Source organism: Streptomyces sp. NPDC057939, from assembly GCF_042887545.1.
Lineage (GTDB): Bacteria > Actinomycetota > Actinomycetes > Streptomycetales > Streptomycetaceae > Streptomyces.
In genome coordinates this window covers 1-90,560 of record NZ_JBHVPG010000037.1, presented here as the reverse complement: position 1 = coordinate 90,560, position 90,560 = coordinate 1, and the positions used below count along the sequence as shown (strand labels likewise).

The window sequence follows — 90,560 nt, the reverse complement described above, 5'->3', positions numbered from 1 at the left end:
GGCTGGATGGGGCCGGGTGTCGGCCGGATGCGGCCGGGCGGCGTCGGATGAGGCTGGGTGGGGCCGGATGAGGCGGGTGGGGCCGGGTGGGGCCGGATGTCGGCCGCCGAGCCGGATGAGGGTCCCGCGTCCCCCCGCGCACTCGGACGCGAGGGGGCGCGGGGTCAGACCACCGCGCCGCGGCCCGGGTCGTCGTCGTCGTCCTCGTCGCCGTGGGCCATGCGGGCCACCAGGGTGGCGAAGCCGCCCAGGAAGCCGCCGATGCCCAGGGTGGTCAGCCACCAGGTCATGTTCCACTGGAACAGCACCGCCAGGAGCAGCAGTACCGGTCCGCCGACCACCGCCAGCCACGCGAACTTCGCCGTCGTGTCCGCGGGCGGGAGTTCCGGTTCCGGAGGAACGAAGTGTCCCTCCTCCGCCGCCAGGTCGTCGTCCTTCGGTTCGGCCGGGGTGTGGTCACGGGGACCCGTTCCCGGTCCGCCCACGCCCACGCCCGGGGCGAAGACCACCGAACTGCCCAGCGGCGGCAGGGGATCCGGGTCGGCTCCCTTGTCGTCGGACGTGGACCTGGACTCGGACTCGGACTCGGACTTGGAGTTGCCCTTGCCCTTGTTCATGCCCTTGTCCGCGTCCGCACCGGGCGCCGGCGGCGCCGGCTTCACGTCCTCCTCGGGCAACATCAGGTTCTCGATCGGCCGGAACGGCCGGGCCCCGGGCGGGTCCGGGGGCTCCTGTCCGTATCCGGCGACGATCGCGGCCCACGCCGCCTCCTCGTCCAGTGGGGGAACGCCCCCGGACGACTCCTCGTGCTCAGCCACCGCTGGCCGCCCCCTCCTTGCCGACGCTCTTCGCGAGCCGACCGACGAACGCATAGCTGTCCGCGAAGATCCGCTCCGCGTCATGGTCCAACGTCGCCACGTGGTAGCTCTGTTCCAGCAGGGTCTCGGTGACGTCCGTGGAGGACACCCGGGCCAGGATGCGCGCCGAGTCGACCGGCGGTACGACGTGGTCCTGCGGGCTGTGCAACAGCAGCACCGGCTGGGTGACCTGCGGCAGCTCGGCGTCGACCAGCTGGAAGAACTTGCGCAGGGAGTGCGCGGCCCGCGTCGGGACCCGGTCGTAGCCCACCTCGACGGAGCCCGGCTTGGCGATGTCGCTGGCGATCCCCGGCGTCGACCGGATGAAGTGCTTGGCCACCGGAAGGGCGACGGCGAGCGGGTCGTGCACCTTGTTGGCCGGGTTGACGAGCACGATGCCGCTGATCTCGTCCCCGTGCTTGGCCGCCAGCCGCAGGGTCAGCGCGCCACCCATGGACAGTCCGAACACGAACACCTGCTCGCAGGAGTCCAGCAGCTCCCGCAGCGCGCGGTCGACCTCCGCGTACCAGTCCTGCCAGCCCGTGAGCTGCATGTCCTGCCAGCGCGTCCCGTGCCCGGGCAGCAGCGGCAGTGACACGGTCAGTCCGCGCTCGGCGAGGTACTCGGCCCAGGGGCGGAGCGACTGAGGCGAGCCGGTGAAGCCGTGGCAGAGAAGCACGCCGACCTCTCCGCCCTCGTGGCGGAACGGCTCTGCTCCAGGGAGGACGGGCACCAGAGTCTCCTTGTCGATCAGGATGCGCGGGGGTACGGGGAGCGTTGCGCTGTGTGACTTCACCGTACGCGACCGGGGTGGCACCGACCAGGGTCGTAGGGCCGCTCCGGGTGGAGGCAGGGGTTAAGGTCTGTTCGACAGACACAGGAAGGCTTTCGAGTTGATCTACGGCGCAATGAAGTTCTCCATCGGCGGGTCCCTGAAGCTCGCCTTCAGGCCGTGGGTGGAGGGCCTCGAAAACATTCCCGCGGAGGGGCCGGCGATCCTCGCGAGCAACCACCTGTCCTTCTCCGACTCCTTCTTCCTGCCGGCCGTGCTCGACCGGAAGGTGACCTTCATCGCGAAGGCGGAGTACTTCACCTCCCCCGGGGTCAAGGGCAAGCTGACGGCCGCCTTCTTCAAGGGCGTCGGCCAGCTTCCGGTGGACCGCTCCGGCGCGCGCGGTGCGGGCGAGGCCGCGATCAAGAGCGGCATCGACGTCATCGAACGCGGGGAACTGTTCGGTATTTACCCCGAGGGGACGCGTTCACCCGACGGCCGCCTCTACCGCGGCAAGCCCGGCGGTCTGGCCCGGGTGGCGCTCGCCACCGGCGCCCCCGTGATCCCCGTCGCGATGATCGACACGGAGAAGATCCAGCCGCCCGGCAAGGTGGTCCCGAAGCTGATGCGCCCGGGCATCCGGATCGGCAAGCCGCTCGACTTCAGCCGCTACCACGGCATGGACGGGGACCGCTTCATCCTCCGCTCGGTGACCGACGAGGTCATGTACGAGATCATGAAGCTTTCCGGCCAGGAGTACGTCGACATCTACGCGACGGCCGCCAAGCGGCAGATCGCCGACGCCGAGAAGGCCGAGAAGGCCGCCAGGACGGACAAGGCCGACAAGGCTGACAAGGCCGAACAGCAGGACCGGGTCGCGGAGTAGGCGGGCGGCGGACGTACCGCCCGCAGGGGGTGGGGGAGATGGCGAAGCGCGAGCGCGTCGTACGCATGTCGGTCGAGCAGCCGCTGTGGCGGGCCCTGACGGCCTACCGGCTGCTCACCATGGTCTACGCGGTACTCCTGTTCGCCTTCTCCCACAAGGAGTTCGACCGGCCCGGGGTCGCGATCGGCTACCTCTGCCTCCTCGCGGTCTGGACCCTGGCCACCCACCCCAGGGTGGCGAACGCGGCCAGTTGCACCCGGGGCTTCCTCGGCGCGGACCTCACCGTCGCGCTGACCGGCATCCTGCTCACCCCGCTCGCCGACTCCCACCAACGGATAGCGGACGGCGGCTCGACCCTGCCGAGCATCTGGACCGCGGGATCGGTCCTCGCCTTCGCCATCAAGGGCGGCTGGCGCTGGGCCGCCTTCGCCTCGTCCTTCGTGGCGGCCGCCAACCTCGTGATCCACGCCGGCGAGCCCACCCGCGACACCCTCCACAACGTCCTGCTGGTCTGGGTCGCGTCCATCGCGATCGGCTACGTCGTCGAGGTCGCCCGGGCCAGTGAGGCGACCCTCGCCCGCGCCCTGGAGATCGAGGCGGCCACCCGCGAGCGCGAGCGCCTGGCCCGTGACATCCACGACGGGGTCCTCCAGGTCCTCGCCATGGTCCAGCGGCGCGGCACCGAACTGGGCGGCGAGGCCGCCGAGCTGGGACGGATGGCCGGGGAGCAGGAGGTCGCCCTGCGCACGCTGGTCTCCAGCGGGCTCGTGCACCCCTCGCGGGTCTCCCGCGACGAGTCCCTCGGCGCGCTCGTCGACACGTACGAGGTGGACGAGCCGGACACCGGGTCCGGCGAACTGGACCTGCGCTCGCTCCTCGCCCCGCACGCCGGGTCGAAGGTGAGCTTCGCCGAGCCGGGCACGCCGGTGATGCTGCGGGTGCCCGCGGCCCGGGAACTGGCCGCGGCCGTCTCCGCCGCCCTCGACAACGTGCGCAAGCACGCCGGGGAGGACGCCCGCGCCTGGATCCTGCTGGAGGACTGGGGTGACGAGGTGATCGTCACCGTCCGGGACGACGGCCCCGGCATCCCGTCCGGTCGGCTGGACCAGGCGGAGGGCGAGGGCAGGATGGGCGTGGCCCTGTCCATCCGGGGCCGACTGCGCGACCTCGGCGGCAGCGCCGAGCTGGTGTCCGTCCCCGGACAGGGCACCGAAGTGGAACTGAAAGTACCGAGGGGGAGGACCCAGTGAACGCGCCGAACGAGCACCAGGACATCAAGGTGATGGTCGTCGACGACCACCCGATGTGGCGGGACGCGGTCGCCCGCGACCTGGCCGCCGCCGGGTTCGACGTCGTGGCCACGGCCGGCGACGGGCCCGAGGCGGTCCGCCGCGCCCGCGCCGTCGTCCCGCAGGTCCTGGTCCTCGACCTCAACCTGCCCGGCATGCCCGGGGTGCAGGTCTGCAAGGAGCTCGTCGGCGCCGATCCGGCCCTGCGCGTCCTCGTCCTGTCGGCCAGCGGGGAGCACGCGGACGTGCTGGAGGCGGTGAAGTCCGGCGCGACCGGCTACCTGCTGAAGTCCGCCGGCGCCCAGGAGCTGATCGACGCGGTCCGCCGCACGGCCGCCGGCGACCCGGTGTTCACCCCCGGCCTGGCCGGCCTCGTGCTCGGTGAGTACCGGCGGCTGGCGACCGACCCCGCCCCGGCCGCCGCCGACGAGCCCAAGGCGCCGCAGCTGACCGACCGGGAGACCGAGGTCCTGCGACTGGTGGCCAAGGGCCTCTCGTACAAGCAGATCGCCGAACGCCTGGTCATCTCGCACCGCACGGTGCAGAACCACGTCCAGAACACCCTGGGCAAGCTCCAACTGCACAACCGCGTGGAGCTCGTCCGGTACGCCATAGAGCGCGGGCTCGACGACGCCTGAGCGGACCCACCGACCCGCCGCACCGCGCGAACCGGCTGTCGAAGGTCGTACTTACGTCCTCGTACGAGTGAACCGGTGTACGCAACGCCCCGTAATTCCACCTGAATTGCCCGCGCCCGGCCCCTTGTTGTGACCTGGGTCACCACTAGCGTGACCGTCATGGCGAAGGGAGATTCCATGAAGGTCGGAGTGCTCACGGGCGGCGGCGACTGCCCCGGACTCAACGCGGTGATCAGGGCCGTCGTCCGCAAGGGCGTACAGGAGTACGACTACGGGTTCGTCGGGTTCAAGGACGGCTGGCGCGGGGCCGTCGAGGGCAACACCGTGCCGCTCGACATCCCCGCGGTCCGGGGCATCCTTCCCCGGGGCGGCACGATCCTCGGGTCCTCGCGCACCAACCCGTTCAAGACGGAGAACGGTGTGCGCTCCATCAAGGAGAACCTCGCCAAGTTCGAGGTCGACGCCCTCGTCGCGATCGGCGGCGAGGACACGTTGGGCGTGGCCGCCAAGCTGTACGAGGAGTACGGCATCCCCTGCGTCGGCGTCCCCAAGACCATCGACAACGACCTGTCGGCCACCGACTACACCTTCGGCTTCGACACGGCCGTGGGCATCGCCACCGAGGCCATCGACCGGCTGCACACGACGGCCGAATCCCACATGCGGGTCCTCGTCGTCGAGGTGATGGGTCGGCATGCCGGCTGGATCGCCCTGCACTCGGGCCTCGCGGGCGGCGCCAACGTCATCCTCATCCCCGAGCAGCGCTTCGACATCGACAAGGTCTGCGCCTGGGTCACCTCCCGGTTCAAGGCGAGCTACGCCCCGATCGTGGTCGTCGCCGAGGGCGCGATGCCGACCGACGGCGAACTGGTCCTCAAGGACGCCACCACCGACTCCTTCGGGCACGTCCGCCTCTCGGGCGTGGGGGAGTGGCTGGCCAAGGAGATCGAGGCCCGGACCGGCAAGGAGGCCCGCACGACGGTCCTCGGGCACATCCAGCGCGGCGGCACCCCGAGCGCCTTCGACCGCTGGCTGGCCACCCGCTTCGGGCTGCACGCCGTGGACGCCGTGCGGGACGGGGACTTCGGCAAGATGGTCGCGCTCAAGGGGACCGACATCGTCCGGGTGCCGATCATCGAGGCCACCTCGAAGCTCAAGACGGTGGACCCGGCGCTCTACGAGGAGGTCGGCGTCTTCTTCGGCTGACCGCCCCGGGATTCCCCGGGATTCCCGGGGCCCCGAGAGGCCGTGGCTTGCCGGGCGCGGCCGGACCGTGGGTCGTATCGTGACGAACGACCCATGGTCCGACACAGCGCACGGGAGCACGCGTGGAGATCCTCGCCTTCGGAGTGACCGCCGACGAGAAGCCGCTCCTGGAGCGCGCCTTCTCGGGGGAGCACGAGGCCCGCTGTCTCGAAGTCTTCCTGACCGAGGACACCGCGCCCATCGCCGCCGGGTACGAGATCGTCTCCTCCAGCGTCAACGCCGACCTGAACGCCCGGGTCCTGCACATCCTCGCGGCCGGCGGGACCAGGATGATCGCCCAGCGTTCCACCGGCTTCAACAACATCGATCTGGACGTGGCCGGCCGGCTCGGCATGACCGTCGGCCGGGTCTCGTACTACTCGCCCTACTCCGTGGCCGAGTTCGCCTGGACCCTGGCGATGGCCGTCAACCGGCGGATCGTCCGCGCCTCGATCCGCACCCGCGACTTCGACTTCCGGTTGAACGGGCTGATGGGCCGCGACATGCGCGGCCGCACCGTCGGCGTCCTCGGCACCGGCAAGATCGGCGAGGCCTTCACCCGGATCGCGCACGGCTTCGGGATGAACCTGCTCGGCTGGGACGTCGCCGAGAACCCGGCCTGCACGGCCCTGGGCATGAAGTACGTGGACAAGGAGGAACTGTTCGCCTCCTCGGACCTGATCAGCCTGCACGTGCCGCTGCTGGAGTCCACCCACCACATCATCGACGCCGCCGCCCTGAAGGCGATGCGCGACGACGCGATCCTGGTGAACTCCAGCCGCGGCGGACTGATCGACACGGAAGCCCTGGTCACGGAGTTGCGGGCGGGCCGCTTCAGCGGGATCGGCCTGGACGTGTACGAGGCGGAGGCTGGCGTCTTCTTCCTCGACAAGTCCCTGGAGGCCGTCGAGGACGACACCCTGGCCCGGCTGGTCACCTTCCCGCACGTGGTCGTCACCTCCCACCAGGCCTACTACACGAGCGACGCCGTGGGCCAGATCATCGAGACCACCGTCCGGAACGTGGCCGACTACCTCGCCGGCCGCCGCTCCGAGAACACCCTGGTGCCCGGCCCCGCCTGACACCGGGGGACGCTCACACCGTCGCCCGCACCCCGCTCAGGAGGTCGCGCACCAGCTCCGCGCCGCGCAGCGTCAGCACCGACTCGGGGTGGAACTGGACGCCCGCCACCCCCGCCGCCGCCGAGCGCAGGGCGTGGACCTCACCCGTCGACGGATCCCGGGACACCTCCAACCCCTCGCGGGCCAGGCGCGCGGCCAGGTCGTCGCCGCAGTGCGCGGTGTACGTGTTGTAGAAGCCGACGACCTCCTCGGCCCCGAACAGGTCGACGCGGGTCTGCGCACCCTGCGCGGGCTCCGCCTTGCGGACCAGCGGCAGACCCAGCTCGGCCGCCAGCAGCTCGTGCCCCAGGCAGACGCCCAGGATCCCGCCCCGGTGGGTGGCCAGCAGCTCCGCGGTCAGGGCGCGCAGCATCCGCATCCTCGGGTCGTCGGCGTCCGCCGGGTTGCCGGGCCCCGGGCCCAGGACGACCGGACCGTCCCAGGCGGTCGCCACCGCCCGCAGCCCCGGCTCGTCGTAGCGGCGTACGGTCACCTCCAGGCCGGTCACCCGCAGCAGGTGCGCCAGCATCGCCGTGAAGGTGTCCTCGGCGTCCACCACCAGGGCGTGCCCGGTGACCTCCGCCGGGCGTTCCTGCATCCGCAGCCAGAACGGGGCCAGGTCCCGGCGCCTGGCCGCGAGGGCCTCCCGCACCCGCGGGTCGTCGGACAGCCCGGCGCCGTCGAAGGCCGGCCGGGGCGCGGCCTCCCGCACGCCGAGCGCGGCCAGCACCCCGGCGGCCTTGGCGTGGGTCTCGGCGACCTCGCCGGCCGGGTCGGAGTGCCGGACCAGGGTGGCGCCGACCGCCACCCGCAGGGCGCCGTCCGCGGCGATGTCGGCGGTGCGGATCAGGATCGGGGAGTCCAGGGTCGGGCCACCGGCGGCGTCCGTGCCGAGGAGCGCCAGCGCCCCCGCGTAGTAGCCGCGGCCGCCCCTCTCGTACCGCTCGATGACCCGGCAGGCGTTCTGCACGGGCGAGCCCGTCACCGTGGCCGCGAACATGGTCTCCCGCAGCACCTCGCGGACGTCCAGCGAGGACCGGCCGCGGAGCTCGTACTCGGTGTGTGCGAGGTGGGACATCTCCTTCAGCCGGGGGCCCACGACGACGCCGCCCATGTCGCCGACGGTGCACATCATCTTCAGTTCCTCGTCGACGACCATCGACAGCTCCTCGGTCTCCTTGCGGTCGCCGAGGAAGGCGAGCAGCGAATCGGCCGTCGGGCCGCCCGCCGGATACCGGTACGTGCCGCTGATGGGGTTCATCACGACGGTGCCGCCCGACATCCGCACGTGGACCTCCGGACTGGCCCCGACCAGGGTGCGGTCCCCGGTGTGGACGACGTACGTCCAGTACGCGCCCCGCTCGCCCTCCAGCAGCCGCCGGAACAGGGCCAGCGCGTCGGCCCGGCCGAAGCCGTCGATCCGGCCGCCGTAGGTGCGCCGGATCACGAAGTTCGCGCCCTCGCCGCGGCCGATCTCGTCGCGGAGGACCCGCCCGACGGTGGCCGCGTACTCCTCGTCGTCGACGTCGAAGCCGCCGCCCTCGACCCGCACCTCGTGGGAGGGCAGCGCGGCCAGCGCCTCGGCGAGCGGCACCTCCCAGGCCTCCTCGGCGACCAACACGCCGAGCGGGGTGCCGTCGTCGCGCACGTCGAAGCCCCGCTCGCGGATCTGCCGGAACGGCACGAGGGCGAGGGTGGGCAGCGGGCCGACGGGCAGGTCGGCGAGCAGCTCGGCCTCGTGGACCGGACCGACGAGCACCTCGACGGTGTCGTGGTCACGGCCCGGGGTCCGCCGGCGCAGCAGCGCGAACGGCGGGGCGGAGTCGTGGAGCAGGCGGCTGAATCCCGTGGTCATGGTGGGGCGTCCTTCCGTAAGGAGGGGCGGCCCCGGGCTCCTGCGTGGTGTCTGTCCCACCACATGCGGAAGGCCGCCCCTCGGGGCGGCCTTCGCTTCGCTCGTTCGTGTCAGTGGGTACGCGCGAGGAGTGGGCCGCCGGGAGCGGGCCACCACCAGTTCTGCTGCGAGTGCGCGTACATGCCGCCGACCCTAGCGCACAGCGGGAACATCGGGGGAGACGGCTGTCTCACGTACTGGGCAGCGGGCTGGACGGGACGTATGACGACGTAATGTGTACGGGGTGACCGTGAACGCTGAAACCCAAGCCCCCGCCGCCAAGGCGACCTGGCGAGACCTTCCCGCGGCGCAGCAGCCTTCGTACCCCGATGCCGAGGCTCTGCGCGCTGTCGTCGCGGACCTCGAGTCGTACCCTCCGCTGGTTTTCGCGGGTGAGTGCGACCAGCTGCGTGCCCGTCTGGGAGCCGTCGCCAAGGGCGAGGCGTTCCTGCTTCAGGGCGGCGACTGCGCAGAGGCCTTCGACGGCGTGTCCGCCGACCACATCCGAGCCAAGCTGAAGACGCTGCTCCAGATGAGTGCCGTCCTGACGTACGCGGCCTCCGTGCCGGTCGTCAAGGTCGGCCGCATCGCCGGCCAGTACTCCAAGCCGCGCTCCAAGGACACCGAGACCCGCGACGGCGTCACCCTGCCGACCTACCGCGGCGACTCCGTCAACGGCTTCGCCTTCACCGAAGAGGCCCGCATCCCGGACCCCGAGCGCCTGAAGCGGATGTACAACGCCTCCGCCTCCACGCTCAACCTGGTGCGCGCCTTCACCACCGGTGGCTACGCCGACCTGCGCCAGGTGCACGCCTGGAACCAGGACTTCGTGAAGTCCTCCCCGTCCGGGCAGCGCTACGAGCAGCTCGCACGGGAGATCGACAACGCGCTGAACTTCATGAAGGCCTGTGGCACCGACCCGGCGGAGTTCAAGGCCGTCGAGTTCTACGCCTCGCACGAGGCGCTGCTCCTCGACTACGAGGGCGCGCTGACCCGCACGGACTCGCGCACCGGCAAGCTGTACGACACCTCCGGCCACATGGTCTGGATCGGTGAGCGCACGCGCCAGCTGGACCACGCGCACATCGAGTTCTGCTCGCAGATCGCGAACCCGATCGGCATCAAGCTCGGCCCGACGACCACCGTCGACGAGGCCCTGACGTACGTCGACCGCCTCGACCCCGAGCGTCAGCCGGGCCGGCTGACCTTCGTCGTCCGCATGGGCGCCGACAAGGTCCGCGACAAGCTCCCCGAGCTGGTCGAGAAGGTCACCGCCTCCGGCACGACCGTCGCCTGGGTCACCGACCCGATGCACGGCAACACCTTCGAGGCGGCCTCCGGCCACAAGACGCGCCGTTTCGACGACGTGCTCGACGAGGTCAAGGGCTTCTTCGAGGTCCACAAGGCGCTGGGCACCCACCCGGGCGGCATTCACGTCGAGCTCACCGGTGACGACGTCACCGAGTGCGTGGGCGGCGGCGACGAGATCTTCGTCGACGACCTGCACCAGCGCTACGAGACGGCCTGCGACCCGCGGCTCAACCGCAGCCAGTCCCTGGACCTGGCGTTCCTGGTCGCCGAGATGTACCGCGACCAGTAGGGATCACTCAGTACCTTCGTACGACGATGGGGCGCGGATCGATGTGATCCGCGCCCCATCGTCGTATCGAGGGCTTTTAGGGTTGCCTAACTTTGGGTACGGTTAGGTAAGCCTCACCGAATAGGGGAGGGCCGCCGAACCGTTCCTCGCCAGGGAGGTGAACCGCGTGTACGTCTGCTCTTGCTTCGGGATCACCGACAAGCAGGTCAAGGACCACGCGGCTGCCGGGGCCTGCACCCCCCGCCAGATCGCCTCCGCCACGAAGGCCGGCACCGACTGCGGTTCGTGCGTGCGCACCATCCAGGGCCTCCTGGGCCGCGGGGCGTGCCCGCGCCGGGAACTGCTGGACCAGGGCAGGACGGCCGCCGTCCTCTCGGCCGACGAGCCCGCGCTGGCCGAAGCGGCCTAGCCCCATCCCGGGCCCGGGATCGAAGGCCCGCGGACTAGCTCTCCGGCTGCTCGATCAGCTGCGCGATGTACAGCGGCTCGCCGATGCTCTCGATCAGTTCCAGCTGGGTGTCGAGGTAGTCGATGTGGTGCTCCTCGTCCTCCAGGATCTCCTCGAAGAGCCGCGCCGAGGTGACGTCCCCCTTGCCGCGCATGACCTCGATGCCGCGCTTGAGGCGGTCGATCGCCTCGACCTCGACCTGTCGGTCGGCCTGGAACATCTCCGTGAGGGTCTGGCCGACGCGCACGTGGAAGAGGCGCTGGTAGTTCGGCAGACCGTCGAGCATCAGGATGCGCTCGGTGATCTTGTCCGCGTGCTTCATCTCGTCGATGGACTCGGCACGGGTGTAGTTGGCGAGCTTCGTCCAACCCTTGTTGTCCTGGATGCGGTAGTGCAGCCAGTACTGGTTGATGGCGGTGAGTTCGCCGGTCAGCTGCTCGTTGAGAAACTCGAGGACCTCGGGGTCGCCCTGCATCGCAGAAGCTCCTTCCAAGCAATGTCAGCAAAGTGACTGGGCAGGTGCGCGCATCCTTGCACCGCCGCCGGAGGCCGTCCAGTAAGTGCCTCCTTAGTGGGAGTTACCGGGACTTGCCCGAATAGGCACGGACCTGGTCATCACCACCCTGCCCAGTCTGTCACCATGGAGTCATGGGTCAGCCGGAAAACCGGGAATCACCGGGAGCAGAGCAGCTCGAGCTCCCACCGGGACAGCGGTTGCAGCGAGGCTGGCCCGTCACCCACTACGGTCCTGTACCGAAGTTCAAGCCCGACCGTTGGGAGTTCCGCGTCTTCGGCGCGACCGCCGACGGCGAGAAGCGCTGCTGGAACCACGAGGAGTTCGCGGCGCTGCCCTTCGACTCGGTCGTCGCGGACCTGCACTGCGTCACCAAGTTCAGCATGCTGGGCGCCGAATGGGGCGGCGTGCTCGCTCGCACCCTCCTCGAACTGGCGCCCCCGGCACCGCAGGTCACCCACGTGATGGTGTGGGCCGAGTACGGCTTCAGCTCCAACATGAGGCTCGCCGACTTCGCTGCCGAACGGACCGTCTTCGCCACCCACATGGGCGGCGAACTGCTGACGGCCGAGCACGGGTTCCCGCTGCGGCTCGTGGTTCCGCACCTGTACGCGTGGAAGGGTCCCAAGTGGGTCCGCGGCATCGAGTACATGACCGCCGACCGCCGCGGCTTCTGGGAGGAGCGCGGCTACCACAACATCGGCGACCCCTGGCGCGAGCAGCGCTACTCGTACCAGGAGGAGCCGGGCGACGGTCCCGAGCTCTAGGGTTGACGTCGGACCCGGGCCGCCCGTCATCGAACCGGCGGATTCCGGTCAGTGGTGGTAGCGGTGGACCACCGCGTGACCCTTGCCGCGGCCGATCATCCACTTGTTCACCGGCACGGTGATCACGAAGGCCGCGGCCAGCGCGATGGCGAGGACGATCCAGAACAGCGGGTCCGCCAGGTGTGCGTCCATCGCGCCCGGCCACAGCGCGATCACCCCGTTGTCGATCAGCTCCATCACGGCGATCGAGAGGGTGTCCGCGGCCAGCGCCACCCGGACGGCCGAGCGGAGGTCGACCCCGGCGGCGAGGATCCCGCGCAGGGTCAGCGCGTAGCCGAAGACGAACGCGAGGATGATCGCGAGGATCATCGTCGGGACGTTGCCCCAGCCCAGCGCGGTTCCGATGACCATGCCGAGGACCTCGCCGATGGCGCACCCGGTCAGGCAGTGCAGGGTGGCGCGGGCCGCGGCCGACCAGGTGACCCTGCCGCCGGCGGGCGGACGTCCGTGGTCGTGCCCGTGGTCGTCCCCGTGTCCGGGCCCCGGTCCGTGGGCGCCGTCGTGCTCGTTGCCGTGCTCGTGGTGCGCGTGCGCGTGTTCCATGGCAAGCCCCTCGCATGGGAAACGCCGGTATGCGGTTCCGTCCCCGTGACAGAACCGTATACCCCCTAGGGGTATTCCTCAAGGGGCCCGTGGATCAGTGCGGGCCGCGCAACTCCTTCAGCAGGGCCACGTCCGCGGCGTGCCCCTCCTTGCCGCCTGGGGTCTCGATGATCAGCGGCACACCGGCCGTCTCGGGGTGCGAGAACAGCTCGCCGAAGGCCTCCCGGCCGATGTGGCCCGCCCCGATGTTGGCGTGCCGGTCCTTGTGGGCGCCGACGCCCTCCTTGGAGTCGTTGGCGTGGATCAGTTTCAGCCGACCGGGCCCGACGGTGTCCACCAGGAGGTCCAGCGTCTGCTTGGTGCCGCCGGGCTCCGCCAGGTCGTGACCGGCCGCGAAGATGTGGCAGGTGTCCAGGCAGATCCCGAGCTTCGGGTGGTGGTCGAGCGCCTCGAAGTACGGCCCGAAGTCCCAGGTCCGCGAGCACAGCGAGGAGCCCTGCCCGGCCGTGGACTCCAGCAGCAGGTAGGGGTCGTCGTCGTGGGTCAGCTCGTCCAGCAGCGGCAACATGTGCTCCCTGACCTGCGCGTACGCCGCGTCGCGCGGGCGGCCGCCGGTCGCCGAGCCGGTGTGGACGACCACTCCGAGCGCGCCGATCTCCCGGGCCCGGCGCAGCGAGTGCCGCAGCGACTCCACGGACTTCTCCACCGTCGCCGCGGTGTGCGAGCCGAAGTTGATCAGGTACGGGGCGTGCACGTACGCGGGTACGGAGAGCTCTGCGCACTGCGCGCGGAACAGTGCGTCCTGCTTCGGGTTGCCCGTCGGCGTGGCCCAGCCGCGGGGGTTGGCGACGAATACCTGGACGGCCTCGGCGCCCATCCCGGCGGCGTACGGCAGGCCGACCGAGGCGAGCCCGCCGGCGACGGGCACGTGCCCGCCGACCGGGTTGCGCGTCGCCGCCGCGTCGCGGGAGGCCGAGGGAGGGGTCGGCGTCGAGGGGGTCACCGCAGGCGTGCCGGACGGGTTCACAGGCCCCTCGTCCTCACCGTGATCGTGCTGCCCTCGGGGGCGTTCAGGCCGCCGAGCACCGACTGGGACTCCACCGTGTTGCTGAAGGAGAGGAACGGCCGGTCCACCTTGACCTTGAAGCCGAGGCCCTCCAGCGTCTTGCGGGCCGCGTCCACGTCCTGGCCGGTCACGTCCGGTACCTGGACCTGGCGGGGGCCCTTGGAAAGGGTGAGGGTGACCGTGTCGCCGGCGGCGGCCTGAGCACCGGCCAGGGCCGACTGGTTGGCCACCGTGCCGGGCGCCGAGGGCGAGTTGACCTGCTCGGCGGCCACCTTCACGGTGAGGCCGAGGCCCTCCAGCGCCTGCCGCGCCTCGTCGGCGGTGCGGCCGGTGACGTTCGGCACCTGGACGGGACGGCCCTTGCTGACGACCAGCGCGACGGCCGTGTCGGGCGCCCGACGCTGGCCGCCGGCCGGATCGGTGCTGATCACCGAGCCCTGGGCCACGTCCTGGCTGAAGGCCTGCGTCACGATCCCCGGCGCCAGGCCCACCTTCGTCAGCTCGGCCTTCGCCTCCTCCAGCGGCCGACCCTTGAGGTCGGGCACGCTGACGACCTCGGGGCCGCGCGAGATGGTGAGCACCACCGCGCCGTTCCCGCGGATCCGCTTGCCGCCCTCGGGGTCGGTGTTCATGACCGTCCCGCGTTCGAAGGCGTCGCTGAACTTGCGGTCGACCCGCTTCACCCCGAGGCCGGCGGCCGACAGCTGGGACTTCGCCTGCTCCTCCGACTTGCCGAGCAGGTTCGGGACCTTCGTGAACTGGCCGGAGTTGATGTACCAGACGCCCGTGCCGAGACCGAGGGCGAGCAGCACCCCGGCGACGATCAGGAGCGGTCCGCGCCGGGGTGCGCGCGGAAGCCGCCGGTCCGGCGGTGCGGCGGCCGGCGCGGGCGCCGACTCCAGCCGCGAGGTGTGGAGCACCGGCTGCTGCACGTCCACCGAGCGGGGGATCACGCCCGTCCGGTCCTCCGCCGCGCTGCGCGCCTGGGCCCGCGCCTGCGGCGGTACGGCGTCCAGCTCGGCCTCGCCGAGGCCGTCGCGGACGCCGCGGGCCAGGCCGAGGAGGGCCGCGGCGTCGGAGGGCCGCAGCTCGGGGTTGCGGGCGGTGGCCTGCGCTACGAGGGCGTCGAGGCCGGCCGGGAGCCCGGGGACGGCGGCCGACGGGGGCGGAACGTCCTCGTTGAGGTGCTGGTAGAGCACCTGGGCGGGGCTGCCGCCGTTGTGCGGCTTGCTGCCGGTGAGCATCTCGTAGAGCACGACGCCGCAGGCGTACACGTCCACGCGGGTGTCGGTGATCCCGTTCTCGATCTGCTCGGGCGCCAGGTAGGAGACGGTGCCGAGGACCGAGCCGGTGGTGTTCGTGACGGAGCCCACGGAGCGGACCAGCCCGAAGTCGGCGACCTTCACACGGCCGTCGTCGCCGATGAGTACGTTCTCGGGCTTCATGTCCCGGTGCACGAAACCGGCCCGGTGGGCGGCTCCGAGGGCGGCGAGGACCGGTTCGAGGATGTCGAGGGCGGCCCGCGGCTGGAGCGCGCCGCGCTCGCGGAGCACGTCGCGCAGGGTGCAGCCGGAGACGTACTCCATGGCGAGGTACGTGTACGGGCCGTCGGTCCCCTGGTCGAAGACGGCGACGACGTTGGAGTGGGCGAGGCGGGCCACGGACTTCGCCTCGCGGATGAAACGGTCGACGAAGGCGCCGTCGGCGGCGAGCGCCGGGTGCATCACCTTCAGCGCGAGGACGCGGTCGAGACGGGTGTCCACGGCCCGGTAGACCGTGGCCATGCCGCCGGCCGCGATGCGGGCATCGATGCGGTAGCGGCCGTCGAGCACGCGCCCGACGAGGGGGTCATCCAGGGTCGTATCCACCCGGCGATTCTACGAGCGCCCGCCGCGCCGCCGGCCCGGGTGGGGGTGGTTGCAGCGCAGCTGTGACGCACGTCCCCTTCCCGGCGCCCCCGTCCGCGGCGCCCGCGGGCCCTTGCGGGCCCCGTCGGGTCGGGGCCCGTACCCCCTGGTCAGGCGGTGAAGGCGGGGCGTTCCGGGTCGAGGGCGGCGCGGCCCTCGACGGGGGAGGAGGCCTCGGCGAAGCGCCGTTGCGGAATGCGTCCCGCCCGGTGGGCGAGACGTCCCGCGGAGACGGCGTCCCGCATGGCCGCGGCCATCAGCACGGGCTCCTGGGCCCGGGTCACGGCGGAGGCCAGCATCACGCCCGCGCAGCCCAGCTCCATGGCCAGCGCGGCGTCCGACGCCGTCCCGGCACCCGCGTCCAGGATGACCGGGACGCCGGCCCGTTCGACGATCAGCTCGAAGTTGTGCGGGTTGCGGATCCCCATGCCGGAGCCGATGGGGGACCCGAGCGGCATGATCGCCGCGCAGCCCACGTCCTCCAGCTTCCGGGCCAGCACCGGGTCGTCGTTCGTGTAGGGCAGGACGGTGAAGCCCTCGTCCACCAGGACCTCGGCCGCGTCCAGCAGCTCGACGCCGTCCGGCAGGAGGGTGCGCTCGTCCGCGACGACCTCCAGCTTGATCCAGTCCGTGCCCAGGGCCTCCCGTGCCAGCCGGGCCGTGAGCACGGCCTCCCCGGCGGTGAAGCAGCCCGCCGTGTTCGGCAGGACGGCGATGCCGAGCTTCGTCAGCACCGACAGGACCGAGCCCTGCACCGTCGGGTCCAGGCGGCGCATCGCCACCGTCGTCAGTTCCGTCCCCGACGCGGTCAGCGCCCGTTCCAGGACGTCCAGGCTCGGGGCCCCGCCCGTGCCCATGATCAGGCGGGAGGAGAAGGTCCGGCCGCCCAGTTCGAAGAGGTCGTCCGCCATCGTCGTCAGCCTCCCTGGACCGCGGTGAGGACCTCGACCCGGTCGCCGTCGTCCAGTGGGGTGTGCGGCCACTGCCCGCGCGGGACGACGGTCTCGTTGAGGGCGGCGGCGACGCCCTTGGGCGCCCGGGTCAAAGTGGCCACCACCGCGTCGAGGGTGGTGCCGACCGCGATCTCGCGCGGCTCGCCGTTGACGGAGATGGTCATGCGTAGGACTCCTGACGCGTGGAGGAGAAGCGGCGGGGGGTGAAGGGGCGGGCGATCTCCGGTACGACTCCGGTGGCCAGCAGCTCCGCCATCACGTCCCCGGTGAGGGGGGTCAGCAGGACCCCGTTGCGGTAGTGGCCGGTGGCCAGGTGGAGGCCCGGCAGCTCGGTGGGTCCGAGCAGCGGCGCGTTGTCCGGCGAGCCCGGACGCAGCCCCGCCACGGTTTCGACCAGGGGGAGTTCGGTGATTCCGGGCACCAACTCGTGGGCGTCGCGCAGCAGCTCGTAGACCCCGCCCGCGGTGACCGTGGTGTCCCAGCCGAGTTCCTCGCTGGTGGCGCCGACGACGAGCTCGCCGCTCTCGCGCGGCACCAGGTAGACGTGGCTGCCGCGCACGACCGCCCGTACGGTCCGGGACAGGAACGGGCCGTACGCGGCCGGTACCGACAGCCGCAGCACCTGTCCCTTCACCGGCCGTACCGGAACGGCCACCTCGGGCGGTACGCCGGCGAGCCGGCCGCTGAACGAGCCCGCCGCCAGGACCACCTGGTCGGCGAACAACTCCGTACCGTCGTCGAGGACGGCGCCCGCGGCCCGGTCCCCGGTGGTGACGAGCCGGGCCGCGCGGGCCCGGTGCAGGGTCACCCCGGACCGCTCGCAGGCGGTCAGCAGGGCGGTCGCGAGGCGGCGCGGATCGACCTGGTGGTCCCCGTCGACCCGCAGCCCGCCGCGCACGCCGGGAGCCAGCATCGGCTCCAGACGGCGGCACTCGCGGCCGGTGAGCCACTCGGACTCCAGCCCGCAGCGGCGCTGGAGCGCGTGCAGTTCGCGCAGGTGGAGCCGGTCGTCCGCGTCGAGGGCGACGGCCAGGGTGCCGCAGGCCCGGTAGCCGATGTCCGTGCCGCCGCAGGCCTCGGACAGCTCCGCGGCGAAGTCCGGATAGCGGGCGGCGGAGGCGACGTTGAGCCCGAGCAGGGTCTCCTCGCCGTAGTGCAGTTCCGTGACGGCGGCCAGCATGCCCGCCGCGACCCGGGCGGCGCCGCCGCCGGGGTCCGGATCGGCCAGTACGACGCTCAGGCCGCGCCGGGCCGCCCGCCAGGCGATGACCAGGCCGATGATCCCGCCCCCGATGACGAGGACGTCGGATCCCTTCCGAGATGAGTGCATGGGCGTCCAGCCCCTCCCTTCGCCGGCATGACCCGGATCAGGTTCGTACGGTCGGAGGCCGGCCAGCCTCCCTCTCAGCCCGGTGCGCCCGGACTCCCGCGATGGGTACGGTGGCCAGACTAACCCCGTGGCCGATGCCGGGTAAGGCTGCCTCCCCCGGGCTCCCGCACCCGCTATTCCTGACGGACCGTCAGAGAACTAGGCTGGGTCGCGTGAGCGAGCAGACGCAACAGACGAACCCCGGTGTCGTGATCGTCGGCGCCGGAATGGCCGGGGTGCAGACCGCGGTGGCCCTGCGGGAACAGGGCTTCACCGGCCCCGTGACCCTGCTGGGGGCCGAACCCCACCAGCCCTACGACCGGCCCCCGCTGTCCAAGGCGGTGCTCCTCGGCAAGGCCGAGGACTCCGCCTTCGACGTCGACTTCGAGGGCCTCGACATCGAGCTGCGGCTCGGCACCGAGGTCACCGGCCTGCGGCACGCCGAACACGAACTGGACACCGAGGCCGGACCCGTCCCGTACGAGGTCCTCGTCCTGGCGACCGGAGCGCGGCCACTGACCCTGCCCGGCTCCGACGGCGTCCCCGGCGTGCACCTCCTGCGCACGCTCGACGACGCCGCCCGGCTGCGCCCCGTCCTGGCGACCGCCCCCGCCACCGTCGTCGTCGGGGCCGGCTGGATCGGCGCCGAGTTCGCCACCGCCGCCCGGGCGGCGGGCTGCGCCGTCACCGTCGTCGAGGCGGCGGACCGGGTCCTGGCGGGCGCCCTCCCGGCCGAGGTCACCGCCCCGATGGCCGGCTGGTACGCCGAGGCGGGCGCCGAGCTGATCACCGGCGCGAAGGTCGCCGGCATCGACGAGGGCCGGGTCCGGCTCGCGGACGGCCGGGAACTGGAGGCGGGCGCCGTCGTCGTCGGCATCGGCGCGCGCCCCGCGACGGACTGGCTGACCGGGACCGGGATCGACCGCGGCCCCGACGGCTCCGTCACCGCGGACGCCCACCTGCGCACCACCCTCCCCGGGGTGTACGCCGTCGGCGACTGCTCCTCCTTCCCGTCGGCCCGCTACGGGACGCGGCTGCTGGTCCACCACTGGGACAACGCCCTCCAGGGCCCGCGCGCCGTCGCGGCGAACATCCTGGCGGGGGAGCCCGTACGGGCCTACGACCCCGTCCCGTACTTCTGGTCGGAGCAGTTCGGCCGCTTCGTCCAGTACGCCGGACACCACGCCGGCGCCGACACCCTGCTGTGGCGCGGCGACCCCGGCGACGCCACCTGGTCGGTGTGCTGGCTCCGGGACGGCCTCCTGGTCGCCGTCCTGGCCGTCGGCCGGCCGAGGGACCTCGCGCAGGGCCGCAAGCTCATCGAGTCGGCCGTCCCCGTCGACCCGGCCCGGGTGGCGGACCCCGCCACCCCGCTGAAGTCCGCCACCGCCTGAGGCGCCCGACGGCGCGACGGGACGGATCGGGCACGGCGGAGCGGGGGAGTCCGCCCCGCGCCGCCCGGGCGGGAGGCGGCCCGGACCCCGGACGGACGGGCCAGGTACCGGCGGCCCGTCCGAGATGGCAGGCTTGTGTCCGTGACCGAGATTGACGCAAAGATCGATGCCCTTGTCCCCTCCTGGCTGCACCTCCCCGACATCGCGGAGATGCTCGACGTCGAGGTGACCCGGGTCCGCCAGATGGTCAAGGAAGGCCAGCTCATCGCCGTACGCCGGGGCGAGAACCGCACCCTGCAGGTTCCGGCCCAGTTCATCGACGGCGACAAGGTCGTGAAGGGCCTCGTGGGCCTGCTGACCGTGCTGCGCGACGACCGCTTCTCCGAGGAGGAGATCCTGGAATGGCTCTTCACCGAGGATCCGACCCTGCCCGGCAGCCCCGTGCAGGCGCTGAGCGAGAATCGCGGCACGGAGGTGAAGCGCCGCGCTCAGGCGCTCGCCCTCTGATGAGCTGATCCACAGGTGTGCGGGCCGGTCCCACCGGCCCGCACACCGCCACCACCACGGGGGGTACACCCATGCAGCAGCTGTCCGACGCCCGGCTCTACCTGTGCACGGACGCCCGGAAGCGGCAGGGTGACCTCCCCGAGTTCCTGGACGCCGTCCTGGCCGGGGGCGTGGACATCGTCCAGCTCCGCGACAAGGGCATGGAGGCCGGCGAGGAACTGGAACACCTCGGGGTCTTCGCCGACGCCGCCCGCCGCCACGGCAAGCTCCTCGCGGTCAACGACCGCGCCGACGTCGCGCACGCCATCGGCTCCGACGTCCTGCACCTCGGCCAGGGCGACATCCCCGTCCCGGCCGCCCGCGCCATCCTCGGCGGCGGCGTCCTCATCGGCCGGTCCTGCCACGCCGAGTCCGAGGTCGACGCCGCGGCGGCCGAGCCCGGCGTCGACTACTTCTGCACCGGACCCTGCTGGCCCACCCCCACCAAGCCGGGCCGCCACGCCCCCGGCCTCGACCTCGTCCGCCACGCCGCCTCCCTGCGCCAGGACCGCCCCTGGTTCGCCATCGGCGGCATCGACGCCGGCAACCTGGACGAGGTCCTGGACGCGGGCGCCACCCGCGTCGTCGTCGTACGGGCCGTCACCGAGGCCTCCGATCCCGGCGCCGCGGCCGCCGACCTCGCCCGGCGCGTACGCGCCCGCGCCGAGGTCGTCACCGGCTAGACCGGGGGAGCCGCCAGGGCGCCGCTCGGCCGGGACCGCCACCGGTCGGGCCGCCGTCCGCAAGGTGTCCAAAAATGTGTCCAATGGATGGACACGGCTTCGGTGTCCGCCGAGCCGCGTCTAACCTGCCCGTATGGCCCTTGGTACCGCTTCCACCTGGTCGGACCGTGCACACACGGTCCGGGACCTCATCGCGTCCGGGTGCTCGTACTCATTCGAGTTCTGGGCCCCCAAGACGGAGAAGGGCGAGCGCAACCTCTGGAACGCGCTCCGCCGGATCGAGGCGGTCTCCCCGAGCTTCGTCTCGGTGACCTACGGGGCAGGCGGCTCCACCCGCGGCGGCACCGTCCGCGCCACCCAGCAGATCGCCGCCGACACCACCCTGACCCCCGTCGCGCACCTCACCGCCGTGGACCACTCGGTCGCCGAGCTGCGCCACGTCATCGGGCAGTTCGCGGACGCCGGGATCCGCAACATGCTCGTCGTGCGCGGGGATCCGCCGGGCGACCCGATGGGCGAGTGGGTCCCGCACCCCGAGGGCGTCCACTACGCGGCGGACCTGGTCCGGCTGGTCAAGGAGTCGGGCGACTACTGCGTCGGCGTCGCGGCCTTCCCCGAGATGCACCCCCGCTCCTCCGACTGGGACACGGACATCCGTCACTTCGTGGACAAGTGCCGCGCGGGCGCCGACTACGCGATCACCCAGATGTTCTTCGATCCGGAGAATTATCTGCGGCTGCGCGACAGCGTCGCGAAGGCGGGCTGCGAGACCCCGATCATCCCCGAGGTCATGCCCGTTGTGGCCGTGAAGCAGCTCGAACGGCTGCCGCAACTCAGCAACGCGCTCTTCCCCGAGACTGTGAAAGAACGCATGCTCGCGGTCAAGGACGATCCCGCCGCTGTACGCTCCATTGGCATCGAGTTCGCCACGGAGTTCTGCGCGCGGCTGCTGTCCGAGGGTGTACCAGGACTGCACTTCATCACGTTGAACAATTCCACGGCGTCCCTCGAGATCTACGAGAACCTGGGCCTGCACCAGCGGGCCTGACCGGCCATTCCCCGTTCCCGTGCGGGCGGCCGTACCGAGAGGGGCCACGCATGGGAATGACGGTCCTCTACATCGCGTTCGGTGTCGTCGCGTTGTGGTTGCTTGCCGAGGTCCTGATGCAGTACAAGGCCCGGCTCCGCTGGCGCCTGCTCGCCTTCACCGGGTTCCTCGGCGTCGTGGCGGGGGTGCTGCTGCCCTCGGTGTACGTGATCGGCGCGGGCGCCGTCGCCTTCGCCCTGGGCCAGACCCTGGTGACGCTGTCCTTCCGCAAGGGCTTCGTGGCCGGCTGGGCGCTGCGCCGGGGCGGGGAACCCGCACCGCAGGAACAGGGTCGACGCCGCCGCTCCGGAGGCGAACCGCGCCCGGACGCCGGGCTGGAGGTGACGGCCCTGGAGTACGGATCCCAGGGCCCGGACGCCGCCCGCGAAGGCCGTGACGGCCACGAGGACCGCGACGTGGACTCCACGCAGGTCTTCACCCCGGAGCCGGTCCCCGAGGACACCGGCTCGTACGGCATACAGAGCTTCGCCCCCCGCCAGGGCGACGGGGCCGCGCCCTACGGCCGGCCCGAGCAGGACGCCCACCGGTACGCGGCGCACTACGAGCAGCAGCAGGGCGGGCCGGGCTACGACTACCCCGGCGGCTACCCGACCGGCGAACAGCAGGTCTACGCCGCCTACTCGGACCCGTACATCGGCACCGGCGGCGCGGTCGCCCCGCCCGGCTACGACTACTCGGGCTACGCCCAGTACGACCCGGCGCAGCAGCAGTACTCGACGGACACGCCGCCCGGCGGGGTCTGGGTCCCGCAGCAGCGCGCCAACGACGCACAGCCCCCGTACCCGGGCCAGGACGGCGGCCAGGACCAGCAGCAGCCCCAGCAGGGCTACCCGTACCAGGGCAACCAGGGCAACGGCACCGGCGAGTACGAGCAGTACCGCTACTGACGGCCGCCCGCAGGGACCGGCTCCGGGGTCACTGCGACCCCCGGAACCGGTCCCCCTCCACGATCAGGCCGGCCACCAGAGCCCCGGTCATCCCGGCGTGCGCGAGCCCGCCGCCCGGGTGGGCCCAGCCGCCCGCGAGGTAGAACCCGGGCAGGGCCGTCGTGTTCGCCGGATACAGCAGCCGGCCGCCCGCCCCCGCGAGGGCCGGCGGCGGCACGGCCCCGCCGAGGGCGCCGGTCGCCGCCTCCACGTCGGCCGGGGTGCGCACCTCGTGCCACAGCAGCCGCTCCCGCAGCCCCGGCACCGCCCGTTCGGCAGCCGCCAGCAGCTCCTGCACCCCGGGGACGCCCTGCGGCGCCTGCGGGTCGCACACGGCGCTCACGGTGACGGCCTCGTGGTCCGCGTCGGGCCGGGTCGTCGGGTCGTCGGGGCGCAGGACGGTGACCGTCCCCACGCCCGCCCCGTGGCCCGGGTCGCGGTGGACCAGCGTGCGGTGCGCGGCGTCCGTCGGACGGGCCCCGCGCAGGGCGAGCAGCAGGGTGATCCGGCTGGGCACCCCGGCGCCCCGGGCCGGAACCGCGTCCGGGGCCCAGGCGGGGGAGCCGACCGGCAGCTGCCTCGGGTCGATGCCGCAGACGACCAGGTCGGCGGCCTCCTCGGTGCCGTCGTCGAGCAGCAGCCCGGCGGCCCGGCCGTCCCGCGTCAGGACGTCCCGTACGCCGGAGCCGAAGACGAACTCCACCTTCCGCTCCAGGCAGCGCTCGTGGACGGCGGTCGCCAGGGCGCGCAGGCCGCCCCGGACGTACCAGCTGCCGAAGGTCTGCTCCATGTAGGGCAGCGCGGCGGCGGAGGCGGGGGCCGTCCGGGGGTCGAGGCCGTACGTCTCGACCCGGGCGGTCAGCAGCTCGGCGAGCGGGCCGCCCAGCTCGCGCCCGGCCACCTCGGCCAGGGTCGGCGGGCGCCGCCGCAGCAGCCCGCTCCCGCGCAGCGCGGGGTACGGGTCGCGGCCCAGGGACTGCCATGCGGGGCGCAGCGGCTCCTCCAGCAGGGGGCGGCGGGTGGCGTCCCAGGTGTCGCGGGCGCGGCCCAGCACGGCGTTCCAGCGCTCGCCCGCGCCCGGGCCGAAGGCCTCGTCCAGCGCGGCGGCGACCCCGCCGCGCGACTTGCCGGGGAGGGTGACGGTGATGGCGCCGGGCCCTTCGCCGAGGACGTGCCGGACGGCCGGGTCCAACTGGACCAGGTCGACGTGGTCCTCCAGGGGCCGCTTGCCGGTCTTGATGAACAGGTCGCGGTAGACGGCGGGCAGGTGCAGCAGCCCCGGGCCGGTGTCGAAGGCGAAGCCGTCGCGCCGGTGGCGTCCGACGGAGCCCCCGTGGTCGGGTCCGCGTTCGTGGACCGTCACCCGGTGCCCCGCCACGGCCAGCCGGGCCGCCGTCGCCATCGCGCCCATCCCGGCGCCGATCACCGCAATTCGTGCCATGGGCTGAGCCTATCGAGGGAGGTCGGGGGGTCAGTCGGGTGGTGCCCCGCCGGCCGCGCGGACTTCGGCGCCCAGCCGTTTCTCCTCGCGGCGCTGGGCGCGCCGGCGCAGGAAGCGGCGGATCCGGGTCCAGAGGTAGAGCACCATCGCCAGTCCGGCGACCAGCAGGACCGCCGCGATGATCGCGGCGGCCTGGGGGTTGAACATGGCGAAGGTGACGATCGCGCCGACGCCGAGGTCCTCGGCCGTGCTCATCACGATGTTGCTGACGGGCTCGGGTGAGGTGTTGATGGCCATCCGGGTGCCGGCCTTGACGAAATGGCTGGCCAGCGCGGTGGAACCGCCGACCGCGCCGGCGGCGAGGTCCGACAGGGAGCCGCTCTGCCCCGCGAGCAGGGCGCCGACCACGGCCCCGGACAGCGGTCGGATCACGGTGTGGACGGAGTCCCAGAGCGAGTCCACGTAGGGGATCTTGTCGGCCACGGCCTCGCAGAGGAACAGGACGGCCGCCGCGATCAGGACGTCGGGGCGTTGGAGCGCGGCGGGGACGTCGTCGCTCAGTCCGGTCGCGCCGAAGATGCCGAGCAGGAGGATCACGGCGTACGCATTGATCCCACTGGCCCAGCCGCTGGTGAAGACCAGGGGGAGCACACTCACCCGGCCATCATGACGCAGCCGGCCCGCTCCGGCAGGCGTACGGCGCGACGGGCCCCGCCGGCGGGGCCGCGCACGGCTCGCGCCCGGGTACGGCGGAGGGGACGGTCGCCTTAGGGCGGCCGTCCCCTCCGTCATGAGTCTTCGTGGGGCTACTGCCCCTGTTCGTCACGGCGGCGCTGCCACCGTTCCTCGATCCGGGTCATCATCGACCGACGCTGTCGGCTGCGGCCGTGGGCCGAGCCTTCTGCACTTCCGGAGACGGGCTGCTCGCCGGGCTTGGGTGCCTTGCGCCAACCGGTGACCACGAGGACCGTACATCCCAGCATGACGAGGAAACCCACCACGCTGATCCAGAGCACGTTCGGCACGATCACACCGGTCATGAGGAGCGCGATACCCACCACAATGCCTGCGACTGCCTGGTAGACCCGTCGCCGGGTGTACGTGCGCAGTCCACTACCCTCAAGCGCTGTCGCGAACTTGGGGTCTTCGGCGTACAGCGCTCGCTCCATCTGCTCGAGCATTCGCTGCTCGTGCTCCGAGAGCGGCACGGGAGTCCTCCTCATCCGTCGGTCGCGGGGGTAGCGACCAGGGGTCCCCTTCAGGATAGGCGGGGAATCGCCCCCGTGACACCCGCCCTCTACGCCACATTCTGCGAATCCACCGTGCCGGTAAAGCACGGTGTCAAATCTGTGTGTCAAACCGTACCGCCGCCAGTGCGGTCACTGAGGCGCTTATTCCCCAATGAACAGTCCGCCATGCCGACCGGTGCTTCCGATCATACGGGGAGGAGCGCCGGATGGGAGGGTGTGCGGCCGAGGCCGCCCGCGCATGCCCGCAGATCAGGCGGGCTTCTCGCCCAAAACGTGCAGTTGCGTGGCCACCGCGTGGAAGGCGGGGAGCTCGGCCGCGGCCTCCTCCAGACGCAGCAGTGCCTCCACCGCGCCGGGTTCGGTGTCCACCAGGACCCCGGGGACCAGGTCGGCGAAGATCCGCACGCCGTGGACCGCGCCGACGGCGAGGCCGGCCCCGCCTACGAGCTCGCCGAGCTGCTCGGCGGTGAAGCGGCGCGGCACCGGGTCGCCGGCGCCCCAGCGCCCGGCCGGGTCGGTGAGCGCGGTACGGGCCTCGGTGAAGTGCCCCGCCAGTGCCCGGGCGAGCACGGCCCCGCCGACGCCGGAGCCGAGCACGCTGAGGATGCCGCCGGGGCGCAGGGCCGCGACCGCGTTGGCCACGCCCTCGGCCGGGTCGTCCACGTACTCCAGCACGCCGTGGCAGAGCACGACGTCGTAGGCGTCGCGCTCGACCACGTCGAGCAGGCCCTGCGCGTCTCCCTGGACCCCGCGCACCAGATCGGCGACGCCGGCCTCGGAGACCCGGCGCTCCAGCCCGAACAGCGCGTTCGGGCTGGGGTCGACCACGGTCACCCGGTGGCCCAGGTGGGCCACCGGCACGGCGAACTTGCCGGTGCCGCCACCGGTGTCCAGTACGTCCAGCACGTCCCGCCCGGTCGCCTTCACCCGGCGGTCGAGGGCCTCCCTGAGGACCTCCCACACCACGGCGGTGCGGAGGGAGGCGCGGGGGCGGGAATTGTCCGACACGGCTGATGACTCCTCGGCGCGATTGGGTGGGGGAGCAGTGCGATCCCCACCCTATGGCCTCGGACAGCCGGGCAGGTCATCCCGCCTCCGGACGCTCCGGTCCCGGTGTCCTCGGCAGCGGCAGGGCCTGCGTCACGGGCTGCAACGCGAGCATCCGCTCCACCAGTCGCAGGAACATGCCCACCTCCCGCACCAGGTCGTCCGCCTGACGACCGGTCGCCGCGTCCCGTATCCCCGCCTCGGCCCGCGCCCGGCGCGCCGCACCGGAGGCGAACAGGGCGCTCCACTCCGTCAGCTCCGGCGCTATCTCCGGGAGCACCTCCCACGCGCTGCGGATCCGGGGCCTGCGCCGCGGGTTGACCGGCTCGGGGCGCCCGCGCGCGGCGAGCACCGCCGCGGCGGCACGCAGCGCCGCGAGGTGTGCCGTGGCGTACCGCTCGTCGGACCGGGTCAGCAGGGCCGCCTCGGCCAGGCCGCTGCGGGCCTTTGCGAGCAGGTCCAGGGCGGCCGGTGGTGCGGCCGACCTGCGCGGGACGGGGTGGACAGGGGACGGGGACGGTGTGGCCATGACGAACCTCCTGTCGTTGCGTGGTGCTCGGCGGTGGTGCCGGAGCGCGTGCGGTGCGCACGTGCTCCTCCATCGTGACGGGCCCCACTGACAATCATCCTGACCTGCGCTTATACCCACAAAGCCCCCCTCATGTACGGCCCTTGGCCCTGAACCTGATAGTTTTTGAACTGACCGGTCAGTTCAAATGAAGGGGGACGGCGTGGACAGCCCGCACGGCGCGGCCGTCAAGGCCGAGGACTTCGGACTCAAGGGCCCGCGCGGCTGGGCCTTCCGGGGCGTGGGGATCGACGCGGCGCCCGGCTCGCTCATCGCACTCGAAGGACCCTCCGGCAGCGGCCGGACCTGCCTGCTCCTCGCCCTCACCGGACGGATGAAGGCCACCGAGGGGCACGCCGAGATCGGCCGCCACCGGCTGCCGAAGAAGATGGCCGCGGTCCGCCGGATCTGCGCCCTCGGCCCGGTTCCCGGGGTCAACGACCTCGACCAGGCGCTCACCGTCGCCGAGCAGCTGCGCGAGGGCGCCCTCCTCCAGCGGCACTACACCGGTCCCGTGCGCGCCCTGCTGCGCCCGCGCGGCGAGCGCCGGGCCGGGACCGGGGCCAGGATCGAGGAGGCCCTGACCGCCGTCGGGCTGGACCTGGACACCCTGCCCAAGGGACCCCGCACCTCGGTGCGCGACCTGGAGCGGCTGGAGGCCGTACGGCTGTCCGTGGCCATCGCCCTGCTCGGCAGCCCGCGCCTGCTGGCCCTCGACGACCTGGACCTCAAGCTCTCGGACGCCGAGCGCGTCGAGGTATGGGCCCTGCTGCGGTCCATCGCCGCCCGCGGGACCACCGTCCTCGCGGTGTGCAGCGAGGCCCCCGAGGACGTCACGGTGCTGCGCACGGTCCCGGCCGCGCCGGAGCCCGCGAAGCCCTCCGGCTCCGCCGGGCCCTCCGGTTCCACGAAGCCCGCGGCGCCCGCGAAGCCGGCCGGGAGCGGGACCGCGAACCCCGCTCCCGCCACCGCCCGGGGCGCCGGTCCGAAGATCACCTGGGGCCTCACCGACGGAGCCGCGTCCGCACCGGACGCGGCCGCCGCCGGGACGACGTCCCCGGGCAACGACACGGACGACGCCCCGGCGGGCACCCGGAGCGACGACGGGGCCCAGACCCCGACCCCGACCGCCGCCGGGGTGACCAAGGGCGGGGCGACCAAGGGCAGGGCGTCGAAGAAGGCCCGGCCCCAGGACGCACCGCCGGCCGAGCCGTCCGGCACCCGGGCCGAGCCCTCCGGCACCCGGGCCGAGGCAGAACCGGACGCGCCCGCGGGCACCGCCGCGGGGACGGCGACCGCCACCACCGCCACCGATGCCGACACCACCACCCACCACGACCCGAAGGGAGCGGCGGACGATGCGATCGCCGAAGCTGGCCGCGCTTGAGCTGAAGCGGTTCGGGCGGGGGAAGCTGCCCCGCGCCGCGCTCGTCGCGCTGCTCCTGCTGCCGCTGCTGTACGGAGCCCTGTACCTCTGGTCCTTCTGGGACCCGTACAGCCGTCTCGACAAGGTTCCCGTCGCCCTCGTCAACGTCGACAAGGGCGCCACCGTGGACGGCAAGCGGATCGAGGCCGGTGACGAGATCACCAAGAAGCTGCACGACAGCAAGACCTTCGACTGGCGCGAGGTCGGCCCCGCCGAGGCGGCGAAGGGGCTGGAGAACGGGAAGTACTACCTGTCCCTGACGATGCCCGCCGACTTCAGCGCGAAGATCGCCTCCAGCTCGGGTGACGACCCGGCCACCGGCGCCCTCCAGGTCCGCACGAACGACGCGAACAACTACATCGTCGGCTCGATCTCCAAGACCGTCTTCTCCGAGGTCCGCTCCGCGGCGTCCACCAACGCCTCCCGCGGCTTCCTCGACAAGATCTTCGTCAACTTCTCCGACCTGCACGACAAGACGGCCGAGGCCGCCGACGGCGCGGACAAGCTGAAGGACGGCGCGGGCAAGGCCCAGAAGGGCGCCAAGGACCTCGCCGACGGCCTCGACACGGCCAAGGAGAAGACCGGCGAGCTCAACGGCGGGCTGAAGAAGCTCAACACGTCCGCCGGCCAACTGGAGACCGGAGCGAAGGACCTCGCCGCCGGCACCCAGATCCTCGCCGACAAGGTCAACGGCGCGGCCGCCAAGGCCAAGCCCTTCGTCAGCGACCCGAAGTCCCTGGCGGCCAACGCGGCGCTCGTCGCCGACTCCGCCAAGGTGGTCCGGGAGCACCTCGACACCTACATGAAGGCCGCCCCCGTCGTGGCCACCGTCACCAAGCGGGCCCAGACCGGCGCCGACAAGTACTACACCGACCACTGCGTCACGCCCGGCGCCGAACCGCACCTGGCCTCCTGCCCCGACCTGAAGAAGGTCAAGGACGACGTCTCCGAGGGCGCGGCGGCCGCCGCCGACGCCAACAAGGTCGCCCAGGCCGCCGGCACCGACCTCGGCAAGCTCCGCGGTCAGCTCGCCGACCTGGAGAACAAGGCCCGCGAGCTCGTCGACAAGGCGCCCTCCCTCGCCTCCGACCTCGACCAGGCCGTCACCAAGGTCAACGCCCTCAACAGCGGCGCCCAGAAGGTCTCCTCGGGCATGGGCCAACTGCACACCGGCATCGGCAGTGCGGCGAAGGGCTCCGGCGCCATCAACGACGGCGTCGGCAAGCTCGGCGACGGCGCCCGCACCCTCGACGGCGGCATGTACAAGCTGGTCGACGGCTCCGGCGAGCTCGCCGGCGGCCTGCACGACGGCGCGGGCAGGATCCCGGACTACGACCAGCAGGCGCGCGACGCCCGGACCCAGGTCATGGCCGACCCCGTCCGGCTCGCCAACCAGTCCCTCCACAAGGCACCCAACTACGGCACCGGCTTCGCCCCGTACTTCATCCCGCTGTCCCTCTGGGTCGGCGCGATGGTCGCCTACATGCTCATCGCCCCGATGAACAAGCGGGCCCTGTCCACCGGCGCCTCGCCCTGGCGGATCGCCCTCGCGGGCTGGCTGCCCGTGGTGGGGATCGGCGCCGCCCAGGTGGGCCTGCTGATGTCCGTGCTCCACTGGGCCCCGGGCCTCGGCCTGGAGATGGCCCGCCCGGCCCTGACCATCGCCTTCCTGCTGCTGGTCACCGGCTGCTTCGCGGCGATCGTCCAGTGGCTGAACGCCAAGTTCGGCGCCGCCGGACGCATCCTGGTGCTGGCCGTCCTGATGCTCCAGCTGACCTCGGCGGGCGGTACGTACCCCGTTCAGACCAGTCCGGGCTTCTTCAACGCCATCCACCCGTACCTGCCGATGTCGTACGTCGTCGAGAGCCTGCGCCGCCTGATCACCGGCGGCGACCTCACCCCGGTGTGGCAGGGCGGCGCGGTCCTGGTGGCCTTCACGGTCGGGGCCCTGGCCCTCACCGCGCTCGCCGCCCGCGGCAAGCAGGTGTGGACGATGGACCGGCTGCACCCGGAACTGAGCCTGTAAGGGGCTGTTGACCTGTGAGAATCAGCGCCATGGAAAGCAGCAGCACCGGTACGGGCACGGGCGGCGCCCGCCGCCGGGCCACCCGGCAGAAGCTCTACGAAGCCGCCGTCACCCTCATCGCCGAACAGGGGTTCTCCGCGACCACGGTCGACGAGATCGCGGAACGGGCGGGCGTGGCCAAGGGCACCGTCTACTACAACTTCGCGAGCAAGACCGACCTGTTCGAGGAGCTCCTGCGGCACGGGGTGGGGCTGCTCACGGCCTCGCTGCGGGCCGCGGCCGAGGAGACCGAGGCGCGCGGCGGCAGTCGCGTCGAGGCGCTGGACGGGATGATCCGCGCCGGCCTGGTCTTCATCGACCGCTACCCCGCCTTCACCCAGCTCTACGTCGCCGAACTGTGGCGCACCAACCGGGCCTGGCAGTCCACCCTGATGGTGGTCCGCCAGGAAGCCGTCGCGGTCGTCGAGACGGTGCTGCGCGAGGGCGTCGAACGGGGCGAACTCAGCTCCGAGATCGACGTCCCGCTGACGGCGGCGGCGATGGTCGGAATGGTGCTGGTGGCCGCGCTGGACTGGCAGGCCTTCCAGAGCGAACGCTCGCTGGACGACGTCCACTCGGCGCTCTCGCTGCTCCTGCGGGGCCGGGTCAGCGGCAGCCGCTGACCCGCCCGGAACCCCCGGTCGGCGGTGCCCATCGGGGGCGTCCGCGACGTAGAACTGAGTATCCGTACCCAGGTGCCGAAATGAGTACCCGTACGGATGGCTCCCACCTGCGAGGACAGCAGACTGGGGTGACGGACAGGGCTTCGGCCCGCACCGCGGACACGGGGCCGCGGAGCGGGCCGGACCCCTGGCCGGACAGGGATCGGGGGACCCTGGGAAGGGAAACGCCGGTGTGTCGGGGCTCGGGGGGAACGAGCCCGGACACACCGGCGTTTTCCGTGCGCACGTACCTCCGGGCGTTGCCGGGGGGTGGTCGGCCCGCCCTCAGCCCCGGCCGCGCAGCGGGATCCGGATGCGGCCGAACACGGCCGTCACCCGCTCCGCGAGCGCGGCCCGGCGGGTCGCCACGGCCCAGGACACCCGGGCCGCCGACCGCGGCAGCAGCAGCGCCCGCAGGCGGCCGGCGCGGCCGGCGCCCGCCAGCAGGCCGGCCCGCGCCGACAGGACGTCATCGGACAGGTCGGGGTGGGACAGGTCGGCGCCGGGCGGCGCGTACAGCGCCCGTTCGACGGCGTCCGCCACCCGGTGCACGGCCGCGGCCGCCTCCGCCTCCAACTTGCCCAACGTGACGACGCGGGCGGCGGCCCGCCGCGGCGACAACGCCTCGTCCGGCGGGACGTTCACGTCCCAGGCGGCGTCACCCAGCTCGCGCCAGGCGTCCAGCACGTCCCGCGAACCCAGCCGGCGCGCCCGGACCCGGCCGCGCCACAGGAGCGGCAGCAGCGGCAGGGCCAGTACGGCCAGGGCCGCGCCCGTCCAACCGAGGACCACGCCGACCGAAGGACCACCGGAACCCGACGCGGTGTTCTGGTTCAGCGCCGGACCGCCGCACTCGCCCAGCTTCTTCAGCTCCGGCGGGCACTCGTCGGCCTTCGACGGCGCCGTCGAGGGCTGGGGGACCGCCTGCGAGGGGAGGGCGGTCGGCGCCGACGGCTGCACGGTCGGGGCGTCGGCGCGGCTGTAGTCCGGGATCGAGATGCCCGCGCGGGGGGTCGGCTCGAAGCGCGTCCAGCCGACGCCCTCGAAGTACAGCTCCGGCCAGGCGTGCGCGTCCCGCATCGACACGTTGACGCTGCCGTCGGCCTGCTTCTCGCCCGGGGTGAAGCCGACCGCGACCCGCGCGGGGATCCCCAGGCTGCGCGACATCGCGGCCATCGAGAACGCGAAGTGGACGCAGAAGCCCTCCTTGTCGTTCAGGAACCTCGCGATGGCCTGCGAGCCCGTACCCGAGGACACCTTCGTGTCGTAGCGGAAGCCGCCGTTCACCGCGAAGAAGTCCTGGAGCCTGACCGCCCGCGTGTAGTCGTCCTTCGCCCCCGCGGTGACCCGCCGGGCCGTCTCCGCCACCACCGGCGGCAGGTTGTCCGGCAGTTTGGTGTACTCCGCCTGCACGAAGGGGTTCGGGCCCGGGGCGGACTGCAACTGCGCCGCCGTGGGCCGCAGGAACAGGCTCCGTACGGTGTACTGCGCGCCCTGCACGTTCTGGAAGCGGTCCTTGCCCAACTGGTCACCGACCAGGGTCCGACCGGCCGGTTCGAAGCGCCACTTGCCGCCGATGTCCACCTGCGTCGCCGGGTAGGGCATCGGCAGGTAGCGCTGGGCGTAGGTGTCCGCCGCCGAGACGGTGGTGCGCACCTCGCTCGCGCTCTCACGGATCCGCTCGCTCAGCCCCGAGGGGGTCGGCAACCGTTCGGGGACGTCCGTCAGCGGGCGCCCGGAGGCCTCCCACTTGACCCCGTTGAACTCGTCCAGCGCCAGGATCCGCAGGTACTGCTCGCCCAGTTGGGGGCTGTCGGTGCGGTACCGCAGGACGACCCGGTTGTCCTGCGCGTTCAGGCTGCTCTGCAGCGAGACCAGCGGGTTCACCGCCGAGATCGTCCCGCCGGTCCCGCCGCCCGAGCCGTCGTCGCCGCCGGGCGGACCCAGTACCCCGCTGCCGAGCGAGGGCAGTAGGGCCGGTGCGACCAGCGCCAGTCCCAGCGCGGCCGCGCCGATGCGGCGTCCGGTGCGCACCGGGGCGACCGCCTTGGTGCTCGGCCCGCCCCCGTAGCCGGAGGCGGCCGAGACCCGCCCGCCGGGAGCCGCGCCGAAGACGCGGCCCCACTGGGCGAGGCGGTCGCGGCCCTCGGAGAGCAGCAGCATCAGGTAGCCGCCGCCGGCCAGCACGAACGCGAACCATGCGCCGCCCTGACCGGCGGACAGTCCCGCGGCCACGGAGTACAGCGCCAGCAGCGGCAGTCCGGCCGCGGCGGCGGTGCGCACGGTCACCGCGAGCACGTCGACCAGCAGGCCGATCAGCAGGACGCCGGACAGCAGCAGCAGCCGGATGCCGTCGGTCGTGGGGGCCGGGATCGCGAACTCGGCGACGTCCCGGGTGCCCTGCTGGAACAGGGCGCCGAAGTCGGTGACGAGGAAGGCCAGCGGCCCGGACCCGGTGGACTCGGCCTTCCCGGCGAAGAGGAACGCCAGCAGCAGCAGGGACACCAGCAGCTGGGCCGCCACGGTCAGCGACCGGGCCAGCGGCACCCGCCGGGCCCCGGCGCCGACGGCCGCCTGCACGCCCAGCAGCGCGGCCGCCTGGAGCAGCCACCCCGACGATTCCACCAGCGGGGCCAGTGACCAGGAGGTCAGCAGCGTCGCCAGCATTCCGAAGAGCGTCACACGCGCGCGCCCGCTCATCCCCGACCTCCGGAGGTCGCCGTGCCGAGCGGAGCGTTCCCGGCCTGCCGCCACAATTCGCCGAACGGGGCGCCGGGCGGAACGGACAGCGCCGTCCAGCCCGCGTCCCGCAGCCGCCGCAGCCGCTCCTCCACCCGCGAGGGCTCGCCCGCCCAGGTCGCGGAATCCAGTACGAACGCCACGGCGCCTCCGCTGCGTTGGCGCATCCGCGCCGCCGTTTCCGCCTGTGCCTCGTCCAGGTCGCCGAAGAACGCGATGAGCAGGCCGTCGCCGCCCGCGGCGCCCTGCGCCGCGAAGCCCGCGCCGCCGCGCAGCGCGTCGTGGGCGGCGGACAGCCCGGACCCGTCGGAGTGCCCGACCACCGCGAGGGTGTCCATCATCAGTCCGGCCGCCTCGGCGGACTCCTGCCCGCCCGAGGAGAAGCCGCCGCCCTCGCCGCCCGCGGAATCGCCGGTGTCGGTCAGCAGACGTACCGAGAAGCCCTGTTCGAGCACGTGCAGCAGGGTGGAGGCGGCCGCGGAGACGGCCCACTCGAAGGCGGAGTCCGGGCCGGCGCCCTCGTACGCGAGGTGCCGGGTGTCCAGCAGCACGGTGGCCTTGCTGCGCTGCGGCTGTTCCTCGCGGCGCACCATCAGCTCGCCGTAGCGGGCGGTGGAGCGCCAGTGGACCCGGCGCAGGTCGTCGCCGCGCCGGTAGGTGCGCGGGATCACGTCGTCGTCCCCGGACAGGGCCAGCGAGCGGCGGGAGCCGTCGCCGTAGCCGTTCGCCTCGCCGGTCATGCGGACCGGGGGCAGGGGTTCGGTGCGGGGTATGACGGTGAGGGTGTCGTAGGCGCTGAAGGAGCGGGTCAGCTCGACCAGCCCGAAGGGGTCGGTCAGGCGCAGTTGGAGCGGGCCCAGGGGGTAGCGACCGCGCAGGTCGGAGCGGACCCGGTAGGAGACCTCGCGCCGCCCGCCCCCCTCGACCCGGTCCAGGACGAACCGGGGCCGGGGACCCAGCACGTACGGCACCCGGTCCTGGAGCATGAGCAGCCCGGTCGGGACGCGGGAGATGTTCTCCATCCGCAGCTGGACCCGGGCCTCGCCGCCGGCGGGCACCCGCGAGGGGGTCAGCCGGCGGCTGCCGGAGACCCGGTGGCGGGTGCGGTGCAGGGCGAGCACGCAGATCAGCGGCAGGACGACCAGCAGCAGCCCGACCCGCAGCAGCTGGCTCTGCCCCAGGACGTACGCACACGCGGCCGCGGCGGCCCCGGCGGCCAGGAACGACCGGCCCCGGGTGGTCAGGCCGGCCAGCGAGGCCCGCAGCCCACCCGCCTCCCGCGGCAGCCCGCCGGCGCCGCGCTGGGCACCGGCGCTCATCAGAAGCCCCGGATGCCCGCGCCGGGCGGCATCTCGCCGCGGGCGTGCGCGGCGGGGACGGGGGTGCGCTGGAGGATGTCGTGGACGACCTGCTCGGCGGTGCGCCGGTTCAGCTGGGCCTGCGCCGTGGGCAGCAGCCGGTGCGCGAGGACGGGCGCGGCCAGCGCCTGCACGTCGTCGGGCAGGACGTAGTCCCGGCCGGCCAGGGCGGCGGAGGCCTTCACGGCGCGCAGCAGGTGCAGGGTGGCGCGGGGGGACGCGCCCAGGCGCAGGTCCGGGTGGCTGCGGGTCGCGGAGACCAGGTCGACCACGTAGCGGCGGACCGGGGCGGCGACGTACACCTCGCGGACGGCCTCGATCAGCTTGACGATGTCGTGGGCGTGCGCGACGGCCGTCAGGTCGTCGAGCGGGGAGACCCCGCCGTGCACGTCGAGCATCTGGAGCTCGGCCTCGGGGCTGGGGTAGCCGACGGAGACGCGGGCCATGAAGCGGTCGCGCTGCGCCTCGGGGAGCGGGTAGGTGCCCTCCATCTCCACCGGGTTCTGCGTGGCGACCACCATGAACGGGCTGGGCAGGGCGTACGTGGTGCCGTCGATGGTGACCTGGCGTTCCTCCATCGACTCCAGCAGCGCGGACTGGGTCTTGGGGGAGGCGCGGTTGATCTCGTCACCGATGACGATCTGCGCGAAGATCGCGCCCGGCTTGAACTCGAACTCGCGGCGCTGCTGGTCGTAGATGCTGACGCCGGTGATGTCGGAGGGCAGCAGGTCCGGGGTGAACTGGATGCGCTGCACCGAACAGTCGATGGACTTGGCGAGCGTCTTGGCCAGCATGGTCTTGCCGACGCCGGGGACGTCCTCGATCAGCAGGTGTCCCTCGGCGAGCAGCACCGTCAGCGCGAGGCGCACGACCTCGGGCTTGCCCTCGATCACGCCCTCGACCGAGTCGCGGACCCGCTCTGCCGTGCTGGTCAGATCCGCGAGGCTGGCTCGGTCGTCGTACGTGGTCACCTGGTTCTCCTCGGCCCTTTTCCAGGGCCGACGCCGCTGGCGCGTGTACCGGCCCACCCCTGAACGCGGACACCGGCCCCGGAGGTCTTCCGGGGGGCGTCACACCGCATTCTTGACGCCGTTACGGCCTTGTGTCACTCAAGAGGCGGGATCGATCTCCCGGAGCAGCCCGGTGTGCACGTCGAAGACGAAGCCTCGCACATCGTCGCGGTGGAGCATGAAGGGGTTCGTGCGGACCCGCTGCATGGACTGGCGGACGTCCTGGTCGACGTCCCGGAAGGCCTCGACGGCCCAGGCGGGGCGCTGGCCGACCTCGTCCTCCAGCTCGTGCCGGAAGTCCTCGGTCAGGCTTTCGAGACCACAGCCGGTGTGGTGGATGAGTATCACCGAGCGGGTGCCCAGCGCCCGCTGGCTGATGGTGAGGGAGCGGATGGTGTCGTCGGTGACCACCCCGCCCGCGTTCCGGATGGTGTGGCAGTCACCGAGTTCCAGGCCGAGGGCGGCGTGCAGGTCGAGACGGGCGTCCATGCAGGCCACGACGGCCACCTGGAGGACGGGGCGGGCGTCCATGCCCGGATCGGTGAAGGCCGACGCGTACTTCCGGTTCGCCTCGACGAGACGATCGGTGACGGAAGCGGCCTCGGAGGCCCGGGGCGCGGAGTCGGCCGGCAGGGATGCGGAAGTCGTCATGGTTAAGACGTTAGTGGTCACAGCTCGGTGAGGCATTGAGTGAGGGTGGACAAAGAAGGTCAACGAGGCTTGTTGTGAGCTAACCCACAGGGGTGGGGCGGAGGCCGCCGTTCGGGTGATTCGCGGCTTTTGCGGATTCACCGGGAGAGGGGCGCACCGGGCGCGGGGCGGTTCGTTGACCGTGGCGACCGTTGCACTAAAGTGACGCGAACCGGCCGGAGCCCGGCCCTCACCGGCCGCCCGGCCCCCTGGTAAAACTCCGCGTGCGCGGCGCGGCGTACGCCTGCCGCGCCGTTATCTGAGAGGGCGCTTTGACTAGCGAGTCCCGACATGTCCCGGTGATGCTCCAGCGGTGCCTGGACCTGTTGGCCCCGGCGCTGGAGAGGCCGGGGGCCGTCGTCGTCGACTGCACCCTCGGCCTCGGCGGCCACAGTGAGGCCCTGCTGACCCGGTTCCCCGAGGCCCACCTGATCGGCCTCGACCGCGACAAGGAAGCCCTGCGGCTCTCCGGCGAGCGCCTCGCGCCGTTCGGCGACCGGGTCACCCTCGTCCACGCGATCTACGCGGACCTGGCCGAGGTGCTGGACGGCCTGCGTATCCCCACCGTCCAGGGCATCCTCTTCGACCTGGGCGTCTCCTCCATGCAGCTCGACGAGGCCGACCGCGGGTTCGCGTACGCGCAGGACGCCCCGCTCGACATGCGCATGGACCAGAGCACGGGCATCAGCGCCGCCGAGGTCCTGAACACCTACGCCCCGGGCGAGCTCGTGCGGATCCTGCGCCAGTACGGCGAGGAGAAGCAGGCCAAGCGGATCGTGTCGGCTGTCGTCCGCGAGCGGGACAAGGAGCCCTTCACCAACAGCGCCCGACTCGTCGAGCTGATCCGCGACTCGCTCCCGCAGGCGGCCAAGCGCACCGGCGGCAACCCCGCCAAGCGGACCTTCCAGGCCCTGCGGATCGAGGTCAACGGCGAGCTCTCCGGACTGGAGCGGGCCATCCCGGCGGCGGTGGACCGGATCGCGGTCGGCGGCCGGATCGCGGTGCTCTCGTACCACTCCCTGGAGGACCGGCTCGTCAAGCAGGTCTTCGCGGCGGGCGCGGCCTCCACCGCCCCGCCCGGGCTCCCGGTGGTGCCGGAGAAGTACCAGCCGAAGCTGAAGCTGCTGACGCGCGGCGCCGAGCTGCCGACCGAGGAGGAGATCGCCGAGAACCGGCGGGCCGCCCCGGCCCGGTGCCGCGGCGTCGAGCGCATCCGCGAGGCGCGGCTGTGACCCCGGCGGGCCGCTCCGGGGGCGGCAGGGCCGGCAAGGTGGCCACGCTGACCCGCGGGCAGGCGGCCCGCATCGGCCGGGCGCTCGGCAGCGGCCCGGCCGCGCGGCCCGGCGGCGCCGCACCGGGACAGGCCGCCCGGATGCCGTTCGTCCTGCTGGTCGTGGCCCTCCTCGGCGGCGGGCTGATCAGCCTGCTGCTGCTGAACTCCGCGCTGAACGAGGGCTCCTTCCAGCTGAGCAAGCTGAAGAAGGAGACCACCGCGCTGACCGACGAGGAACAGGCCCTCCAGCGCGACGTCGACAGCTACTCGGCCCCCGACGCCCTCCAGCGCCGGGCCCACGAACTGGGCCTGGTGCCCGGCGGCAGCCCGGTCTTCATCGGCGCCGACGGCAAGGTCGCGGGCGCCGTCTCGACGGCCGAGGCCCCGCCGCCGCCCTCCCCGCCGCCCACCGCCCAGCCCGCCCCGGGCCAGAGCGCGACCCCCTCCGCCGCGCCGTCCGCGGCGCCCGCGCCCGCGGGCCGGACCCCGGCGCCCTCCGGCGCCCCGGGCTCCCCGAACCCGGCGGCTCCCGACCCGGCCGCGCAGGACCCCGCCGCGCAGGGCCCCTCCGCCGGGCCCGGCGGCACGCCCCAGCCCCCGCAGCAGCAGCCCACCCCGAACCCAGGCAGGTGACGTCGTGACCCCGCTGACAGGCGGTTCCGCCGTACCCGGGCGCGGCCCCGCGGGGCCCCGCCCGGCCCCGCCCTTCCCCCGCGCCCAGGGTCCCGCCCGGACCCCCGGGCACGGCGGCGGCACCCGTACCGCGGAGGTGGGCGCGTGAGCCCCAAGGAGCCGCCCCGGCGGCGCGTGCCCGGCCCGGCCCGGCCGCGGCCCGGCGACCGGGCCCGCGCGAACGCCCGTCCGGCCTCGCGCCCCACCACCCGACGCCCCACGGCCGCGGCGCGCGCCCCGCACCTCATCCGGCTGGGCAGCCCCCGGCCCCGGCTGCGGCTGGTCGGCGTGGGGCTGACCCTCGTGATGCTCGCCTTCGTCGTCCGCCTCCTCCAGGTACAGGCCGTCGACGCCTCCTCGTACTCCGCGAAGGCGAGCGAGAACCGGTTCGCGAGCCACACGCTGGCCGCCGAGCGCGGGGAGATCACCGACCGCAAGGGCGTGGCCCTGGCGACGAGCGTGGACGCCTACGACATCACCGCGGACCCGAAGATGTTCACCGCGCAGGAGAGCAAGGCGCCGGACGCCCCCGAGCAGGCCGCCGCGCTCCTCGCGCCCATCCTCGGCAAGGACGCCAAGGAACTCACCGCGCGCCTGAAGACCAAGAACACCCGCTACGTCGTCCTGGCCCGTCGCCAGACCCCCCAGGTCTGGAACCAGATCAAGGACCTCAAGCGGCTCTTCGCCGACAAGGCCGCCGCGGACAAGAAGAACAACGGCCCCGGCGCCAACGTCATCGCCGGCGTGTTCAACGAGAACAGCAGCAAGCGCGTGTACCCGAACGGCGCCCTCGCCGCCGGGATACTGGGTTACGTCAACGCGGAGGGCAAGGGCGGCGGCGGACTGGAGTCCTCCCTCGACAAGAAGCTGGCCGGCAAGGACGGCGAGCTCACCTACGCCCAGTCCGGCGGCCGACGCGTCCCCACCGCCGGATCCAGCGAGAAGCCCGCCGTACCCGGCGACGACATCGAGCTGACCATCGACCGCGACATCCAGTGGGCCGCGCAGAGCGCCATCACCGAGCAGGTCGAGAAGTCCGCCGCCGACCGCGGTTACGTCATCGTCCAGGACACCCGCACCGGCGAGGTGTTGGCCATGGCCAACTCGCCCGGCTTCGACCCCAACGACCTGACCAGGGCCAGCTCCGCCGCCATGGGCAACGCCGCCCTCCAGGACGTCTACGAACCCGGCTCGACGGCCAAGGTCATGTCGATGGCGGCGGTCCTGGAGGAGAAGAAGGCCACCCCCGCGACGCACGTCGAGGTCCCCAACCGACTGCACCGCGGCGACCGCCTGTTCAAGGACGACATCGACCACCCCACCTGGTACCTGACCCTCAACGGGGTCCTCGCCAAGTCCTCGAACATCGGCACCATCCTCGCCACCGGCCAACTCGGCGCCACCCAGCCCGAGGCCAACAAGGTCCTGCACTCCTACCTGACCAAGTTCGGCATCGGAGCTCCCACCGGCCTGGGCTACCCCGGAGAATCGCGCGGCATCCTCGCCGAACCCGGAGCCTGGTCCACCTCCCAGCAGTACACGATCCCCTTCGGCCAGGGCCTGTCCGTGAACGCGATGCAGGCGGCCTCCGTCTACTCGACCATCGCCAACGACGGCGTCCGGATCACCCCGACCCTGGTCCGCGGCACCAGGGGCCCCGACGGCCGCTTCACCCCGGCCCCGGCGCCCGAACGCACCCAGGTGGTCAGCAAGGAGACCGCCAAGACCCTCTCCGAGATGCTCGAATCCGTGGTCGACGACCAGGAGGGCACCGGCACCAAGGCGCGGATCCCCGGCTACCGGGTCGGCGGCAAGACCGGCACCTCCAACCGGGTGGATCCGGCCACCGGCCGCTACAAGGGCTACACCGCCTCCTTCGCCGGGTTCGCCCCCGCCGACAACCCGCGGATCACCGTCTACTGCGCCATCCAGAACCCCACCAAGGGCAGTTACTTCGGCGGTCAGATCTGCGGCCCGATCTACAAGACGGTCATGGAGTTCGCCCTCAAGACCCTCCAGGTGGCCCCCTCCGGCACCGCCCCCGCCGGACTCCCGGTGACCTTCGAGGGAGGCCCGCCGCCCGCCGCCCCGAACACGACGCAGCCCAGCCCGCAGCCCGGACAGTGATCCGGCAGCCCAGCCAGAAATGCGTGAGGCACCATCAGTGACAACGATCACCCCGAATGCCGGGAACCAGTCGCCCGAGGACGCCCCGGCCGGGCCCTCGCTTCGCGGCCGGGCCGCAGCGCCCGGTACGCTCACCGCCGTGCCCCACGCTGATCAGCCCAGAAACGCCCAGAAAGACGCCCCGGCAGCGCCGCCGGGAGCGCCCCGGCCCGTGTCCACCAGCCCGACCCCCCTGGGCGAGCTGGCCACGCTGCTGGGACTCCCTGAGCCAGGCGCCGCTCGGATCACCGGCATCACCCACGACTCCCGTGCGGTGCGCCCCGGCGACCTGTACGCGGCCCTGGCCGGTGCCCGCCTGCACGGCGCGGACTTCGCCGCCCAGGCGGCCGCCCTCGGCGCCGCGGCCGTCCTCACCGACCCGGAGGGAGCCGAACGCGCCGCCGCGACCGGCCTGCCGGTCCTGACCGTGGAGGATCCGCGCCGTCGGATGGGCGAGCTCGCCGCCGCGATCTACGGACGCCCCGGCGAAGGCCTGCTCCAACTCGGCATCACCGGTACCTCCGGCAAGACCACCACCGCCTACCTCGTCGAAGGCGGGCTGCGCGCGGCGGGACGTACGACCGGGCTCATCGGCACCGTCGAGATGCGCGTCGGCGACGAACGCATCAAGTCCGAGCGCACCACCCCCGAGGCCACCGACCTCCAGGCCCTGTTCGCCGTCATGCGCGAACGCGGCGTCGAGGCCGTGGCAATGGAGGTGTCCAGCCACGCGCTGGTGCTCGGCCGGGTCGACGGCTGCGTCTTCGACGTCGCCGTCTTCAACAACCTGAGCCCGGAACACATGGAGTTCCACACCGACATGGAGGACTACTTCCAGGCCAAGGCCCAGCTCTTCACCGAGCGCCGGGCCCGCCTCGGGGTGGTCAACGTGGACGACGAGTACGGCCGCCGCCTCGCCAAGGAGGCGCCGATCCCGGTCGTCACCTTCTCCGCGACGGGCGACCCCGCCGCCGACTGGCGCGCCGAGGACGTGGTCAGCGGCCACATGGACTCCACCCTGACCCTGGTCGGCCCCGCCGGCCGGCGGGTACGGGCCACCGCGCCGCTGCCGGGCCCCTTCAACGTCGCCAACACCGTCGCCGCGATCGTCACCCTCGCCGCGGCCGGCCTCGACCCGCAGACCGCCGCCGACGGCGTCGCCGCGGTCCCCGGGGTCCCGGGCCGGCTGGAACGGGTCGACGCGGGACAGGAGTACCTGGCCGTCGTCGACTACGCCCACAAGACCGACGCCGTCGAGTCCGTCCTGCGGGCCCTGCGCGAGGTCACCACCGGACGGCTGCACATCGTGCTCGGCTGCGGCGGCGACCGCGACACCACCAAGCGGGCCCCCATGGGCGCCGCGGCCGCCCGGTACGCCGACGTGGCCGTCCTGACCTCCGACAACCCGCGCTCCGAGGACCCCCTCGCGATCCTCGCCGCCATGCTCGGCGGCGCGGTGTCCGTGCCGCCCGAGGAGCGGGGCACCGTCCTCGTCGACGCCGACCGGGCGGCGGCCATCGCCGCGGCCGTCGCGCGCGCCGAGCCCGGCGACACCGTCCTCGTCGCCGGCAAGGGACACGAGCAGGGCCAGGACACCGCAGGCGTCGTACGACCCTTCGACGACCGCGCCGTGCTCCGCGCGGCCATCGAGAACCAGCAGCTCAGCGTCCGACAGGCCGAGGTGGACCAGTGATCGCCCTATCCCTCGCCGAGATCGCCGACATCACCGGCGGGCGGCCCCACGACATACCGGACCCCTCGGTGCGGATCGGCGGCCCCGTCGTCATCGACTCCCGACAGGTCGAGCCCGGCAGCCTCTTCGCCGCCTTCGAGGGCGAGCAAGTCGACGGCCACGACTACGCCGAGCGCGCGGTCGCGGCCGGCGCCGCGGCCGTCCTCGCGGCCCGGCCCGTCGGTGTTCCGGCGATCGTCGTCGACGACGTGGAGAAGGCCCTCGGAGCCCTCGCCCGCGCCGTCGTCGGCCGCCTCGGCACCGACGTGGTGGCCCTGACCGGCTCCGCCGGCAAGACCTCCACCAAGGACCTCATCGCCCAGGTGCTCCAGCACCACGCGCCCACGGTGTGGACACCGGGCTCCCTCAACAACGAGATCGGCCTTCCTCTCACGGCGCTGAAGGCCACCGCGGAAACCCGCCACCTGGTCCTGGAGATGGGCGCGCGGGGCATCGGCCACATCGCGTACCTCACCGGTCTGACCCCGCCGCGCATCGGCCTCGTCCTGAACGTCGGCACCGCCCACATCGGCGAGTTCGGCGGCCGCGAGGCCATCGCCCAGGCCAAGGGGGAGCTGGTCGAGGCCCTGCCGGCCGCGCAGGACGGCGGAGTTGCCGTCCTGAACGCCGACGACCTCCTCGTCCGTGCCATGCAGAGCCGCACGAAGGCCCGTACGGTGCTCTTCGGCGAGGCCGAGGACGCCGACGTACGGGCCACCGAGGTCCGGATGACGCCGGGGGGACAGCCCTCGTTCACACTCCACACCCCGACCGGGTGCAGCGATGTGACCTTGCGGCTGTACGGTGAGCACCACGTGTCGAACGCGCTCGCCGCGGCCGCCGTCGCCCATGTACTGGGCATGTCCGTCGAGGAGATCGCCACCGCGCTCTCCGGAGCGGGCACGTTGTCCCGGTGGCGGATGGAGGTCACCGAGCGTGCGGACGGCGTGACGATCGTCAACGACGCCTACAACGCGAACCCCGAATCCATGCGGGCCGCCCTGCGCGCACTCGCCGCGATGGGCGGCGGCGCCCGGGCCAACGGGGGACGTACGTGGGCAGTGCTCGGCCCCATGGCCGAACTCGGTGACGCGGCGTTGGCCGAGCACGACGCGGTAGGACGGCTTGCCGTCCGGCTCAACGTGAGCAAGCTCGTAGCAGTCGGGGGCAGGGAAGCGTCCTGGCTGCAACTGGGCGCATATAACGAGGGTTCGTGGGGTGAGGAGTCGGTGCTCGTGTCCGACGCGCAGGCGGCGGTCGACCTGTTGCGCAGTGAATTGCGCCCGGGGGACGTCGTGCTGGTGAAGGCTTCCAGGTCGGTCGGCCTGGAGCGGGTCGCGCTGGCGTTGCTGGAGCGCGAGGGCGAGGTCGCCGGCCGATGAGGCAGATCCTTTTCGCCGGAGTCATCGGCCTTTTCCTCACCCTCGTGGGAACCCCGCTGCTGATCAAGCTGCTGGCCCGCAAGGGCTACGGCCAGTTCATCCGCGACGATGGCCCGCGCGGGCACGCCGGGAAGAAGGGCACGCCCACCATGGGCGGCATCTCCTTCATCCTGGCGACGCTCGTCGCGTACGCCCTGACCAAGGTGATCACCGGAAGCGAGCCGTCCTTCTCGGGCCTGCTCGTCCTGTTCCTGATGGCGGGAATGGGTCTGGTCGGTTACCTGGACGACTACATCAAGATCGTCAAGCGGCGCTCGCTGGGCCTCCGGGCCAAGGCGAAGATGTCCGGACAGCTGATCGTCGGCATCGCCTTCGCGGTGCTCGCGCTCCAGTTCAAGGACTCCCGCGGACTCGCCCCGGCCTCCATGAAGCTGTCGTTCGTCACGGACTTCGGCTGGTCGATCGGACCGGTGCTGTTCGTGGTCTGGGCGCTGTTCATGATCCTGGCGATGTCCAACGGCGTGAACCTCACCGACGGTCTGGACGGCCTGGCCACCGGCGCCGCGGTGATGGTCTTCGGCGCCTACACCTTCATCGGTGTCTGGCAGTTCCAGGAGTCCTGCGCCAACGCGCAGACCCTGACCAACCCGAACGCCTGTTTCGAGGTCCGTGACCCGCTCGACCTGGCCGTCGTGGCGTCCGCCCTGATGGGCGCCTGCTTCGGCTTCCTGTGGTGGAACACCTCGCCCGCCAAGATCTTCATGGGCGACACCGGTTCCCTCGCACTCGGCGGCGCGCTCGCGGGCCTCGCCATCTGCTCCCGCACCGAGTTCCTGATGGCGCTCCTCGGCGGCCTCTTCGTGCTCATCACGATGTCGGTCGTCATCCAGGTCGGCTCCTTCAAGATGACCGGCAAGCGGGTCTTCCGGATGGCGCCACTCCAGCACCACTTCGAACTCAAGGGCTGGTCCGAAGTCCTTGTCGTGGTCCGCTTCTGGATCATCCAGGGCATGTGCGTCATCGTGGGTCTCGGTCTCTTCTACGCGGGATGGGCAGCCGACAAGTGACCTCCTGGCACGGCAAGAACATCACCGTCGCCGGCCTCGGCGTGAGCGGCATCAGCGCCGCCCGCGCCCTGGCCGGCCTCGGCGCTTCGGTGACCGTCGTAGACGGCGGCGACAGCGAGGGCCACCGCGCCCGCGCGGCGGAGCTCCAGGCCGCGGGGATCTCCGTGCGCCTCGGCGACGCCGAGCAGCTGCCCGCCGGCACCGACCTCGTCGTCACCTCGCCCGGCTGGAAGCCCGACAGCCCGCTCTTCGCGGCCGCCGCCGAGGCCGGGGTCGACGTCGTCGGGGACGTGGAGATCGCCTGGCAGCTGCGCGGCGAGAACGCCGCCCCCTGGCTCGCCATCACCGGCACCAACGGCAAGACCACCACCACCCAGATGCTGGCGTCGATCCTGCGCGCCGCCGGTCTGCGGACCGCGGCCGTCGGCAACATCGGCACCCCGATCATCGACGTGGTGACCGGCGACGAGACCTACGACGTACTCGCCGTCGAGCTCTCCAGCTACCAGCTGCACTGGGCGCCCTCCGTGCGCGCCCACTCCGCGGCCGTCCTCAACCTGGCACCCGACCACCTCGACTGGCACGGCTCCATGGAGGCGTACGCCGCCGACAAGGGCCGCGTCTACGAGGGCAACACCGTCGCCTGCGTCTACAACGTCGCCGACAAGGCCACCGAGGACCTCGTCGTCGAGGCCGACGTCGAAGAGGGCTGCCGGGCCATCGGCTTCACCCTCGGCGCCCCCGGCCCCTCCATGCTCGGCGTCGTCGACGGCATCCTCGTCGACCGCGCCTTCGTCGAGAACCGGCAGAAGAACGCCCAGGAACTCGCGCAGGTCGAGGACGTCAACCCGCCCGCCCCGCACAACATCGCCAACGCGCTCGCCGCAGCGGCCCTGGCCCGCGCCTTCGGCGTCGAGCCGCGCGCGGTGCGCGACGGACTGCGCGACTTCCGCCCCGACGCCCACCGCGTCGCCCACGTCGCCGAGGTCGCCGAGGTGACGTACATCGACGACTCCAAGGCCACCAACACCCACGCGGCGGAGGCCTCCCTGGCCGCCTTCGAACCCGTCGTGTGGATCGCCGGCGGCCTCGCCAAGGGCGCCACCTTCGACGAGCTCGTCCAGAAGTCCGCGAAGCGGCTGCGCGCGGTGGTGCTGATCGGCGCCGACCGGGCGCTCATCGCCGACGCTCTGGCGCGACACGCCCCCGAGGTCCCGGTCACCGACCTCGACCGGACCGACACTGGGGCGATGCTCGCGGCGGTCAGGGAAGCCGCCCGGCTCGCCCGACCCGGCGACACGGTCCTGCTGGCGCCGGCCTGCGCCTCCATGGACATGTTCGCGAACTACAACAAGCGTGGGGACGCGTTCGCCGACGCGGTGCGCGAACTGGCCGCCGAGAGCGCCTAGGTCGATCCAGGGCAGGTTCCCTCCCCGACCCGGCTGCTCGCCTCGTACGAGTGGAGGGGAAGATCACAGATGCCGGCCAAGCAGATGCTGCCGGGAAGACGGCCGACCACCGTCAGGGCGAGGGGCCGGGCCCGCCCGGCGTCCGGCGCCGAGCGGCCCGCCGGACGCGGGCCGCTCGCCCGCGTCCGGCGCACGCAACAGCAGTTGCGCAAGGCCTGGGACCGCCCGCTCACCGCCTACTACCTGATCCTCGGCAGCTCGCTGCTCATCACCGTGCTCGGCCTGGTGATGGTCTATTCGGCTTCGATGATCAAGGCGCTCCAGCTGGGCCTGGGCGACGCCTACTTCTTCAAGAAGCAGTTCCTGGCGGCCCTCATCGGCGCCGTCCTGATGCTGGCCGCCTCCCGGATGCCCGTACGGCTCCACCGGGCGCTGTCCTACCCCGTACTCGCCGGAACCCTGTTCCTGATGGTCCTGGTCCAGGTCCCCGGGATAGGGGTGGCGATCAACGGCAACCAGAACTGGATCTCCCTCGGCGGTCCGTTCATGCTCCAGCCCAGTGAGTTCGGCAAGCTCGCGCTGATCCTCTGGGGCGCCGACCTGCTGGCCCGCAAGGGCGACAAGGAACTGCTGAGCCAGTGGAAGCACCTGCTGGTGCCACTGGTCCCGGTCGCCTTCCTGCTGCTCGGACTGATCATGCTCGGCGGGGACATGGGCACCGCGATGATCCTCGGAGCCATCCTCTTCGGCCTCCTCTGGCTCGCCGGAGCGCCCACCCGGATGTTCGTCGGCGTGCTCGCCTTCGCGGGTGTGATCGTCGCACTGCTCATCAAGACCAGCCCGCACCGCATGGACCGGCTCGCCTGCCTCGGCGCGACAGAACCGGGCAAGAACGACCTTTGCTGGCAGGCCGTACACGGCATCTACGCCCTCGCGTCCGGTGGGTGGTTCGGATCCGGCCTGGGCGCCAGTGTGGAAAAATGGGGGCAACTGCCCGAAGCCCACACGGACTTCATCTTCGCCATCACCGGCGAGGAACTGGGGCTGGCGGGGACGCTGTCGGTGCTCGCCCTCTTCGCGGCCCTAGGCTATGCGGGTATCCGCGTGGCCGGACGCACGGAGGACTCCTTCGTACGGTATGCCGCGGGAGGCGTGACCACGTGGATCACGGCGCAGGCCGTGATCAACATCGGTGCGGTGCTCGGTCTGCTGCCGATCGCCGGGGTCCCGCTCCCGCTGTTCTCCTACGGAGGGTCGGCCCTGCTGCCGACCATGTTCGCGGTCGGACTGCTGATCGCGTTCGCGCGGGAGGAACCGGCGGCGCGTGCGGCGCTCGCGATGCGGCAGCCGAGGTCCGGCTGGAAGCGGCGCGGGCCGATATGGAAGTCGATGAGACGGCGCGTCAAGAAGCGTCCGTCCGGAGAGCGGTGAATTTCGGTGCATGTCGTACTCGCCGGTGGGGGGACCGCCGGCCACATCGAGCCGGCGCTCGCCCTCGCGGACGCCCTGCGCAGGCAGGACCCGACCGTGGGCATCACCGCCCTCGGGACGGAACGCGGACTCGAAACCCGCCTGGTGCCGGAGCGCGGCTACGAGCTGGGTCTCATCCCCGCCGTACCGCTGCCCCGCAAGCCCACGCCCGAGCTGATCACCGTCCCCGGACGGCTGCGCGGCACCATCAAGGCGGCCGAGGAGATCCTCGTACGCACCAAGGCCGACTGCGTCGTCGGCTTCGGCGGCTACGTCGCGCTGCCCGGCTACCTGGCCGCCAAGCGGCTTGGGGTGCCGATCATCGTCCACGAGGCCAACGCCCGGCCCGGACTGGCCAACAAGATCGGCTCCCGGTACGCCCACGCCGTCGCCGTGTCCACCCCGGACAGCAAGCTGCGCGGCGCCCGCTACGTGGGCATCCCGCTGCGCCGGTCGATCTCGACCCTGGACCGGTCCGCCGTCCGCCCCGAGGCGCGCGCCGCCTTCGGCCTGGACCCCAACCTGCCGACGCTGCTGGTCTCCGGCGGCTCCCAGGGCGCCCGCCGGCTCAACGAGACCATCCAGCAGATCGCGCCGACCCTCCAGCGCTCCGGGATCCAGATCCTCCACGCGGTCGGACCGAAGAACGAACTGCCGCGTGTCGACAACATGCCCGGGATGCCGCCGTATGTGCCGGTACCGTACGTGGACCGGATGGACCTCGCGTACGCCGCCGCCGACATGATGCTGTGCCGCGCGGGCGCGATGACCGTCGCCGAACTCTCCGCCGTCGGACTGCCGGCCGCCTATGTACCGCTGCCCATCGGCAACGGCGAACAGCGGCTCAACGCCCAGCCGGTGGTCAAGGCCGGTGGCGGTCTCCTGGTGGACGACGCGGAGCTGACGCCCGAGTGGGTGCTCGGCCAGGTGCTGCCGGTGCTGTCCGACCCGCACCGCCTCTACGAGATGTCCCGCGCCGCCGCCGAGTTCGGTCGCCGGGACGCCGACGACCTGCTCGTCGGTCTGGTCCACGAGGCGATCGCCGCACGCAGAGCCCGCTGAGCGGGGAACGCACAGACCAGGAGGCACAGGAGTGGCCGGAGCGACGACCGCACAGCGTGGGGCCGCCCGCAAGGGCAGGGGCCCCGGTTCGCCCAAGCCCCCCAAGCCCCCCAAGTCGTCGAAGAGGACCGGCCCGCGGGGCCCCGGTGGCGGTCGTTCGCGCCGGGTCCCCGTCCTGGTCTCCCTCACCGCCGCGGTGCTCCTCGCCGCGGGCGGCACCTGGGTGCTCTACGGCTCCTCCTGGCTCCGCGTCGAGAAGGTCACGACCGCCGGCACCGAGGTGCTCACCCCCGAGCAGGTCCTCGCCGCCGCGGCCGTGCCCGTCGGCGCACCCATGGTGGGCATCGACACCGACGAGATCGAGCAGCGGTTGCGAGCCGGGCTGCCCCGCATCGATTCGGTCGATGTGGCGCGCTCCTGGCCGCACGGAATCGGGCTGAAAGTGACGGAACGCAAACCCGTCCTGCTCATCAAGAAGGACGCGGAGTTCGTCGAAGTGGACGCATCGGGTGTGCGATTCGACACGGTCGCGAAACCACCCGCGGGTGTTCCGGTCCTCGAATTGGACGCGGCGCGGTCCCCGAGCGCCCGTCGCTTCGACGAGCAGCGGCTCCTGAACGAGGCCGTGGGCATCGCGGGCGGCCTGCCCAAGGCCATCGCGGCGCAGACCGTGCAGGTCAAGGTGCGGTCGTACGATTCAGTCGTACTGGAGCTCACCAAGGGGCGAACGGTCGTGTGGGGGAGCGGCGAACTGGGTGAGGCGAAGGGCCGGGCGTTGACCGCCTTGCTCAAAGCCGCTCCCAAGGCTGCTCACTTCGACGTCAGCGTTCCCACCGCCCCAGCGGTGTCCGGGAGTTGACGTCGAGTCGAACAGCGACGCACCCTGGTTGGCCACCGATACGGGTGATCACATAGGGTGAAAAGAAAAACGGGAGGTTCGGCGTGTTCGTTGAACACGCGCTACTTGTCGACTTAGTGTCCTGTTCGGAAGAGTCCAAGGAACAGACACACCCCTAACCCTAAACTTCAGGGTGAGGGTTCGGGTCGGCGCGTACGGACCGTCCCAATTTCGGCATCAGTCGTCGCAACGCAGGCCCGCGAGGCGGCGACACGTAACTCGAGGCGAGAGGCCTTCGACGTGGCAGCACCGCAGAACTACCTCGCAGTCATCAAGGTCATCGGTGTCGGCGGCGGTGGTGTCAATGCCATCAACCGAATGATCGAGGTCGGTCTCAAGGGCGTCGAGTTCATCGCCATCAACACGGACGCCCAGGCGCTGTTGATGAGCGACGCCGACGTCAAGCTCGACGTCGGCCGCGAACTCACCCGGGGCCTCGGCGCCGGAGCCAACCCGGCCGTCGGTCGCAAGGCGGCAGAGGACCACCGCGAGGAGATCGAGGAGGTCCTCAAGGGGGCCGACATGGTCTTCGTCACCGCCGGTGAGGGCGGCGGCACCGGAACCGGTGGCGCACCCGTCGTCGCCAACATCGCGCGCTCGCTGGGCGCCCTGACGATCGGTGTGGTCACCCGACCCTTCACCTTCGAGGGCCGGCGCCGCGCGAACCAGGCGGAGGACGGCATCGCCGAGCTCCGCGAAGAGGTCGACACCCTCATCGTCATCCCCAACGACCGCCTGCTGTCCATCTCGGACCGCCAGGTCAGCGTCCTCGACGCCTTCAAGTCGGCCGACCAGGTCCTCCTGTCGGGCGTCCAGGGCATCACGGACCTCATCACCACCCCGGGTCTGATCAACCTCGACTTCGCGGACGTCAAGTCCGTGATGTCCGAGGCGGGCTCGGCCCTCATGGGCATCGGCTCGGCCCGCGGCGACGACCGCGCGGTGGCCGCCGCCGAGATGGCGATCTCCTCGCCGCTGCTGGAGGCGTCCATCGACGGCGCCCGCGGCGTGCTGCTCTCCATCTCCGGTGGCTCGGACCTCGGTCTCTTCGAGATCAACGAGGCCGCGCAGCTGGTCAGCGAGGCCGCGCACCCCGAGGCGAACATCATCTTCGGTGCCGTCATCGACGACGCGCTCGGCGACGAGGTGCGCGTCACCGTGATCGCCGCCGGCTTCGACGGCGGACAGCCCCCGGCCCGCCGGGACAACGTCATCGGTGCCGCGTCCACCAAGCGCGAGGAGCCGGCCCCGGCGCCGGTCCGTGCCCCCGAGCCGGTCCGTCCGGCCTTCGGCGGACTCGGCACGGTCACCCCGCGTGAGGAGCCCCCGGCTCCGGTGGAGGTCCCGGTCGAGGCGGCGCCGCCCGCGCCGCAGGTCCCGACGGCCCGTCCGTACCAGGACAGCCCGGCCGAGGAACTGGACGTCCCGGACTTCTTGAAGTGACCCTGGGGCAGCACAGCGAGAACGGCGCCCACTTCGCCTTCACCGACCGGTGGGGCGGAGTGAGCGCCGTTCCGTACGAGGAGCTCAATCTCGGCGGCGCGGTCGGAGACGACCCGGCCGCCGTTCGTGCGAACCGGGACGGCGCGGCGCGCGAACTCGGCATCGATCCGGACCTGGTGGTCTGGATGAACCAGGTGCACGGGCGGGACGTGGCCGTGGTCGACGGACCCTGGGGCGCCGGGCAACCGGTGCCCGCCGTCGACGCGGTGGTCACGAGCCGCCGGGGCCTGGCCCTGGCCGTGCTGACCGCCGACTGCACGCCCGTCCTGCTCGCCGACCCCGTCGCCGGGATCGTGGGCGCCGCCCACGCCGGGCGGCCGGGGCTGGTCGCGGGGGTGGTCCCCGCCGCGGTCGAGGCGATGGTGGCCCTCGGCGCCGACCCCGGGCGCATGGTCGCCCGTACGGGACCGGCGGTCTGCGGGCGCTGCTACGAAGTACCGGCCGAGATGCGGGAGGCCGTCGCCGAGGTGGTGCCGGCCGCGTGGGCCGAGACCGGCTGGGGGACGCCGGCCGTGGACGTGGTCGCCGGGGTGCACGCGCAACTGGCGGAAGCGGGGGTGGCTTCCGTCCACCGTTCCCCGGTCTGCACACTGGAGTCGCGGGACCACTTCTCGTACCGCCGTGACCGGGTGACCGGGCGGCTCGCCGGATATGTGTGGTTGGAACGGATTGATGACAGACCGTAAGTCGGAACTCGCGGAGAACCTCGCGCGGGTGGAGGAGCGCATCGCGTCCGCCTGCGAGGCCGCGGGCCGCGCGCGGGAGGAGGTGACCCTCATCGTGGTCACCAAGACCTACCCCGCGAGCGACGTACGACTGCTGGCGGACCTGGGCATCCGTCATGTTGCGGAAAACCGCGACCAGGACGCCGCCCCCAAGGCCGCGGCCTGCGCGGACCTGCCGCTCGACTGGCACTTCGTCGGCCAGTTGCAGACGAACAAAGTCCGTTCCGTGGCGGGATACGCGCATGTGGTGCAGTCGGTCGACCGCCCGAAGCTCGTCACCGCGCTGTCGGCGGCGGCCGAGGGCGCCGGTCGCGAACTCGGCGTCCTCGTACAGATCGCCCTCGACGCCGAGTCGGGCGAACGGGGCACCCGGGGCGGCGCGGCCCCCGACCTCCTGCCGGAGTTGGCCGACCTCGTGGCCCGGGCACCCGGACTGCGGATCGACGGTCTCATGACCGTGGCCCCCCTGTCCGGCGAGTACGCGGGACGCGAACAGGCGGCCTTCGAGCGGCTGGTGGAATTGTCATCCCGCCTGCGCGCGGACCATCCGACTGCCACGATGGTGTCGGCCGGAATGAGTGCGGACCTGGAACAGGCGGTGAGGGCGGGTGCGACACATGTACGCGTCGGCACTGCGGTGCTCGGCGCGAGACCCCGGCTCGGGTAACGTCGCGAAGAAAGTCGGACCACAGCAGAAAATATGGTCATTTCCGCAGATGAGCGGACAGACCAAGTGGATCGCGGGCAGTTGGTGACTTTGGTGACACAGCGACCTTGCTGACTGACACAGCGACACCTGCGACAGGGCGATCCACCACAGAGCGGAGGACTCGGAGAATGGCCGGCGCGATGCGCAAGATGGCGGTCTACCTCGGCCTCGTGGAGGACGACCGGTACGACAACCCTGGGTACGACCCCGACGACGAGTTCGAGCCCGAGCCGGAGCCGGAGCGTCCGCGAGACCGAGACCACCGGCAGCAGCCCGTGCACCAACCGCCCGTAAGGGACGAACCGGTACGAGCCGTACAGCCTCCGGCACAGCGGGAACCCCTCCCGATGCCGGTGGAAAGCGGACGTCCGGCACGAATTGCCCCCGTGGCATCCATCACACCTGACCGCACCAACCAGGAGAAGAACGCCCCCGTGATCATGCCCAAGGTCGTCTCCGAGCGGGAGCCGTACCGCATCACGACGCTGCACCCCCGGACCTACAACGAGGCCCGTACCATCGGGGAACACTTCCGTGAGGGCACTCCGGTGATCATGAATCTCACGGAGATGGACGACACGGACGCGAAGCGTCTGGTCGACTTCGCCGCCGGCCTCGTGTTCGGTCTGCACGGCAGCATTGAACGCGTGACACAGAAGGTGTTCCTGCTGTCGCCTGCTAACGTCGATGTCACGGCGGAGGACAAGGCCCGCATTGCGGAGGGCGGGTTCTTCAACCAAAGCTAGACCGATCCGTCAGATACGGGACCGGGAACAGAGCGGAAGCAGGGGAGAGGGAAGCGCGGGATGGGCGTCGCACTGCAAGTGGTCTACATCGCGCTGATGTGCTTCCTCATCGTGCTGATCTTCCGACTGGTCATGGACTACGTGTTCCAGTTCGCACGTTCATGGACACCCGGCAAGGCGATGGTGGTCGTCCTGGAGGCCACCTACACTGTCACCGATCCACCGCTCAAGCTTCTTCGGCGTTTCATCCCGCCGTTGCGTCTCGGGGGCGTGGCACTCGACCTGTCCTTCTTCGTTCTGATGATCATCGTTTACATCCTCATCAGTTTCGTGAGCACCGCTGCGAGAAGCGTGTGAACGATGTGCTCCCCACACGCGCGGGGATGCTCCAGGTCTTGCCGACTGCCGACGACTACGTAGAGGTGAAGAAGACATGCCGCTGACTCCCGAGGACGTGCGGAACAAGCAGTTCACGACCGTCCGCCTGCGAGAAGGCTATGACGAGGACGAGGTCGATGCCTTCCTCGACGAGGTCGAGTCCGAGCTGACGCGCCTGCTGCGCGAGAACGAGGACCTGCGCGCCAAGCTGGCCGCCGCCACGCGCGCCGCCGCGCAGAACCAGCAGAACCAGCAGCAGCAGCAGGGGATGCGCAAGCCGGAGCCCCAGGACCAGCGCGGCCCGGGTGCCCCCGTGCCCGCGGCCATATCCGGCCCGCCGCAGCAGCAGCAGCCGCAGATGGGCCCGCCGCAGCTTCCGGGCGGCCAGCCCCAGCTGCCTCCGGGCCCCGGCGGACAAGGACCGCAGGGTCCGGGCCAGATGGGCAACCCCATGCAGCAGCAGTCCATGGGTGGCCAGCACCCCATGGCACCGCAGCAGCAGCAGCAGATGCAGCAGCCCATGCACCAGCAGATGCAGCAGCAGCAGTCCATGGGCGGCCAGAACCAGCTCGGTCAGCCGATGGGCCAGCAGATGCAGCCGATGGGGCAGCAGATGCAGCCCATGGGCCAGCCGATGCACCAGCAGCAGCCGCAGCTCCCGCAGCAGGGCCCCGGTGGCGACAGCGCCGCCCGCGTCCTGTCGCTCGCGCAGCAGACCGCCGACCAGGCGATCGCGGAGGCCCGCTCCGAGGCCAACAAGATCGTCGGCGAGGCCCGTTCGCGCGCCGAGGGCCTGGAGCGGGACGCCCGTGCCAAGGCCGACGCGCTGGAGCGGGACGCGCAGGAGAAGCACCGCGTCGCGATGGGCTCCCTGGAGTCCGCCCGCGCCACGCTGGAGCGCAAGGTCGAGGACCTGCGGGGCTTCGAGCGTGAGTACCGCACGCGTCTGAAGTCGTACCTGGAGTCGCAGCTGCGCCAGCTGGAGACCCAGGCCGACGACTCCCTGGCTCCGCCGCGCGGGCCCGCCGGTCCGGCGCTGCCGCCGTCGCAGTCCCCGTCCATGGCTCCGGCCGGCGCGATGGGTCACTCGATGGGGAACCCGTCCATGGGCGGCCCGTCCCCGATGGGCGGCCCCTCCCCGATGGCCGGCGGACCGTCCTACGGTGGCCAGCAGCAGATGTCCCCGGCCATGACCCAGCCGATGGCTCCGGTCCGGCCGGCCGCGCCGCAGCCGATGCAGGCGCCGTCGCCGATGCGCGGTTTCCTGATCGACGAGGACGACAACTAGGCGTCATCGCCGCCCGATCGGTCGGGTCGGCAGTCTTACGGGCCGGGCCCGGTTCCCCTGCGGGGGTGCCGGGCCCGGCCCGTTCCCGTACCCGGGGGGCGGGTGGCGCCGCCGCGCGGGTGTCTCCCCGCCCCGCCCTTCCTCCGTTCCCCGGGCTGCGCCCGGACCCCGTGCGCGTGCGACGCCGTTGCCGGGGGCCCCGCCCCCGGACCGCCGCGCCTCAAACGCCGGCGGGGCTGGTTCCGGGTTGGGGGAGCCCGCACGTCAGGTGCCGGCCGGGGGTGGGGGCCGGGGTGCGGGAACGGGAACGGCCCGCACCTCCGGGAGGGGGTGCGGGCCGTTTCGGTTCGGGAAGGGGTTACGCCTTGCGGAGGCGGAACGTCAGTGACAGGGACTCGTCCGCGAACGGGTCGCCGTACGTGGCGTCGGCCTCGCCCTTGGCGAAGTCGGTGGCGAGGACCTCGTCGGCGATGAGCGCCGCGTGGTCCGTCAGGGCCGTGACGACCTCCGGGTCGGTGGAGGACCACCGCAGGGCGATCCGGTCCGCGACGTCCAGCCCGGAGTTCTTGCGGGCCTCCTGGATCAGCCGGATCGCGTCACGGGCCAGGCCCGCCAGCCGCAGTTCCGGGGTGATCTCCAGGTCCAGGGCCACCGTGGCGCCGGAGTCCGAGGCCACCGACCAACCCTCGCGCGGGGTCTCGGTGATGATGACCTCCTCCGGGGTGAGGGCCACGGTCTCGCCGTTCACCTCGATCTCCGCGGTACCGCCCCGCAGGGCCAGCGACAGCGCCGCCGCGTCGGCCGCGGCGACGGCCTTCGCGACGTCCTGCACGCCCTTGCCGAAGCGCTTGCCCAGGGCGCGGAAGTTGGCCTTCGCCGTCGTGTCGACCAGGGACCCGCCGACCTCCGAGAGGGAGGCCAGCGAGGAGACGTTCAGCTCCTCCGTGATCTGTCCCCGGAGCTCCGGGGACAGGTCGTCGAAGCCCACCGCCCCGACCAGCGCGCGCGAGAGCGGCTGACGGGTCTTGACGCCCGACTCCGCACGGGTCGCCCGGCCCAGCTCCACGAGGCGGCGCACCAGCAGCATCTGCTGGGACAGGCCGCGGTCGATCGCCGCGGTGTCCGCGACCGGCCAGCTCGACAGGTGCACCGACTCCGGGGCCTCGGGGGTGACCGGAACGATCATGTCCTGCCAGACCCGCTCGGTGATGAACGGGGTCAGCGGCGCCATCAGCCGGGTGACCGTCTCCACCACGTCGTGCAGGGTGCGCAGCGCGGCCGCGTCGCCCTGCCAGAAGCGGCGGCGCGAGCGCCGGACGTACCAGTTCGACAGGTCGTCGACGAACGCGGACAGCAGCTTGCCGGCGCGCTGGGTGTCGTACGCCTCCAGCGCGTCCGTGACCTCGGAGGTCAGGGTGTGCAGCTCGGAGAGCAGCCAGCGGTCCAGCACCGTGCGGTCGGCGGGCGCCGGATCCGAGGCGGAGGGCGCCCAGTTGGAGGTGCGGGCGTAAAGGGCCTGGAAGGCGACCGTGTTCCAGTACGTGAGGAGCGTCTTGCGGACGACCTCCTGGATCGTGCCGTGGCCCACGCGCCGCGCCGCCCACGGCGAGCCGCCGGCGGCCATGAACCAGCGGACGGCGTCGGCGCCGTGCTGGTCCATCAGCGGGATCGGCTGGAGGATGTTGCCCAGGTGCTTGGACATCTTGCGGCCGTCCTCGGCGAGGATGTGGCCGAGGCAGACCACGTTCTCGTAGGAGGACTTGTCGAAGACGAGGGTACCGACCGCCATCATCGTGTAGAACCAGCCGCGCGTCTGGTCGATGGCCTCCGAGATGAACTGCGCCGGGTAGCGCTTCTCGAAGATCTCCCTGTTCTTGTACGGGTAGCCCCACTGCGCGAACGGCATCGAACCCGAGTCGTACCAGGCGTCGATGACCTCCGGCACGCGAACCGCTTCGAGGGAGCAGCCCTCGGCGGTGCAGGGGAAGGTGACGGCGTCGATGTACGGGCGGTGCGGGTCCAACTGCGACTGGTCCGTGCCGGACAGCTCGCTCAGCTCGGCGCGCGAGCCGACGCAGGTGAGGTGGTCCTCCTCGCAGCGCCAGATCGGCAGCGGGGTGCCCCAGTAGCGGTTGCGGGACAGCGCCCAGTCGATGTTGTTGTTCAGCCAGTCGCCGAAGCGGCCCTGCTTGACGGAGTCCGGGAACCAGTTGGTCTTCTCGTTCTCCCGCAGCATCGCGTCCTTGACGGCGGTGGTGCGGACGTACCAGGACGGCTGCGCGTAGTAGAGCAGGGCGGTGTGGCAGCGCCAGCAGTGCGGGTAGCTGTGCTCGTAGGCGATGTGCTTGAAGAGCAGGCCGCGCGCGTCGAGGTCGGCGGTCAGTTTCTCGTCGGCCTTCTTGAAGAAGACGCCGCCCACGAGCGGGACCTCCTCCTCGAAGGTGCCGTCGGGACGGACCGGGTTCACGACCGGCAGGCCGTACGCGCGGCAGACCGCGAGGTCGTCGGCGCCGAAGGCGGGGGACTGGTGGACGAGACCGGTGCCGTCCTCCGTCGTGACGTACTCGGCGTTCACGACGTAGTGGGCGGGCTCGGGGAACTCGACGAGGGAGAACGGGCGCTCGTACGTCCAGCGCTCCATCTCCTTGCCCGTGAAGGACTGGCCGGTGGCCTCCCAGCCCTCGCCGAGGGACTTCTCCAGCAGCGGCTCGGCGACGACGAGCTTCTGCTCGCCGTCCGTCGCGACGACGTAGGTGACCTCGGGGTGGGTCGCGACCGCCGTGTTGGACACCAGGGTCCAGGGGGTCGTCGTCCACACCAGCAGCGCGGCCTCGCCGGCGAGCGGGCCGGAGGTCAGCGGGAAGCGGACGTAGACCGAGGGGTCGACGACGGTCTCGTAGCCCTGGGCCAGCTCGTGGTCGGACAGGCCGGTGCCACAGCGCGGACACCAGGGGGCGACGCGGTGGTCCTGGGTGAGGAGGCCCTTGTTGAAGATCTCCTTCAGCGACCACCACACGGACTCGACGTACTCGGGGTCCATGGTCCGGTAGGCGTCGTCCAGGTCGACCCAGTAGCCCATCCGGGTCGTGAGCTCGGCGAACGCGTCGGTGTGGCGGGTCACGGACTCGCGGCACTTGTCGTTGAACTCGGCGATGCCGTACGCCTCGATGTCCTGCTTGCCGTTGAAGCCGAGTTCCTTCTCGACGGCGAGCTCGACGGGCAGGCCGTGGCAGTCCCAGCCGGCCTTGCGGGCGACGTGGTAGCCGCGCATGGTGCGGAACCGGGGGAAGACGTCCTTGAAGACGCGGGCCTCGATGTGGTGCGCGCCGGGCATGCCGTTCGCGGTGGGCGGGCCCTCGTAGAAGACCCATTCGGGGCGGCCCTCGGACTGCTCCAGGGTCTTGGCGAAGGTCTTGCTCTCGCGCCAGAAGTCGAGGACCGCGTGCTCAAGGGCAGGCAGGTCGACCTGGGCGGGTACCGGGCGGTATTGCGGCGGTGTGGTCATGAGGCTGAACTCTTCCTCCGGCGGGGTGTCACTTCCGTCCGGAGGGACGAGAGCACTGACGCTCCCGCGGTACCACCCTCCTTGGCCCCCGGGCGTGCCGGTGGCCCCCTCATTGGGGTGCGAAGCCGGTTCTACGGGCCCTGCGGGCCTTCTTCCGGCGGCTCCGGGGTGATCCTTCACGTCGCGCTCGCCCCCGGGCTCTCACCGTCCCCGGGTCGCTCCTGGCTGCGTCCGACGCTACTCGTCCCCATCCATGCCTCTCGCTGGGCCCAGTGTACGGGCCGGTGCGGCGCGCGGCCGACCGCTTTACGCCGGTCGGCGGCGGGGCGCGGGGCCGGTGCCGGTATGACCCGAATGGGCCGACGGGCGGGTACGGGATCCACCGGGGCGGGCGGGGCGGATTACCGGGCGTCACGCTGGGCACAACGGATGCAGGTTGACCTCGACGGACGCGTGCCCCGTTGCCGTGGGGTCGGAGCCGATTTATCGTTCCGGCACGATTCACAAACAAGATCACAGTATGTGAAAAGGGGCCGCGGCCATGGTGGCGAAGAAGACGGCGACGCAGGAGGTGGCTGCTGTGCCAGGCTCCACGCCTGCCACCGAGCGGGCCGCTCCGGCCAAGAAGGCGACCGCGAAGAAGGCCCCGGCGAAGAAGTCGGCGGCGGCGGAACCCGCCGAGGCCGCCAAAGCCGCCAAGACGGCCAAGACGGTGAAAACGGCGAAAACGGCGAAGGCGGCCCGGTCCGCCGGGTCCCCGGCGGCGAAGCGCACCACGAGCAAGGCCACGGCCAAGGCGGCCGCGGCCGAGGGGGCGGCTCCGGCCGCGCAGAAGACGGGAGCTCGGAAAGTGGTTGCCAAGAAGACTGCGGGTACGGCCAGGAAGACGGCCACTGCCGCCACCAGCGGGCTCCCCAAGGCGCACGCCGCCGCGCCCCTCACGTCCGGGGAGCTCGCCGTACGCCCCGGTGAGGACCCCTGGACGACCGAGGAGGTCGAGGAGGCCCGTACGGAGCTGCTGTCGGAGGTGCTGCGGCTGCGGGCCGAGCTGGAGGCCTCCGAGGTGGCGATCACCGGCCTGATGCGGGACTCGGGCGACGGCGCGGGCGACGACCAGGCCGACACCGGCACCAAGAACATCACCCGGGAGTCCGAGCTCGCCCTCGCGGCGAACGCCAGCTCGATGCTGGAGCAGACCGAGCGGGCCCTGGAACGCCTGGAGGCGGGCACCTACGGGCTCTGCGAGAACTGCGGGCAGCCCATCGGCAAGGCGCGGATGCAGGCCTTCCCGCGGGCCACGCTGTGTGTGGACTGCAAGCAGAAGCAGGAGCGGCGCCACTAGTCGGTGCTGTGCTGTGCGGTGCGGTCCGTTGCGGGGCGCGTCGTGCTGCTTTCGCTTCGCGGGCCGTGTCGGGCGGGGCCCCGGCCGGCCCGCCGGCGCGCGAGGAGGCCCGGGCCGGGGCACCCGCGCACACCCTGACGTACTCTCGTGTACCAGTCAGGGTCCAGGTCCGGCGCCGTGCGCCGATCACCTGGTTCGCGCTAGTTCGAGGGACTCACGTGGCAGAGGCGGAGCGCATCATCGGTACGCCGGAGATCGGGGACGGCGCCGAGCCGCAGGCGGAGCCGGACGCGCCCAAGGGGCACCGGCGGATCGTCGCGCTGCTCGTCGTGGCGCTGCTGGCCTACCTGCTCGACCTCGGCAGCAAGATGGTGGTCGTGGCGAAGCTGGAGCACCAGCCGCCGATCGAGATCATCGGTGACCTGCTGAGGTTCGAGGCGGTCCGCAACCCCGGAGCGGCCTTCGGTTTCGGCGAGGCCTTCACGATCATCTTCACCTGCATCGCGGCGGGCGTCATCGTCGTGATCGTGCGGCTGGCGCGCAAGCTCTACAGCCTGCCGTGGGCGATCGCGCTCGGCCTGCTGCTGGGCGGCGCGCTCGGCAACCTCACCGACCGGATCTTCCGCTCGCCGGGCGTGTTCCGCGGCGCGGTCGTCGACTTCATCGCCCCCACCCACTTCGCCGTCTTCAACCTCGCCGACTCGGCGATCGTGTGCGGCGGCATCCTGATCGTCCTGCTCTCCTTCAAGGGCCTGGACCCGGACGGCACCGTCCACAAGGACTGATCGCGGGGCGCTCGCGGGAATCGCCGTCCGTCGAGTCCGGCATACTCGACAGGTGAGTACGATTCCCGAGATCCGCACCCTGCCCGTTCCCGATGGCCTCGAAGGCGAGCGCGTGGACGCCGCCATCGCCCGTATGTTCGGTTTTTCCCGGACGAAGGCGGCCGAACTGGCGTCCGAGGGGAAGGTGTCGGTCGACGGCAGTGTCGTCGGGAAGTCCGAGCGCGTGCACGGCGGTGCCTGGCTCGAAGTCGAGATGCCCGCACCTCCGCGTCCGGTCGAGCTCGTCGCCGAGCCGGTCCCCGGCATGGAGATCGTCCACGACGACGACGACATCGTGGTCATCATGAAGCCGGTGGGCGTCGCCGCCCACCCGAGCCCCGGCTGGACGGGCACCACCGTCATCGGTGGCCTCGCCGCCGCCGGCTACCGGATCTCCACCTCCGGCGCCGCCGAACGCCAGGGCATCGTGCACCGCCTCGACGTGGGCACCTCCGGCCTGATGGCCGTCGCCAAGTCCGAGCGCGCGTACACCTCGCTCAAGAACCAGTTCCGCGAGCGCGTCGTGGACAAGCGCTACCACGCGCTGGTGCAGGGCCACCCGGACCCGATGAGCGGCACGATCGACGCCCCCATCGGCCGGCACCCGAACGCCGACTACAAGTGGGCCGTGACGCAGGAGGGCAAGCCCTCCGTCACCCACTACGACCTCATCGAGGCCTTCCGCGCGGCCTCGCTGCTGGACATCAAGCTGGAGACCGGGCGCACGCACCAGATCCGCGTGCACATGTCCGCGCATCGGCACCCCTGCGTCGGCGACCTGACCTACGGCGCCGACCCGACCGTGGCCAAGCGGCTGGGGCTGACCCGGCAGTGGCTGCACGCGGTCCGTCTCGGCTTCGAGCACCCCTCCGACGGCCAGTGGGTGGAGTTCGAGAGCGGCTACCCGGCCGACCTCCGGCACGCGCTGGATGTGATCCGGGCCGAGAGCCAGTGACGGCCCCCGCCGTCACCGTCCGGGTCGCGTCCTCGGACGCCGACCTGGCGGCCTGCTACGCCGTGCGGACCGAGGTGTTCGTCGTCGAGCAGTCCGTGCCCGAGTCCATCGAGTACGACGCCTACGACGCGATCGCCCTGCACGTGCTGGCCACCGGACCGGACGGCGGGCCGCTCGGTACCGGCCGGCTGCTGTACGGGCCCGAGGCCCTGGGCAAGACCGGTTCCCCGGAGGTCGGCTCCCTCGGGCGGCTGGCCGTCACCAAGTCCGCGCGCGGACTCGGCGTCGGGGTGGCGCTGGTCCGCGCGATCGAGGCGGAGGCGGTGCGGATCGGGCTGGCCGCCGTGGATCTGGGTGCGCAGACGCATGCGCTCGGCTTCTACGAGAGGCTCGGGTACGTGGCCTACGGGCCGGAGTTCCTCGACGCGGGGATTCCGCACCGCTCCATGCGGAGGGCCCTGGCCGGGCGGTAAGTCGGGGAGGGGTGCTGATCCCCTGATCCCCGGGCTTCGGCCCGTGCCCGTTCGGAGTGTGCGGCGCCGTTGCCGGGGGCGCTGCCCCCGGACCCCCGCGCCTCAAACGCCGGCGGGGCTGGAGTAGGACCCTCGCGCCTCAAACGTCGGCGGGGCTGGAGTAGGACCCTCGCGCCTCAAATGCCGGCCGGGCTGGAGTGGGATCGCGGCGCCTCGAATGCCGGCGGGGCTGGGGTGGGAGCCCCGCGCCTCGAACGTCGGCGGGGCTGGAGTAGGACCCCCGCGCCTGAAACGCCGGCGGGGCTGGAGTGGGATCACGGCGCTCCAACGCCGGCGGGGCTGGAGTGGGCCGGCGAGGTCGGGGAGGGGGTGCCTCGGGCGTCGGTGGGGCGACACGGGGTGTGGCTGCTTCGGTGGGCGGGGTGGGCCGGCAGGGTGGGGGAGTGGATCAGCTCGCCCTGTTGTTCGTACTGCTGCTCGGAGCCGTCGTCACCGTTCCGCTCGGGGACCGGCTCGGGCTGCCCGCGCCGGTCCTGATGACCCTCGGCGGCATCGTGCTCGCCCTGGTGCCGGCCGTGCCGAACGTGAACATCCCGCCCGACTACATCCTGCCCCTGGTGCTGCCGCCGCTGCTGTACGCGTCGGTGCAGCGCACCTCCTGGCGGCAGTTCGCCGCGAACGTCCGGCCGATCCTGCTGCTGGCCGTCGCCCTGGTGTTCGTGACCACCGCCGCCGTCGCCGCCGTGGCGAACGCCGTCATCCCCGGCCTGCCGATCGCCGCCGCGGTCGCGCTCGGCGCGCTGGTCGCCCCGCCCGACCCGGTCGCCGCCACCGCCGTCGCCGGGTCGCTCGGGCTGCCGCGCCGGATGGTGTCCATCCTGGAGGGCGAGGGGCTGTTCAACGACGTCACCGCGATCGTGCTGTACCACGTGGCCGTCGCCGCGGCGGTGAGCGGCAGCTTCTCCTGGCCCGAGGCCCTCGGGGAGTTCGTGCTGTCCGCCGTGGTCGCCGTCGCGGTGGGGCTCGCGCTCGGCTGGGCCACCCAGCGGCTCATGGGTCGGCTCGACGACGCCACGCTCCAGATCGGCCTGACGCTGTTGGTGCCCTTCGTCTCGTACGTCGTGGCGGAGGAGATGCAGGGTTCGGGCGTGCTGGCCGTGCTGACGACGGCGCTGTTCCTCGCCGAGTACGCCTCGGACGCCGACGACGTGCTGGGCCGCCTCGCCGGGCACACGTTCTGGGAAGTCGTCGACATGCTGGTCACCGGGGTGGCGTTCGGGCTGATCGGTCTGGAGCTGCACAACGTCTTCGGGGTCGCCAAGGGCCGGGCCTGGGAGATGGCGGGCTGGGCGAGCGTGGTGATCGCGGTCGTCGTCGGCGTCCGGTTGCTCTGGCTGCTGCCGGCCGGCTGGCTGGCGCGGAAACTGCACCGGCGGCGCGACTACGACGAGGAGATCCCGGTCAGCTGGCGGGAGAGCGTGGTCATGTGGTGGGCCGGGATGCGGGGGGTGGCCTCGGTGGCCCTGGCCCTCGCCATCCCGTTGCGCACCGATGCCGGCGAACCCTTCCCCGGACGCGACGAGATCGTCTTCATCGCCTTCGCGGTGATCATGGTGACCCTGGTCTGCCAGGGCCTGACCCTGCCGTGGCTGGTGCGCCGGCTGGGCGTGGAGGCGGACGTGGACGCCGAGCGGGAGACGGAACGGCAACTGGCGATCCGCGCCGCGAAGGCCGCCAAGCGCCGCCTGAAGGAGATCGAGGAGGTCGAGGACCTGCCCGACGACCTGGTGGAGACGCTGTACCGGCGGGCCTACGACGTCGGGGCCAGGATCAGCCCGGACATGGTCGACGAGGAACGCCGCGAGGCCTACGCCCAGCGGGTGGAACGCATTCGGCACGTCCAGCGGATCCAGCGGGAGATGATGTCCGCCGCCCGCCACGAGGTCCTGGCCGCCCGTAGCGAACCCGGCTCCGACCCGGAGATCGTGGACCGGGTCCTGCGCCACCTCGACGTGCGCAGCCTGCGCAGCCCGTAGGGCCCGGCCGGGGCGGCGTCCGCTACGGGCGGGGGGCGGCCTCCGTGGTCGTGACGCGGGGGAGGGCGTACGGGTGGTGCTCGGTCAGCCAGCCGATCATCCGCTCGCGCACCGCGCAGCGCACCGTCCAGATGTCGTCGGCGTCCTTGGCGGTGGCCGTCGCGCGGACCTGGATGGTGTGCGGAGTGGTGTCGGTGACGACCAGGCCGCAGGAGCGACCGTCCCATTCGGGCACGTCCTTGAGGATGTCCGTGAGCCGCTCGCGCATCAGGGCGACGGGCGCCGAGTGGTCCAGGTGCCAGAAGACGGTGCCGGTCATCTCCGCGCCGCCGCGCGACCAGTTCTCGTACGGCTTGCTGGTGAAGTAGGAGACCGGCATCGTGATCCGGCGCTCGTCCCAGGTGCGGACCACGAGGAAGGTGAGGGTGATCTCCTCGACCTTGCCCCACTCCTTGTCCACGACCACGGTGTCCCCGATGCGGACGGTGTCGCCGAAGGCGATCTGCAGTCCGGCGAAGAGGTTGCCGAGGGCTGCCTGGGCGGCGATGCCCGCGACGATGCCGAGGACGCCGGCCGAGGCCAGCATCGAGGCGCCGAGGGTGCGCATCGGGGGGAAGGTCAGCAGCATGGCGGCGACGGCGACCACCACGACCACGGCCGTGACCACCCGCTGGATCAGCGTGACCTGGGTGCGGACCCGGCGTACCCGGGCGTCGTCCGGGGCTCCCGACGCGTAGCGCGCGTACGAGGCGTCGACGATCGCCGTCGCGATGCCCACGAGCAGCCAGGCCGTCGAGGCGATCATCACCAGGGTCAGCGCGCGGCCCACGCCGACGGTGTGGTCGGGCAGGACGCCGGCCTCCCGGTAGCTGCCGCGCAGCAGGGCCGTGCCCAGGACCAGCCGGAACGGCAGGCCGCAGCGGCGCAGCAGCCCCCACAGCGGGGTTTCCGGATGCCGGGCGTCCGCCTTGCGCAGCAGCAGGTCGAGCAGCCACCCGGCGAGCAGGGCGAGCGCCAGGGCGATTCCGATGACGAGGACGGGACGCAGGACGTTCTCCATATCCATGCCAGAGAACGTAACCGGGGAACCCGCCGGGAAACTGGCACGATGGGAGACATGAACATCATGCTCTTCCATTCGACGTACGGGCTGAGGCCCGCGGTGCACGCGGCGGCCGACCGGCTGCGGGCGGCCGGACACCGGGTCGAGGTGCCCGACCTCTTCGAGGGCCGCACGTTCGCCACGGTCGAGGAAGGCATCGCCCACCAGGAGGAGATCGGCCGGGACGAGCTGCTCAAGCGGGCGGTGCTGGCCGCGGCTCCCCACTCCGACCAGGGCCTGGTCTACGCGGGCTTCTCCTTCGGCGGTTCCGTCGCCCAGCACCTGGCACTGGCCGACGACAAGGCGCGCGGGCTGCTGCTCCTGCACGGTACGGCCGACCTGGCGGAGGACGCCTCCGCCGACGAGCTGCCGGTGCAGCTGCACATCGCCGACCCGGACCCCTTCGAGCCGCACGACTGGCTGACGGCCTGGTACCTGCGGATGCGGCGGGCCGGCGCGGACGTGGAGGTGCACACCTACCCCGGCGCCGGGCACCTGTTCACGGACCCGGACCTCGACGACTACGACGCCGAGGCCGCCGAGGAGGCCTGGAAGGTGTCGCTCGGGTTCCTCGACACCCTGTAGACGACGCGGGGCACGGTCCGGCGCTCTCCGGTCCGTGCCCCGCGCCCGTCGATGCCGGGAGGCGGCGGGTCAGCCCGCCCGGTAGGCGGTCCAGCTGCTCGTCATGCGAGCCACCTGACCGGCGGTGAACTGGTACATGCAGGAGTCGTACGTGTAGTCCATGAAGTTGCGGATCGGGTCGGCGCCCGGCTTGCTCGCGCAGCTGTCACGGCCGGTCGGGCACTCGTAGGCGGCGGTCTTCTCGGCCGGGGTGTCGGAGACGTAGTCGCCGTTGCCGTTACAGCCGCCCTGGAAGGTGTGGTAGAGCCCCAGCCAGTGGCCGACCTCGTGGGTGGCGGTGTCGCCCTCGTTGTAGTTGGCGGAGGAGCCGCCGGGCAGCGAGCTGTCGAGTACGACCACGCCGTCCATCTTGGGGCCGGCGGCGTAGGAGGTCGGGAAGGTCGCCCAGCCGAGCAGGCCGCCCGACAGGTTGGCGGTGTAGAAGTTGAGCGCGCCCGGGCCGCCCTTGCGCAGGGTGTTCTTCATGTTCTTCTCGGCCGTGGAACCGGAGGCCAGGTTGTACCAGCCGCTGTTGTCCGTGTAGTCGGTCGAGGCCAGGGTGAACTGGAAGTTGGAGTTCACGTTGCCGGTGCCCTGGCCGCCGTAGGCCGCGTTCAGGACCGCCAGCTGCTTGGCGATGTCCGTGGCCGTCAGCTTTCCGGTGGTGCCGGAGTGGATGACGTGGAAGTGCACGGGGATGTTCGTGACGGCCTCGGCGGCGCGCAGGCTGCGCTGCGGCTGGTTCTTGAGGGCCTTGTCGAGCTTCGACTTGAGGTCGGCGTCCATGGCCTGCGCCTGGCCGTCGGTGACCTCGTTGGGCTCGGCCGCGTGCTCGTCGTGGGGGCGGGCGACGCGGGCGTCGGCGGGCGCCCCGGTCGTACCTTCCTCGGCGCACACCTCGGCGGGGGTCTTGGCGGCGGCGAGCGTGGTGGGCGTGGCGAGCGGGGTGAAGGCCAGGGTTCCGGCCAGGACCGCCGTGGTCATCAGGCGGCGGCGGAGAAGGGGGGATATGCGGGCAGAAGCGCGCACGTGAGCTCCTCGCGGTGGGGGGTGTTGGCCGGAGGATCTCTCCGACTGGCGCGAAGCTTATGTGTTCATGACATATTCAGGTCAAGATCCAGACGTAAAAGATTTGTTGCCGGTGATGCCGAAGGGGCGCTTGGGATGACCCAAGCGCCCCTTTTCGCAATAGGATTGACGGTTCGTCAGTGGCTGGGTCGGTACACCCGCTCCACCTTCTGCGTGCCGTTCGACGTGCGGTACGAGCGGGCCCAGGCGGAGGTCGCGTCCTGCCGCCGCTTGTCCGAGACCACGTAGTAGTCCATCTGTGAACGCTCGGCCGTGACGTCCAGGACCCCGTAGCCGTGGGAGTCCATGTCCAGCCACTTCACGTGCCAGTTCGCGGCCTTGATGGCCGATTCGGCGACCAGCGATGCGGTGTCCGCCGGCACGTGGAGGATGTCGTCCACGTTGTCCGAGGTCACCGAGGTCACCACGAACTCGGTCGCCGCGCTGCCCGAACCCGGGTACGTCGCCTTGTGCACCGGGACCTCGTTCGCCCACGCCATGTGGATGTCGCCGGTCAGGAACACGGTGTTCTTGATGTTCCGGTCCTTCAAGTGGTTCAGGAGTTCCTTGCGGTCGTCCGTGTAGCCGTCCCACTGGTCCACGTTGGCCGCGATGCCGCCCTCGGGCAGGCCGAGCAGCTTCGTGAGCGGTTGGAGCAGGTGCGCGGGCAGCGCGCCGAACGCCACGGGCGAGATCATCACCGAGGTGCCGACCAGCTTCCAGGTCGCGTTCGAGCCGGCCAGCCCCTGCTTCAGCCAGTCCAACTGCGCCCGCCCCGTGAGGGTGCGCTCCGGGTCGTCCACCGATCCGGAGCCCACCTTGACCTGCTGCGAGCGGAACGAGCGCAGGTCGAGGAGGTGCAGGTCGGCGAGGGTGCCGAAGCGCAGACGCCGGTAGACGGTGCCGGCGACGGAGGTGCGCACGGGCATCCACTCGAAGTACGCCTGCTTGGCGGCGGCCGCGCGGGCCGCCCAGTCGCCCTCGGCGCCCGGGGTGTGGTTCTCGGCGCCCCCCGCCCACGCGTCGTTGGCGAACTCGTGGTCGTCCCAGATCGCGACGATCGCGTGGGCGGCGTGCAGCGCCTGGAGGTCGGTGTCCGTCCTGTACTTGCCGTGCCGGGTGCGGTAGTCGGCCAGGGTCACGATCTCGTGCCGCGGCTCGTGCGCGCGGACGGTGTACTTCGCCTCCGGGTAGCCGCCGCTCGGGTACTCGTAGATGTAGTCGCCCAGGTGCAGGATCGCGTCCAGGTCGGCGCGGGCTGCGAGGTGCCGGTACGCCGAGAAGTAGCCGGCCTCCCAGTTGGCGCAGGAGACCACGCCGAAGCGCACCCCCGCCGTCGTGGTGTCGACGGCCGGGGCGGTCAGGGTGCGTCCGACGGGGGAGACGCCGGCGCCGGCGGTGAACCGGTACCAGTACGGGGTGTGGGGGCGCAGTCCGCGCACGTCGACCTTGACCGTGTGGTCGGAGGCGGCGCTCGCGGTGACGGTGCCGCCGGCGACGACGCGGGAGAAGGCCTTGTCCTCGGCCACCTCCCAGCCCACGGCCGTGGCCGGGCCGAGTCCGGAGCCGGGTACGGCCTCCGGGGTCGGGGTGACCCGGGTCCACAGCAGGACCCCGTCGGGAAGCGGGTCGCCGGAGGCGACGCCGTGGGCGAAGGCGGGCGCGGCCCCCGCCGCGTGGGCGGCCGGGGCGCCCAGGGCGGTGAGCGGCGCGAGTGCGGCGGTGGCCGCGGCGGCCAGGACGACCGTGCGGCGGCGCGGGTGGGCCGGGCGCTCGGCGGAGCCGGCGGAAGGGATGAGATGACTGGTCACGGACAAGGATATTACTGATCGGTACACGCCTGGGAACAGACATGGAACGGCAACGGGCGGGCGAACTCCAGGAGTTCGCCCGCCCGTGTGCGGTGGTGTGACGGTGGATCAGCCGGCGATGGCCTTGTCGAGCGCCGCCGTGAACGCCTCGGCGGTCTGCGGGGTCTCGATCTTCTTGCCGTCCATCTTCAGCGTCGGGGTGCCCTTGACGTCGGAGTTGTTGAAGACCTTCGACATCTCCAGCGCCCAACGGTCGTACGTACCGTCCTCGACGGCCTTCTTGAACTCGGCGTTGCCCTTGAGCGCGGGCACCGTGTCCGCGACCTTGAGCAGGTAGTCGTCCTTGGCGAAGCTGTCGACCGTCTCCTCCGGGTGCAGCTCCTTCGAGTAGAGCGCGCCCTTGTAGTCGAGGAAGGCCTGCGGGCTGACGTTCAGCGCGGCGCCGAGCGCGCTCAGCGCGTTCTTCGAGCCCTCGCCCTTGACCGCGTTGTCGATGAAGGTGGCGCCGAAGTACTGCAGCTTGTACTTGCCGGCGTCGACGTCCTTCTTGACCTGCTCGCCCACGGCCTGCTCGAACGAGGCGCACGCCGGGCAGCGCGAGTCCTCGTACAGCTCCAGGGTCTTCTTCGCCTCGGCCTTGCCGATGACGACCGTGGTGCCGTCCTCGCCGGTGGTGTTCTTCGGCTTCACCAGGGCGGCGTCGGCCGCCTTGTCCCAGTAACCGGGCTGGTTGGCCTGCACGACCGCGTAGCCGACGCCGCCGGCCAGCGCGAGGACGCCGACGACCGCTCCGGCCACGACCAGCTGCCGGCGCGCGCGGTCCTTCTTGGCCTGCTTCTCGCGCTCGATCCGCAGCTTCTCGCGGGCCGCCGCCTTGCTCGCCTGGCTGTTGCGTGAACTCATCATGATCTCCGTGGGATGTGCGTGTGGATGGGGAACCGCCGTACGTACGTCAGGCGCTCGTGAGCGCCGCGCGTACGGGAGGTCCCCGCCGTCCCACGGAATGCGCGGGGAACCGCGTACGGCTCCCCGTGCGGGCGACCGACGGGCGCAGCGCCCGCCGTACCGCCCCGGCGGCCACCGACACCGCGGCCACCGCCAGCAGCAGCGGCCGGAACGCGAACGCGGCGACGGCCCGCAGCAGCCGGGCCAGCGACCGCTCGCCGCCCCGCAGCCAGGCCGCGGCCAGCAGACCGACCGTGACGTGGGCGCCCAGCAGCAGCCAGGGCGTCCACGGCCCGGGGGCGGCCAGCAGCGCCGCGGGGTCGGAGGCGGGTCCGGACACCTCGGCCAGCGGTCCGCCCACCGGGGTCCCGCCGCACAGCTCGTCCAGGCCCATCGCGCGCAGCGGGCCGGAGACCGGACCGCCCGCCGGGCCGTAGCAGAGGTGCTGCCCGGCGGTGAAGACGGTGTCGGCCGCCAGCTCCAAAGGCACCAGCAGGGCGGCGATGGGGCCGAAGCCCCGTTCCCGGCCCGCCAGCGCGAAGGCGATGAAGAACACACCGACGAAGGCCCCGGCCACCAGGGCGGGCGGCAGCGGCACCCGGGACATCAGCACGTGGGACCCCGCCGAGAGCAGCACGACGAGTGCGCTGAACAGCGCGGCCCTCAGCCCTCGGAATCCCGTCCCTGATACGTCCATCGTCGCGAGTGTGCCATGACTCCCTGTGAACCCGGGCCCTGGGGCCGGGACCCCGTGGGGACCTACGACGTGATCCGGCCGTTGCGGAACAGGTCCACGAAGATCTGGTGGTCGGCGCGCGCCCGGGCCCCGTAGGCGTGGGCGAACTCGACCAGCAGCCGGGTGAAGCCCTCCTCGTCGGCCGCGATGGCCGCGTCGATGGCGCGCTCGGTGGAGAACGGGACCAGGGACTGGCCGCTCTCCGCCTCGTCGGCCGCCGCGTGCATGGTGGCCGTCGCCCGACCGAGGTCGGCGACGACCGCCGCGATCTCCTCCGGGTCGTCCAGGTCGGACCAGTCCAGGTCCACCGCGTACGGGGAGACCTCCGCCACCAGCTGCCCCGCGCCGTCCAGCTCGGTCCAGCCGAGCCACGGGTCGGCGTGGGCCTGGAGGGCCCGCTGGGAGATCACCGTGCGGTGCCCCTCGTGCAGGAAGTACTCCCGCACCGCCCGGTCGGTGATGTGCCGGGACACGGCGGGGGTCTGCGCCTGCTTGAGGTAGATCACGACGTCGTTCTCCAGGGCGTCGCTGTGCCCCTCCAGCAGGATGTTGTACGAGGGCAGGCCCGCCGAGCCGATGCCGACGCCCCGGCGACCGACCACGTCCTTGACCCGGTACGAATCCGGCCGGACCAGGGACTCCTCCGGGAGGGTCTCCAGGTACCCGTCGAAGGCGGCCAGCACCTTGTACCGGGTCGCCGCGTCCAGCTCGATCGCCCCGCCGCCCGCCGTGAAGCGGCGCTCGTGGTCGCGGATCTCCGTCATCGAGTCCAGCAGGGAGAACCGGGTGCGCGAGCGGGCCGCGCGCAGCGCCGACAGCAGCGGGCCCTCGGCGCTGTCCAGGGTGAAGGAGGGGACCTCCTCCTCGTAGGGTGCCTCGCCCCGGACGGCCAGCCGGTGGATCCGCTCCCGGTAGGAGGCGGCGTAGGTCCGCACCAGCTCGCTGATCTGCTCGTCGCTGAGGGCCTTGGTGTAGCCGATCAGGGCGACGGAGGCGGCGAACCGCTTGAGGTCCCAGGTGAAGGGGCCGACGTACGCCTCGTCGAAGTCGTTCACGTTGAAGATCAGTCGACCTTCGGAGTTCATGTACGTGCCGAAGTTCTCGGCGTGCAGGTCGCCGTGGATCCACACCCGGCCCGTCCGCTCGTCGAGGAAGGGGCCGCCGTGCCGGTCCCGCTCCAGGTCGGCGTAGAACAGGCAGGCCGTGCCACGGTAGAAGGCGAAGGCGGAGGCGGCCATCTTCCGGAACTTGACCTGGAAAGCGGCGGGGTCGGCGACGAGCAGCTCACCGAACGCGGTGTCGAAGACATCGAGTATCTGTTCGGCGCGCTGTTCGTCGGTCGTCTCGGGAACCGCCATGGCGGATGCCTCCTGGTGGTGCTGGTGGATCACGGTGCCGGTCGGATTCCGGACACCGTCCTTGGCTCTGCAACGGATGACCGTACCCGTCGGTGCCCGTGATCTGTCACCCGCCCGACGTAGACTTCGGGGCTGCCCCCCTCACTCCCGGCCGGAGGACTCCCACTGTGACCAAGCCGCCGTTCACGCACCTGCACGTCCACACCCAGTACTCGCTGCTGGACGGTGCCGCGCGGCTGAAGGACATGTTCAACGCGTGCAACGAGATGGGCATGACGCACATCGCGATGTCGGACCACGGCAACCTGCACGGGGCCTATGACTTCTTCCACACCGCCCAGAAGGCCGGGATCACGCCGATCATCGGCATCGAGGCGTACGTCGCCCCCGAGTCCCGCCGCAACAAGCGCCGCGTGCAGTGGGGCCAGCCGCACCAGAAGCGGGACGACGTCTCCGGTTCCGGTGGTTACACCCACAAGACGATCTGGGCGTCCAACGCCACCGGCCTGCACAACATCTTCCGACTGTCCTCCGACGCCTACGCCGAGGGCTGGCTCACGAAGTGGCCGCGCATGGACAAGGAGACGATCTCCAAGTGGTCCGAGGGCCTGATCGCCTCGACCGGCTGTCCCTCCGGCGAGGTGCAGACGAGGCTGCGGCTCGGCCAGTTCGACGAGGCCGTCCAGGCCGCCTCCGACTACAAGGACATCTTCGGCGAGGGGCGCTACTTCCTGGAGCTGATGGACCACGGCATCGAGATCGAGCGCCGGGTCCGTGACGGGCTCCTGGAGATCGGCAAGAAGCTCGGCATCCCGCCGCTGGTGACGAACGACTCGCACTACACGTACGCGAGCGAGTCCGTCGCCCACGACGCCCTGCTCTGCATCCAGACCGGCAAGAACCTCTCCGACCCGGACCGCTTCCGGTTCGACGGCACCGGCTACTACCTGAAGTCCACCGACGAGATGTACGCCATCGACTCCTCGGACGCCTGGCAGGAGGGCTGCGCCAACACGCGGCTGGTCGCGGACCAGATCGACACCGAGGGCATGTTCAAGTTCCGGAACCTGATGCCGAAGTTCGACATCCCGGACGGCTACACCGAGGTCACCTGGTTCCGCGAGGAAACCATGCGCGGCATGCACCGCCGCTACCCGGGAGGCATCCCGGAGGACCGGATGCAGCAGGCCGAGTACGAGATGGACACGATCATCTCGATGGGCTTCCCCGGCTACTTCCTCGTCGTCGCCGACTTCATCATGTGGGCGAAGAACCAGGGCATCGCGGTCGGCCCCGGCCGAGGCTCCGCGGCCGGCTCGATCGTCGCGTACGCCATGGGCATCACCGACCTCGACCCCCTCACCCACGGCCTGATCTTCGAGCGCTTCCTGAACCCCGAGCGCGTCTCCATGCCCGATGTCGACATCGACTTCGACGAGCGCAGGCGCGTCGAGGTGATCCGGTACGTGACCGACAAGTACGGCGCCGACAAGGTCGCCATGATCGGCACGTACGGCACCATCAAGGCCAAGAACGCGATCAAGGACTCCGCCCGCGTCCTCGGCTACCCGTACGCCATGGGCGACCGGCTCACCAAGGCCATGCCCGCCGACGTCCTCGGCAAGGGCATCCCGCTCTCCGGCATCCTCGACCCGACGCACCCCCGCTACGGCGAGGCCGGCGAGATCCGCGGGATGTACGAGAACGAGCCCGACGTGAAGAAGGTCATCGACACCGCCCGCGGTGTGGAGGGCCTGGTCCGCCAGATGGGCGTGCACGCCGCCGGCGTGATCATGTCCAGCGAGACGATCACCGACCACGTGCCCGTCTGGGTGCGGCACTCCGACGGCGTCACCATCACCCAGTGGGACTACCCGAGCTGTGAGTCGCTCGGCCTGCTGAAGATGGACTTCCTCGGCCTGCGCAACCTCACGATCATGGACGACGCCGTCAAGATGGTGAAGGCCAACAAGGGGATCGACATCGATCTCCTGGGCCTGCCGCTCGACGACCCCAAGACCTTCGAACTGCTCGGCCGCGGTGACACCCTCGGCGTCTTCCAGTTCGACGGCGGCCCCATGCGCTCCCTGCTGCGCCTGATGAAGCCCGACAACTTCGAGGACATCTCCGCCGTCTCGGCCCTGTACCGGCCGGGCCCGATGGGCATGAACTCGCACACGAACTACGCCCTGCGCAAGAACAAGCAGCAGGAGATCACCCCGATCCACCCGGACCTGGAGAAGCCCCTCGAAGAGGTGCTCGCGGTCACCTACGGCCTGATCGTCTACCAGGAGCAGGTCCAGAAGGCCGCCCAGATCATCGCCGGGTACTCGCTCGGCGAGGCCGACATCCTGCGCCGCGTGATGGGCAAGAAGAAGCCCGAGGAACTGGCGAAGAACTTCACGATCTTCCAGGAGGGCGCCCGGAAGAACGGCTACAACGACAAGGCCATCCAGGCCTTGTGGGACGTCCTGGTCCCCTTCGCCGGCTACGCCTTCAACAAGGCCCACTCGGCCGCCTACGGCCTGGTCTCCTACTGGACCGCCTACCTCAAGGCCAACTTCCCGGCCGAGTACATGGCCGGCCTGCTCACCTCGGTCAAGGACGACAAGGACAAGTCCGCGATCTACCTGAACGAGTGCCGCCGCATGGGCATCAAGGTGCTCCCGCCGAACGTCAACGAGTCCGAGCCGAACTTCGCCGCCCAGGGCGACGACGTGATCCTCTTCGGGCTCACCGCCGTCCGCAACGTCGGTCAGAACGTCGTCGAGTCGATCATCAAGACCAGGAAGGCCAAGGGGAAGTTCTCCTCCTTCCCCGACTTCCTGGACAAGGTCGAGGCCGTCGTCTGCAACAAGCGGACCGTCGAATCGCTGATCAAGGCCGGCGCGTACGACGAGATGGGCCACACCCGCAAGGGCCTCGTCGCCCACCACGAACCGATGATCGACAACGTGGTGGCCGTCAAGCGCAAGGAGGCCGAGGGACAGTTCGACCTCTTCGGCGCAATGGGTGACGAGGGCGGCGCCGACGAGCCCGGCTTCGGGCTGGACGTGGAGTTCTCCGACGTCGAGTGGGAGAAGTCCTACCTGCTCGCCCAGGAGCGCGAGATGCTCGGCCTCTACGTCTCCGACCACCCGCTCTTCGGCCTGGAGCACGTCCTCTCCGACAAGACCGACGCCGGCATCTCCCAGCTGACCGGCGGTGAGCACTCCGACGGTGCGGTCGTCACCATCGGCGGCATCATCTCCGGCCTCCAGCGCAAGATGACCAAGCAGGGCAACGCCTGGGCCATCGCCACCGTCGAGGACCTGGCCGGCTCCATCGAATGCATGTTCTTCCCCGCGACCTACCAGCTCGTCTCCACCCAGCTGGTCGAGGACACGGTCGTCTTCGTCAAGGGCCGCCTGGACAAGCGCGAGGACGTCCCCCGCCTGGTCGCCATGGAGATGATGGTCCCCGACCTCACCTCGGCCGGCACCAACGCCCCCGTCGTCCTCACCATCCCCACCGTCAAGGTCACCCCGCCGATGGTCACCCGCCTCGGCGAGATCCTGCGCCACCACCGGGGCAACACCGAGGTGCGGATCAAGCTCCAGGGGCCGCGCAGCACCACCGTGCTACGGCTCGACAAGCACCGGGTCCAGCCCGACCCGGCGCTCTTCGGCGACCTCAAGGTGCTGCTCGGACCGTCCTGCCTGGCCGGCTAGCGGTCGACGCACGTACGGAGGGGCGCACCCGGAAGCCGGGTGCGCCCCTCCGTGTACGCGCGGGGGCCGTCAGTTGTGGCCGAACTTCTTTTCCTTGCGCTTGTGCGCCATGTCCATCGGACTCGGCGACGGCGAGAGCGACTCGCCCTGCGACTGGCTCGAACTCTTGCCCGGGTCCTGCGCCGAGGTGCGCTCCTGGGACTTCGCGGGCTGCTTCTGGTTCTTGTTCTTGGCCATGGAATGCCTCCGTGGGGGGTGTAGGGGCCAGGGCCGCCTTCACACTCACACAGCACCACAACCCGCGCATTTTGGATCATTACCGCGCGTGGTGGCCGCCCCTTCCCCACCACCCCGGGAGATCCGCCACGCCGATGATCGAGTTCCGGCCTTCAACGCCCGCGCGGTCGGGCAGACTCGGGGAATCCCAATCGAGGACCCCCAGGGAAGAGGGTGGAACGCGTGGACCGCTGCGTCGTCCTGGTGGACGCCGGCTACCTGCTCGGCGCCGCCGCGAGCCTCCTCGCGGGGGAACCCTCCCGCTCCCGCATCACCGTCGACCACGCCGCCCTCATCCAGGGCCTGCGGGAGCGGGCCGAGGCCGACACCGAACAACCCCTGCTGCGGATCTACTGGTTCGACGGCGCGCCCGATCGGGTGCCGCAACCCGAACACCGCCGGCTGCGCGTCATGCCCCGCGTCACCGTCCGGCTCGGGGCCCTGACCCGCAGCGACGGACGCTGGGCGCAAAAGGGCGTCGACGCCGCCATGCACGCCGAGCTCACCGAACTCGCCCGCAACCGGGCCTGCTCCGACGTGGTGCTCGTGACCGGCGACGGCGACCTGCTGCCCGGGCTGATGTCCGCCAAGGAACACGGGGTCGCCGTCCACCTGTGGGCCGTCCAGGCCGCCGACGGGGACTACAACCAGTCCGAGGACCTCGTCGCCGAGGCCGACGAACGCCGCGTCCTCGACCGCGCCTGGATCACCCGCGCCGTGCGCGCCCGCGACCTCACCGGACTGTGCGCCCCCGCGCCGGCCCCGCGCCCCGAGATCGCCGCGATCCTCTCCGCGCCCCTGCCCGAGGCCGCCCTCGCCGAAGCCGCCCGCAACGGCTCCCCGCCCGCCCCCGCAGCCACCCCCAACGGGGCCCCCGTGCCCGCCCCCGCCAACGAGGGCGCCAAGACCGTCCCCACCCCCAAGGACCTCGCCTCGCTGCGCGCCCCCGGCCAGGCCCAAGGCCCTGCCGGACACCTCGGGCAGAGCGCACCGGCGCCCGCCGGGAGCGCCCTGCGCTGGTCCTCCGACAAAGGGTGGATCGACCGGGCCGGCCCCCTCGGGGAGCCCGCCGAGACCGCCTCCCTGCCCACCCTCGCCCAGCTCACCAGCGCCGAACAGCGCTGGGCCGACCGCGAGGAGGACATCACCACCGTCGGCGGCGACCCCTTCGAGGTGGGCCAGGTCTTCGCCCGCCGCTGGATGGAACGCCTCCCCGAAACCGTCCACCTGCAGAAGCTCGCCACCATGTACCCGCGCGTCCCGCACCGCATCGACGGCGAGCTGCTGCGCTACGCCGCCCGCTTCGGGCTGCTCGCGCACAAGGACGACCAGATCGACGAACACGACCGGTACGCCATCCGGGCCGGCTTCTGGCGGGAGATCGACGTCCGGGCCGCAGCCGAGCACGTGAGCGGTCCCCAGGGCGCCGCGAGCGCCCCGCTGCCCACGAGCCCGAGCACCCCGGCGGCCGACCAGGGGTGAAAGCCGCGTAGGCTGCTCCCTCGTGAGTACGGGCACAGCACAGGCAGGGCACACCGCGGCAGCAGCCGCGGACGCGGCCTCCGACGTGGTCTGCGCGGTGCGTGACCTGGTCAAGACCTACCCCGCGGTCCGCGGCCGGCGAGGAGCCCCCGCACTGCCCGAGACCCGGGCCACCGACGGGATCTCCCTGACCGTCCGCCGCGGCGAGGTGTTCGGCCTGCTCGGCCCCAACGGCGCCGGCAAGTCCACCCTGGTCCGCCAGCTCACCGGCCTGCTGCGCCCCGACAGCGGCTCCGTGACCCTGCTCGGCCACGACGTCGTCCGCCACCCCGAACGCGCGGCCCGACTCCTCGCCTACCTGGGGCAGGAATCCACCGCCCTCGACGAACTCACCGTCGCCCTCGCCGTCGAGACCACGGGCCGGCTGCGCGGGCTCGCACTGCGCGACGCGCGGGCCGCACGGGACGAGGTACTGGAGGAACTCGGGCTGACCGGGATCGCCGGCCGACCCCTGAAGAAGCTCTCCGGCGGCCAGCGGCGCCTCGCCTGCTTCGCCACCGCACTGGCGGGGGAGCGGCCGCTGCTGGTCCTCGACGAACCCACCACGGGCATGGACCCGGTGGCCCGACGGGCGGTGTGGGCGGCCGTGGACCGCCGCCGCGCCCGGCACGGCGCGACGGTCCTGCTCGTCACCCACAACGTCATCGAGGCCGAGACGGTCCTCGACCGGGTCGCCGTCGTCGACCACGGCAAGGTCATCGCCTGCGACACCCCGACCGGACTCAAGGCCATGGTGTCCGACGAGGTCCGGCTCGAACTGGTCTGGCGCACCGCCCCGCCCCTGGACGTGCCCGCGGTCGCCGCGCTCGCCCCCGCCGCCGCCGAATCGGGCCGCCGCTGGGTCCTGCGGCTGCCGCAGGACGAGGCGCGCGCCGCGGTCGCGGCGGTGACGGGCGGCCCCGCCTTCGCCGCCCTCGACGATTTCACGTTGGCCACGCCGAGCCTGGAGGACGTCTACCTCGCGCTGGGTGGACGGATGAAGGGTCTGGTCAAGTCGTGACCACCGCTGTCGTTCCCGGGACGCTCGCACCCCGCGCCCGGTTCTTCCCCGCGCTCGCCGCCGTCTACCGGGCCCAACTGTCCAGGGCCCGCGTCGCCCGGATCCCGCTGCTGTTCGTGGCCACCTTCCAGTCCGTCGGCATCATGATCCTGATGCGCGGCGTGGTGGACGGCGGCTCCGAGGCGCGCGCCGTCGTCGCCGGGTCCTCGGTGCTCGTCGTCGCCTTCGTCGCACTGAACCTGCTCGCCCAGTACTTCGGGCAACTGCGGGCCGGCGGCGGCCTCGACCACTACGCCACCCTGCCCGTGCCGCCCGCCTCGGTGGTGCTCGGCGCCGCCGCCGCGTACGCGTCCTTCACCCTGCCCGGGACCCTCGTCACCGCCGTCTTCGGGAGCCTGCTGTTCGGGCTGCCGATGGGCGGACTGTGGATCCTGGCGGCGGTGGTACCGCTGGCCGGGGCCGCCCTCGCCGGCCTCGGGGCGGCGCTCGGGCTGCTAGCGCCGCGCCAGGAGCTCGCCACGCTGGCCGGGCAGCTGGGCATGTCGGCCGCGCTGCTGCTCGGGGTGCTGCCGCCCGAGCGGATGCCGGACGTGATCGTGTGGGCCCGGGACCTGCTGCCCTCGACGTACGGGGTCGAGGCCTTCGCGGAAACCTTCGCCCCGCACCCCGACTGGGCGGCCGTCCTCATCGACCTCGGCGTGTGCGCCGCCGTCGGCGTGCTGTCACTGGCCGTCGCGACGTGGGCGTACCGCCGGGCGGCGGTCCGCTGAAGCCGGTGCCGGTCGTACCTGGCACGATGTGGGGGTGACCGAAGCCGTGACCCCGCCGCCGTCCCCGCACGACCCGCCGCAGCCCCCGCCCGCGGCGGAGCCCGCGGACCGGCCCGGGCAGAAGCACACCGGGCAGCAGCACCCCGAACAGTCGAACCCGGAGCAGGACCACCCGGAGCAGGACGACCCGGAGCGGTCGCAGTCGGGACCGGACAAGCCGGGAGGGACCGCCGGGGGCATCACCGCCGCGGACGTCCGCGACGGCGCCGCCGTCACCCTGGTGGTCGGCGTGGCCGGCGTGCTCCTCGGCCTGCTGTGGGCGTGGCTCGCGCCCCGCGTGCAGTACGTCTCCAACGGCGAGGCCGTCTTCCTGCGCGACACCGAGAGCGAGGCGCGGATCGGCGCCGACGGCACCTTCTTCCTGCTGGCCCTCGGCTTCGGCGTGCTGAGCGCGGTCGCCGTCTTCCTGTGGCGCCGACGCGGCGGAGTGCCCCTCGTGATCGGGCTGACCCTCGGCGCCTGCTTCGCCTCGCTGGTGGGATGGCGGCTGGGGCTGCTCCTCGGACCGAGCGCCGACCTGCCGGCGGCGGCCGCCGCGGCGGGCAAGGGCGTGCCGTTCGACGCGCCGCTCCAACTGCTGGCCCACGGGGTGCTGCTCGTATGGCCGATGACGGCCGTCGCCCTGCACCTGGGCCTGACCGCGCTCTGGTCCCCGAAGGAGCCCCTTCCGGCGGGGGAGTGGGAGACCTACCCGCCGCCGCACGTCCACGTCGACCTGAAGAAGGACGCCCCGCACGACTGACGCCGACGGGCGACTAGGCGCGGGCGATCGGGGCCACCACCGCGCCCGTGAGCGCCGTCAGGTCCGCCGGGGACAGTTCGACCTCCAGGCCCCGGCGGCCCGCCGAGACGCAGACCGTCGGGTGCCCGGTCGCCGAGGCGTCCACGACCGTGCGCAGCCGCTTGCGCTGCCCCAGGGGGGAGATCCCGCCCCGGACGTAGCCCGTGGTGCGTTCCGCCAGGGCCGGATCCGCCATCGCGGCGCGCTTGCCGCCCGACGCGGTGGCCAGCGCCTTCAGGTCCAGGGAACCCGAGACGGGCACCACCGCCACGGTGAGGACCCCGTCCACGTCCGCGACGAGGGTCTTGAAGACCCGTTCCGCGGGGACGCCGAGGGCCTCGGCGGCCTCCTCGCCGTACGAGGGGTGGGCCGGGTCGTGCTCGTAGGCGTGGGTGGTGAACTCCACGCCCGCCGCCGTGAGGGCGACGATCGCCGGGGTGCCCGCCGGACCGGCCGGCTTCTTCTTCGCCATCAGTTCGGGCTCGCCATCAGTTCGGGCTCGTCGGGGTGCGGGTGAGCTCCACCGCCGGGAGCGACGGCAGGTGCCGGATCACGGCGGTCTCCGAGCGGAGCAGCTTCAGCTCCTCGGCGAGCCGGGTCGCGGTGTCCGGGGCCTGGAGCAGGCGCTGCTTCGAGGGGATGTCCAGGACGGCGGCGGCCGCCACCAGGTACGACACCACCGACGGCTCGTCCGGCAGGTCGGGCGCCGAGGTCAGCGACCGCTCCCGGGCGCCGGCCAACCGCTTCTGGTAGCTCCGGAACGCCCGCAGCACCCCTTCGGACAGGGCTCCCGCGCCGTCACCGGCGTCCTCCGCGAGTTCCTCCAGCTCCGCGACGAGGAAGGGCCCCGACGCGTCGACCGAGAGCAACCGGACCCGGGTCGTGCCGGTGGCCAGGACCTCGAAGCTGCCGTCCTCGCGCTCCCGGATCGTCGCCGCGTCGGCCACGCAGCCGACCCGGTGGAAGGCCTGGATCGGGTCCGCGCCGAAGCCCGCGGCCGGGCCCCGCTCGGGCACGGCCGTCTGGTCGGGGAGGCCGGGGGCCGTCGGGGCGACCTCCCGGCCGTCGCGGATCGCGACGACCGCGAAGCGGCGCGGCTCGTCCTCGCCCGACTTCAGCAGTTCGCGCATCATGGCGCGATAGCGCTCCTCGAAGATGTTCAGCGGCAGCACGAGGCCCGGGAACAGAACCGAGTTCAGCGGGAAGAGGGGCAGGCGAACGGTGGTCACGAGGCACAGGGTAGTGGCCGGACGGCCGGAGCCGTCACCCCCGCCTCAGCAGCCGTGACGCGCCCGCCGCCACCGTCGTGGCCAGGATCCAGCCCAGGAGGACCAGCGCCGCCGACCCCCACTGCCAGCCGCCCGCCATCTTCCAGTGCCCCTCCTGGCCGAGATCGATCACCGGGAGCAGGAGGTCCAGCGCGTACAGGGCGGCGTTCCAGTTCGGGTGCTCGTCCGCCTTGACCGGCTCCGGACGGTGTCCGAGGAACAGCAGGGTCCCCGCCGCCCACAGGAGCGCCATCCACAGCGCGGCCCGGCCCGGCCGGTACCCGTAGACCACCGTCCAGTCCTGGAGCAGGCCCCAGGCCCGGGCCGCCGGCGGCAGGGTGGTCCGCCGCCGGCGCTGCTTCGCCAGCAGCACCTCGCGGGCCTCCGCGTCCTCCCCGCCGTCCCGCAGCACCGTCGCGAGCCGCTCGTACGGCTCGGGGGAGTACTCCGGGGTCGCCGCCTCCACCCAGGCCAGACGGCGGGCGAGGGTGAAGTCGCCGCGGGGCGCGACCTTCTCGTAGACGAACCCCTCCATCGACAGCCGGCCCGGCCCCGGCCAGCTCGTGTGCCGGTCGACCAGCTTGTCGACCTTCGCGCCCGACACCACGACCCGGCCCCGCTCCGGCGCCTCCCCGACGAAACGGAACTCCGGGGTCTGGATCCGCCGCAGCGAGACCTCCTGGTCCGGGGCGAGCTCGAAGCGGGCCCCGTAGAAGTCGACGGAGTCACCGAAGCGCCCGTCGTCCAACCGCAGGCCGCCCCGGCACTCGAAGGCCTGCCCGGGTCCGCCGTTCGTGGGCGTCCGGCTCCAGTCGTCGCCGTGGGCGGGAGCGCCGTCCGGGGCGGTGAGGGCGATGGAGGTCAGGTACAGCGTCCGCTCGACGGTCAGGGTGGGCGCGTTCAGGGCCCGCTGCCCGGCCGGGGCGGTCAGTCGCGCGCCGCGCAGGCTCATCGAGGCACCGACCTTCGCCCCCCGCAGACTGACCTCGCCGTGCGTCTCCAGCAGGTCGCCGTGGAAGTCCTGCGCGATCGAGATCCCGTCGGCCGCGATCGCCGGGCCCCGGTGGTCGGCGCGCACGACGGTCCGACCGACCAGCAGGTCCGTCCCGATCTGCGCGTCGGTCAGCCGGATGCCCCGCGCCACGCGGGAGGCCACCAGGTGCAGGTCGCCCTCGGCGTGCAGCCGGGCCGCCTCCAGCCGGGGTATCGCGCAGTTGTGCAGGCGCAGCGTGCCGCAGCGCGTTTCGGACAGCCGGACGTCCTCGTCGAAGCGGCACGAGCGGATCTCGACGTACGGGGCCACCGTGCCACCCGAAAGGTCCAGCCGCCCGGTGATCCGCGCCCCGCGCAGCTTCAGGCAGCCCACCCGGCCGGGTACCGGAGCGGGACCGGCCAACAGCAGCAGGGCCACCACCTCGGCCCGTACCGACCGCTCGGGGCCCCACGGCGCCCCCTCGTGCGGCGCCGCGGCCGCCTCCCCGGGCGCCCGGAAGTCACAGATCGTGCCCGCGCGGAACGTCTCCCACATGTGCCGCTCGGCCCCGCTCAGGTCCCCCGGCGGTGCGTCCGTCATCACTTCGGTCATGGCAGCCCCCCGCCTGTCACGTGCGCGTACGCCCACGCTATGCGGCGCCTGTGACATCCGGGGCGCGTATCAGTCAGTGATACGGGCGAACGGTCGCGGGAGACGGTCTGAGAGAATTGGGGCGTGATCTCTCGTATCGACCTGCGCGGTGACTCCCTCCCCGAGGGTGGCGCCCTGCGCGATCTGCTGCCCCGTGCCGAGTTCGACGTCGAAGCCGCCCTGGAGAAGGTGCGGCCCATCTGCGAGGACGTCCATCATCGTGGCACGGCGGCGCTGATCGAGTTCGCGCAGAAGTTCGACGGGGTCGAACTCTCGCAGGTCCGGGTGCCCGCGCAGGCCATCACGGCCGCCCTGGAGCAGCTGGATCCGGCCGTCCGCGCCGCCCTGGAGGAGTCGATCCGGCGCGCCCGGATCGTGCACCGCAACCAGCGCCGCACCGAGCACACCACCCAGGTGGTCCCCGGCGGCACCGTGACCGAGAAGTGGGTTCCGGTCGAGCGCGTGGGGCTGTACGCCCCGGGCGGCCGCTCCGTGTACCCGTCCTCCGTCGTGATGAACGTCGTACCGGCCCAGGAGGCGGGCGTCGAGTCGATCGCGCTGGCCTCCCCGCCGCAGAAGGAGTTCGGCGGGCTGCCGCACCCCACCATCCTCGCCGCGTGCGCGCTGCTCGGCGTGGACGAGGTGTACGCGGTCGGCGGCGCCCAGGCCGTCGCGATGTTCGCCTACGGAACCACCGGACCCGACGGCTGCCCGCCGGCGAACATGGTGACCGGCCCCGGCAACATCTGGGTCGCCGCCGCCAAGCGCTACTTCACCGGGAGGATCGGCATCGACACGGAGGCCGGCCCCACCGAGATCGCCGTCCTCGCGGACTCCACGGCCGACCCGGTGCACGTCGCGGCCGACCTGATCAGCCAGGCCGAGCACGACCCGCTCGCCGCCGCCGTCCTCGTCACGGACTCCGCCGAGCTCGCGGACGCCGTCGAGAAGGAACTGGAACCGCAGGTCGCGGCCACCAGGCACATCGAGGACCGGATCAAGCCGGCCCTCGCGGGCAAGCAGTCCGCGATCGTCCTCGTCGACAGCCTGGAGGACGGCCTCAAGGTCGTCGACGCGTACGGCGCCGAACACCTGGAGATCCAGACCGCCGACGCCGGCGCCTGGGCCGCCCGGGTGCGCAACGCCGGCGCGATCTTCGTCGGCCCCTGGTCCCCGGTCTCCCTGGGCGACTACTGCGCCGGCTCCAACCACGTGCTGCCCACCGGCGGCTGCGCCTGCCACTCCTCCGGCCTGTCCGTGCAGTCCTTCCTGCGCGGCATCCACATCGTCGACTACACGCGCGACGCCCTCGCCGAGGTCGCCCACCACGTGGTGACGCTCGCCGAGGCCGAGGACCTGCCCGCGCACGGGGCCGCCCTGAAGGCCCGCTTCGGATGGAAGGTTCCCCAGCAGTGACCGCGGACATCGGAATCGACGACCTCCCCATCCGGGACGAACTCCGCGGCAAGTCCCCGTACGGCGCCCCGCAGCTCGACGTGCCCGTCCAGCTGAACACCAACGAGAACCCGTACGAGCTCCCCGCCGAACTCGTCGCCCGGATCGCCGAACGCGTGTCCGACGCCGCCCGCACCCTCAACCGCTACCCGGACCGGGACGCCGTCGAGCTGCGCACCGAGCTCGCCGCCTACCTCACCCGTACCGGCAAGCACCCCGTCGCGCGGGAGAACGTCTGGGCCGCCAACGGCTCCAACGAGGTCCTCCAGCAGCTGCTGCAGACCTTCGGCGGGCCCGGCCGCACCGCGATCGGCTTCGAGCCCTCCTACTCGATGCACGCGCTGATCGCCCGCGGCACCGGCACCCAGTGGATCTCCGGCCCGCGCCGCGAGGACTTCACCATCGACGTCGCGGCGGCGGAAGCGGCGATCGCCGAGAACGCCCCCGACGTCGTCTTCATCACCTCGCCCAACAACCCCACGGGCACCGCCGTCGCGGCCGAGACCGTCCTCGCGCTCTACGAGGCCGCCCAGGCCGCCAAGCCGTCCCTCGTCGTCGTCGACGAGGCGTACGTGGAGTTCAGCCACCGGGACTCGCTGCTGCCCCTCATCGAGGGCCGCCCGAACCTGGTGGTCTCCCGGACCATGTCCAAGGCCTTCGGCGCCGCGGGCCTGCGCCTGGGCTACCTGGCCGCGCACCCCGCCGTGGTCGACGCCGTCCAGCTGGTGCGCCTGCCGTACCACCTGTCGGCCGTCACCCAGGCGACCGCGCTGGCCGCCCTGGAGCACACCGACACCCTGCTCGGCTACGTCGAGCAGCTCAAGTCCGAACGGGACCGCCTCGTCACCGAGCTGCGGGCCCTCGGGTACGAGGTCACCGACTCCGACGCGAACTTCGTCCAGTTCGGGCGGTTCGACGATTCCCACACCGCCTGGCGGAAGATCCTCGACCAGGGCGTCCTGGTCCGGGACAACGGCGTACCCGGATGGCTGCGGGTCACCGCCGGCACCCCGGCAGAGAACGACGCGTTCCTGGAAGCGGTTCGCGCACTGAAGAAGGAGCAGCAGGCATGAGCCGCATCGGACGGGTCGAACGGACCACGAAGGAGACCTCGGTCCTCGTCGAGATAAACCTCGACGGCACCGGCAAGGTCGACGTGTCGACCGGCGTGGGCTTCTACGACCACATGCTCGACCAGCTCGGCCGCCACGGCCTCTTCGACCTCACCGTCAAGACCGAGGGCGACCTGCACATCGACAGCCACCACACCATCGAGGACAGCGCCCTCGCGCTGGGCGCCGCCTTCAAGCAGGCCCTCGGTGACAAGGTCGGCATCTACCGCTTCGGCAACTGCACGGTCCCGCTGGACGAGTCCCTCGCCCAGGTGACCGTCGACCTGTCCGGCCGCCCGTACCTCGTGCACACCGAGCCCGAGAACATGGCGCCGATGATCGGCACGTACGACACGACGATGACCCGGCACATCTTCGAGTCCTTCGTCGCGCAGGCCCAGATCGCCCTGCACATCCACGTCCCGTACGGCCGCAACGCCCACCACATCGTGGAGTGCCAGTTCAAGGCCCTCGCCCGGGCCCTGCGCTACGCCGCCGAGTTCGACCCGCGCGCCGCCGGCATCCTGCCCTCCACGAAGGGCGCCCTCTAGCCGTGAACGGCCTCAACACCATCCTGATCGTCGTCGGCCTCTTCCTGGCCGGCGGCGTCTACTCCTTCCAGAAGCAGAAGATGCCGCTGTCGCTCATCATCCTGCTCACCATCGGCTCCGTGATGTGCCTGGCCGCCGGAGTCCTGCGGATCCAGGGAATTTGGGAGTGAGCCCGGTGACCCCCACCAAGAAGGTCGTCGTCTTCGACTACGGCTTCGGCAACGTCCGGTCCGCCGAACGCGCCCTGGCGCGCGTCGGCGCGGACGTCGAGATCACCCGCGACTACGACAAGGCGATGGACGCCGACGGCCTCCTCGTGCCCGGCGTCGGCGCCTTCTCCGCCTGCATGCAGGGACTCAAGGACGCCCGCGGCGACTGGATCATCGGCCGCCGACTCTCCGGCGGCCGCCCCGTCATGGGCATCTGCGTCGGCATGCAGATCCTCTTCGAACGCGGCATCGAGCACGGCGTGGAGACCGAGGGCCTCGACGAGTGGCCCGGCACGGTCGGCCCGCTCAAGGCCCCCGTCGTCCCCCACATGGGCTGGAACACCGTCGACGCCCCCACCGACAGCCAGGCCTTCGCCGGCCTCGACGCGGACGCCCGCTTCTACTTCGTGCACTCCTACGCCGCGCACGACTGGAGCCTGGAAGTCACCAACCCGCTGATCCGCGCCCCCAAGGTCACCTGGGCCACCCACGGCGAACGCTTCGTCGCGGCCGTGGAGAACGGGGCCCTGTGGGCCACCCAGTTCCACCCCGAGAAGTCCGGCGACACCGGTGCCCAGCTCCTCACCAACTGGATCGAGACCCTGTGATGACCGCACCCACCCTCGAACTCCTCCCCGCGGTCGACGTCCGCGACGGCCAGGCCGTCCGCCTCGTCCACGGCGTCTCGGGCAGCGAGACCTCCTACGGATCCCCGCTGGAGGCCGCCCTCGCCTGGCAGCGCTCCGGCGCCGAATGGCTCCACCTCGTCGACCTGGACGCCGCGTTCGGCACCGGCGACAACCGCGCCCTCGTCGCCGAGATCACCGGCGCCATGGACATCAAGGTCGAGCTGTCCGGCGGCATCCGCGACGACGCCTCGCTCGCCGCGGCCCTCGCCACCGGCTGCACCCGCGTCAACCTCGGCACCGCCGCCCTGGAGACCCCCGAGTGGGCCGCCAAGGCCATCGCCGACCACGGCGACCGGATCGCCGTCGGCCTCGACGTCCGCGGCACCACCCTCAAGGGCCGCGGTTGGACCAGCGAGGGCGGCGACCTCTACGAGACCCTCGCCCGCCTGGACTCCGAGGGCTGCGCCCGCTACGTCGTCACCGACATCGGCAAGGACGGCACCCTCACCGGCCCCAACCTGGAGCTGCTGCGCAACGTCTGCGCCGCCACCGACCGGCCCGTCGTGGCCTCCGGGGGCATCTCCTCCCTCGACGACCTGCGCGCGCTGTCCGCGCTCGTGCCGCTCGGCGTCGAGGGCGCGATCGTCGGCAAGGCCCTGTACGCCAAGGCCTTCACCCTCGAAGAAGCCCTGAACGTCACGAAGGCAGGCTCCGCATGAGTTCCGTACGTCGTATCTCCTCCGGCGGCCCGTACGAGGACGTCATCGCGTACTCCCGCGCCGTCCAGCTCCCGAACGGGCTCGTGCTCGTCTCCGGCTGCACCGCGGCCGACGCGGGCGGCCCGTACGACCAGGCCGTCGCCGCCTTCGGCGTCGCCTTCAAGGCCCTCGCCCAGGCCGGACTCGGCCCCGAGGACGTGGTGCGCACCCGCATGTACCTCACCCACGCCCGCGACGTGGAAGAGGTGGGCCGCGCCCACAAGACGCTGTTCGACGCCGTCCGCCCCGCCGCGACGATGCTCATCGTCTCCGGCTTCGTCGACCCGTCGATGGTCGTCGAGGTGGAGGTAGAGGCGTACCGGGAGCCGTCCGCATGAGCCTCGCCGTACGCGTGATCCCCTGCCTCGACGTGGACAACGGCCGCGTCGTCAAGGGCGTCAACTTCCAGAACCTGCGCGACGCGGGCGACCCCGTCGAGATGGCCAAGCTGTACGACGCCGAAGGCGCCGACGAGTTGACCTTCCTCGACATCACCGCATCGTCCGGCAACCGCGAGACGACCTACGACGTGGTGCGCCGCACCGCCGAACAGGTCTTCATCCCGCTGACCGTCGGCGGCGGCGTGCGCACCGCCGACGACGTGGACAAGCTGCTGCGGGCCGGAGCGGACAAGGTCGGCGTCAACACCGCCGCCATCGCCCGCCCCGAACTCATCCAGGAGATCGCCGAACGCTTCGGCCGTCAGGTCCTGGTCCTGTCGGTCGACGCGCGCCGCACCGCCACCGGCTCCTTCGAGGTCACCACCCACGGCGGCCGCAAGGGCACCGGCATCGACGCCGTCGAATGGGCCCACCGCGCCGCCGAACTCGGCGCCGGGGAGATCCTGCTCAACTCGATGGACGCCGACGGCACCAAGGACGGCTACGACACCGAGATGATCGCCGCCGTCCGCAAGCACGTCACCGTCCCGGTGATCGCCTCCGGAGGCGCCGGCAACCTCGCGCACTTCCCGCCGGCCATCGCCGCCGGAGCCGACGCGGTGCTCGCCGCCTCGGTGTTCCACTTCGGAGACCTGCGGATCTCCGAGGTCAAGACGTCGCTGCGCGAGGCGGGCCACCCCGTCCGCTGACGGACACCCGCCCGGAAGCCCCGCGAAAAACACCTGCCGCGCCACCCCCACCCCGCCTAGGCTGGTCCAGACCAGTCGAGGAGGGGTGCGGTGGGCGCGGCAGCCGTGTTGCGTGACGGGAACGTCCTGCGATGGCTCGGGGCGTACGCCGCCTCCCTCATCGGGGACGGGATCTACTTCCTCGCCCTCGGCTGGGCCGCCGCGCAGAGCGCCGGACCCGGCGAGGTCGGCCTGGTCATGGCCGCCGGAGCGGTACCCCGAGCCCTGCTCATGCTGGGCGGCGGGGTCGTCGCCGACCGCTTCGGCCCGCGCCTCGTCGTCCTCTCCTCCGACGCCGTGCGGTGCGCGGTCGTCCTCGCCCTCGCGGCGATCGTCGCCCTCACCTCGCCCGGCCTGTGGCTCCTGGTCGTCGTCGCCCTCGTCTTCGGACTGGTCGACGCCCTGTTCATGCCCGCCGTCGGAGCGCTGCCGCCGCGGATCGCCGAGCCCGGACACCTCGTACGCGTCCAGGGCCTGCGCAGCCTCGCCGAACGCGTCGGACACACCGCCGGGCCGCCGGCCGCCGGCCTCGCCATGGGCCTGGGCGGCCCCGCGACGGCCTTCGCGGTGGCCGCCGCACTGTTCGCCGTCTCGCTGGCGCTCCTGCTGACGGTACGCATCTCCCCGCTCCCCGGCGCCGCCCCCGACGGACGGACGGGGTCCCGTACGCGGGGGAGTACGAGGAGCGCCGGGCGGGAGCTGCGGTCCGGGCTCGCGTACATCGGGCGGCACGGGCTGATAGGCCCGCTCGTCCTCTCCGGCGCGCTGAGCCAGCTCGGCACCTCCGCCCCGCTCACCCTCGGGCTGATCCTGCTCGCCGGGGAACGCGGCTGGGGTGCGGGCGGGGTCGGCTGGGTCGTCGGCGCACTCGGCGCGGGCGCCGCCGCGAGCGCCCTGCTGCTCACCCTGATCCCGCGCTTCCCCCGCGCCGGGGCGTGGCAGAACGCCACCCTGATCGCCGGCTCGGCGGGCATCGGGGCCCTCGCCCTGGCCCCGACCCTCACCTCGGCGGTGGCGCTGGCGCTGGTCACCGGACTCGTCTGCGGGATCTGCGGAGGGCTGGCCGTCGCCCTGATCCAGACCGCCACCGACCCCACCTACCTGGGGCGGGTCAGCTCCGTCATGGCCTTCACGGCGGTCGGGCTGGCCCCGCTGGCCTATCCCGTGTTCGGGCTGGCGGCCGAGCTGTGGGGGATCACCCCGGTGTTCCTCGCCGGCGGCGCGCTGAGCATGGCCGGTGCGGCCGTCGGCACCTGGGCCCCGGCGGTCCGCCGAGCGGAACTCACCCTGACCTGACCCCACCCCACAACTCCGCCCCGCGCCTCAATCGCCGGCGGGGCTGGGGGGTGCGGCGGGGCCCGGGTGGGCGACCGGGGCCACGGTGCAGGCCCCTGGGGCTCCGGCCCGGACCCCGCGCCTCAACCGCCGGCGGGGCTGGATCAGGCGGGGTCGGATGGTGAGAGGGGGCCATATTGTGCGGCCGCGTCACGGTGCAGGCCCCTGGGGCTCCGCCCCAGACCCCGCGCCTCAATCGCCGGCGGGGCTGGGGATGCGGCGGGTCCGGTGCGTACGGCAAGGCCGGATG

General features: G+C 72.1%; 81 protein-coding genes, 1 pseudogene and 1 riboswitch. Of the genes and pseudogenes, 52 read left to right on the top strand and 30 right to left on the bottom strand.

What is annotated here, in order from left to right; all coding sequences use genetic code 11:
* Positions 1 to 164 precede the first annotated feature (164 nt).
* Both ACFVS6_RS30645 and ACFVS6_RS30640 read right to left on the bottom strand, forming a co-directional pair.
* Complete coding sequence (locus tag ACFVS6_RS30645; protein ID WP_389708920.1) at positions 165 to 818, bottom strand: hypothetical protein; 654 nt, start codon at positions 816 to 818, stop codon at positions 165 to 167.
* Positions 811 to 1,590, bottom strand: a complete 780-nt coding sequence (locus tag ACFVS6_RS30640; protein ID WP_389708918.1) for an alpha/beta hydrolase — start codon at positions 1,588 to 1,590, stop codon at positions 811 to 813. Before ACFVS6_RS30640 ends, ACFVS6_RS30645 begins: the two co-directional genes overlap by 8 nt.
* A gap of 175 nt (positions 1,591 to 1,765) precedes the next feature.
* Between ACFVS6_RS30640 and ACFVS6_RS30635 the strand changes: the two genes are divergently transcribed.
* The 5 genes from ACFVS6_RS30635 to ACFVS6_RS30615 all read left to right on the top strand — a co-directional run bounded on the left by ACFVS6_RS30635 (position 1,766) and on the right by ACFVS6_RS30615 (position 6,769).
* The gene (locus tag ACFVS6_RS30635; RefSeq protein WP_389708930.1) at positions 1,766 to 2,515 is read left to right on the top strand and encodes a lysophospholipid acyltransferase family protein; all 750 of its coding nucleotides are present in this window, start codon (positions 1,766 to 1,768) and stop codon (positions 2,513 to 2,515) included.
* Positions 2,516 to 2,553: 38 nt separating this feature from the next.
* On the top strand, positions 2,554 to 3,765 hold the full coding sequence (macS, locus tag ACFVS6_RS30630) for a MacS family sensor histidine kinase (protein WP_389708916.1): 1,212 nt from the start codon (positions 2,554 to 2,556) through the stop codon (positions 3,763 to 3,765).
* Between the two features lie 32 nt (positions 3,766 to 3,797).
* A complete protein-coding gene (locus tag ACFVS6_RS30625; RefSeq protein WP_389708928.1) occupies positions 3,798 to 4,442 on the top strand; it encodes a response regulator in 645 nt (214 codons plus the stop codon).
* 177 nt (positions 4,443 to 4,619) lie between these two features.
* Positions 4,620 to 5,648, top strand: a complete 1,029-nt coding sequence (locus ACFVS6_RS30620) for a 6-phosphofructokinase (RefSeq protein WP_389708927.1) — start codon at positions 4,620 to 4,622, stop codon at positions 5,646 to 5,648.
* A gap of 122 nt (positions 5,649 to 5,770) precedes the next feature.
* The gene (locus ACFVS6_RS30615) at positions 5,771 to 6,769 is read left to right on the top strand and encodes a 2-hydroxyacid dehydrogenase (RefSeq protein ID WP_389708914.1); all 999 of its coding nucleotides are present in this window, start codon (positions 5,771 to 5,773) and stop codon (positions 6,767 to 6,769) included.
* Positions 6,770 to 6,782: 13 nt separating this feature from the next.
* Here the strand turns inward: ACFVS6_RS30615 and ACFVS6_RS30610 are convergent, their stop codons facing one another.
* Positions 6,783 to 8,663, bottom strand: coding sequence for an anthranilate synthase family protein (locus ACFVS6_RS30610; protein WP_389708912.1), 1,881 nt, complete (start codon positions 8,661 to 8,663; stop codon positions 6,783 to 6,785).
* 283 nt (positions 8,664 to 8,946) lie between these two features.
* On the opposite strand from ACFVS6_RS30610, the gene ACFVS6_RS30605 reads away from it, so the two are divergent.
* Positions 8,947 to 10,302 (top strand): class II 3-deoxy-7-phosphoheptulonate synthase, encoded by a 1,356-nt coding sequence (locus ACFVS6_RS30605; RefSeq protein ID WP_389708910.1) that lies wholly within the window; start codon positions 8,947 to 8,949, stop codon positions 10,300 to 10,302.
* Positions 10,303 to 10,459: 157 nt separating this feature from the next.
* Positions 10,460 to 10,711 (top strand): bacterioferritin-associated ferredoxin, encoded by a 252-nt coding sequence (locus ACFVS6_RS30600; RefSeq protein ID WP_389708908.1) that lies wholly within the window; start codon positions 10,460 to 10,462, stop codon positions 10,709 to 10,711.
* Between the two features lie 34 nt (positions 10,712 to 10,745).
* Here ACFVS6_RS30600 and bfr read toward each other — a convergent pair whose 3' ends face one another.
* Positions 10,746 to 11,225, bottom strand: coding sequence for a bacterioferritin (bfr, locus tag ACFVS6_RS30595; RefSeq protein ID WP_281204637.1), 480 nt, complete (start codon positions 11,223 to 11,225; stop codon positions 10,746 to 10,748).
* 173 nt (positions 11,226 to 11,398) lie between these two features.
* Here bfr and ACFVS6_RS30590 point away from each other — a divergent pair, with 173 nt between their 5' ends.
* Complete coding sequence (locus ACFVS6_RS30590; RefSeq protein ID WP_389708906.1) at positions 11,399 to 12,031, top strand: sulfite oxidase-like oxidoreductase; 633 nt, start codon at positions 11,399 to 11,401, stop codon at positions 12,029 to 12,031.
* A gap of 48 nt (positions 12,032 to 12,079) precedes the next feature.
* Here ACFVS6_RS30590 and ACFVS6_RS30585 read toward each other — a convergent pair whose 3' ends face one another.
* The 6 genes from ACFVS6_RS30585 to thiO all read right to left on the bottom strand — a co-directional run bounded on the left by ACFVS6_RS30585 (position 12,080) and on the right by thiO (position 17,890).
* Positions 12,080 to 12,634 (bottom strand): DUF4396 domain-containing protein, encoded by a 555-nt coding sequence (locus tag ACFVS6_RS30585; RefSeq protein ID WP_389708904.1) that lies wholly within the window; start codon positions 12,632 to 12,634, stop codon positions 12,080 to 12,082.
* A gap of 94 nt (positions 12,635 to 12,728) precedes the next feature.
* The gene (locus ACFVS6_RS30580; RefSeq protein ID WP_389708925.1) at positions 12,729 to 13,637 is read right to left on the bottom strand and encodes a deoxyribonuclease IV; all 909 of its coding nucleotides are present in this window, start codon (positions 13,635 to 13,637) and stop codon (positions 12,729 to 12,731) included.
* A 20-nt stretch (positions 13,638 to 13,657) separates the two neighbouring features.
* Positions 13,658 to 15,568 (bottom strand): Stk1 family PASTA domain-containing Ser/Thr kinase, encoded by a 1,911-nt coding sequence (pknB, locus tag ACFVS6_RS30575; RefSeq protein WP_389708902.1) that lies wholly within the window; start codon positions 15,566 to 15,568, stop codon positions 13,658 to 13,660.
* A 149-nt stretch (positions 15,569 to 15,717) separates the two neighbouring features.
* Positions 15,718 to 16,518, bottom strand: a complete 801-nt coding sequence (locus ACFVS6_RS30570) for a thiazole synthase (RefSeq protein WP_389708900.1) — start codon at positions 16,516 to 16,518, stop codon at positions 15,718 to 15,720.
* Positions 16,519 to 16,523: 5 nt separating this feature from the next.
* Positions 16,524 to 16,724: a sulfur carrier protein ThiS gene (gene thiS / locus ACFVS6_RS30565; protein WP_389708898.1), complete on the bottom strand. Its 201-nt coding sequence runs from the start codon at positions 16,722 to 16,724 to the stop codon at positions 16,524 to 16,526.
* Positions 16,721 to 17,890 carry a glycine oxidase ThiO gene (gene thiO, locus ACFVS6_RS30560; RefSeq protein ID WP_389708896.1) on the bottom strand — a complete coding sequence of 390 codons (1,170 nt, stop codon included), beginning with the start codon at positions 17,888 to 17,890 and terminating at the stop codon, positions 16,721 to 16,723. Before thiO ends, thiS begins: the two co-directional genes overlap by 4 nt.
* Positions 17,888 to 18,000, bottom strand: a riboswitch (TPP riboswitch). Its footprint overlaps the gene before it by 3 nt.
* 102 nt (positions 18,001 to 18,102) lie before the next feature.
* On the opposite strand from thiO, the gene ACFVS6_RS30555 reads away from it, so the two are divergent.
* The 5 genes from ACFVS6_RS30555 (at position 18,103) to ACFVS6_RS30535 (ending at position 22,547) form a co-directional block, all read left to right on the top strand.
* Complete coding sequence (locus tag ACFVS6_RS30555) at positions 18,103 to 19,323, top strand: NAD(P)/FAD-dependent oxidoreductase (protein ID WP_389708894.1); 1,221 nt, start codon at positions 18,103 to 18,105, stop codon at positions 19,321 to 19,323.
* A 141-nt stretch (positions 19,324 to 19,464) separates the two neighbouring features.
* Complete coding sequence (locus ACFVS6_RS30550; RefSeq protein WP_281204644.1) at positions 19,465 to 19,830, top strand: Rv2175c family DNA-binding protein; 366 nt, start codon at positions 19,465 to 19,467, stop codon at positions 19,828 to 19,830.
* 71 nt (positions 19,831 to 19,901) lie between these two features.
* On the top strand, positions 19,902 to 20,552 hold the full coding sequence (gene thiE, locus ACFVS6_RS30545) for a thiamine phosphate synthase (RefSeq protein WP_389708891.1): 651 nt from the start codon (positions 19,902 to 19,904) through the stop codon (positions 20,550 to 20,552).
* Positions 20,553 to 20,685: 133 nt separating this feature from the next.
* Positions 20,686 to 21,600: a methylenetetrahydrofolate reductase [NAD(P)H] gene (gene metF, locus ACFVS6_RS30540; protein ID WP_389708889.1), complete on the top strand. Its 915-nt coding sequence runs from the start codon at positions 20,686 to 20,688 to the stop codon at positions 21,598 to 21,600.
* A 50-nt stretch (positions 21,601 to 21,650) separates the two neighbouring features.
* Positions 21,651 to 22,547, top strand: a complete 897-nt coding sequence (locus ACFVS6_RS30535; RefSeq protein ID WP_389708887.1) for a hypothetical protein — start codon at positions 21,651 to 21,653, stop codon at positions 22,545 to 22,547.
* Between the two features lie 28 nt (positions 22,548 to 22,575).
* On the opposite strand, the gene ACFVS6_RS30530 is transcribed toward ACFVS6_RS30535, so the two are convergent.
* From ACFVS6_RS30530 to ACFVS6_RS30510, 5 genes are all read right to left on the bottom strand, one after another.
* Complete coding sequence (locus tag ACFVS6_RS30530; RefSeq protein ID WP_389708885.1) at positions 22,576 to 24,027, bottom strand: phytoene desaturase family protein; 1,452 nt, start codon at positions 24,025 to 24,027, stop codon at positions 22,576 to 22,578.
* Positions 24,028 to 24,057: 30 nt separating this feature from the next.
* Positions 24,058 to 24,684 (bottom strand): DUF4126 domain-containing protein, encoded by a 627-nt coding sequence (locus ACFVS6_RS30525; RefSeq protein ID WP_389708883.1) that lies wholly within the window; start codon positions 24,682 to 24,684, stop codon positions 24,058 to 24,060.
* Between the two features lie 149 nt (positions 24,685 to 24,833).
* Positions 24,834 to 25,235, bottom strand: a complete 402-nt coding sequence (locus ACFVS6_RS30520) for a DUF3040 domain-containing protein (protein ID WP_389708881.1) — start codon at positions 25,233 to 25,235, stop codon at positions 24,834 to 24,836.
* 291 nt (positions 25,236 to 25,526) lie between these two features.
* Positions 25,527 to 26,285, bottom strand: coding sequence for a methyltransferase (locus ACFVS6_RS30515; RefSeq protein ID WP_389708879.1), 759 nt, complete (start codon positions 26,283 to 26,285; stop codon positions 25,527 to 25,529).
* Positions 26,286 to 26,361: 76 nt separating this feature from the next.
* Positions 26,362 to 26,853: an SAV_6107 family HEPN domain-containing protein gene (locus ACFVS6_RS30510; protein WP_389708877.1), complete on the bottom strand. Its 492-nt coding sequence runs from the start codon at positions 26,851 to 26,853 to the stop codon at positions 26,362 to 26,364.
* A 202-nt stretch (positions 26,854 to 27,055) separates the two neighbouring features.
* Between ACFVS6_RS30510 and ACFVS6_RS30505 the strand changes: the two are divergent.
* The 3 genes and pseudogenes from ACFVS6_RS30505 to ACFVS6_RS30495 all read left to right on the top strand — a co-directional run.
* Positions 27,056 to 27,985, top strand: a pseudogene (locus ACFVS6_RS30505) (ATP-binding cassette domain-containing protein); the annotation flags it as partial.
* A 265-nt stretch (positions 27,986 to 28,250) separates the two neighbouring features.
* Positions 28,251 to 30,344 (top strand): YhgE/Pip family protein, encoded by a 2,094-nt coding sequence (locus ACFVS6_RS30500; RefSeq protein WP_389708876.1) that lies wholly within the window; start codon positions 28,251 to 28,253, stop codon positions 30,342 to 30,344.
* Positions 30,345 to 30,373: 29 nt separating this feature from the next.
* Positions 30,374 to 31,006 (top strand): TetR/AcrR family transcriptional regulator, encoded by a 633-nt coding sequence (locus ACFVS6_RS30495; RefSeq protein ID WP_385572080.1) that lies wholly within the window; start codon positions 30,374 to 30,376, stop codon positions 31,004 to 31,006.
* Positions 31,007 to 31,330: 324 nt separating this feature from the next.
* Here the strand turns inward: ACFVS6_RS30495 and ACFVS6_RS30490 are convergent, their stop codons facing one another.
* From ACFVS6_RS30490 to ACFVS6_RS30475, 4 genes are all read right to left on the bottom strand, one after another.
* Positions 31,331 to 33,745, bottom strand: a complete 2,415-nt coding sequence (locus ACFVS6_RS30490) for a transglutaminaseTgpA domain-containing protein (protein ID WP_389708875.1) — start codon at positions 33,743 to 33,745, stop codon at positions 31,331 to 31,333.
* On the bottom strand, positions 33,742 to 35,103 hold the full coding sequence (locus tag ACFVS6_RS30485) for a DUF58 domain-containing protein (RefSeq protein ID WP_389708874.1): 1,362 nt from the start codon (positions 35,101 to 35,103) through the stop codon (positions 33,742 to 33,744). The genes ACFVS6_RS30490 and ACFVS6_RS30485 overlap by 4 nt, the downstream gene beginning before the upstream one ends.
* Positions 35,103 to 36,113, bottom strand: coding sequence for an AAA family ATPase (locus ACFVS6_RS30480; protein WP_389708873.1), 1,011 nt, complete (start codon positions 36,111 to 36,113; stop codon positions 35,103 to 35,105). The genes ACFVS6_RS30485 and ACFVS6_RS30480 overlap by 1 nt, the downstream gene beginning before the upstream one ends.
* A gap of 138 nt (positions 36,114 to 36,251) precedes the next feature.
* Positions 36,252 to 36,803 (bottom strand): beta-class carbonic anhydrase, encoded by a 552-nt coding sequence (locus ACFVS6_RS30475; protein WP_389708871.1) that lies wholly within the window; start codon positions 36,801 to 36,803, stop codon positions 36,252 to 36,254.
* A gap of 311 nt (positions 36,804 to 37,114) precedes the next feature.
* Between ACFVS6_RS30475 and rsmH the strand changes: the two genes are divergently transcribed.
* From rsmH to ACFVS6_RS30395, 16 genes are all read left to right on the top strand, one after another.
* Positions 37,115 to 38,074 carry a 16S rRNA (cytosine(1402)-N(4))-methyltransferase RsmH gene (rsmH, locus tag ACFVS6_RS30470; protein WP_281204660.1) on the top strand — a complete coding sequence of 320 codons (960 nt, stop codon included), beginning with the start codon at positions 37,115 to 37,117 and terminating at the stop codon, positions 38,072 to 38,074.
* Entirely contained in the window at positions 38,071 to 38,748 is a 678-nt protein-coding gene (locus ACFVS6_RS30465) for a septum formation initiator (RefSeq protein WP_389708869.1), read from the top strand. The genes rsmH and ACFVS6_RS30465 overlap by 4 nt, the downstream gene beginning before the upstream one ends.
* A 144-nt stretch (positions 38,749 to 38,892) precedes the next feature.
* Entirely contained in the window at positions 38,893 to 40,914 is a 2,022-nt protein-coding gene (locus ACFVS6_RS30460) for a peptidoglycan D,D-transpeptidase FtsI family protein (RefSeq protein WP_389708867.1), read from the top strand.
* Positions 40,915 to 40,951: 37 nt separating this feature from the next.
* On the top strand, positions 40,952 to 42,646 hold the full coding sequence (locus ACFVS6_RS30455; RefSeq protein ID WP_389708866.1) for a UDP-N-acetylmuramoyl-L-alanyl-D-glutamate--2,6-diaminopimelate ligase: 1,695 nt from the start codon (positions 40,952 to 40,954) through the stop codon (positions 42,644 to 42,646).
* A complete protein-coding gene (gene murF / locus ACFVS6_RS30450) occupies positions 42,643 to 44,067 on the top strand; it encodes a UDP-N-acetylmuramoyl-tripeptide--D-alanyl-D-alanine ligase (RefSeq protein ID WP_389708864.1) in 1,425 nt (474 codons plus the stop codon). Before ACFVS6_RS30455 ends, murF begins: the two co-directional genes overlap by 4 nt.
* Entirely contained in the window at positions 44,064 to 45,134 is a 1,071-nt protein-coding gene (mraY, locus tag ACFVS6_RS30445) for a phospho-N-acetylmuramoyl-pentapeptide-transferase (RefSeq protein ID WP_389708862.1), read from the top strand. The genes murF and mraY overlap by 4 nt, the downstream gene beginning before the upstream one ends.
* Positions 45,116 to 46,543, top strand: coding sequence for a UDP-N-acetylmuramoyl-L-alanine--D-glutamate ligase (murD, locus tag ACFVS6_RS30440; protein WP_389708861.1), 1,428 nt, complete (start codon positions 45,116 to 45,118; stop codon positions 46,541 to 46,543). Before mraY ends, murD begins: the two co-directional genes overlap by 19 nt.
* Before the next feature lie 69 nt (positions 46,544 to 46,612).
* Positions 46,613 to 47,974, top strand: a complete 1,362-nt coding sequence (gene ftsW / locus ACFVS6_RS30435; RefSeq protein ID WP_389708859.1) for a putative lipid II flippase FtsW — start codon at positions 46,613 to 46,615, stop codon at positions 47,972 to 47,974.
* A gap of 6 nt (positions 47,975 to 47,980) precedes the next feature.
* Positions 47,981 to 49,075 (top strand): undecaprenyldiphospho-muramoylpentapeptide beta-N-acetylglucosaminyltransferase, encoded by a 1,095-nt coding sequence (gene murG, locus ACFVS6_RS30430; protein WP_281206005.1) that lies wholly within the window; start codon positions 47,981 to 47,983, stop codon positions 49,073 to 49,075.
* Positions 49,076 to 49,106: 31 nt separating this feature from the next.
* Positions 49,107 to 49,934 carry a cell division protein FtsQ/DivIB gene (locus ACFVS6_RS30425; RefSeq protein ID WP_389708857.1) on the top strand — a complete coding sequence of 276 codons (828 nt, stop codon included), beginning with the start codon at positions 49,107 to 49,109 and terminating at the stop codon, positions 49,932 to 49,934.
* A 279-nt stretch (positions 49,935 to 50,213) separates the two neighbouring features.
* Positions 50,214 to 51,416 (top strand): cell division protein FtsZ, encoded by a 1,203-nt coding sequence (gene ftsZ, locus ACFVS6_RS30420; protein WP_281206003.1) that lies wholly within the window; start codon positions 50,214 to 50,216, stop codon positions 51,414 to 51,416.
* Entirely contained in the window at positions 51,413 to 52,162 is a 750-nt protein-coding gene (pgeF, locus tag ACFVS6_RS30415; RefSeq protein WP_389708855.1) for a peptidoglycan editing factor PgeF, read from the top strand. The genes ftsZ and pgeF overlap by 4 nt, the downstream gene beginning before the upstream one ends.
* Positions 52,149 to 52,868, top strand: a complete 720-nt coding sequence (locus ACFVS6_RS30410) for a YggS family pyridoxal phosphate-dependent enzyme (protein ID WP_389708853.1) — start codon at positions 52,149 to 52,151, stop codon at positions 52,866 to 52,868. The genes pgeF and ACFVS6_RS30410 overlap by 14 nt, the downstream gene beginning before the upstream one ends.
* Positions 52,869 to 53,038: 170 nt before the next feature.
* On the top strand, positions 53,039 to 53,656 hold the full coding sequence (locus ACFVS6_RS30405) for a cell division protein SepF (RefSeq protein ID WP_389708851.1): 618 nt from the start codon (positions 53,039 to 53,041) through the stop codon (positions 53,654 to 53,656).
* 60 nt (positions 53,657 to 53,716) lie between these two features.
* The gene (locus ACFVS6_RS30400; RefSeq protein WP_030155988.1) at positions 53,717 to 54,013 is read left to right on the top strand and encodes a YggT family protein; all 297 of its coding nucleotides are present in this window, start codon (positions 53,717 to 53,719) and stop codon (positions 54,011 to 54,013) included.
* 76 nt (positions 54,014 to 54,089) lie between these two features.
* Entirely contained in the window at positions 54,090 to 55,322 is a 1,233-nt protein-coding gene (locus ACFVS6_RS30395) for a DivIVA domain-containing protein (RefSeq protein WP_389708849.1), read from the top strand.
* A 358-nt stretch (positions 55,323 to 55,680) separates the two neighbouring features.
* Here the strand turns inward: ACFVS6_RS30395 and ileS are convergent, their stop codons facing one another.
* Entirely contained in the window at positions 55,681 to 58,827 is a 3,147-nt protein-coding gene (gene ileS / locus ACFVS6_RS30390) for an isoleucine--tRNA ligase (protein ID WP_389708847.1), read from the bottom strand.
* A gap of 541 nt (positions 58,828 to 59,368) precedes the next feature.
* On the opposite strand from ileS, the gene ACFVS6_RS30385 reads away from it, so the two are divergent.
* The 5 genes from ACFVS6_RS30385 (at position 59,369) to ACFVS6_RS30365 (ending at position 64,457) form a co-directional block, all read left to right on the top strand.
* Positions 59,369 to 60,169, top strand: a complete 801-nt coding sequence (locus tag ACFVS6_RS30385; protein WP_389708845.1) for a TraR/DksA family transcriptional regulator — start codon at positions 59,369 to 59,371, stop codon at positions 60,167 to 60,169.
* A gap of 218 nt (positions 60,170 to 60,387) precedes the next feature.
* On the top strand, positions 60,388 to 60,954 hold the full coding sequence (lspA, locus tag ACFVS6_RS30380; protein ID WP_389708843.1) for a signal peptidase II: 567 nt from the start codon (positions 60,388 to 60,390) through the stop codon (positions 60,952 to 60,954).
* Positions 60,955 to 61,006: 52 nt separating this feature from the next.
* Positions 61,007 to 61,948, top strand: coding sequence for an RluA family pseudouridine synthase (locus tag ACFVS6_RS30375; protein ID WP_281205993.1), 942 nt, complete (start codon positions 61,007 to 61,009; stop codon positions 61,946 to 61,948).
* Positions 61,945 to 62,421 carry a GNAT family N-acetyltransferase gene (locus ACFVS6_RS30370; protein ID WP_389708841.1) on the top strand — a complete coding sequence of 159 codons (477 nt, stop codon included), beginning with the start codon at positions 61,945 to 61,947 and terminating at the stop codon, positions 62,419 to 62,421. The genes ACFVS6_RS30375 and ACFVS6_RS30370 overlap by 4 nt, the downstream gene beginning before the upstream one ends.
* Positions 62,422 to 62,864: 443 nt before the next feature.
* Positions 62,865 to 64,457 carry a Na+/H+ antiporter gene (locus ACFVS6_RS30365; protein WP_389708839.1) on the top strand — a complete coding sequence of 531 codons (1,593 nt, stop codon included), beginning with the start codon at positions 62,865 to 62,867 and terminating at the stop codon, positions 64,455 to 64,457.
* A 22-nt stretch (positions 64,458 to 64,479) separates the two neighbouring features.
* Here ACFVS6_RS30365 and ACFVS6_RS30360 read toward each other — a convergent pair whose 3' ends face one another.
* A complete protein-coding gene (locus ACFVS6_RS30360; RefSeq protein ID WP_389708924.1) occupies positions 64,480 to 65,517 on the bottom strand; it encodes a mechanosensitive ion channel family protein in 1,038 nt (345 codons plus the stop codon).
* 48 nt (positions 65,518 to 65,565) lie between these two features.
* On the opposite strand from ACFVS6_RS30360, the gene ACFVS6_RS30355 reads away from it, so the two are divergent.
* Positions 65,566 to 66,144, top strand: coding sequence for a dienelactone hydrolase family protein (locus tag ACFVS6_RS30355; protein WP_281205990.1), 579 nt, complete (start codon positions 65,566 to 65,568; stop codon positions 66,142 to 66,144).
* A 69-nt stretch (positions 66,145 to 66,213) separates the two neighbouring features.
* Here the strand turns inward: ACFVS6_RS30355 and ACFVS6_RS30350 are convergent, their stop codons facing one another.
* The 5 genes from ACFVS6_RS30350 to ACFVS6_RS30330 all read right to left on the bottom strand — a co-directional run bounded on the left by ACFVS6_RS30350 (position 66,214) and on the right by ACFVS6_RS30330 (position 72,101).
* Positions 66,214 to 67,167 carry a zinc metalloprotease gene (locus ACFVS6_RS30350; RefSeq protein WP_389708922.1) on the bottom strand — a complete coding sequence of 318 codons (954 nt, stop codon included), beginning with the start codon at positions 67,165 to 67,167 and terminating at the stop codon, positions 66,214 to 66,216.
* 221 nt (positions 67,168 to 67,388) lie between these two features.
* On the bottom strand, positions 67,389 to 69,062 hold the full coding sequence (locus ACFVS6_RS30345) for an alkaline phosphatase D family protein (protein ID WP_389708837.1): 1,674 nt from the start codon (positions 69,060 to 69,062) through the stop codon (positions 67,389 to 67,391).
* Positions 69,063 to 69,170: 108 nt separating this feature from the next.
* Entirely contained in the window at positions 69,171 to 69,965 is a 795-nt protein-coding gene (locus tag ACFVS6_RS30340; RefSeq protein WP_389708836.1) for a DsbA family protein, read from the bottom strand.
* A gap of 49 nt (positions 69,966 to 70,014) precedes the next feature.
* The gene (locus ACFVS6_RS30335; protein WP_389708834.1) at positions 70,015 to 70,704 is read right to left on the bottom strand and encodes a hypothetical protein; all 690 of its coding nucleotides are present in this window, start codon (positions 70,702 to 70,704) and stop codon (positions 70,015 to 70,017) included.
* Positions 70,705 to 70,766: 62 nt separating this feature from the next.
* Positions 70,767 to 72,101, bottom strand: coding sequence for a DUF2252 domain-containing protein (locus ACFVS6_RS30330; RefSeq protein WP_389708832.1), 1,335 nt, complete (start codon positions 72,099 to 72,101; stop codon positions 70,767 to 70,769).
* 167 nt (positions 72,102 to 72,268) lie between these two features.
* On the opposite strand from ACFVS6_RS30330, the gene dnaE reads away from it, so the two are divergent.
* The gene (dnaE, locus tag ACFVS6_RS30325; RefSeq protein ID WP_389708831.1) at positions 72,269 to 75,811 is read left to right on the top strand and encodes a DNA polymerase III subunit alpha; all 3,543 of its coding nucleotides are present in this window, start codon (positions 72,269 to 72,271) and stop codon (positions 75,809 to 75,811) included.
* A 69-nt stretch (positions 75,812 to 75,880) separates the two neighbouring features.
* On the opposite strand, the gene ACFVS6_RS30320 is transcribed toward dnaE, so the two are convergent.
* Positions 75,881 to 76,048: a hypothetical protein gene (locus ACFVS6_RS30320; RefSeq protein WP_389708829.1), complete on the bottom strand. Its 168-nt coding sequence runs from the start codon at positions 76,046 to 76,048 to the stop codon at positions 75,881 to 75,883.
* A 213-nt stretch (positions 76,049 to 76,261) separates the two neighbouring features.
* On the opposite strand from ACFVS6_RS30320, the gene ACFVS6_RS30315 reads away from it, so the two are divergent.
* The 4 genes from ACFVS6_RS30315 to ACFVS6_RS30300 are packed head-to-tail and all read left to right on the top strand — an operon-like array spanning position 76,262 to position 80,201.
* Entirely contained in the window at positions 76,262 to 77,569 is a 1,308-nt protein-coding gene (locus ACFVS6_RS30315) for an NYN domain-containing protein (protein WP_389708827.1), read from the top strand.
* 22 nt (positions 77,570 to 77,591) lie between these two features.
* Positions 77,592 to 78,629, top strand: coding sequence for an ABC transporter ATP-binding protein (locus ACFVS6_RS30310; protein WP_389708825.1), 1,038 nt, complete (start codon positions 77,592 to 77,594; stop codon positions 78,627 to 78,629).
* Entirely contained in the window at positions 78,626 to 79,399 is a 774-nt protein-coding gene (locus tag ACFVS6_RS30305) for an ABC transporter permease (protein ID WP_389708823.1), read from the top strand. Before ACFVS6_RS30310 ends, ACFVS6_RS30305 begins: the two co-directional genes overlap by 4 nt.
* A gap of 34 nt (positions 79,400 to 79,433) precedes the next feature.
* Entirely contained in the window at positions 79,434 to 80,201 is a 768-nt protein-coding gene (locus tag ACFVS6_RS30300) for a hypothetical protein (protein WP_389708821.1), read from the top strand.
* 13 nt (positions 80,202 to 80,214) lie between these two features.
* On the opposite strand, the gene ybaK is transcribed toward ACFVS6_RS30300, so the two are convergent.
* From ybaK to ACFVS6_RS30285, 3 genes are read right to left on the bottom strand one after another with little or no spacing between them, the layout of a single operon-like run.
* Positions 80,215 to 80,712 (bottom strand): Cys-tRNA(Pro) deacylase, encoded by a 498-nt coding sequence (gene ybaK / locus ACFVS6_RS30295; RefSeq protein ID WP_389708820.1) that lies wholly within the window; start codon positions 80,710 to 80,712, stop codon positions 80,215 to 80,217.
* 16 nt (positions 80,713 to 80,728) lie between these two features.
* Entirely contained in the window at positions 80,729 to 81,469 is a 741-nt protein-coding gene (locus ACFVS6_RS30290) for an LON peptidase substrate-binding domain-containing protein (RefSeq protein ID WP_281205978.1), read from the bottom strand.
* Positions 81,470 to 81,503: 34 nt separating this feature from the next.
* Entirely contained in the window at positions 81,504 to 83,093 is a 1,590-nt protein-coding gene (locus tag ACFVS6_RS30285) for an oxidoreductase (RefSeq protein WP_389708818.1), read from the bottom strand.
* A gap of 123 nt (positions 83,094 to 83,216) precedes the next feature.
* On the opposite strand from ACFVS6_RS30285, the gene hisD reads away from it, so the two are divergent.
* From hisD to ACFVS6_RS30240, 9 genes are all read left to right on the top strand, one after another.
* Complete coding sequence (gene hisD, locus ACFVS6_RS30280; protein WP_389708816.1) at positions 83,217 to 84,548, top strand: histidinol dehydrogenase; 1,332 nt, start codon at positions 83,217 to 83,219, stop codon at positions 84,546 to 84,548.
* Entirely contained in the window at positions 84,545 to 85,660 is a 1,116-nt protein-coding gene (locus ACFVS6_RS30275) for a histidinol-phosphate transaminase (protein WP_389708814.1), read from the top strand. The genes hisD and ACFVS6_RS30275 overlap by 4 nt, the downstream gene beginning before the upstream one ends.
* Positions 85,657 to 86,250, top strand: coding sequence for an imidazoleglycerol-phosphate dehydratase HisB (hisB, locus tag ACFVS6_RS30270; RefSeq protein ID WP_031148346.1), 594 nt, complete (start codon positions 85,657 to 85,659; stop codon positions 86,248 to 86,250). Before ACFVS6_RS30275 ends, hisB begins: the two co-directional genes overlap by 4 nt.
* 2 nt (positions 86,251 to 86,252) lie before the next feature.
* Positions 86,253 to 86,420, top strand: a complete 168-nt coding sequence (locus tag ACFVS6_RS30265; protein WP_281205974.1) for a hypothetical protein — start codon at positions 86,253 to 86,255, stop codon at positions 86,418 to 86,420.
* 5 nt (positions 86,421 to 86,425) lie between these two features.
* A complete protein-coding gene (hisH, locus tag ACFVS6_RS30260; protein ID WP_389708812.1) occupies positions 86,426 to 87,067 on the top strand; it encodes an imidazole glycerol phosphate synthase subunit HisH in 642 nt (213 codons plus the stop codon).
* Positions 87,067 to 87,807: a bifunctional 1-(5-phosphoribosyl)-5-((5-phosphoribosylamino)methylideneamino)imidazole-4-carboxamide isomerase/phosphoribosylanthranilate isomerase PriA gene (gene priA / locus ACFVS6_RS30255; protein ID WP_389708810.1), complete on the top strand. Its 741-nt coding sequence runs from the start codon at positions 87,067 to 87,069 to the stop codon at positions 87,805 to 87,807. Before hisH ends, priA begins: the two co-directional genes overlap by 1 nt.
* A complete protein-coding gene (locus tag ACFVS6_RS30250; protein WP_389708808.1) occupies positions 87,804 to 88,184 on the top strand; it encodes a RidA family protein in 381 nt (126 codons plus the stop codon). Before priA ends, ACFVS6_RS30250 begins: the two co-directional genes overlap by 4 nt.
* On the top strand, positions 88,181 to 88,936 hold the full coding sequence (gene hisF, locus ACFVS6_RS30245) for an imidazole glycerol phosphate synthase subunit HisF (protein ID WP_389708806.1): 756 nt from the start codon (positions 88,181 to 88,183) through the stop codon (positions 88,934 to 88,936). The genes ACFVS6_RS30250 and hisF overlap by 4 nt, the downstream gene beginning before the upstream one ends.
* A gap of 90 nt (positions 88,937 to 89,026) precedes the next feature.
* On the top strand, positions 89,027 to 90,271 hold the full coding sequence (locus ACFVS6_RS30240) for an MFS transporter (RefSeq protein ID WP_389708804.1): 1,245 nt from the start codon (positions 89,027 to 89,029) through the stop codon (positions 90,269 to 90,271).
* The last annotated feature ends 289 nt before the right edge of the window (positions 90,272 to 90,560 follow it).

Coding starts and splice junctions, on each gene's coding strand:
- ACFVS6_RS30635 (WP_389708930.1), top strand. CDS start 1,766: ATGAAGTTCTCCATCGGCGGGTCCCTGAAGCTCGCCTTCAGGCCGTGG.
- macS (WP_389708916.1), top strand. CDS start 2,554: ATGGCGAAGCGCGAGCGCGTCGTACGCATGTCGGTCGAGCAGCCGCTG.
- ACFVS6_RS30625 (WP_389708928.1), top strand. CDS start 3,798: ATGGTCGTCGACGACCACCCGATGTGGCGGGACGCGGTCGCCCGCGAC.
- ACFVS6_RS30620 (WP_389708927.1), top strand. CDS start 4,620: ATGAAGGTCGGAGTGCTCACGGGCGGCGGCGACTGCCCCGGACTCAAC.
- ACFVS6_RS30610 (WP_389708912.1), bottom strand. CDS start 8,663: ATGACCACGGGATTCAGCCGCCTGCTCCACGACTCCGCCCCGCCGTTC.
- bfr (WP_281204637.1), bottom strand. CDS start 11,225: ATGCAGGGCGACCCCGAGGTCCTCGAGTTTCTCAACGAGCAGCTGACC.
- ACFVS6_RS30590 (WP_389708906.1), top strand. CDS start 11,399: ATGGGTCAGCCGGAAAACCGGGAATCACCGGGAGCAGAGCAGCTCGAG.
- ACFVS6_RS30585 (WP_389708904.1), bottom strand. CDS start 12,634: ATGGAACACGCGCACGCGCACCACGAGCACGGCAACGAGCACGACGGC.
- ACFVS6_RS30570 (WP_389708900.1), bottom strand. CDS start 16,518: ATGGCGGACGACCTCTTCGAACTGGGCGGCCGGACCTTCTCCTCCCGC.
- thiS (WP_389708898.1), bottom strand. CDS start 16,724: ATGACCATCTCCGTCAACGGCGAGCCGCGCGAGATCGCGGTCGGCACC.
- thiO (WP_389708896.1), bottom strand. CDS start 17,890: ATGCACTCATCTCGGAAGGGATCCGACGTCCTCGTCATCGGGGGCGGG.
- thiE (WP_389708891.1), top strand. CDS start 19,902: ATGCAGCAGCTGTCCGACGCCCGGCTCTACCTGTGCACGGACGCCCGG.
- metF (WP_389708889.1), top strand. CDS start 20,686: ATGGCCCTTGGTACCGCTTCCACCTGGTCGGACCGTGCACACACGGTC.
- ACFVS6_RS30535 (WP_389708887.1), top strand. CDS start 21,651: ATGGGAATGACGGTCCTCTACATCGCGTTCGGTGTCGTCGCGTTGTGG.
- ACFVS6_RS30530 (WP_389708885.1), bottom strand. CDS start 24,027: ATGGCACGAATTGCGGTGATCGGCGCCGGGATGGGCGCGATGGCGACG.
- ACFVS6_RS30510 (WP_389708877.1), bottom strand. CDS start 26,853: ATGGCCACACCGTCCCCGTCCCCTGTCCACCCCGTCCCGCGCAGGTCG.
- ACFVS6_RS30500 (WP_389708876.1), top strand. CDS start 28,251: ATGCGATCGCCGAAGCTGGCCGCGCTTGAGCTGAAGCGGTTCGGGCGG.
- ACFVS6_RS30495 (WP_385572080.1), top strand. CDS start 30,374: ATGGAAAGCAGCAGCACCGGTACGGGCACGGGCGGCGCCCGCCGCCGG.
- ACFVS6_RS30490 (WP_389708875.1), bottom strand. CDS start 33,745: ATGAGCGGGCGCGCGCGTGTGACGCTCTTCGGAATGCTGGCGACGCTG.
- ACFVS6_RS30485 (WP_389708874.1), bottom strand. CDS start 35,103: ATGAGCGCCGGTGCCCAGCGCGGCGCCGGCGGGCTGCCGCGGGAGGCG.
- ACFVS6_RS30475 (WP_389708871.1), bottom strand. CDS start 36,803: ATGACGACTTCCGCATCCCTGCCGGCCGACTCCGCGCCCCGGGCCTCC.
- mraY (WP_389708862.1), top strand. CDS start 44,064: ATGAGGCAGATCCTTTTCGCCGGAGTCATCGGCCTTTTCCTCACCCTC.
- murD (WP_389708861.1), top strand. CDS start 45,116: ATGGGCAGCCGACAAGTGACCTCCTGGCACGGCAAGAACATCACCGTC.
- ftsW (WP_389708859.1), top strand. CDS start 46,613: ATGCCGGCCAAGCAGATGCTGCCGGGAAGACGGCCGACCACCGTCAGG.
- ACFVS6_RS30410 (WP_389708853.1), top strand. CDS start 52,149: ATGACAGACCGTAAGTCGGAACTCGCGGAGAACCTCGCGCGGGTGGAG.
- ACFVS6_RS30405 (WP_389708851.1), top strand. CDS start 53,039: ATGGCCGGCGCGATGCGCAAGATGGCGGTCTACCTCGGCCTCGTGGAG.
- ACFVS6_RS30400 (WP_030155988.1), top strand. CDS start 53,717: ATGGGCGTCGCACTGCAAGTGGTCTACATCGCGCTGATGTGCTTCCTC.
- ACFVS6_RS30395 (WP_389708849.1), top strand. CDS start 54,090: ATGCCGCTGACTCCCGAGGACGTGCGGAACAAGCAGTTCACGACCGTC.
- ileS (WP_389708847.1), bottom strand. CDS start 58,827: ATGACCACACCGCCGCAATACCGCCCGGTACCCGCCCAGGTCGACCTG.
- ACFVS6_RS30385 (WP_389708845.1), top strand. CDS start 59,369: ATGGTGGCGAAGAAGACGGCGACGCAGGAGGTGGCTGCTGTGCCAGGC.
- ACFVS6_RS30360 (WP_389708924.1), bottom strand. CDS start 65,517: ATGGAGAACGTCCTGCGTCCCGTCCTCGTCATCGGAATCGCCCTGGCG.
- ACFVS6_RS30355 (WP_281205990.1), top strand. CDS start 65,566: ATGGGAGACATGAACATCATGCTCTTCCATTCGACGTACGGGCTGAGG.
- ACFVS6_RS30350 (WP_389708922.1), bottom strand. CDS start 67,167: ATGACCACGGCGGTCCTGGCCGGAACCCTGGCCTTCACCCCGCTCGCC.
- ACFVS6_RS30340 (WP_389708836.1), bottom strand. CDS start 69,965: ATGAGTTCACGCAACAGCCAGGCGAGCAAGGCGGCGGCCCGCGAGAAG.
- ACFVS6_RS30335 (WP_389708834.1), bottom strand. CDS start 70,704: ATGGACGTATCAGGGACGGGATTCCGAGGGCTGAGGGCCGCGCTGTTC.
- ACFVS6_RS30330 (WP_389708832.1), bottom strand. CDS start 72,101: ATGGCGGTTCCCGAGACGACCGACGAACAGCGCGCCGAACAGATACTC.
- ACFVS6_RS30320 (WP_389708829.1), bottom strand. CDS start 76,048: ATGGCCAAGAACAAGAACCAGAAGCAGCCCGCGAAGTCCCAGGAGCGC.
- ybaK (WP_389708820.1), bottom strand. CDS start 80,712: ATGGCGAAGAAGAAGCCGGCCGGTCCGGCGGGCACCCCGGCGATCGTC.
- ACFVS6_RS30285 (WP_389708818.1), bottom strand. CDS start 83,093: ATGACCGAAGTGATGACGGACGCACCGCCGGGGGACCTGAGCGGGGCC.
- hisB (WP_031148346.1), top strand. CDS start 85,657: ATGAGCCGCATCGGACGGGTCGAACGGACCACGAAGGAGACCTCGGTC.
- priA (WP_389708810.1), top strand. CDS start 87,067: ATGACCGCACCCACCCTCGAACTCCTCCCCGCGGTCGACGTCCGCGAC.
- ACFVS6_RS30250 (WP_389708808.1), top strand. CDS start 87,804: ATGAGTTCCGTACGTCGTATCTCCTCCGGCGGCCCGTACGAGGACGTC.
- hisF (WP_389708806.1), top strand. CDS start 88,181: ATGAGCCTCGCCGTACGCGTGATCCCCTGCCTCGACGTGGACAACGGC.